This window comes from Bradyrhizobium lablabi (assembly GCF_018129385.1).
Classification (GTDB): Bacteria; Pseudomonadota; Alphaproteobacteria; order Rhizobiales; family Xanthobacteraceae; genus Bradyrhizobium; species Bradyrhizobium lablabi_C.
The window spans coordinates 1-114,262 of record NZ_JAFCLN010000004.1; the positions used below are offsets into that span (position 1 = coordinate 1).

Annotated in this window: 103 protein-coding genes, 1 tRNA gene and 1 pseudogene (1 of these 105 cut by a window edge); 46 read left to right on the plus strand and 59 right to left on the minus strand. The window is 62.9% G+C overall.

The genetic code is table 11. The annotated features are described in order from the left end of the window. The first annotated feature begins 278 nt into the window (after positions 1–278). A complete protein-coding gene (locus JQ628_RS09585) occupies positions 279–1,025 on the plus strand; it encodes an SDR family NAD(P)-dependent oxidoreductase (protein ID WP_212222265.1) in 747 nt (248 codons plus the stop codon). Positions 1,026–1,150: 125 nt separating this feature from the next. Here the strand turns inward: JQ628_RS09585 and JQ628_RS09590 are convergent, their stop codons facing one another. Continuing rightward, positions 1,151–2,023, minus strand: a complete 873-nt coding sequence (locus tag JQ628_RS09590; RefSeq protein WP_249127752.1) for a LysR substrate-binding domain-containing protein — start codon at positions 2,021–2,023, stop codon at positions 1,151–1,153. Positions 2,024–2,119: 96 nt separating this feature from the next. On the opposite strand from JQ628_RS09590, the gene JQ628_RS09595 reads away from it, so the two are divergent. From JQ628_RS09595 to JQ628_RS09610, 4 genes are all read left to right on the plus strand, one after another. Further along, positions 2,120–3,031, plus strand: a complete 912-nt coding sequence (locus tag JQ628_RS09595; protein ID WP_212222269.1) for a DMT family transporter — start codon at positions 2,120–2,122, stop codon at positions 3,029–3,031. A gap of 100 nt (positions 3,032–3,131) precedes the next feature. Then, positions 3,132–3,812: a site-2 protease family protein gene (locus JQ628_RS09600; RefSeq protein WP_212222271.1), complete on the plus strand. Its 681-nt coding sequence runs from the start codon at positions 3,132–3,134 to the stop codon at positions 3,810–3,812. A 49-nt stretch (positions 3,813–3,861) separates the two neighbouring features. Further along, positions 3,862–4,272, plus strand: coding sequence for a hypothetical protein (locus tag JQ628_RS09605; RefSeq protein ID WP_212222725.1), 411 nt, complete (start codon positions 3,862–3,864; stop codon positions 4,270–4,272). Between the two features lie 160 nt (positions 4,273–4,432). Next, positions 4,433–5,653, plus strand: a complete 1,221-nt coding sequence (locus tag JQ628_RS09610; protein WP_212222273.1) for an ABC transporter substrate-binding protein — start codon at positions 4,433–4,435, stop codon at positions 5,651–5,653. Between the two features lie 104 nt (positions 5,654–5,757). Here the strand turns inward: JQ628_RS09610 and JQ628_RS09615 are convergent, their stop codons facing one another. The 6 genes from JQ628_RS09615 to JQ628_RS09640 form a co-directional block, all read right to left on the minus strand. Further along, positions 5,758–7,242, minus strand: a complete 1,485-nt coding sequence (locus JQ628_RS09615; RefSeq protein ID WP_212222275.1) for an AMP nucleosidase — start codon at positions 7,240–7,242, stop codon at positions 5,758–5,760. 213 nt (positions 7,243–7,455) lie between these two features. After that, the gene (locus tag JQ628_RS09620; RefSeq protein ID WP_212222277.1) at positions 7,456–8,259 is read right to left on the minus strand and encodes a TonB family protein; all 804 of its coding nucleotides are present in this window, start codon (positions 8,257–8,259) and stop codon (positions 7,456–7,458) included. 12 nt (positions 8,260–8,271) lie between these two features. Next, positions 8,272–8,745, minus strand: a complete 474-nt coding sequence (exbD, locus tag JQ628_RS09625; RefSeq protein ID WP_212222279.1) for a TonB system transport protein ExbD — start codon at positions 8,743–8,745, stop codon at positions 8,272–8,274. A gap of 22 nt (positions 8,746–8,767) precedes the next feature. Continuing rightward, positions 8,768–9,727: a tonB-system energizer ExbB gene (exbB, locus tag JQ628_RS09630; RefSeq protein WP_212222281.1), complete on the minus strand. Its 960-nt coding sequence runs from the start codon at positions 9,725–9,727 to the stop codon at positions 8,768–8,770. 231 nt (positions 9,728–9,958) lie between these two features. Continuing rightward, on the minus strand, positions 9,959–12,304 hold the full coding sequence (locus JQ628_RS09635; RefSeq protein ID WP_249127712.1) for a TonB-dependent receptor: 2,346 nt from the start codon (positions 12,302–12,304) through the stop codon (positions 9,959–9,961). Positions 12,305–12,655: 351 nt separating this feature from the next. Next, positions 12,656–13,117 (minus strand): MarR family winged helix-turn-helix transcriptional regulator, encoded by a 462-nt coding sequence (locus JQ628_RS09640; RefSeq protein ID WP_212222283.1) that lies wholly within the window; start codon positions 13,115–13,117, stop codon positions 12,656–12,658. Between the two features lie 164 nt (positions 13,118–13,281). Here JQ628_RS09640 and JQ628_RS09645 point away from each other — a divergent pair, with 164 nt between their 5' ends. The 4 genes from JQ628_RS09645 (at position 13,282) to JQ628_RS09660 (ending at position 18,531) form a co-directional block, all read left to right on the plus strand. Continuing rightward, the gene (locus JQ628_RS09645) at positions 13,282–14,439 is read left to right on the plus strand and encodes an efflux RND transporter periplasmic adaptor subunit (RefSeq protein ID WP_212222285.1); all 1,158 of its coding nucleotides are present in this window, start codon (positions 13,282–13,284) and stop codon (positions 14,437–14,439) included. After that, entirely contained in the window at positions 14,436–17,576 is a 3,141-nt protein-coding gene (locus JQ628_RS09650) for a multidrug efflux RND transporter permease subunit (RefSeq protein ID WP_212222287.1), read from the plus strand. Before JQ628_RS09645 ends, JQ628_RS09650 begins: the two co-directional genes overlap by 4 nt. A 105-nt stretch (positions 17,577–17,681) precedes the next feature. Beyond that, positions 17,682–18,236, plus strand: a complete 555-nt coding sequence (locus JQ628_RS09655; RefSeq protein WP_212222727.1) for an invasion associated locus B family protein — start codon at positions 17,682–17,684, stop codon at positions 18,234–18,236. Between the two features lie 221 nt (positions 18,237–18,457). Next, positions 18,458–18,531: transfer RNA gene (locus JQ628_RS09660), tRNA-Gln, on the plus strand. A gap of 6 nt (positions 18,532–18,537) precedes the next feature. Here the strand turns inward: JQ628_RS09660 and JQ628_RS09665 are convergent. The 3 genes from JQ628_RS09665 to JQ628_RS09675 form a co-directional block, all read right to left on the minus strand. Beyond that, positions 18,538–19,845 (minus strand): hypothetical protein, encoded by a 1,308-nt coding sequence (locus tag JQ628_RS09665; RefSeq protein ID WP_212222289.1) that lies wholly within the window; start codon positions 19,843–19,845, stop codon positions 18,538–18,540. 266 nt (positions 19,846–20,111) lie between these two features. Continuing rightward, complete coding sequence (locus JQ628_RS09670) at positions 20,112–23,678, minus strand: S8 family serine peptidase (RefSeq protein WP_212222291.1); 3,567 nt, start codon at positions 23,676–23,678, stop codon at positions 20,112–20,114. 146 nt (positions 23,679–23,824) lie between these two features. Beyond that, the gene (locus JQ628_RS09675; protein WP_212222293.1) at positions 23,825–24,733 is read right to left on the minus strand and encodes a helix-turn-helix domain-containing protein; all 909 of its coding nucleotides are present in this window, start codon (positions 24,731–24,733) and stop codon (positions 23,825–23,827) included. A 172-nt stretch (positions 24,734–24,905) separates the two neighbouring features. Here JQ628_RS09675 and JQ628_RS09680 point away from each other — a divergent pair, with 172 nt between their 5' ends. The 6 genes from JQ628_RS09680 to JQ628_RS09705 all read left to right on the plus strand — a co-directional run bounded on the left by JQ628_RS09680 (position 24,906) and on the right by JQ628_RS09705 (position 31,152). After that, positions 24,906–26,129 carry an amino acid ABC transporter substrate-binding protein gene (locus tag JQ628_RS09680; protein WP_212222295.1) on the plus strand — a complete coding sequence of 408 codons (1,224 nt, stop codon included), beginning with the start codon at positions 24,906–24,908 and terminating at the stop codon, positions 26,127–26,129. 288 nt (positions 26,130–26,417) lie between these two features. Next, positions 26,418–27,287, plus strand: coding sequence for a branched-chain amino acid ABC transporter permease (locus tag JQ628_RS09685; RefSeq protein ID WP_212222297.1), 870 nt, complete (start codon positions 26,418–26,420; stop codon positions 27,285–27,287). After that, entirely contained in the window at positions 27,284–28,228 is a 945-nt protein-coding gene (locus tag JQ628_RS09690) for a branched-chain amino acid ABC transporter permease (protein ID WP_212222298.1), read from the plus strand. The genes JQ628_RS09685 and JQ628_RS09690 overlap by 4 nt, the downstream gene beginning before the upstream one ends. Next, positions 28,225–28,971 carry an ABC transporter ATP-binding protein gene (locus JQ628_RS09695; protein WP_212222299.1) on the plus strand — a complete coding sequence of 249 codons (747 nt, stop codon included), beginning with the start codon at positions 28,225–28,227 and terminating at the stop codon, positions 28,969–28,971. The genes JQ628_RS09690 and JQ628_RS09695 overlap by 4 nt, the downstream gene beginning before the upstream one ends. After that, complete coding sequence (locus JQ628_RS09700; RefSeq protein ID WP_212222300.1) at positions 28,964–29,686, plus strand: ABC transporter ATP-binding protein; 723 nt, start codon at positions 28,964–28,966, stop codon at positions 29,684–29,686. The genes JQ628_RS09695 and JQ628_RS09700 overlap by 8 nt, the downstream gene beginning before the upstream one ends. Positions 29,687–29,700: 14 nt before the next feature. Further along, complete coding sequence (locus tag JQ628_RS09705) at positions 29,701–31,152, plus strand: aldehyde dehydrogenase (protein ID WP_212222301.1); 1,452 nt, start codon at positions 29,701–29,703, stop codon at positions 31,150–31,152. Here JQ628_RS09705 and JQ628_RS09710 read toward each other — a convergent pair. The 9 genes from JQ628_RS09710 to JQ628_RS09750 form a co-directional block, all read right to left on the minus strand. After that, complete coding sequence (locus tag JQ628_RS09710) at positions 31,149–32,240, minus strand: hypothetical protein (RefSeq protein ID WP_212222302.1); 1,092 nt, start codon at positions 32,238–32,240, stop codon at positions 31,149–31,151. The two genes, JQ628_RS09705 and JQ628_RS09710, sit on opposite strands and share 4 nt — an antisense overlap. Before the next feature lie 104 nt (positions 32,241–32,344). Then, positions 32,345–33,301: a catechol 2,3-dioxygenase gene (locus JQ628_RS09715; protein WP_212222303.1), complete on the minus strand. Its 957-nt coding sequence runs from the start codon at positions 33,299–33,301 to the stop codon at positions 32,345–32,347. 10 nt (positions 33,302–33,311) lie between these two features. Continuing rightward, positions 33,312–34,157: a hypothetical protein gene (locus tag JQ628_RS09720; protein WP_212222304.1), complete on the minus strand. Its 846-nt coding sequence runs from the start codon at positions 34,155–34,157 to the stop codon at positions 33,312–33,314. Between the two features lie 7 nt (positions 34,158–34,164). After that, a complete protein-coding gene (locus tag JQ628_RS09725; protein ID WP_212222305.1) occupies positions 34,165–34,857 on the minus strand; it encodes a 4-carboxy-4-hydroxy-2-oxoadipate aldolase/oxaloacetate decarboxylase in 693 nt (230 codons plus the stop codon). Next, positions 34,857–35,579, minus strand: a complete 723-nt coding sequence (locus JQ628_RS09730) for a PIG-L deacetylase family protein (protein ID WP_212222306.1) — start codon at positions 35,577–35,579, stop codon at positions 34,857–34,859. The genes JQ628_RS09725 and JQ628_RS09730 overlap by 1 nt, the downstream gene beginning before the upstream one ends. Positions 35,580–35,608: 29 nt before the next feature. Beyond that, positions 35,609–36,478, minus strand: a complete 870-nt coding sequence (locus JQ628_RS09735) for an amidohydrolase family protein (protein ID WP_212222307.1) — start codon at positions 36,476–36,478, stop codon at positions 35,609–35,611. Further along, positions 36,450–37,175: a TetR/AcrR family transcriptional regulator gene (locus JQ628_RS09740; protein WP_212222308.1), complete on the minus strand. Its 726-nt coding sequence runs from the start codon at positions 37,173–37,175 to the stop codon at positions 36,450–36,452. Before JQ628_RS09740 ends, JQ628_RS09735 begins: the two co-directional genes overlap by 29 nt. 188 nt (positions 37,176–37,363) lie before the next feature. Next, entirely contained in the window at positions 37,364–39,691 is a 2,328-nt protein-coding gene (locus tag JQ628_RS09745) for a xanthine dehydrogenase family protein molybdopterin-binding subunit (protein ID WP_212222309.1), read from the minus strand. 60 nt (positions 39,692–39,751) lie between these two features. Continuing rightward, complete coding sequence (locus JQ628_RS09750) at positions 39,752–40,258, minus strand: winged helix-turn-helix transcriptional regulator (RefSeq protein WP_212222310.1); 507 nt, start codon at positions 40,256–40,258, stop codon at positions 39,752–39,754. Between the two features lie 82 nt (positions 40,259–40,340). Here JQ628_RS09750 and JQ628_RS34475 point away from each other — a divergent pair, with 82 nt between their 5' ends. Both JQ628_RS34475 and JQ628_RS09755 read left to right on the plus strand, forming a co-directional pair. After that, a complete protein-coding gene (locus JQ628_RS34475; protein WP_249127714.1) occupies positions 40,341–40,808 on the plus strand; it encodes a tautomerase family protein in 468 nt (155 codons plus the stop codon). Beyond that, positions 40,805–41,644, plus strand: coding sequence for a dienelactone hydrolase family protein (locus tag JQ628_RS09755; protein ID WP_349628042.1), 840 nt, complete (start codon positions 40,805–40,807; stop codon positions 41,642–41,644). Before JQ628_RS34475 ends, JQ628_RS09755 begins: the two co-directional genes overlap by 4 nt. 250 nt (positions 41,645–41,894) lie before the next feature. Here the strand turns inward: JQ628_RS09755 and JQ628_RS09760 are convergent, their stop codons facing one another. The 3 genes from JQ628_RS09760 to JQ628_RS09770 all read right to left on the minus strand — a co-directional run bounded on the left by JQ628_RS09760 (position 41,895) and on the right by JQ628_RS09770 (position 46,454). Next, on the minus strand, positions 41,895–42,401 hold the full coding sequence (locus JQ628_RS09760; RefSeq protein WP_212222312.1) for an AAA family ATPase: 507 nt from the start codon (positions 42,399–42,401) through the stop codon (positions 41,895–41,897). 93 nt (positions 42,402–42,494) lie between these two features. Next, positions 42,495–43,754, minus strand: a complete 1,260-nt coding sequence (locus tag JQ628_RS09765) for an MFS transporter (RefSeq protein ID WP_212222313.1) — start codon at positions 43,752–43,754, stop codon at positions 42,495–42,497. 855 nt (positions 43,755–44,609) lie between these two features. After that, the gene (locus JQ628_RS09770; RefSeq protein WP_433996121.1) at positions 44,610–46,454 is read right to left on the minus strand and encodes a putative bifunctional diguanylate cyclase/phosphodiesterase; all 1,845 of its coding nucleotides are present in this window, start codon (positions 46,452–46,454) and stop codon (positions 44,610–44,612) included. Positions 46,455–46,905: 451 nt separating this feature from the next. Between JQ628_RS09770 and JQ628_RS09775 the strand changes: the two genes are divergently transcribed. Then, a complete protein-coding gene (locus JQ628_RS09775; protein WP_212222317.1) occupies positions 46,906–48,693 on the plus strand; it encodes an ATP-binding protein in 1,788 nt (595 codons plus the stop codon). A gap of 55 nt (positions 48,694–48,748) precedes the next feature. After that, a complete protein-coding gene (locus JQ628_RS09780) occupies positions 48,749–49,324 on the plus strand; it encodes a peroxidase-related enzyme (RefSeq protein ID WP_212222318.1) in 576 nt (191 codons plus the stop codon). Positions 49,325–49,344: 20 nt separating this feature from the next. Here the strand turns inward: JQ628_RS09780 and JQ628_RS09785 are convergent, their stop codons facing one another. Further along, positions 49,345–49,971 carry a ParB-like protein gene (locus JQ628_RS09785; RefSeq protein WP_212222320.1) on the minus strand — a complete coding sequence of 209 codons (627 nt, stop codon included), beginning with the start codon at positions 49,969–49,971 and terminating at the stop codon, positions 49,345–49,347. A 159-nt stretch (positions 49,972–50,130) separates the two neighbouring features. Here JQ628_RS09785 and JQ628_RS09790 point away from each other — a divergent pair, with 159 nt between their 5' ends. The 6 genes from JQ628_RS09790 (at position 50,131) to JQ628_RS09815 (ending at position 54,886) form a co-directional block, all read left to right on the plus strand. Further along, the gene (locus tag JQ628_RS09790; RefSeq protein ID WP_212222322.1) at positions 50,131–50,460 is read left to right on the plus strand and encodes a hypothetical protein; all 330 of its coding nucleotides are present in this window, start codon (positions 50,131–50,133) and stop codon (positions 50,458–50,460) included. Between the two features lie 197 nt (positions 50,461–50,657). After that, the gene (locus JQ628_RS09795; protein WP_212222728.1) at positions 50,658–50,957 is read left to right on the plus strand and encodes an acyl carrier protein; all 300 of its coding nucleotides are present in this window, start codon (positions 50,658–50,660) and stop codon (positions 50,955–50,957) included. Positions 50,958–50,966: 9 nt separating this feature from the next. Further along, on the plus strand, positions 50,967–51,437 hold the full coding sequence (locus JQ628_RS09800) for a 3-hydroxyacyl-ACP dehydratase FabZ family protein (protein ID WP_212222324.1): 471 nt from the start codon (positions 50,967–50,969) through the stop codon (positions 51,435–51,437). Next, on the plus strand, positions 51,434–52,627 hold the full coding sequence (locus JQ628_RS09805) for a beta-ketoacyl-ACP synthase (RefSeq protein WP_212222326.1): 1,194 nt from the start codon (positions 51,434–51,436) through the stop codon (positions 52,625–52,627). The genes JQ628_RS09800 and JQ628_RS09805 overlap by 4 nt, the downstream gene beginning before the upstream one ends. Before the next feature lie 23 nt (positions 52,628–52,650). Beyond that, a complete protein-coding gene (locus JQ628_RS09810; protein WP_212222328.1) occupies positions 52,651–53,928 on the plus strand; it encodes a beta-ketoacyl-ACP synthase in 1,278 nt (425 codons plus the stop codon). Between the two features lie 22 nt (positions 53,929–53,950). Continuing rightward, positions 53,951–54,886, plus strand: a complete 936-nt coding sequence (locus JQ628_RS09815; protein ID WP_212222329.1) for a lipid A biosynthesis lauroyl acyltransferase — start codon at positions 53,951–53,953, stop codon at positions 54,884–54,886. Between the two features lie 3 nt (positions 54,887–54,889). On the opposite strand, the gene JQ628_RS09820 is transcribed toward JQ628_RS09815, so the two are convergent. The 8 genes from JQ628_RS09820 to JQ628_RS09855 all read right to left on the minus strand — a co-directional run bounded on the left by JQ628_RS09820 (position 54,890) and on the right by JQ628_RS09855 (position 63,585). Further along, complete coding sequence (locus JQ628_RS09820; protein WP_212222330.1) at positions 54,890–56,002, minus strand: polyamine ABC transporter substrate-binding protein; 1,113 nt, start codon at positions 56,000–56,002, stop codon at positions 54,890–54,892. A gap of 11 nt (positions 56,003–56,013) precedes the next feature. Continuing rightward, positions 56,014–57,177, minus strand: a complete 1,164-nt coding sequence (locus tag JQ628_RS09825) for an aminotransferase (RefSeq protein ID WP_212222331.1) — start codon at positions 57,175–57,177, stop codon at positions 56,014–56,016. A 7-nt stretch (positions 57,178–57,184) separates the two neighbouring features. After that, on the minus strand, positions 57,185–57,514 hold the full coding sequence (locus tag JQ628_RS09830; protein WP_212222332.1) for a rhodanese-like domain-containing protein: 330 nt from the start codon (positions 57,512–57,514) through the stop codon (positions 57,185–57,187). A gap of 121 nt (positions 57,515–57,635) precedes the next feature. Further along, on the minus strand, positions 57,636–59,540 hold the full coding sequence (locus JQ628_RS09835; RefSeq protein ID WP_212222333.1) for a potassium transporter Kup: 1,905 nt from the start codon (positions 59,538–59,540) through the stop codon (positions 57,636–57,638). A gap of 159 nt (positions 59,541–59,699) precedes the next feature. After that, positions 59,700–60,527 (minus strand): OmpA/MotB family protein, encoded by an 828-nt coding sequence (locus JQ628_RS09840; RefSeq protein ID WP_212222334.1) that lies wholly within the window; start codon positions 60,525–60,527, stop codon positions 59,700–59,702. Positions 60,528–60,559: 32 nt separating this feature from the next. After that, positions 60,560–61,333 carry a motility protein A gene (locus tag JQ628_RS09845; protein WP_212222335.1) on the minus strand — a complete coding sequence of 258 codons (774 nt, stop codon included), beginning with the start codon at positions 61,331–61,333 and terminating at the stop codon, positions 60,560–60,562. Positions 61,334–61,549: 216 nt separating this feature from the next. Continuing rightward, on the minus strand, positions 61,550–62,542 hold the full coding sequence (locus tag JQ628_RS09850; RefSeq protein WP_212222337.1) for a Bug family tripartite tricarboxylate transporter substrate binding protein: 993 nt from the start codon (positions 62,540–62,542) through the stop codon (positions 61,550–61,552). Positions 62,543–62,685: 143 nt separating this feature from the next. Then, a complete protein-coding gene (locus JQ628_RS09855) occupies positions 62,686–63,585 on the minus strand; it encodes a shikimate dehydrogenase (protein ID WP_212222339.1) in 900 nt (299 codons plus the stop codon). 83 nt (positions 63,586–63,668) lie between these two features. On the opposite strand from JQ628_RS09855, the gene JQ628_RS09860 reads away from it, so the two are divergent. Both JQ628_RS09860 and JQ628_RS09865 read left to right on the plus strand, forming a co-directional pair. Continuing rightward, complete coding sequence (locus tag JQ628_RS09860; protein WP_249127716.1) at positions 63,669–64,145, plus strand: type II 3-dehydroquinate dehydratase; 477 nt, start codon at positions 63,669–63,671, stop codon at positions 64,143–64,145. A gap of 12 nt (positions 64,146–64,157) precedes the next feature. Then, entirely contained in the window at positions 64,158–64,808 is a 651-nt protein-coding gene (locus JQ628_RS09865; protein ID WP_212222341.1) for a hypothetical protein, read from the plus strand. Positions 64,809–64,811: 3 nt separating this feature from the next. Here the strand turns inward: JQ628_RS09865 and JQ628_RS09870 are convergent, their stop codons facing one another. From JQ628_RS09870 to JQ628_RS09895, 6 genes and pseudogenes are all read right to left on the minus strand, one after another. Next, positions 64,812–65,633 carry an SDR family NAD(P)-dependent oxidoreductase gene (locus JQ628_RS09870; RefSeq protein ID WP_212222343.1) on the minus strand — a complete coding sequence of 274 codons (822 nt, stop codon included), beginning with the start codon at positions 65,631–65,633 and terminating at the stop codon, positions 64,812–64,814. 23 nt (positions 65,634–65,656) lie between these two features. Beyond that, the gene (locus tag JQ628_RS09875) at positions 65,657–66,622 is read right to left on the minus strand and encodes a Bug family tripartite tricarboxylate transporter substrate binding protein (RefSeq protein ID WP_212222345.1); all 966 of its coding nucleotides are present in this window, start codon (positions 66,620–66,622) and stop codon (positions 65,657–65,659) included. A 58-nt stretch (positions 66,623–66,680) separates the two neighbouring features. Continuing rightward, on the minus strand, positions 66,681–67,394 hold the full coding sequence (locus tag JQ628_RS09880; protein WP_212222346.1) for an RraA family protein: 714 nt from the start codon (positions 67,392–67,394) through the stop codon (positions 66,681–66,683). Between the two features lie 123 nt (positions 67,395–67,517). Beyond that, complete coding sequence (locus JQ628_RS09885; RefSeq protein ID WP_212222348.1) at positions 67,518–68,402, minus strand: CDP-alcohol phosphatidyltransferase family protein; 885 nt, start codon at positions 68,400–68,402, stop codon at positions 67,518–67,520. Between the two features lie 73 nt (positions 68,403–68,475). Continuing rightward, positions 68,476–69,177, minus strand: a pseudogene (locus tag JQ628_RS09890) (phosphatidylserine decarboxylase); the annotation flags it as partial. Positions 69,178–69,219: 42 nt separating this feature from the next. Further along, positions 69,220–71,175 carry an ABCB family ABC transporter ATP-binding protein/permease gene (locus JQ628_RS09895; protein WP_212222352.1) on the minus strand — a complete coding sequence of 652 codons (1,956 nt, stop codon included), beginning with the start codon at positions 71,173–71,175 and terminating at the stop codon, positions 69,220–69,222. A gap of 225 nt (positions 71,176–71,400) precedes the next feature. On the opposite strand from JQ628_RS09895, the gene JQ628_RS09900 reads away from it, so the two are divergent. Beyond that, complete coding sequence (locus JQ628_RS09900; protein WP_212222730.1) at positions 71,401–72,006, plus strand: TIGR00730 family Rossman fold protein; 606 nt, start codon at positions 71,401–71,403, stop codon at positions 72,004–72,006. Here JQ628_RS09900 and JQ628_RS09905 read toward each other — a convergent pair whose 3' ends face one another. Further along, positions 72,007–72,384, minus strand: a complete 378-nt coding sequence (locus tag JQ628_RS09905) for a VOC family protein (RefSeq protein WP_212222353.1) — start codon at positions 72,382–72,384, stop codon at positions 72,007–72,009. A gap of 137 nt (positions 72,385–72,521) precedes the next feature. Between JQ628_RS09905 and JQ628_RS09910 the strand changes: the two genes are divergently transcribed. Next, the gene (locus JQ628_RS09910) at positions 72,522–73,457 is read left to right on the plus strand and encodes a hypothetical protein (RefSeq protein WP_212222354.1); all 936 of its coding nucleotides are present in this window, start codon (positions 72,522–72,524) and stop codon (positions 73,455–73,457) included. Here JQ628_RS09910 and cimA read toward each other — a convergent pair. From cimA to cysS, 3 genes are all read right to left on the minus strand, one after another. Further along, a complete protein-coding gene (gene cimA, locus JQ628_RS09915; RefSeq protein ID WP_212222355.1) occupies positions 73,424–75,022 on the minus strand; it encodes a citramalate synthase in 1,599 nt (532 codons plus the stop codon). The two genes, JQ628_RS09910 and cimA, sit on opposite strands and share 34 nt — an antisense overlap. After that, positions 75,019–75,528: a GNAT family N-acetyltransferase gene (locus JQ628_RS09920; protein WP_212222356.1), complete on the minus strand. Its 510-nt coding sequence runs from the start codon at positions 75,526–75,528 to the stop codon at positions 75,019–75,021. Before JQ628_RS09920 ends, cimA begins: the two co-directional genes overlap by 4 nt. Positions 75,529–75,649: 121 nt before the next feature. Further along, positions 75,650–77,062 carry a cysteine--tRNA ligase gene (gene cysS / locus JQ628_RS09925; RefSeq protein ID WP_212222357.1) on the minus strand — a complete coding sequence of 471 codons (1,413 nt, stop codon included), beginning with the start codon at positions 77,060–77,062 and terminating at the stop codon, positions 75,650–75,652. Positions 77,063–77,348: 286 nt separating this feature from the next. Here cysS and JQ628_RS09930 point away from each other — a divergent pair, with 286 nt between their 5' ends. Beyond that, entirely contained in the window at positions 77,349–77,654 is a 306-nt protein-coding gene (locus JQ628_RS09930) for a hypothetical protein (RefSeq protein ID WP_212222358.1), read from the plus strand. Between the two features lie 186 nt (positions 77,655–77,840). Beyond that, positions 77,841–79,016: a DUF2865 domain-containing protein gene (locus JQ628_RS09935; RefSeq protein ID WP_249127718.1), complete on the plus strand. Its 1,176-nt coding sequence runs from the start codon at positions 77,841–77,843 to the stop codon at positions 79,014–79,016. Positions 79,017–79,204: 188 nt separating this feature from the next. Here the strand turns inward: JQ628_RS09935 and JQ628_RS09940 are convergent, their stop codons facing one another. Genes JQ628_RS09940 through JQ628_RS09950 form a run of 3 tightly spaced genes read right to left on the minus strand, consistent with a single transcriptional unit; the run spans position 79,205 to position 82,744 of the window. Further along, the gene (locus tag JQ628_RS09940) at positions 79,205–80,956 is read right to left on the minus strand and encodes an NAD+ synthase (RefSeq protein ID WP_212222360.1); all 1,752 of its coding nucleotides are present in this window, start codon (positions 80,954–80,956) and stop codon (positions 79,205–79,207) included. 44 nt (positions 80,957–81,000) lie between these two features. Then, positions 81,001–81,354 carry a diacylglycerol kinase gene (locus JQ628_RS09945; RefSeq protein ID WP_212222361.1) on the minus strand — a complete coding sequence of 118 codons (354 nt, stop codon included), beginning with the start codon at positions 81,352–81,354 and terminating at the stop codon, positions 81,001–81,003. Position 81,355: 1 nt separating this feature from the next. After that, positions 81,356–82,744, minus strand: coding sequence for a class II 3-deoxy-7-phosphoheptulonate synthase (locus JQ628_RS09950; RefSeq protein ID WP_212222362.1), 1,389 nt, complete (start codon positions 82,742–82,744; stop codon positions 81,356–81,358). Between the two features lie 174 nt (positions 82,745–82,918). Between JQ628_RS09950 and JQ628_RS09955 the strand changes: the two genes are divergently transcribed. The 3 genes from JQ628_RS09955 to JQ628_RS09960 all read left to right on the plus strand — a co-directional run bounded on the left by JQ628_RS09955 (position 82,919) and on the right by JQ628_RS09960 (position 85,449). After that, positions 82,919–83,824, plus strand: a complete 906-nt coding sequence (locus tag JQ628_RS09955) for an alpha/beta hydrolase family protein (protein ID WP_212222363.1) — start codon at positions 82,919–82,921, stop codon at positions 83,822–83,824. A 942-nt stretch (positions 83,825–84,766) separates the two neighbouring features. Beyond that, the gene (locus tag JQ628_RS34700; RefSeq protein ID WP_283815782.1) at positions 84,767–84,898 is read left to right on the plus strand and encodes a hypothetical protein; all 132 of its coding nucleotides are present in this window, start codon (positions 84,767–84,769) and stop codon (positions 84,896–84,898) included. 269 nt (positions 84,899–85,167) lie between these two features. Next, entirely contained in the window at positions 85,168–85,449 is a 282-nt protein-coding gene (locus JQ628_RS09960; RefSeq protein ID WP_212222364.1) for a hypothetical protein, read from the plus strand. A 142-nt stretch (positions 85,450–85,591) separates the two neighbouring features. Here JQ628_RS09960 and JQ628_RS09965 read toward each other — a convergent pair whose 3' ends face one another. The 3 genes from JQ628_RS09965 to JQ628_RS09975 all read right to left on the minus strand — a co-directional run bounded on the left by JQ628_RS09965 (position 85,592) and on the right by JQ628_RS09975 (position 87,448). Continuing rightward, entirely contained in the window at positions 85,592–85,951 is a 360-nt protein-coding gene (locus JQ628_RS09965; protein ID WP_212222365.1) for a hypothetical protein, read from the minus strand. Positions 85,952–86,582: 631 nt separating this feature from the next. Continuing rightward, positions 86,583–87,020 (minus strand): VOC family protein, encoded by a 438-nt coding sequence (locus tag JQ628_RS09970; protein ID WP_212222367.1) that lies wholly within the window; start codon positions 87,018–87,020, stop codon positions 86,583–86,585. Positions 87,021–87,022: 2 nt separating this feature from the next. Beyond that, entirely contained in the window at positions 87,023–87,448 is a 426-nt protein-coding gene (locus JQ628_RS09975) for a GFA family protein (RefSeq protein WP_212222368.1), read from the minus strand. Between the two features lie 362 nt (positions 87,449–87,810). Here JQ628_RS09975 and JQ628_RS09980 point away from each other — a divergent pair, with 362 nt between their 5' ends. The 4 genes from JQ628_RS09980 to JQ628_RS09995 all read left to right on the plus strand — a co-directional run bounded on the left by JQ628_RS09980 (position 87,811) and on the right by JQ628_RS09995 (position 92,377). After that, positions 87,811–89,628 carry a DEAD/DEAH box helicase gene (locus JQ628_RS09980; RefSeq protein WP_212222369.1) on the plus strand — a complete coding sequence of 606 codons (1,818 nt, stop codon included), beginning with the start codon at positions 87,811–87,813 and terminating at the stop codon, positions 89,626–89,628. A 182-nt stretch (positions 89,629–89,810) separates the two neighbouring features. Beyond that, a complete protein-coding gene (locus JQ628_RS09985) occupies positions 89,811–90,389 on the plus strand; it encodes a hypothetical protein (protein ID WP_212222370.1) in 579 nt (192 codons plus the stop codon). A 307-nt stretch (positions 90,390–90,696) separates the two neighbouring features. Next, positions 90,697–91,296, plus strand: a complete 600-nt coding sequence (locus JQ628_RS09990) for a DUF4337 domain-containing protein (protein WP_212222371.1) — start codon at positions 90,697–90,699, stop codon at positions 91,294–91,296. A gap of 124 nt (positions 91,297–91,420) precedes the next feature. Then, positions 91,421–92,377: an ABC transporter substrate-binding protein gene (locus JQ628_RS09995; RefSeq protein WP_212222372.1), complete on the plus strand. Its 957-nt coding sequence runs from the start codon at positions 91,421–91,423 to the stop codon at positions 92,375–92,377. A gap of 92 nt (positions 92,378–92,469) precedes the next feature. Here the strand turns inward: JQ628_RS09995 and gor are convergent, their stop codons facing one another. The 3 genes from gor to rpiA all read right to left on the minus strand — a co-directional run bounded on the left by gor (position 92,470) and on the right by rpiA (position 95,284). Beyond that, positions 92,470–93,855: a glutathione-disulfide reductase gene (gene gor / locus JQ628_RS10000; RefSeq protein WP_212222373.1), complete on the minus strand. Its 1,386-nt coding sequence runs from the start codon at positions 93,853–93,855 to the stop codon at positions 92,470–92,472. 163 nt (positions 93,856–94,018) lie between these two features. Further along, complete coding sequence (locus JQ628_RS10005) at positions 94,019–94,564, minus strand: DUF2059 domain-containing protein (protein WP_212222374.1); 546 nt, start codon at positions 94,562–94,564, stop codon at positions 94,019–94,021. 21 nt (positions 94,565–94,585) lie between these two features. Beyond that, positions 94,586–95,284, minus strand: a complete 699-nt coding sequence (gene rpiA / locus JQ628_RS10010; protein WP_212222375.1) for a ribose-5-phosphate isomerase RpiA — start codon at positions 95,282–95,284, stop codon at positions 94,586–94,588. Between the two features lie 224 nt (positions 95,285–95,508). Here rpiA and JQ628_RS10015 point away from each other — a divergent pair, with 224 nt between their 5' ends. From JQ628_RS10015 to JQ628_RS10035, 5 genes are all read left to right on the plus strand, one after another. Continuing rightward, positions 95,509–96,186, plus strand: coding sequence for an HAD-IA family hydrolase (locus JQ628_RS10015; RefSeq protein WP_212222377.1), 678 nt, complete (start codon positions 95,509–95,511; stop codon positions 96,184–96,186). Positions 96,187–96,332: 146 nt separating this feature from the next. Then, a complete protein-coding gene (locus tag JQ628_RS10020) occupies positions 96,333–96,794 on the plus strand; it encodes a hypothetical protein (protein ID WP_212222379.1) in 462 nt (153 codons plus the stop codon). Between the two features lie 128 nt (positions 96,795–96,922). Then, positions 96,923–97,951: a GTP 3',8-cyclase MoaA gene (gene moaA, locus JQ628_RS10025; RefSeq protein ID WP_212222380.1), complete on the plus strand. Its 1,029-nt coding sequence runs from the start codon at positions 96,923–96,925 to the stop codon at positions 97,949–97,951. A 312-nt stretch (positions 97,952–98,263) separates the two neighbouring features. Continuing rightward, on the plus strand, positions 98,264–98,803 hold the full coding sequence (locus JQ628_RS10030) for a TRAP transporter small permease subunit (RefSeq protein WP_212222381.1): 540 nt from the start codon (positions 98,264–98,266) through the stop codon (positions 98,801–98,803). Beyond that, a complete protein-coding gene (locus tag JQ628_RS10035) occupies positions 98,800–100,401 on the plus strand; it encodes a TRAP transporter large permease (protein WP_212222382.1) in 1,602 nt (533 codons plus the stop codon). The genes JQ628_RS10030 and JQ628_RS10035 overlap by 4 nt, the downstream gene beginning before the upstream one ends. A gap of 420 nt (positions 100,402–100,821) precedes the next feature. Here the strand turns inward: JQ628_RS10035 and JQ628_RS10040 are convergent, their stop codons facing one another. Genes JQ628_RS10040 through JQ628_RS10050 form a run of 3 tightly spaced genes read right to left on the minus strand, consistent with a single transcriptional unit; the run spans position 100,822 to position 103,431 of the window. Beyond that, positions 100,822–102,039, minus strand: a complete 1,218-nt coding sequence (locus JQ628_RS10040) for an acyl-CoA dehydrogenase (protein ID WP_212222383.1) — start codon at positions 102,037–102,039, stop codon at positions 100,822–100,824. A 6-nt stretch (positions 102,040–102,045) separates the two neighbouring features. Further along, the gene (locus tag JQ628_RS10045; RefSeq protein WP_212222384.1) at positions 102,046–102,681 is read right to left on the minus strand and encodes a 2-hydroxychromene-2-carboxylate isomerase; all 636 of its coding nucleotides are present in this window, start codon (positions 102,679–102,681) and stop codon (positions 102,046–102,048) included. An 18-nt stretch (positions 102,682–102,699) separates the two neighbouring features. Continuing rightward, positions 102,700–103,431 carry a glutathione S-transferase family protein gene (locus JQ628_RS10050; protein ID WP_212222385.1) on the minus strand — a complete coding sequence of 244 codons (732 nt, stop codon included), beginning with the start codon at positions 103,429–103,431 and terminating at the stop codon, positions 102,700–102,702. A 203-nt stretch (positions 103,432–103,634) separates the two neighbouring features. Here JQ628_RS10050 and JQ628_RS10055 point away from each other — a divergent pair, with 203 nt between their 5' ends. Next, positions 103,635–104,885 (plus strand): CaiB/BaiF CoA transferase family protein, encoded by a 1,251-nt coding sequence (locus tag JQ628_RS10055; RefSeq protein ID WP_212222386.1) that lies wholly within the window; start codon positions 103,635–103,637, stop codon positions 104,883–104,885. Here the strand turns inward: JQ628_RS10055 and JQ628_RS10060 are convergent. Next, on the minus strand, positions 104,882–105,853 hold the full coding sequence (locus JQ628_RS10060) for a LysR substrate-binding domain-containing protein (protein ID WP_212222387.1): 972 nt from the start codon (positions 105,851–105,853) through the stop codon (positions 104,882–104,884). The two genes, JQ628_RS10055 and JQ628_RS10060, sit on opposite strands and share 4 nt — an antisense overlap. A gap of 117 nt (positions 105,854–105,970) precedes the next feature. Here JQ628_RS10060 and JQ628_RS10065 point away from each other — a divergent pair, with 117 nt between their 5' ends. Both JQ628_RS10065 and JQ628_RS10070 read left to right on the plus strand, forming a co-directional pair. After that, the gene (locus JQ628_RS10065; protein ID WP_212222388.1) at positions 105,971–107,254 is read left to right on the plus strand and encodes a CaiB/BaiF CoA transferase family protein; all 1,284 of its coding nucleotides are present in this window, start codon (positions 105,971–105,973) and stop codon (positions 107,252–107,254) included. Positions 107,255–107,449: 195 nt separating this feature from the next. Beyond that, on the plus strand, positions 107,450–108,322 hold the full coding sequence (locus JQ628_RS10070) for a tripartite tricarboxylate transporter substrate-binding protein (RefSeq protein ID WP_433996122.1): 873 nt from the start codon (positions 107,450–107,452) through the stop codon (positions 108,320–108,322). Positions 108,323–108,494: 172 nt separating this feature from the next. Here JQ628_RS10070 and JQ628_RS10075 read toward each other — a convergent pair whose 3' ends face one another. The 5 genes from JQ628_RS10075 to JQ628_RS10095 all read right to left on the minus strand — a co-directional run. Further along, positions 108,495–109,586 carry a TRAP transporter substrate-binding protein gene (locus JQ628_RS10075; RefSeq protein ID WP_212222389.1) on the minus strand — a complete coding sequence of 364 codons (1,092 nt, stop codon included), beginning with the start codon at positions 109,584–109,586 and terminating at the stop codon, positions 108,495–108,497. 447 nt (positions 109,587–110,033) lie between these two features. After that, positions 110,034–110,645: a TIGR00730 family Rossman fold protein gene (locus JQ628_RS10080; RefSeq protein WP_212222390.1), complete on the minus strand. Its 612-nt coding sequence runs from the start codon at positions 110,643–110,645 to the stop codon at positions 110,034–110,036. A 696-nt stretch (positions 110,646–111,341) separates the two neighbouring features. Further along, a complete protein-coding gene (locus JQ628_RS10085) occupies positions 111,342–112,430 on the minus strand; it encodes a TRAP transporter substrate-binding protein (protein WP_212222391.1) in 1,089 nt (362 codons plus the stop codon). Positions 112,431–112,612: 182 nt separating this feature from the next. After that, complete coding sequence (locus JQ628_RS10090) at positions 112,613–113,746, minus strand: Mrp/NBP35 family ATP-binding protein (RefSeq protein ID WP_212222392.1); 1,134 nt, start codon at positions 113,744–113,746, stop codon at positions 112,613–112,615. A gap of 151 nt (positions 113,747–113,897) precedes the next feature. Continuing rightward, positions 113,898–114,262 carry the 3' portion of a VOC family protein gene (locus JQ628_RS10095; RefSeq protein WP_212222393.1) on the minus strand. The gene runs 73 nt beyond the window's last position, so only the last 365 of its 438 coding nucleotides appear in the window; its start codon lies off the right edge, out of view; it ends in the stop codon at positions 113,898–113,900.

The window sequence follows — 114,262 nt, forward strand, 5'->3', positions numbered from 1 at the left end:
GATCCGGGAGCCGTCTTCAGAATCCCTATTGCCCTCCAATGCAATAGGCCTCTCAAATCCATATGCGATTCCCCTGCCGCTTGCGGGGAGAGGTCGAAATTAGCCGTAGGCGAATTTCGGGTGAGGGGGAGCCTCCGCATACTCGCATGCATCGAATTTGCGGAGACAGCCCCTCACCCCCCGAGAGCGAGCAAAGCTCGCCTCGTACCTCTCCCCGCAAGAGCGGGGCGAGGGAGCGCACTTCCGACGACGCACTATTTGGGCAAGGAACGTAGAGCATGAACAAGATCGATCTGAACGGCCGCTGCGCCGTCGTCACCGGCGGCGCGCAAGGGTTTGGCAAGGCCATCACCGAACGCTTCGTCGCCTCCGGTGCAAAGGTCGCGATCTGGGATCACGACCAGCCGCTGGCGGAAAAGACCGCCAAGGCGATCGGCGACGCCGTCACCGCGATCAAGGTCGACGTCACGGATCTTGCCGCGGTCGAGAAGGCGCGCGACGCGACGCTGGCCGCCTTCGGCAAGATCGACATCCTCGTCAACAATGCCGGCATCGCCGGCGTCAACAAGACCGTCTGGGAAACCGACCTCGCCGAATGGCGCAAGGTGTTGAACATCAACCTCGACGGCCCCTTCATCTGCTGCAAGGCGGTGGTGCCGACGATGCTGAAACAGAAATACGGCCGCATCGTCAACGTCGCCTCGATCGCCGGCAAGGAAGGCAACCCCAACGCCGCGCATTACTCGTCCTCGAAAGCCGGGGTGATCGCGCTGACCAAATCGCTCGGCAAGGAGCTCGCCGCCCACGACATCCTCGTCAATGCCGTGACGCCCGCCGCGGCGAAGACCGCGATCTTCGACCAGATGACGCAGCAGCATATCGATTTCATGCTGTCGAAGATTCCGAAGAACCGTTTTGTGCTGGTGGAAGAACTCGCCTCGATGGTCGCCTGGCTGGCCTCGGAAGATTGCGCGTTCTCTACCGGCGCGGTGTTTGACATCTCCGGCGGCCGGGCGACGTACTAACGCCGCGCGAACGCTCTATCCCTTCACCCTGAGGAGGCCGCGCAGCGGCCGTCTCGAAGGGCGAGGCCACAGACGGGCTTGCATCCTTCGAGACGCGCGCAAGAGCGCGCTCCTCAGGATGAGGATCAAGAGCGGCGCTGAGAACGACCGCCACCTTGCCGCAGCGCGGACACCAGATGATCGGCCAGCAGCGTTGCCGCCCGCGACAGTTTCGGCGCACGGTGCAGGCAAATCTGCGCGCGCGGCAATGACGGCATCCCATCGCGTGCTGACAAACGCCGGAGCGTTGATGGAAATGTCCCGCTCTTGACGACCGTCACCGCCAGACCCTGCGCCGCAATCGCCTCCACCGCCGACAGGCTGTGGCTGACAAAGGCAAGCCGCCATGGCCGGCCGGCTTTATCCAGCGCCTGCATCGCCCATTTGCGGAACAGGCAGCCCTGCGGGTAGAGCGCAACCGGCAGCGGCTCGAGTTGCTCCACGCGATGCTCTGCGCTTGCCGCCCAGACCGCCTGCTCGGTCCGCAGCAATTCGCCTTCTGTGCGTCCCTCGGGATGCATGGCGATGACGAGATCGTAGGCTTCGCCCAACCGATCCGTCATCGTCGAGGTCAACCCTGTCTCCATCTCGATATGGATCAGCGGAAAGCTGGCGACGAAGCTTGCGAGCAGCGGCGGCACGATCAGGGTGCCGTAATCATCCATCACGCCGAGCCGAACGCGCCCCTCGATGTTCTGCTCGCGCACACGCCCGACCGCTTCCTCGTTCAGGCTGAGGATGCGCCGGGCATAGCCGAGCAGCCCCTCGCCCGCCGCGCTCAGGTCGACATTGGTCTTGCTGCGATGAAACAGCTCGGCCTGTAGCCGCTCCTCCAGCCGCTTCACCTGCATGCTGACCGCCGATTGCGTGCGATTGAGCGCCACGGCTGCGCGGGTAAAGGAGCGCTGCTCCGCCACCGCGACGAAGGCCTGCAAAAGCTCGGGATCCAGGGTCGGCATCATCACAAAGCGCGATTATACCTATCAACATTATTCCATTCTGTGATTATCCCGGATCCCGTACGGTGCCAAGCTCAAACACCGGAATTGAAGAAAATGAGCGAGATTTGGGGCGTTCTGGCCGCAATATTGTCGAGCGCGCTGGGAGGGACTTCGATCGGCGCGACGCGCTTTCTGGTCAACGCCATCGACCCGCTCGCCATCGGATCGTTCCGCTTCGGCATCGGCTTTCTGCTGCTGCTGCCGCTTGCGCTGGTTCAGGCGGGAAGCTGGCCGCCGCGCCGCGACTGGCCCGCCGTCGCCGGGCTTGGCCTGTTGTTCTTCGCTGCGTTTCCGATCCTGTTCAACGCCTCGCTGATCTTCACGACGGCGGCGCGCGGCGCGCTGGCGCTCTCCACCCTGCCCTTGCTGACGATGCTGGTCGGCGCTGCGCTCGGCAGCGAGGCGATGAGCGCCCGCAAGACGATCGGCGTGCTGGTCACGATATCAGGCGTTTCGCTCGCCCTGCTGTCGGGTTTGGCTACGGCGCCGGAAGGAGCCTGGCGCGGCGACCTGTTGATGGTGGCCGCCGCCTTTTGCATGGCGCTCTACACTATCTGGTCAAAACCCTTCATCGCCCGCTCCGGCCCGATGCCCTTCACGACGCTCGCGATGGCAGCCGGCGCAGCCTTTCTGATCGTCATATCTGTGTGGCGCGGCAGTTTCGGCCCAGTCGCCCACTTCGGCGCGCCGCAATGGCTGGGCGCGATCTATCTCGGCGCCTTCGGCAGCGCGCTCACCTTCTTCCTCTGGGCCTACGCCCTCGAACGCACGACGCCGACGCGGGTGGCGATCTCCGTCACGGTCAATCCGATCGCGGCGTCTGTCGTCGGAGCGATGCTGCTCGATGAACCCCTGAGCTGGAATCTGATCGCCGGCATTGTGACGGTGTTTGCGGGCATTTGGATCGCGACGACGCAGTCGCATCCGAACGTTAGCACCGTGACGAAAGAGATCGGTTCGCGCTAACCTCGTTGCGAAAACGCCCGTTTGGCGCAGCAACGAACATTCGCTGCGACGCAGGATTGTGCTAGTTCCATAGCGTCGGCCACGAACCGGAATATTCCCTTTGAACATTTCCCTTTACGCCATCTCCGTCTGGGTGCTGCCGCTCCTGTTCGCCATCACCTTTCACGAAGCTGCGCACGCCTATGTGGCCTGGAAGCTCGGCGACAACACCGCCTGGCAGCTCGGCCGCGTCAGCTTCAATCCGATCAAGCATATCGATCCCTTCGGCACGATCATCCTGCCGGGCATCCTGCTGCTGTCGCATTCGCCGTTCCTGTTCGGCTACGCCAAGCCGGTGCCGGTAAATTTCCGCAATTTGAATCATCCCCGGCTCGACATGGTCTGGGTGGCACTGGCCGGTCCCGCCACCAACATTCTGCTGGCGCTGGCGGCTGCCTTTGCGTTCCACGCCCTTCCTCTCGTACCGGCGGACTATGCCAAATGGACCGCTGACAACCTCAAGAACGCCCTGATCATCAACGTCGTGCTGGCGATCTTCAACATGCTGCCGCTTCCCCCGCTCGACGGCGGGCGCGTGGCGGTCGGGCTTTTGCCGCGGCCTCTCGCCTATCCGCTGGCGCGGCTGGAGCCCTACGGCATGCTGATCCTGATCGGGGCCTTGATCCTGCTGCCCTTGCTCGGGAAGCAACTCGGTCTAAATCTTGATGTTATTTCGGCGATACTGCGCACAACGACCGGCTATGTGCTGCAAGCCCTTCTATTTGTCACCGGCAACACGTAAGCCTTACGGGGGGAAGGAAACAGAGGTTCTCTTGATCAAAGCCGCCGACATGCTGATCGCCCGCCGCGCCGACACCCGCGCCAGAGCGGATTTTGCGACCTGGAAGATGCTGGCCAAGCTGAATGGAACCTCCTCCCTGCCCCCCGAGGCCCAAAACTTCCTGGCTGATTACAACAAGCTCCTGAAGCAGATGACCGATGCCGAGGCGAGCGAAGCCACCATCGCGCTGATGTACAAGAGCTACTACGCCGAGATGGGCGGCGGCGGCACCCCGCCCGAGGTGCCCTCCCGCCAGAGCGAGCCGCCGGTGGCCGATAACGTCACCGCCTTCCGCCGCCCGGCTCCAAAACCCAGGCAGACCGCGTCCTACCCCGCAGGCACCAAACCAAAGCTGCCGGTCGCGCTGATCTTTCTCTGCCTCGTCATCGTCTATGTCGGCATCCGGTATTACTGGCGCTGACCCGCTTTCAACCATCGCCGCCCGTCCTGCCAAAATAATCCGCACGATGAAATTTCGTGCAAAAGTGCCATGTGGCCGCGGCTAGGCGGCATCAGCGGCACGGGCCATAATGCCCGCGGGGAAAACTCCCATTACTGAAGAAAAACATTTTGGAGGAACAATGAAACGATCCCTCGCAGCCCTCGCAATGACCACGGCGCTGGTCGTTGCCGGCAGCGCCTTCGCGCAGACGCTCGACAAGAACGTCAAGGTCGGAAGCCTCGGCGACCAGTCCGGTCTTTACGCCGACATCGGCGGCCCCGGCTCCGTCGTCGCCGCGCAAATGGCGATCGAGGATTCCGGGCTGAAGGCCAAGGGCTGGAAGCTCGAACTGATCTCGGCCGACCACCAGAACAAGCCCGACGTCGGCGTCAATATCGGCAAGCAGTGGATCGATGTCGAGAAGGTCGACGTGTTCGTCGATCTCGCCAGTTCCGGCGTAGGCCTCGCGATCGCCAACCTCGCCAAGGAAAAGAACGTCGTCAATCTCAACTCCGGCTCCGCCTCCTCCGATCTCACCGGCGCGCAGTGCTCGCCCAACACCGTGCACTGGGTCTACGACACCTGGATGCTCGCCAACGGCACCGGCAAGGCGCTGGTGAAATCCGGCGGCGACACCTGGTTCTTCCTCACCGCCGACTATGCGTTCGGCCATGCGCTGGAGCGAGATACCGCAGCCGTCGTCACCGCCAATGGCGGCAAGGTGCTGGGCAGCGTGAAGCATCCGCTCAACAATGCCGACTTCTCCTCCTTCCTGCTCCAGGCGCAGAGCTCGAAGGCAAAGATCATCGGCCTGGCCAATGCCGGCGGCGACACCACCAACGCGATCAAGCAGGCCGCCGAATTCGGCATCGTCGCCGGCGGTCAGAAGCTCGCGGGCATGCTGATGTTCCTGACCGACGTGCAGGCGCTCGGCCTGAAGGTCTCCGAAGGCCTCAACTTCACCGAAACATTCTACTGGGACATGAACGACCAGACCCGCGCCTTCACCAAGCGTTTCATGGAACGCTACAAGAAGAGCCCGCCGACCATGGTGCATGCCGGCGTCTATTCCTCGCTGATCCATTACTTCAAGGCGCTGGAAGCGCTCGGCGGCAATCCGCATGACGGCCGCGCCGTGGTCGCCAAGATGAAGGAAATGCCGACCGACGATCCGCTGTTCGGCAAGGGCTCGATCCGCGCCGACGGCCGCAAGATCCATCCGGCCTACCTGTTCGAGGTGAAGAAGCCGTCGGAGTCGAAATATCCGTTCGACTATTACAAGACGGTCGCGACTATCCCAGCGGAAGAAGCCTTCATTCCGCTGGAGAAGAGCGTCTGCTCGCTGGTGAAAAAGAGCTGAGAAAGCGCAAAAAAGCGTAGGGCGGATTAGCGAAGCGTAATCCGCCAACTTTGCAACGGTGCGGCGGGTTACGGCTTCGCCTAACCCGCCCTACGATTTTTTTCTCATTGAAACGCGACCTCGGCAAAACTGCGCAGCTTGCGCGAATGCAGCCGCTCCGATTCCTGGAGCTTGAGCCGCTCCAGCGCCTTCAATCCGATCTCGAGATGCTGGCCGACCCGCTGCCGGTAGAACGTGCTGGCCATCCCGGCGAGCTTGATCTCGCCGTGCAGCGGCTTGTCCGAGACGCACAACAGCGTGCCGTAGGGAACGCGAAAGCGATAGCCGTTGGCGGCAATCGCCGCCGACTCCATGTCGAGCGCGACCGCGCGCGATTGCGACAGCCGCCGGATGATCTCCGGGCCGCTGATCTCCCAATTGCGGTTGTCGACGCTCGCGACCGTTCCGGTGCGCATCAAGCGCTTGAGCTCAAAGCCCGATAGCCCGGTGACCTCGCCGACCGCCTGTTCGAGCGCGACCTGCATCTCGGCCAGCGCAGGCACCGGCACGAACAGCGGCAATTCGCGATCGAGCACATGGTCCTCCCGGACATAACCATGCGCGAGGACGTAATCGCCGAGCCGCTGCGTGTTTCGCAGGCCCGCGCAATGGCCGACCATCAGCCAGGCATGCGGGCGCAGCACGGCGACGTGATCGGTGATGTTGCGCGCGTTAGACGGGCCGGTGCCGATGTTGATCAGCGTGATGCCGCGTTCGCGCGGCTCGATGAGATGAAAGGCCGGCATCTGCGGCATGCGCTCCGGCGCCGTCCCGGCCGTGCCGCCGCCAAGACGAACATTACGCGTCATCACATTGCCCGGCCCGACGAAGGCCTCCGGGCCGATCTCTCCTTTCGCCAGCCGCTCCCTGCACAACTGTGCGAACGCATCGACATAGAACTGGTAGTTCGTGAAAATCACGAAATTCTGGAAGTGCTCGGGATCGGTGCCGGTGTAGTGATAGAGGCGGCGCAGCGAGTAATCCACGCGCGCCGCCCGGAACAGCGCGAGCGGCTCGGCAGATCCGGGCGGCAATACGAACGTGCCGTCGGCGATCGCGTCGTCCATCGCCGCAAGGTCGGGCGTATCGAACACGTCGCGCAATAGTCTCGTCACCACCGAGTCGTCGTTGGTGGCGAGCGGCGCCTCGAGGTTGATGTCCCGCCGGTAAGCAAAATGAACCGGGATCGGCTCCGCGGACTCGCCGATTTCGACCGGCACGCCGTGATTTTCGATGAGGAGCCTGATCTGCTCGGTGAGATAATTCCTGAACAGGTCCGGACGCGTCACGCTGGTCTCGTGCACGCCGGGTCCGGCGACGAACCCGTAAGAGAGGCGCGAGTCGAGCCGCGCATAGCTTGAGGTCGTGATCCGCACAAACGGATAGAAGGCACGCACCCGCGCCGTCAGGTCCCCGCCGTGGGCGTAGGCTTCAAAGCGCTCCCGCAGGAATTTGGTGTTGCGCTCGTAGATTTCTTCCAGGCGATCGACGGCGGCAATTGCACTTGTAAACGCTTGCGTTGCGATAGCCGGGGGAGTTTCGAGCATCATGACGACCTGCTGCGCCATGGCCGGGCAAAAGCGCGAAGCGCGTCTTCGCGCAAGATGTCCCGGCCATCCACCTCTTGTGTATCACAGGAAATAAAGACGTGGATGCCCGCAGTCTGTAGGGCGGATTGGCGCAAGCGTAATCCGCCATCCCTTTCGCGCCGAAGGCGGCGGATTACGCTACGCTAATCCGCCCTACGACATTACGACAACGCATCACTTCCGCTCGTTGAAATTCACATTCAGGCTATAGGCAAACGTATCCTGCGTCAGCGCGGCCGGCGGGCGGGGCACCGGATCGGAACGGCGGATCATCGAGATCGCCGCCTCGTCGAAGGCGGGATCGCCGGAGGATTCCATCACGCCCACGGAAACGACATTGCCCAGGCGATTGAGCACGAGGTTCACCTTGACCGACGCCGTCTTGTGCTTCTTGACCTGCGGATAGCGCTTGTGCAGTTCGAAATAGGCGCTGATCTGCTTGGCCCATTCGGCCGCAAGTCTTTGCTTGTCCTTGCCGATGCCGGCATTCGGCGCCTTCGCCGTCTCGGCCTGCGGCGCGTTTTCATCCAGCGTCTGGCGCGCGGTGGCTTCCTGGGCAACGGACTCCGTCGAAGCCTGCGTCTGCACCTTCTGAACCTTCGGGTCGTCCTCCTCCGGCTTCTTCGCCTCGTTCTCGGTCACGACCCGATCGGGTTCCTCGGTCTCGGTCGGCGTATCCTTGGGAAGGTCGGTCTCCTTGACCTCGGCCTTTTGCTCGGAGAGCTGGGGCGATGCGATCGAGGCGTCGGTCTCGGGGCCCGGCGGCAGATTCTCCTCGGTGACTTTGGGGGATGCCATTTCAAAGGCGATCTCGACGCCCGCAGCGCCAAGGCCGTCGTCGTAGTCGTCGACCTTGAGATGCGCGATCGCCAGCGCCGCGCCGCCGAGATGCAGCGTCAGCGCGCCCAGCGCGGCACATACCCACAGCCAGCGCGAAGGCTTGCGATCGAGATCGTGGTCGACGTCGAGTTCGGACATCTCGGCCGGCCCTTAGGGCTTTGCGGGTTCAGTTGGCTGGCCCGGCGCCGCAGCCGCCGGAACACCTTCAAGCGCAACCAGCTTCATCTTGGTATAGCCGCCCACGCGCAAAAGCTCCATCACGTCCATCAGGTCGCCATAGGCCACCGCGCGGTCGGCACGCAGGAAGATGAATTTGTCCTTGGTGGCATCTGGCTGCCCGTCGAGCTTTGCGACCAGATCGGCGCGCTTGACGATGTCTTCGCCGATCGCGAGCGTCAGATCCGGCTTGATGCTCACATAAGTCGGCTTGTCCGGCTTCTTCTGCGGCGTGGCGCTCGAGGTCGGCAGGTCGATCGGAAGATCGACCGTCGACAGCGGCGCCGCCACCATGAAGATGATCAGCAGCACCAGCATGACATCGATGAACGGGGTGACGTTGATCTCGTGCGACTCGGCAAAATCGCCGTCGTCGTCGACTTCGCTGCCTGCAATCGAAGCGCCCATTTTCTGCTCCGCTGCTCCCTACCTACTCGGCGGCTGTGCGCGCATGCGAGCCGCTATGCGAGCTCACATGGGTGCGGTCGAGATCGCGCGACAGCAGCCGCGCCGCCGCACCCGAGGCGCGATTGACCAGTTCGATATAGCCCTTCGTGACCCGCGCAAAGTGATTGTAGACGATGACCGCCGGGATCGCGGCGACAAGGCCGATCGCGGTCGCCAGCAGCGCTTCGGCGATGCCGGGCGCGACGACCGCCAGATTGGTGGTCTGCGCCTTCGAGATGCCTATAAAGCTGTTCATGATGCCCCACACCGTGCCGAACAGGCCGACAAAGGGCGACGTGGCGCCGATGGTGGCGAGCAGGCCCATGCCGATCCGCACCCGACGCGACTCCGCACGCACGATTTCGGCACAGCTCGAAGCCGCGCGCTCCTTGATGCCGGCGTCGCTGGAAATGCCCGCCGACAGCCGCGCCTCGCGCATCGAGGCCGAGAGCAAGGCCGGCAGCACGCCCTGCTTGGAGCCCAGCACGAATTGCGCTTCCGACAGCGAACGGACATCGCTGATCCTATTGAGCGCCGAACGCACTTTGCGCTGGATCACCGACAGCTCGATCATTTTGGCGAGGAAGATCGTCCAGGTGATGAGCGAGGCAAAGGCAAGTCCGATCATGACCGCCTTCACGACGACGTCGGCCGACATGAACATCGACCACGGCGACAATTCCTTCGGCACCGTGATCGCCAGCTTCGAGGCCGGATTTTCCGCCGTGGCCTGCGATGCGGCGGCGGCCGGCGCAGCCTGGGCAGGTGCGGACGGCGTCGAAGCGGCAGGCGGCGCGGCGGGCTGAGCCGTTGCAGGCGCCATCGCAGGCTGCGACGGCTGCGCCGCGGCGGGAGATGCCGGAGCGACGGGGCCCTGTTGCGCCAGCACTGGCGAGGCGATGATGGCAACGACCGCTGCCAATTTCAGAACAGTTCTAAGCATTACCGCGAAAATCCCTTCAGTTCGCTGCCATCTTAGCCTGCTCAAAGGCAAAATCGGGCAGTTTTGCTGCGGTGAAATCTAGAACCGTTGCAAACTGCGAGATGACGATGGCGGAAAGCGAACCCGGAGCTGCCGTAACATGCTCCGGGGATTGAAAAAAGGCGCAAGTCGCGCAGATCACGGCACTGCGATTGGCAGGGGTGCCCTCCTGCCAATCGCGTCCAGTTCCCGCTAGAATTTCGCGATCGCGGTCAAGCGCCAGGTGCGGGGCTGACCGGGCGAGATATTGTTGTTGCCGTCGGCAGTCGCCCAATATCCCTTGTCGAAGACGTTCTCCACGTTCAACTGCACGCGCCACATCTCGTCGATCTTGGCATACACGGCAGCATCGAACCGGACGAAGCCCGGCAGACGCACGCTGTCGTCGGAAGAAGCAAAGGAATCCGAGAAGTAGATCACGCCGAGCGCGGCCGCCCAGGTCGGGTTGATCTGGTACTTGTTCCACCACGAGAACTGGTTGTACGGAACGAGCTGGACGCGGTTGCCGGCGACAATCGGCGGACTGATGTTGGGCGCCGTCACGTCCTTTGCGATGCGCGCGTCGGTATAGGCATAGCCGAACACCGACTGCCAGTCCGGCGTGACATAGCCGGTGAGCGCGGTCTCGAAACCGCGGATGATGTGCGAGCCGCCCGGAATCGACAGGCCGCCACCGATATTGATCGGTACGTTGGCGCGCAGGAGCTGATACGCGGCTGCCGTGAACAGCAGCTTTGGATTGATGTTCCACTTCGCGCCGACCTCTGCATTCTCGAACCGTTGCGGTTCGAGAATGATGGTGCTGGGATTCAGCGCGCTGAACTGGTCACCCGAGGCCGGCAGATATGAGACGCTCCAGGCCGTATACAGCGATAGCGGATCGATCGGCTTCACGATGACAGCAGCGCGCGGCGAGATGAAGTCATCGACCCTGCCCCGCCTTGTATTCGTGTTCAGATCGAGCGCCGTCAGATCGAAATTGTCGTAGCGCGCGCCGACCAGCAATTGCAGCCAGCGGGTGATTTCGATCTGATCCTGGACATAGCCCGACTCGATATTGAGCCGGTACTTGCTGTTGGCGTCGCTGGCGATGTGATTGAAGGTGACCGGACCAAAGAACGTCGGATTGAACGGATTGACGATGACGGAAGAAGCGGTCGGACTGACCTGGGGAAACTGTCCGGAATCGCGCCGTCCGAGGCCGGTCTGACGGCCGAATTCCGTGCCGAAGGCAACCGTGTGCAAGACGGGACCGGTCGCGGTCTTGTAGGTGAAGTCCGTCTGGTTGAAGGCGTTTTCGCGCGGCGTGTAGTTCTGGTACGCATTGAGCGCGACCTGTGTCTGGTCCGGCGTCACCGCGCCGCCCGGATAGACGTTGCGGTAGCCGCGGTTGTAGTCGGCATAGATCGAGCCGTTGCGCACCGACAGGCCGTTGCCGAAATCATGCTCGATAACAGCCATGCCGGTCTGCACCTCGACCTTGGCGGCGTTGTAGATCGGGCTGCCGAAGAAGGTCGAGAGATTGCCGCCCGGCGCGAACGGCTCGGTCGGATTGAAGCGGGTCGCGCCGCCCGGAAGACCCTGCGAGGGGTTGCCTCGATCGGCGAGGCGGAAATCGTGAAAGAATTCGTAAGAGAGCTTGATCTTGGTATCGTCGCCCGGCTTCAGCGTCACCGTCGGATTGATGCCGTAGCGTTCGAGATGGCCATAGTCGCGGAACGTGTCGCTGTTCTCGTACATCGCATTGAACCGCACCGCGACGTTCTCGTTCACCGCCTGGCCCGCATCCAGCGTCACCCGCTTGTCGTTGTAGGAGCCGATCTGACCGGTGGCTTCATAGACACGCGTTCCGTCCGCCTCCTTGAGCGTGCGGTTGACGAGCCCGCCGCCGGCGCCGCGGCCGAAGATCAGCGCGCTCGGCCCTTTCAGTATCTCGACGCTCTGCGCATTGTAGAGATCGCGGAAATACTGCACGTCATCGCGAAAGCCGTTGACGAAGAAGTTGGCGCTGGAGTCGACGCCGCGGATCACGAGCTCGTCGCGGTTGCCCTCGCCCTGGTGGATGGCGACACCCGGGACATAGCGCGTGAGATCGGTGACGCTCTGAAAATTCTGATCGCGGATGAATTCCTTGGTCACGACGCTGACCGATTGCGGGATATTGACCAGCGGCGTGTTGGTCTTGGTCGCCACCGACGTGCTGTTGGCGTAGACGCCGACGGTACCGGTGCGCGCATCCTGCGACGGGCCGAACGTCTTCGGGGCGGCGGGCTCGGTCGGCTGCCGGCGCGGAGCCGGCGCGCGCCGCTGCGCCGTGCGATTCGCGCGCGGCGTATTGGACGTACCGGCAGCACGACGCTTGCGCTCCTCGGGCGGCGAGACCTGCACAGGCGGAAGCTGCGAGGCACCCTGGGCCTGCGCATGGATTTTACCAGGCGCCGCGAGCAGGCCGAGCGCAAGACAGCTCGCTGAAAGCAGCGCCGCCTTCATCGCGCGGTCCATCGAAGTCTGATTTGATTTTGTTTTTGTTTTTGCCATCGCGCGCCCCACAGATCACTTGACTCGACGTCCGCGCGCGTATTGACGCGCGACGAACTGTCATCTTGCGGTGACTATCGGGGGGTCAATTTCGGGTCAATGCGATGGAGGCAACACCTCGCCGAATCCGAACGAGTTGAAAGAGATTCTAAACTCCGGTCTTAAAACGGTTCTAAACTTTATTTTAGTGGTTCTAAAAAGCGCCCGGGAATAAAGCAGCCATCCAATTTCCGGCGCAACCGGCGCGCTACCGTCGGTCATCGGTGCAGCGCGAGCCCGATCGAACCACAAAGTCGATAGCGTCATGCCGATCGCAGCGGCGATCCATCCCCATCCCTTATCAAGGCCGAACTATTTCGCGGCGATATGGCCGGGATGCTCACTCGAATTCTTGATGTGCTCCTTGATATCGACAAGCGTATCAAGGCTGGTGCGGATGGCATCGGTGGGAATGTCACGCAGCACATCGGTGGCGATGGAGTCGCGCAAGGAGTCGAGGTCGTCGACGAGGCGGCGCCCTGCCCTCGTCAGATGCAGCCTGTTGGCGCGCCGGTCTTTTGGGTCCGGCCGCCGTTCCAGGAGGCCATGCTCGACCAGGCGGTCGAGCAGCCGCACCAGCGAGATCGGCTGTAGTTCGAGCACCTCGGCCAGATCGACCTGCGACAGGCCTTCCTGCTGGCGCAGGCGGAACAGCACGATCCATTGTGCGCGCGTGGTGCCGCGCGTCTTGGCGCGGCCATCAATGTAATTGCGCAGGAGGCGCGAGCTTTCGACGAGTTGCGCAATCAACTGGCGTTTGAGATCTAATGTCATGTTGCGACTAGTTAAGGCTGAAAAGGCCGAAGTGAACCTTTCCAATTGTTAAGGGGAGATCAAGTTATAGTGTGTTTACGTATTAAGTGCATGCGCATTATTTCTTCGGTAATGGGGAACCCTTTTGAGCACCCATATTTGTTTCTTGAAACCCAAGAGCCTGCATGTCCCGTTCGCGTACCATTGGTTGGGTTTTGCTGCTCGGCGCGCTGGCCGCTGCGGGTTATTTCGGCTGGCAGAAGTTCGGCGCTGAGCATCCGGCCCAAACCGCCCAAAAGGCGCCGGCCCGGCCCGCGGTTCCCGTCAAGATCGCAACCGCCGAGAAAGCCGATTTCCCGGTCTATCTGACCGGGCTCGGCACGGTTCAGGGCTTCAATACCGTGCTGGTGCGCACCCGCGTCGACGGCCAGATCAACAAGATCGATTTCAAGGAGGGCCAGTTCGTCAGGCAAGGCGACACGCTGGTCGAGATCGATCCGCGCCCGTTCAAGGCCGCGCTCGATCAGGCCACGGCCAAGAAGGCGCAGGACGAGGCCAACCTCGCCAATGCCAAGCTCGACCTGCAACGCTTCACCCGGCTCGGCGAATTCGCCACCAGGCAGCAGACCGACACCCAGCGCTCGCAGGTTGCCCAATTGACCGCGCAGATCGAGGCCGATCAGGCCGCGATCGACAACGCCCAGACCCAGTTCGACTACGCCACCGTCAAGGCGCCGATAACGGGCGTCGTCGGGCTGCGCCAGGTCGACGTCGGCAACATCGTCAACGCTGCGACGGCAACCGGCATTGTCAGCATCGCCCAGATCGAGCCGATCACGGTGATCTTCACCGCGCCGGAGGACCAGTTGCCCGAGATCAAGGCCGCGCTGGCCGCTTCGCCGCCGGAGGTGATCGCGATGTCGACCGACGGCAAGCGCGTGCTGTCCATCGGAACGCTCGCGCTGATCAACAACCAGGTCGACGTCTCCAGCGGCACGGTCCGGCTCAAGGCGATCTTCGACAACAAGGATCATGCGCTGTGGCCGGGCCAGTCGGTCTCCACGCGCCTTTTGATCAAGACGCTGAAGGACGCGACAGTCGTGCCCGACGATGCGGTCCAGCACGGCGTCAACGGGCTCTATGCCTATTCGGTCAGCGCGGACAACAAGGCGGAGCTGCACTGGATCAAGGTGAGCAATTCGATCGACGGCCGTTCGGTGGTCGCTGAAGGCCTGTCGCCCGGCCAGCAGGTGATCACCGCTGGCCAATACAAGGTGCAGCCCGGCGCGCTGGTCGCAACCGCCGTTGCGGATGCGGGCGCATCGAAGGCCGGCCAGCCATGAGCGGCGGCATCTCCGCGCCCTTCATTCGCTATCCCATCGGCACCTCGCTGCTGATGGCCGGCATCCTGTTTGTCGGTCTCGTCGCCTATCCGCTGCTGCCGGTCGCACCGTTGCCGCAGGTCGATTTCCCGACCATCCAGGTCACCGCCAACCTGCCCGGCGCGAGCCCGGAGACCATGGCTTCCTCGGTCGCACAGCCGCTGGAGCGCCAGTTCGCGCAGATCCCCGGCATCGCGCAGATGACGTCGACCAGCTATCTCGGCACGTCGGCCATCACGATCCAGTTCGATCTCAACCGCGCCATCGACGGCGCCGCCAACGACGTGCAGGCCGCCATCAACGCCGCCGGCGGCCAACTGCCGAAAAACCTTCCCTCGCCGCCGACCTATCGCAAGGTCAATCCGGCCGATTCCCCGATCCTGCTGCTGTCGGCGACCTCGGACACGCTGCCGCTGACCGAGGTCTCCGATTCCGTCGACGCCCAGCTCGCCCAGCAGATCAGCCAGATTTCCGGCGTCGCCCAGGTCCTGATCGGCGGCCAGCAAAAGCCGTCGATCCGGATCCAGATCGACCCGGCCAAGCTGGTGGCCAAGGGGCTGTCGCTGGAGGACGTGCGCAGCCAGATCGTGATCACCACGGTCGACAGCCCGAAGGGCAATATCGACGGCGCAACCCGCGCCTACACGATCTACGCCAACGACCAGTTGACGGCGTCCAAGGACTGGAACGACGTCATCATCGCCTATCGCAACGGCGGCCCATTGCGCATCCGCGACATCGGCCGCGCCGTCACCGGTCCCGAGGACGCCAAGCAGGCCGCCTGGGCCAACGGCAAGCGCGGCGTGTTCCTGGTGGTGTTCAAGCAGCCCGGCGCCAACGTCATCGAGACTGTCGACAAGATCAAGGCGACGCTGCCGCGGCTGGTCGCCGCCATCCCGCCCGCGATCAAGATCGACATCATCAGCGACCGCACCCAGACCATCCGCGCCGCGGTGGAAGACGTGCAGTTTACCCTGCTGCTGACGATTGCCCTGGTCGTGATGGTGATCTTCGTCTTCCTTCGCAGCTTCTGGGCTACCGTGATCCCGACCGTCACCGTGCCGCTGGCGCTGCTTGGAGCCTGCGCGCTGATGTGGGTGTTCGGCTACACGCTCGACAATCTCTCGCTGATGGCGCTGACCATCGCCGTGGGATTCGTGGTCGACGACGCCATCGTGATGCTGGAAAACATCACGCGGTATATCGAGGAAGGCGAAAAGCCGTTTGCCGCTGCCATGAAGGGCGCCGCCGAAATCGGCTTCACTATCGTCTCGATCAGCATTTCGCTGGTGGCGGTGCTGATCCCGCTGCTGCTGATGGGCGGCATCATCGGGCGCCTGTTCCGCGAGTTCGCCGTCGTGCTGGCGATGACCATCTTCGTCTCGATGGTGGTGTCGCTGACGCTGACGCCGATGATGGCCTCGCGCTTCCTGCGCGCCCATCACGAGACGAAGCACGGCAAATTCTATCAGTGGAGCGAGCGCGCCTTTGACGCGATGCTGCATGCCTATGAACGCGGGCTCGACCTCGCGCTGCGCTGGAGATTCACCACGCTGATGATCTTCTTCGCGACGCTCGGTCTGTCGGTCTATCTCTTCGTCATTATCCCGAAGGGCTTCTTCCCGCAGCAGGACGTCGGCTTGATCACCGCGACCTCGGAGGCCAACCAGGACATCTCCTTCAAGGACATGATCCGCCACCAGGAAGCACTCGGCAAGATCGTGCAGGCCGATCCCGATGTCGCCACCGTCGCCATGAACGTGGGCGGCAGCGGCCGTGCCGGCAACAACGGCAACATGTACATCACGCTGAAACCGCGCGACGAACGCTCCGCCAGCGCGCAGCAGATCATCGCCCGTTTGCGGCCGAAGCTCGAGAAGGTCGAGGGCGCGCGGCTCTTCATGCAGGCGGCGCAGGACGTGCGGCTCGGCGGCCGGCCGACCCGCACCCAGTTCGAGTTCACGCTACAGGACGCCAATCTCGCCGAGCTGAACGAATGGGCGCCAAAAATCCTCGCCAGGATGCAGACCCTGCCCGAGCTGCGCGACGTCGCCACCGACCAGCAGACCAACGGCACCACGCTGGAGCTGAAGATCAACCGCGACACCGCTTCGCGTTACGGCATCCAGCCGCAAATGATCGACGACACGCTGTATGACGCGTTCGGCCAGCGCCAGGTGACGCAATACTTCACCCAGCTCAACAGCTATCACGTGATCCTGGAAGTGCTGCCGGAGATGCAGGCCAGCATCGATACGCTGAGCAAGATCTATGTGAAGTCACCGGCCACGGGCGATCAGGTGCCGCTGTCGGCCTTCGCGACATGGACCAGCGTGCCGGTGCGGCCGCTTTCGATCAGCCACCAGGGCCAGTTCCCCGCGATCACGATCAGCTTCAACCTTGCGCAGGGCACCGCGCTCGGTCAGGCGACCGATGCCGTTCAGAAGGCGATGGTGGAGCTCGGCGCGCCGCCTACCCTCGCTTCCAGCTTCCAGGGCACCGCGCAGGCGTTCCAGCAATCGCTCGGCACGGTGCCGCTGCTGATCCTCGCCGCGCTCGTCGTGGTCTATCTGATCCTCGGCATTCTCTACGAGAGCTACATCCACCCGATCACCATCCTGTCGACGCTACCGTCGGCCGGCGTCGGCGCGCTCGCGATTTTGATGATGTTCGGATTCGACTTCAGCCTGATCGCGCTGATCGGCATCATTCTCTTGATCGGCATCGTCAAGAAGAACGGCATCATGATGGTCGATTTCGCGATCGCGGCCGAGCGCGACGAGCATATGGAGCCCGTGCAGGCGATCCGTCAGGCCGCCCTGCTCCGCTTCCGTCCGATCATGATGACGACGATGGCGGCGCTGCTCGGCGGCGTGCCCTTGATGCTGGGAACCGGCACCGGCTCGGAAATTCGCCAGCCGCTCGGCTATGCCATGGTCGGCGGCCTCATCGTCAGCCAGGCGCTCACGCTGTTCACGACGCCCGTGGTCTATCTCTATCTCGACCGGCTCTCCAACTGGCTCAGCGGCTGGGGACGCTCCGTGAACGCCGACGACGAGCATTCCGACGACCGCGCGGTCAAGGAGGCCGCCGAGTGACTTGACTTTCGCGCCGCCGCATCACATCCGAAGGCTGTGTAGCGGGGAGCTGCGTCAGTGAGAAAAACCGTCATATTGTCGATCGTTGCCGCCGCTGCCTTCGCCATGACCGGCGCCGCGCAGGCACAACAGCCACCGGCTCCCGCGCCAAAGGCAAAGGCTCCCGTTGCTGCTCCGAAAGCGGCGCAAGCCCCGGCACCGCCGCCCGCGCCGGCCGCGCCGCCGGCGCAAGCGGAGGCCGCGCCCGCAACACAGACCGGCTGGATCGCGCGCTGCGGCAGCGCCAGCCGCGATGCGCCCCTGGAATGCATGATGGAGGCATCGGCCGTGCTGGCCAAAACCGGCCAGGCCGTCGTCGTGGTCAATGTCCGCATCGCGCCCGACACCCGTGCACCCATTGCGCTGATCCAGTTGCCGCTGGGCCTCAACCTGCCCGCCGGCGCCAAGGCGCAGGTCGATGACGGCAAGGCGGTCGATCTGGTGATCCAGACCTGCGAGCAACGCGGCTGCTACGCCAACGCGCCGATCACGCCGGACCTGCTCACGGCGCTGCGTTCGGGCAAGCAGTTGAAACTGTCGTTCCAGAATCTCGCCAAGGAAACCCTCACCATCCCGATGCCGCTGACGGATTTCGCCGCGGCGTATGACAAGATCAAGTGAGCGAGCCTCGGCTCTCCCCCGTCATTGCGAGCGAAGCGAAGCAATCCAGAGCGGACTCTGGATTGCGGCGCGACCACCCAAATCCCCTCCTTCCGTGCTTGCCAAAGGCCGCACCAACCGAGTAGAACGGCGCAGCACTGACGCGGTGATTTTGCCAAATCCCGCCGCAAGCGATTTGCCCAAATAGCCGAACAAGCTATTGATTACATTGGCAAATCCATTGGGGAATGGTGTAACGGTAGCACAACAGACTCTGACTCTGTTTGTCTTGGTTCGAATCCAGGTTCCCCAGCCACTTCCGTCAGAACGTCACTTCAAAGAACAGCTTCTCCTCGACGACGTTCTGCATGGCCGCCGGCTTCGGCCGGTCGACACGCAAGACGCCGTCCTTGGCCTGCTTATCGAGCGCCTCGGTCAGTTCTTCCTGCGGCATCTTGTTCCAATGCTTCTTGACCGCCATCGCCCGGTCGACCGGGAGCATGGCAACGCGCAGCCGCTCCATCTGCTCCAGGCCCTTCGCGCGCAGCGTCGCGTTATGGCTGCCATGGTGACCGACCTTGTAGAAGATCGCATTCTTCAGCAGGTCCGGACCGGTGACCGCCTTGCCGTCCATCGTCCACTTCAGATCCTGCCAGGATAGCCAGTTGCCGACCTGCGCGTCGGCGGCGAACAACAGCACATCGCCGTCCGGCAATTCGATCGCGATGACGAGACTGGTGTTGTTGGTCAGGCTGTCGAGTTGCAAGGCCAGTTCGGCCGCGCCTCCCAGCCAATCGGTATCGATCCGCCGCCATTTGCCGGCGGATGTGTCGTCGGGCTGCTGGTCGTCGTCCCGAACGGACTCCGTTTCAGGCGTCGCCTGAGCATGGTCGGCGGATGCATCGTCGGGCCGTCGGTGGTCTTCACGAGCAGACTCTGCTTCAGGCATCGCCTGAGCATGGACGGCCGGTGCATCATCGGGCCGCCAGTAGTGATCTCTGAAGAACTTCATTTCGGGCGCCGCCTGCGCATAGGCGAACGGAATTTCGTACTGCCGGTCAAACGGACGACCGCTGTCGCCATCGACAAGCGCCGATCCCGCGCCATCCATGAACAGCTGAAAACCGGCGAGCGCCAGGTAAGTCTCCTTGTCCCGGGTGGAAGGGTTGATCTTGCGCAGCATCTTCTCGTCATGGGGAGGTCCAAGCACATAGAAGCGCGCACTTGTGCCCGCGGGGATGACCGGGGCATCGGTCGGCCGGCAGTAACGCAACCTGGATGAGCTTACCTTTTCCCGGACGGCCTTCAGCGCATCGCTAGTCGTCGGGCCTCTGGCCGCCCCGAAGAATTCCAGGATTCCACCGAGTTCGTCGGCACCGCCGGCGTCCCCCGCCAGTTGCATCTGGCTTAATCCCATGCGTAGCGCCGAGAGCGCCAGCCCTTTTTCCTTTTTTATCTTCTGAGTCAGGTCGTCGCGATCATCCTCGGTCCAGGCGAGCCAGACTTGCCCGACCTTCAATCTGTCGAACGATTGCCGCGCCTGCACAAATCCGGAGAGATGGTCCCAATGCTCGTGCGTTGCGATCAGAATATCGATCTCGCCCCCTGTGGTTTCGACGATATCGTCCATCACCCGTGTCATGACCGGGCCGGGATCCGGCGTTCCCAATACGACGCCGCAATCGATCATGACGTAAAACGGCCGGCTGCCGCCGTCGTTGCGCGGCAGCGTGATCAGGAAGCAATCGCCCAAGCCCTGCCGGTACATCCTGACCCGCGCCTGATATGAAACGGCCGATCGCGATCGCGCCGGCCGTGCGGATGCTTTGCGGTTTGCCGGACGCGCCGACGGGGCCACCGGCTTCTTCGTCGACTTCTTCGCCAATGACGCCTCCTTTACCTGTGCGCGCCGTGCACGAATGCAAACGTCTCGCGACGAACACCGTCCTTGTCGTCGAAATAGTTGGCAAGCAACCCGTAATCTTCATCGCCCGCGGCGCCGAGCAGCTGTGAGCGTACCTGCTCGCCGATCCTGAGTTTCTTGCGAATGAGGTAGCGTATCTTGAAGGTCGCAGCGTCGATCAAGAGGGTGCTTCCGCTCCGGATTCTCATGTTGGGACTGGCCTTCGGCCGGAAGGTCTGGGTGATCTCGATCACGATATCGGATTGGATGTTGCCTTCCGGCCCGACGCGCCGTGCCGGCCGGATTGAATGGACTTCAATGACACGCAGCTCTCCGTCGACGCCGTCAACCGTATGGGGCTGCGGCGCGTTGATGCGCTTGAGACCGAGATTGCCGATCTCCTCGTCCGTTACAAGGCCGGGATTCATCAGCCAGCGCTGGAACTGCGCTGCGTTCTTCCGGGAATCCTCGAACGCCTTCCTGCGCTCGACGCGGCGGTCCCACTTGAGCGAAAGCCGATTGAGAATTTGCGCAAGCTTGGCGGCGTCAAGCGGTGACGGCGGAGGCTCCCAGAGCAGACTGTCCGGTGAGAGGCTTTTCACGTCCTTGGGATAGATACCGCGGTCGCGGAACGCCTCGATGAAAGCAATCCGATAGGCGTGCTTGTCAACAGGCACGAGGTCGGCATCGGCCGTAATCAGCGCACGAACATATTCGCCGAACGTAAGATCGACCGGCGGACAATAATCAAGCGCTCGAATACACATATCGAGAACGTGGCCGGCAATCTTGCTCGCTTCGTCCGCCAGTCGATTGACGAGATCCGCGGAGATCTCCTCGTCGTCCGGGAGTTTTCCACCGCCGCCGGTCGCAAGCCGCAACAAGTCCGCCTTGCGCCGCTTGTAGATTTGCAGGAAGGCGTTGAACACGGCCGTCACCAGCACGGCGCCGCGATCATGCGGCTCGGTTGCCTTCTCATAGTCGGTGCGGCTCGGCTGGTTGGGGGTCCAGCGCCCCTTCTCGCTGGCCTCTTCCACCACGACCTTGCCGATATAATCCCGCAGCGCACCGTATCGATCGGTGGCCTCGCCAAACTGCGGGGCAAGCTGTCCCAGCAGGTTTTGCTTCTCGAGATCGCCTCTCGTGGTCCTGATCTGGTGCCTTAAGGCTTCGGGCATGGTGAAATGCTGAAACAGCGCGACGATGTCCGCAAATGCCTCGTGAAAGGCCAGGACATCCGGATTGGTCGGCTCAATCGATCTCCGATGCAGCCCGTGCAGCAAAGCGTGCGTCGTTTCATGCGCCACGATGTCGTGCGACAGAGCGGTGAAAATGACACCCCCAGGGAACATCGTCCCCGAAGTGACATTCGAGGCCGTGAAATAGCCCAGCAGCAGGGCCTTGCGTTCGGGACTGTAATAGGCGTTCCTGGTGCGCAACGCGTGCGGATAAATCCGCAGCCGCCGTATGAATTCAGTTTTCCACGTTCCGCCGGTCTGGGTCGCGTGTGGCGCCCAGAGTGCGACACGCCCGAGCGCCTTTTCGAAATGGTCTATCGTCTTCATGGCAACCGCATAGACCATCTGCTGATGGAACTGCGGGTTCGCCTCGGACGGCGAAATTCCCGACCGGGCAAGGATATGCTGATGGTTGAGGTCGACCGGGGCGTAACAGCACTGGCTCGCCGGGTCGACATCGATCACCTCGATATATTCACCGACCGGGCCCGGCCCGAGCTTTTCCTCCCAGCGGACATTCAGCACAGCTTCATTGATGTCGACCGTCTCGAGGCGCGCGCCGATCGATGGATCGTAGGCGTACACGCGCAATGGTCGGTATACCGGCTCGCGTGGTTTCGGATTGGTGGCGTGAGTGAGGTGCAACTGATCGAGCGAGTTCGAACCCGGTATCGGGGGCGACGCGACGGTAACCTTGTCATGCGCGCTTACGCCGGCCAGGGCGTCCCGCAGCGCTTTTGAAGCCCGCGGATCGTCGGCCAGCGCCTCGGCGACACGGCGGAGATCGGCGGGCGATGCGGCCGCGGGGTCTTCCGGCATGACGCTTTCGATCGCGGCGCTTTGCGAGAGTTGCAGCGCCTCCAGCTCCAGCATCCGCAATTGAACGTCGGGTGCTGCCTGGAGGCCAAGCCCCGTCAAGGTGCGCAGCAATGCGAAGGAAGCCGTATCGCGCGCGGTCTGGCGCAGCGCTGCCGCCGCGGCTGGCGCCCGCGCGAGCGCCTGATTGGCGCGCAGTTCGCCGTGCCCAAGGCGTTTGACTTCCTGTTGGTTGGTCTTGGCACTTTCGAACAGCGCGTCACGGATCGCTTCCACCTTCATCCAGCCTTGCGGATAGGCATCGACCGCCGCCCGGTTCTTTTGCAGCCAGATCGCCGCGGCGGCCGCGACCTGCGGCGTCGCCGCCGACGTTCCCGCACCGTCGAAGTCGACGATGCCGCCACACCCGAGCCGCGCCCACGGCACATTCGGGGTCGGCGCGGCAACTGCGGTGCCCATCTTGCTGTCGGGTCCGTAGTTGCCGGCCATCAGGCGGATGCCGAGATCAGCGTAGGGTTTGCCGTTCGCCATCACACCGCAGGCGGCGACCACGCGGCCAAACCGCGCGGGATACACGATGTTGCGGGTCGGCAAATTGCCAAAATTGTTGCCGGCCGCGGTGACGATGAAGACGCCCTGCTCGTACAGCGCGTTCACCGCATCCGCCCAGGCCTGCGAGGCGAGGCCCCCCATGCTCATGGTGATGATGTCGACGCGATTGGTGCCCGCAACATTGAGCTTGTGCACGTAGTCGAACGCCTGCGCGATCGCGCTGTTGCTGAACAGCACGACGCGGTCGGCGACCCGCACCGGCACGATTTCCGCGAACGGTGCGCCGCCGAGTACCGGTGACTGCTCCGGCAAGGCCGTGCCGGCGAGGATGCTGAGCGTGCCGGTGCCGTGGCCGAGATTGGTGAGAAGCCCGCTGCTCTGGTCGCTGGCGTCGTTCGGATTGCCACCGGCAAAATTGCGCGCGATATCGCGCCGCAATCGCTTCGGCAAGGTCCTATGGGTCGGATCATAGCCGGTGTCGAAATGCGCAATGCGGACCCTGGACCCCACGTCAGGCCCGCCGATCGCGGCGATGGCATCATCGAACTGCGAATGGGACGCCGCACGGAACCAATAATTGTCATTGTCGCGCGGAAAATCCGGATCCTGCTGGTCAGCCGCCTCGCATGACTGCACCAGGGACTGGCCGCCCTCGGCCGACTTCCCGGTAATCCATCTCTGCTCGATGTCCGGTTCGGCGAAAGCGGGCGCGGGCGCGCCGGCCACGCCAAAACCCTGCTGCATCAGCGCGTGGCAGATGTCCCAGCCGCTCGCTTCCGCAAATCCGGGTGGCGGAGTCAGCACGTGCCAGACATCAGGGGCTACAGCGCCAGGCGCCGGCTGCACACCGATGCTCTCGAACAGGCGAGTGGCGGTGAACGGCACCGGCGCTGCGCCGAAGCTGAGGCGCGAAACAGCAAGGCCCGGCGCGGCCTTCACCAAAATGCGCGGCATCATTCCCTCCCCGCCCGTCGAACCCTGGCACGCCAACGTTTGCGATGTCGATGGACTATACGGTAGCTCGCCTTCAGCGTGTGTGAACTGAATAACAAAAAGACGATTGAAGTCGCCGTGCGGGCTGGTGCTGCCTGCGGATGCCCTTATGGCCACGCCGCATATGACGGCCCGCTCCGCGCATGCTCCAGCCTGATCTGCCGCCGGTACGAGCCCGGCGATGCGCCGCGATATTTTCGGAAGAAGCGGTTGAAGTAGGCCGGATCGCGAAAGCCCAAGCCGTAGCCGATCTGCTCGACCGGAAGATCGAGCTGTTGCAAGCGCACGCAGGCTTCGCGCACCAGCCGATCATGGATCAGCGCGCGGGGGCTCGCGCCCTTCTCGCGGCGGCAATGGGCGTGCAGCTTGTCGGAGGTGACGCCGAGGATTTTGGCGTAGCGCGCCACCGGCCAGCCGTCGCGGTAATGCAGTTCGATCATCTGCAAAAAATTGCCGACCAGCGCCTTGCCGCCGCCGCGCGCCGACTCGTCCGGCGCATCATGCGCCGCACCGAGCCGCGACAGGTGCAGGCAGAGCAGCAGGAGGTGCGAAGCGATAACAGCGCCGCCGCCGAAGCCGGGCGTGCGCAGCTCTTTCGCAATGGCGCGGCAGGATTGCGCGATGTCATGCACATGCGCCGCCAGTGCTTCGCCGTCGATCAGCGTGGCGCGGTCGGTGGCGCGGCGCAGGTGCAGCGCTTCCGGGCAAGCGGCGATGCTCTTGATCAGAAAGTCGTCGTCGATCGACAGCAAAAATCCGTCGGCCCCGGCGCCGACGTCGAGCGACGCATCGAGATTGTTCGGCAGCCACAGCAGCGCAGGCGCGCCCAGCGCAACGCTCGTCCCCTGCCATGACGCGGTGCCGCGGTCGGACTGCAACAGCAAAAGATGCGCCCGCTTCTCGCCCTTCTGCCGGACAACCCAGGAGCGCTTCGCCAGCGCGGCCGAAAACGGCTCGGCGCGCACCGCCAGCGCCACCCCCACCGGCAATCCGTTCAGCCCCGCCGACGTCAGCAACGCTTCCCCCTGAGACAATCCGCCGCCCATCGGCGGGCTTATTTGCCAGAAACGTACAATCTTTCTCCGGCTTCGTCCAATTCCAAACCGCTTCTCTCCGCTCTTAACGTCAGCGCGATCACGAGCGCCGCAAACGGCGCCGCATCAACGCATCTTTGGGGAGGGAGAGACCATGAGGAAAAGCATCACGCGGCGCGCCGCGCTCTGGCTGACCGCCGGCGCCGCGACACTCGGGCTGGTTGCAACAGCCAGCGCGCAGACGTCGATCAAGATCGGCTACGCCATCTCGAAGACCGGCCCGAACACCGGCGGCGCCGCGGTCACGACCATTCCGAATTACGAACTGTGGGTAAAGGAAGTGAACGCCGCCGGCGGCATCAAGCTTGGCGACAAGCGCGTGCCGATCGAGGTGGTCCAGTACGACGACCGTTCGAATGCGGAAGAAGCCGTGCGCGCGATCGAACGCCTGATCAACCAGGACAAGGTCGATTTCATCCTGCCGCCCTGGGGCACCGGCCTCAACCTCGCGGTTGGCCCGACCCTGAACAAGGAAGGCTATCCGCACCTCGCCGCCACCGCTGTCACCGACCGCGCGCCGGAACTGGCAAAGCGCTGGCCGAACAGTTTTTGGTTGCTCGGCACCAGCGCCGACGCCGCCAAGACGCTGGTGGAGTTGCTCACCAAACTGCGCAGCGAAAAGAAGATCGGCGACACCGTCGCGATGGTGTCGATCGCCGACGGCTTTGGCATCGATCTCTCCGCCGCCGGCCGCAAGGCGCTGACCGACGCCAAGTTCAAGCTCGCGTACGACAAGACCTATCCGATCGGCACGCAGGATCTCTCGCCCATCATCAACGAGGTGAAGGCGCTCAATCCTGATACCTTCATCGCCTTCTCCTATCCACCGGATACGCTCGCCATTACCGAACAGGCGCGCATCGCCGGCCTCAATCCAAAAGTCTTCTACACCGGCGTCGGCACGGCGTTTCCGCTGTTCCGCGCCAAATTCGGCAAGAACGCCGAAGGCGTGATGGGCATCGGCGGCTGGAACGGCGATAGCCCGGCGATCAAGGATTATCTCGCCAGACACAAGGCCTCCGCCGCCAACGGCGCCGAGCCCGACCGCTGGGCCAGCGCCGTCACCTACGCCTCCTTGCAGATGCTCCAGCAGGCCATCGAGAAAGTCGGCAAGGTCGATCGCCCCGCCGTCATCAAGGAATTGCAGACCGGCACGTTCGACACCGTGATCGGCAAGGTGAAGCTCGAGAATAACATGCCGACCAAATACTGGTGGGTCGGCCAGTGGCAGGGCGGCGAGTTCTATGGCGTCGCGCCCACCGGCAATGAAGGCGTGCGTGCGGTGATCACGCCGAAGCCGGCCTGGGTTGCGCCGTAGGGGAGCGGCAGTGTGCCCCCTCTCCCGCTCTTCGCGGGGGAGGGTCGGGGTGGGGGTGTCTCCGCATCGGGATTCCCTGCGTGGAGAGAGCCCCCACCCGCCGCGCTCTTTGAACGCGTCGGCCTCCCCCGCAAGCGGCAGAGGCGAAGCGAGCAAGCCGCTACGCTCCCGCGAACCCAGATGCGATCGCCCGGCCCCTCTGTCGGATAGGTGCAGAGTTCGCCTTCAAGACTTCCATTTAATGAGACAGACCCCCCGTCGTATGCCCCGCCCAACCGGTCTAAACCCATGACGAACGCCATCCTGGCCGGCTTGATGCTGGGCGGCATGTACGCGCTGACGGCGATGGGGCTGACGCTCCAATACGGCGTGGCGCGGATCATGAACCTGTCCTATGGCGAGTTCCTGATCGCCGCCGCCTTTGCATCCTACTGGCTGTTCACGGGCTGGGCGCTCAGCCCATTCCTGGGATTGGCGTTCGTCGTCCCCCTCGCCTTCGTCGCAAGCTTCATCGTCTACCGCGTGCTGCTCACCCCGCTGGTGAACCGCGCCAGGAACCGCGACGCGCTCGAGGTCGACAGCATTCTGGCGACCTTCGGCCTCACCTTCATCATCCAGGGCGCGATGCTGTCGATGTTCGGCGGTGCCTATCACAGCTACTCCTTCCTCGCTTTCCCGGTTGAGCTGCTGGGCACCACGATTGCCGCCAACCGACTTGCCGCACTGGCGGTGGCGGTGCTGCTCGGTGCCATGCTGTATCTGGCGCTGACCAAGACGCGGATCGGCACCGCCATCCGCGCCGTCGCCGTCGATCCCTCCGCCGCGCAGCTCGTCGCCATCGACGTGCCGCGCATCTCCGCACTGACCTTCGCGCTCGGCGGCGCGCTGGTTGCGGCCGCCGGCGTTCTCGTCAGCACCTTCCTCACCTTCAACGCCTCGTCCGGCGTCGTCTTCACCATGAAGGCGCTGATCATCGTCGTCATGGGCGGCGTCGGCAACATTCTGGGCTGCCTGATCGCCGGATTGGCGCTCGGTCTCAGCGAGTCGCTCGTTGCCACCCTGGTCGATCCCGGCCTCACGCTCGCGGTAAATTTTGCGCTGTTCCTCGCGGTGCTCCTGATCAAACCCGCCGGCCTGTTCGGAAGGGCCGCACGATGACTGCGCGCAACCTTCTCCTTGGCATTATCGCGCTGGCCGCAATTGCGGCTCTGGCAGCCGTACCGCGCTTCGTGAATGCCTATTACCTCGCGCTCGCCATCAGCCTCTTGCAGTACACCGTGCTCGCCACCGCCTGGGGTCTGTTCTCCGGCCCAACGCGCTACGTCTCGCTCGCCACCACCGCCTTCTTCGGCGTCGGCGCCTATACCGTCGCCGTGCTTGGCGAAGTCTTGCCATGGCCGCTGGTGCTGCTGATTGCGGCGGGCCTCGGTGCGATCCTTGCCGCGATCGTCGGGCTTTCCACGCTCCGCCTGAGCGGCGTCTATTTCGTCATCTTCACCTTCGGCCTTGCCGAATTGGTGCGCCAGCTCGTGGTCTGGTTCGAGGTCAACAAGTCGCGCGTGCTCGGCCGCTACGTCTTCGTCGATATCACGCAAGTCCACATCTACTGGCAATTGCTGGCGCTGGCCGTCGCCGTCTTCGTGGTCGGCTGGCTGATTGCGCGCTCGCGCATCGGCTTTGCGCTCCGCATCATCGGCCAGGACGAGACCGTCGCCACCCATTGCGGCATCAACACCACGATCGTGAAGGTGCTGCTGTTCACCATCAGCGCCACCGTCATGAGCGTGGTCGGCGCAATCATGGCGCCGCGCTGGACCTATATCGAGCCGTCGATCGCCTTCAATTCGATGATCTCGTTCCAAGTGCTGATCATGGCGCTGCTCGGCGGCGCCGACCGGCTCTGGGGTCCCGTGCTTGGCGCCGTGCCGCTGACGCTGCTGTTCGAGGTGCTGAGCGCCCGTTTTCCCAACACGTTTACGATTATCCTCGGCTGCATCTTCCTCTTGATCGTCTACCTGCTGCCGCGCGGCGTCGCCGGCCTGATCGAAACGGCGCGCACAAAATTTTCCCGGCCGCGCCTCAGCGAGGCCGCGACATGAGCAACACGCTCCAGCCGGTCATCGCGGTCAACGGCCTGAAGCGTGCCTTCGGCGGTCTCGTCGCCGTCAACGATCTCGGTTTTTCCGTCGAGCGCGGCGAAATCCTTGGCCTGCTCGGCCCGAACGGCTCCGGCAAGACCACCGCGCTCAACCTGATGTCCGGCGTGCTGCGCCCCGATGCCGGGACGATCCGCCTCAACGGTCAGGACATCGCCGGCCTGCCCTCCTACCGCATCGCCCGCCTCGGCCTCGCCCGCACCTTCCAGCTCGTGCGCGTGCTCGACGGCATGAACTGCCGCGAGAACGTCGAGGCCGGCATCGCCTTCCATCGCCCGCATCTCTCGGCCGCCGACACATCGGCGCGCATCGATCACTTGCTCGATCGCGTTGGCCTTGGCGGACACGACCTGCGGCCCGCGGCCGACCTCACCTATATCGACCGCAAGCGGCTGGAGCTCGCCCGCGCGCTGGCGTCAAAGCCCGCTTTGCTGCTACTCGACGAATGGCTGGCCGGCCTCAATCCGTCGGAGCTCGGCATCGGCATCGATCTGATCCGCTCGCTCAGGAATGACGGCGCCACCATCATCCTCGTCGAGCATGTGATGGCCGCGGTGCGCGCCCTGTGCGACCGCTGCGTCGTCATGAGCAGCGGCCGCAAGATCGCGGAAGGCACTACGACGGACGTGCTGTCCGATGCGGCCGTCGTCAAGGCCTATCTCGGCGGGGTGGCCGCCGATGCTTAAGGTCGCAAATCTCAGCGTGGCCTATGGCCAGCACCGCGCGCTCGACAAGGTCGCGGTCGAGATCGCACAAGGCGAAATCGTCACGATCCTCGGCGCCAACGGCGCCGGCAAGTCCTCGCTGCTAAAGGCCATCGCCGGTGTGGTGAAGACATTGCCGGGCAAGCAGGTCTCGCTCGGCACGCATGACCTTTCATCCCTGCCCGCACACGAGATCGTCGAGCGCGGACTGGCGCTGGTGCCCGAGGGCCGTGGCATCTTCGGCGACCTCACCGTGAAGGAAAACCTCCTGCTCGGCGCCAACCCGAAGCGGGCCCGCGACGGCGAGGATATCAGGCGTGAAAAGGTCCTGACCCTGTTCCCGCGGTTGCGCGAGCGTTCCGCTCAGATTGCGCGCACCATGAGCGGCGGCGAGCAGCAGATGCTGGCAATCGGCCGGGCGCTGATGTCGAACCCGGATATCCTCCTGCTCGACGAGCCCTCGCTCGGCCTGTCGCCGATCATGGTGCACGAACTGTTCGCCACGCTCCGCCGGGTGCGCGAGGCCGGCGTCGGCCTGTTGCTGGTCGAACAGAACGCGCAGGAAAGTCTTGCCATCGCCGACCGCGGCTATGTCCTTGAAAACGGCAGCATCGTCGATCACGACAGCGCGGAAAATCTGAAGACAAAACCCGCGATCCTGCGGGCCTATCTCGGCGGCGAACCCGCCCAAACTTGACGGAAGGAAACGCCATGCACGAAATCGCTCTCCTGCTCGAAGACCGCGACGCCCCCGCCGCCAATGGCGCCACCTTCGACCGCCTCAATCCTGTCACCGGCGATATCGCGAGCCGCGCGGCCGCCGCGCAAATCGCCGACGCCAAGCGCGCCGCAGATTCCGCGGCAGCCGCTTTCCCCGCCTGGTCCGCCACCGGCCCGAACGCACGCCGCGCCATCCTGTTGAAGGCCGCCGACATTCTGGCCTCAAAGGCAAAGCAGTTCACCGAACTGATGGCGGCCGAAACCGGCGCCACCGCCGGCTGGGCCGGCTTCAACGTCCACCTCGCTTCCGGCATGCTGCGCGAGGCCGCTTCGATGACGACGCAAATCTCGGGCGAAGTCATCCCCTCCGACAAGCCGGGCTGCATCGCGATGGCGCTGCGCCAGCCCGCCGGCGTAGTGCTGAGCATGGCGCCGTGGAATGCGCCCGTCATCCTCGGCGTGCGCGCCGTGGCGCTGCCGCTCGCCTGCGGCAACACCGTCATCCTGAAAGCCTCGGAGATCTGTCCCGGCACCCACCGCCTGATCGCCGAATGCCTGCGCGAGGCCGGCCTGCCGCCCGGCGTGCTCAACGTCATCACCAACGCGCCGGAAGACGCGCCCGAACTGATCGAGACCCTGATCGCCCATCCCGCCGTGCGCCGCATCAACTTCACCGGCTCGACCCGCGTCGGCCGCATCATCGCGCAGGTCGCCGCGAAATATCTCAAGCCCGCGCTGCTCGAGCTCGGCGGCAAGGCGCCGATGGTGGTGCTGGACGACGCCGATATTGATGCCGCAGTGGCCGCCGCCGGTTTCGGCGCCTTCATGAACCAGGGCCAGATCTGCATGTCGACCGAGCGCATCGTCGTCGACGAAAGGATCGCGGACGCTTTCGTGGCCAAGCTCGCCACCAAGGCCGGCTCGCTGATCGCCGGCGATCCGCGCAAGGGCAACACGCCGCTGGGTTCGCTGATCGGCGCCGACGCCGCCACCCGCATCCAGTCGCTGATCTCGGATGCCGTCGGCAAGGGCGGCAAGGTCGTCGCCGGCGGCCGCAGCGAAGGTACCCTGATGTCGGCCGCCGTGATCGATCGCGTCAACTCCTCCATGCGCATCTATGGCGAGGAGTCCTTCGGACCCGTCGTCTGCGTCGTCCGTGTCAATGGCGTCGACGAAGCCGTCCGCGTCGCCAACGACACCGAATACGGCCTCTCCGCCGCCGTGTTCGGCCGCGACATCGCCCGCGCGTTCGATGTGGCGAAGCGCATCGAGTCCGGCATCTGTCACGTCAACGGTCCGACCGTGCACGACGAAGCACAGATGCCCTTCGGCGGCGCCAAGGCCTCCGGCTACGGCCGCTTCGGCGGCAAGGCGGGAATCGCGGAGTTCACCGAGCTGCGCTGGATCACGATCGAGACCGGACCGCAGCACTATCCGATCTAAGGTGTCTTGCCGGGTCCGATGGCGAGTCCTTCAGACTGCTTCTGGAGTCGGGAGAAGACGGTATCGAATCCAACGCCGGCGGAAATCGCGATGAGAACCGCCGATACAAACTGAATTTTGTCGGTTGCGGAGACAACGGTTGCCTTGGGGTCGAGGACGCCGGGCGCGCCGATCCACTGCGGAATCAAATAGGCCAGGCCCACGACAAAACCGGCAATGGCACCCAACAAGAGTGACATTCTTGGATCAATTTCAGCTTCCTTGCCCAGCAGAGCACGCACCAGGGCGCCGGTCGCGCCGGCCGCGATGAGACCTGCTCCCATCACGACCGGATAGGCCGCGCCACTCGGCGGGTAAGCCATGCCGAAGATCGCAGCCAGCAGAAGAGCGAGAAATGCGCCGGCCGAATAGAAGATCTTGCGGATCTGCGCGTTTTGAGCGGTCAGCTTTCTTTCGCGCTCGATCAAATCCGCCTCACGGTTGCGCAACGCTGCGTTCTGCGCGGCCGCCGCTGCGCATTTTGCCTTCAGGGTCGCGACGAATTCAGAGGCCGGGCGATCACCCCACGAGGGCAGCCTTCTGTCCGGCGAGGCCTGGGAGAGCTGGCGCCATATTTTCTCGGCAGAGCCGCCAAACGTATCCACCGCCAGCACGGGAAGCTTTCGGCCGACCGCTATCTGGCCCGCAATGAGCGTCGATTTGGCTCCGCTCAGCAACAGCACCGCATCGACGCCATTCTCCTCGGCCAGCGATCCGTAGAAGGGCGCTTCCCAATCGTCGTCCGGAAACAGTTGGGGCTTGAACACATCCTTCCGGATGCCCTCCTCGGCAAACTTCACCTGGTTTCGCTGGGATTGCGCATAGCGCACCCGTATCTCGCCAGCATCCTTGGCTAGCGCGGGTACGTAGCCGGAAACGACATGCGGTTCGAGCGATGCATCGTTGGAAAAATAAACCACCAGGCCGAAGCCCGCCTTTGCAAGCTCTTCCCCGATCATGTTGGCGGTTTGCTTGGCTTTCGCCTGCTCGTTTCGATCGGTGATATTCCACATTCCCCCGATCACCGCGACAAATGGCATCGTTCCCATGGCCCGCCCCCTCAATCGAAAATACAATCAAAAGCAATATAGACAATTTATAGATGTATTGATGACAGGCTGCCAGCCCGATTTGAGGCTGATGATTGCCGCCCTCACCCCTCCACCGGCGGCGTGCCATGGGTGTGAAACGACTCGATCGTCTTCAGCCCCCACGCCTGCCCCTTCTTGCGCTCCTCCTCGGTCCAGACGATCGGCTTCCAGTCCGGCGCAAGGATCAGCCGAGCGCCGGCATTGGCGACTTCGACGCGGTTGCCGCCGGGCTCCCAGACATAGAGGAAGAAGGTCTGCTGGATCGCATGCTTGTGCGGACCGGTTTCGATGTAGACGCCGTTCTCCAGAAAGATATCGGCGGCGCGCAAAATTTCCTCGCGGCTGTCGAGCGCGTAGGTGACGTGATGGAAGCGGCCTGATTTGCCGTAGTGGTCGCGCGTGTAGGCGAAGTCATAACTCTTGTTCGACATCGTCATCCACATCGCCGCTTCCGTGCCGTCGTTGAGCACGATCTGCTCGGTGGTGCGCAAGCCGAGATAGTTTTCGAAGAACAGCCGGTTCGCCCTGATGTCGACCGCAAGGCAATTGAGGTGATCGAGCCTTCGCACATTGACGCCGCGCGCCGGAAAGCGCTGCGCCTGGTTCTTCAGCGCGGGTTTTAGCTCCGGCGGCGCCTGATACCATTCCGTCTCATAGTAGAGTTCGACGATATGACCGTCGGGATCGCGGCAGCGGAACGCCGGCCCCTGCCCCATGTCGCCATCGGTCCAGCCGATGTCGTAGCCCGAGCCCTTCAGCGCGGCGGCCCGCCGCTCCAGCGCCTGCGGGCTGCGCGCTCGCAACGCCATATGCTCCATGCCCGATGTCTTTGAAGCCGTCAGTTTCAGCGAATAGCGCTCGTAATCATCCCAGCCGCGCAGGTAAACCGAGTCGCCCTTGCGGCCGGACACCGTCATGCCCATCACGTCGACGAAGAATTTTTCGCTCTCTTCCGGCTTCGGCGTCAGCAATTCCAGATGGCCGAGATGGGCGAGATCGTAGATGGGTTCGGGCTGCATTACTTCATCCTCAAATCAACGCACGCGTCACGTCGTCGAATAGTTCATCGACCGCATAGGCACGCGGAATAAGCTTTTGCTGCGTGGAATAGCCGATGATCTTTTCCAGCGAGCGGCGCATTTCATCGGCGGTAAATCGCGGCGCGCTCGCCACTCCCTCCGCCGCCTGCGTCAGCATCCGTTGCACTTCCTGCACGACATCGGGATGTTTCTCGCACAGCGTCCGGCTCACCACCACCATGTGGTTGATCGGCATCAGCTTGCGCCGCGTCGACCACGCTTTCTCTTCGGCGGCTACATTCTCGAACAACGGCTTGAGGTCCGCATGGTCGGACTTTTCGCCCAGCACGGCATCAAGCTCGCCATCCAGCAGCATCTGGATGATCTGCTTGCCCGCAGGCGCCCGCTTGGTCGTGTCCTTGTACTCGGCGACATGGGCATTCTCAAAGGTCACCCAGTCGATCGAATCGAGATCGACGCCGTAGTCATTGGCCAAAATGCCGCGCAGCCACGCACCGGTCGTGGTGGTGAAGGAGCGAATGCCGACGCGCTTGCCGTTCAGATCGCGCGGCCCGAGCTTGCCCCTCTTCGCGTTGTACAGCGCGTGCCCATGCTGCCCCCGTGCCATCACCACGTGCGGCAGCAGCACCATCGGCTTGTCAAAACTCTTCGCCATCAGGTAGGTGACGATCGCCATCTCCGAGACGTCGAACGCCGCCTCGCGGACCATCGGCTTGAAACCCTTGTTGGCCGGCGTGTAGCTGGCGAAATCGAACTCGATCAGATCGGATTTGATCGAGCCGTTCTTCAGCGCCGCCGTTCCCGGATGATCGCCGAGCAGCGTCCGCAGCCGCATCGCCACCTCAATCGTCCTCCGGCTCGTCGACATAGACAAGGCCGGCCTTCGCCAGCGCCTCGCGCATGTTGTACATGTCGAGGCCGAGCTTTCCCTCGGCGAGCTGTTTTCGCTTGCCATCCTCGTCGGCCGCACGCTTCTCGCCTTTGGCGACGACATCGGCCGCATCCTTGCGACGGATCACCACCACGCCGTCGTCATCGGCCACCACGGCATCGCCGGGGATGACGTTGATGCCGGCGCACACGACCGGCACGTTGACCGATCCCACCGTTGCCTTGACCGTGCCCTTGGCCGAGATCGCCTTCGACCACACCGGAAAGCCCATCTCGCGCAGCGATTTTGCATCGCGCACGCCAGCATCGATCACGAGGCCCCTGACGCCGCGCGCCATCAGCGACGTCGCCAGCAGATCGCCGAACATGCCGTCGGTGTTGTCGGCGGAACAGCCGACCACCAGAATGTCGCCCGGCTTGCACTGCTCGACCGCGACATGGATCATCCAGTTGTCGCCGGGATGCGCCAGCACCGTCACCGCGGTGCCGGCCGCCTCGCCGCCGGCCCATACCGGGCGCAGATACGGCTTCATCAGGCCATGGCGGCCATAGGCCTCATGCGCGGTGGCGACGCCGAGCGCGCCGAGCCGCTTCACCAGCTCGGCATCGGTGCGCTTGATGTTTCTGATAACGACGTTCTTCATCAAAATTCCTCCACTGCCATCGGGAACAGCCGCTGATAGGCCTCGCCATAGGTCATGGCTTTGCCGGAGTTGCGGCCGCCCTGCATGCCGCGCTGAAGCGCGACGCGTTCGTAATAGGCCCACAGGTGCTTTTGCGCTGCGAGGATCTCGAAGGTCTTGCGCTTGACGTCCCAGACCTCGTCGATGTTGAGGATCACCTGCGGCTTGAAGTTGCACATTTCCGGCTGGTGCGGCTCGAATAGAAACACCGGCGGCGCGCTGTAATTGTAATCGGCCTGCGGCTTGTAGCCCATCGCCTGCGCCACGATGCGCGCTTCCTGCGCATAGGCCGCGGCCGCCGGATGATCGACATTGTAGGGATCTTCCAGCGAATGCGTCAGCACGAAGCTCGGATTGAGCTCGCGATAGATGTCCGTCAGCCGCTCCATATGCGCTTCCGTCAGGCGCAGCGGATAATCGCCGGCATCGAAGAACTCGATCTCGGCGCCGAGCGCGCTCGCTGCCCGCTCCGCCTCGTCCTTGCGCCCGGCCTTCACCTTCTCCAGCGTCATGCCCGCCTGCTTCCAGGCAAATTGCGACTCGCCGCGCTCGCCATAGGCGAGGCACACGATCTTGACGCGATAGCCGCGCCTGGCATGCAGCGCGATCGCCCCGCCCGCGCGCCAGACGAAATCGCCGGGATGGGCCGAGACCACCAGCCCCGTTTTCTTCGTGTCACTCATGTCCGGGACTTCCTCCTTCGTTTCTTCGTTCAGAACTCGAACAGCCGCGCCGGATTATCGACGAGTATCTTCTGCTGAACCTCCGGCTCCGGCGCAAACAGCGGAATGAGATCGACAAGGTCGCCGTCGTTCGGCATCACCTTGACATTGGGATGCGGCCAATCGGTGCCCCAGATCACCCGGTCAGGCGCGGTCTCGACGATTTTCCGCGCGAACGGCACTGCGTCGGTAAAGGGCGGCCCGGCGGACGATACGCGCTCGCAGCCGCAAACCTTCACCCAGCATTTCTCATCGCGCTGCATCAGTTCGATCAGCGTCTTGAACGGCAATTGATCGAGCCCATCCGCCGCCTTCACCCGCCCCATGTGATCGATGGTGTAGCGCACCGGCAGTTTTGCCAGCATGTCGGCATAGTCAGGCAGATCGATCGCATCGAAGTGCAGATCGACATGCCAGCCGAGCGGCGCGATCATGGCGATCACCCGCTCGAAAACGCGCATATCGGGCACGCCGCCGAGGTGGCGCACGAAATTGAAGCGGCATCCGCGAAAGCCGCTCTCATGCAGTTCACGCAGGCCACGCTCACCGATCCCGTCATCGATATTGGCCACCGCCCGATAGGCGCCGCCGCTCGCCGCGATCGCATCAAGCGCGACGCGGTTGTCGGTGCCGTGCACGCTGGCATTGACGATCACCGCCCGCTCAACGCCGAGCGTGGCGTGCAGCGCGCGAAAATCCTCCAGCGGCGCGTCCGGCGGCGTGTACGGCCGGCCCTCGGCGTACGGATATTTCGCGCCGGGCCCGAAGATATGGCAATGCGCGTCGCAGGCCAGCGGCGGCAGGGCGAACCTCGGAGTCCTCGTGTCGGGATCAGGCCCGGGAATGGTCGGCGTGAACATGACGTCCCCGCTTGTTCGCGGGTTCTGGTTGATCGAGCGGCGGCGCCTGCATGGAGGCAACAGTCGCGCGCACCAGTTGCTCGATGGCATTGCCCGCGTCGCTCCCATCGGCGCCGCCGCGCGACAGGCGCGACACCCGCTCCGGCGTCACCAGCGTGTAGTACAGCGCTCCCAAGAGAAAATGCCCGCGCCAGACGATCTCGTCGCGCGGGATATGCGGCAGGCTTTCGTGGATCGCATCGATGAAGGCGTGGCTGGTATCGTCAAAGGTCTGCGCGATGATCTTTCGCACGACTTCGTTGCCTTCCGCGGACATCACCGCACGCAGCCGCGTGAACCGCGCCCCTCCGCCGGCGAGATCGCTGCCCGAGGTGAAGGCCGGCACCACATAGGCGCGCACGATCGCCTCCAGCCGGTCCTGCAAATCGCGCACGCGCCGGGCGGCTTCCAGCAACTCGAACCGCCGATGGTTCATCGGCCCGCAATGCCGGCGATAGATCTCCAGCAGCAGGCCGTCCTTGGTCTTGAAATGATAGGTCACGCTGCCGGGATTGGCGCCGGCCGCCAGCGCGATGTCGCGCACGGAGACCGCGGTGAATCCGTTGATCGAGAACAGCTCTTCCGCGGCAGCCAGAATCGCCTCGCGCATATTCGGCTTGCGCGATGCGGCTTGTTTGCTGGCGGGCTTTTGGGCCATCTTTTGTACATATGTACAAATGATCAGGTCTAGTCAACAATAGGCAGCGATCGGCCCCGGCGGGTCTCGGGGGGCGACCGTCATGGCCGGGCTTGTCCCGGCCATCCACGTCTTACTTGCCTTGTCTGAAACAAAGACGTGGATGCCCGGGACAAGCCCGGGCATGACGAGAAAGAAACACGATCGCCTTAGTCGCGATGCGATCCCGTCCCCCGCGCCTTCCGTATCGCCTCCCAGATGCGAACAGGCGTAGCCGGCATATCGAGATGCGTCACGCCGAACGGCGCCAGCGCATTCATCACCGCGTTCATCACGGTACCGGGCGCGGCGATCGCGCCGGCCTGGCCGCTGCCTTTCACGCCGAGGCGGTTCGCCTTGCTCGGAAACTCCTGCGTCAGGTGGCCCTCGAACGAAGGGATATCGTCCGCCCGCGGCAGCGCGTAATCCATCAGCGAGCCCGACAGCACCTGACCCGTTTCGGGATCATACAGCGCCTGCTCCAGCAGCGCCTGGCCGATCCCCTGCACCACGCCGCCATGGACCTGGCCGAGCGTCAGGCGCGGATCGAGCAGCCGGCCAAAGTCATCGAAGATGACGTAGCGGTCGAGCGTCACCTGCCCCGTGTCAGGATCGATCTCGACTTCCGCGACGTGGCATCCATTGGGAAAGGTGTACTGGTCGCACAGATGCGTCGCCTTGTACGCCAGTCCCGGCGCGACGTCGTCGCTGGGTGATTCATAGGAGGTGAGCGCCACCTCCTCCAGGCTGATCTCCTGTCCGGTCGCGGCCACGCGCAGCATGCCCGCTTCGTAGGCGACGGAATCGACGCTGGTCTGTAGCAGCCGCGCGGCCAGCCGCCTTGCATTCTCGATCAGGCCTTCGGCCGCCATCAGCACCGCAGTGCCGCCCTGGTGCATCGAGCGCGCGCCGCCATGCCCGCCGCCGCTGTCGAGATCGTCGGTATCGCCCTGGCGGAAGGCAAACACCCCGATCGGCAGGCCGAGCGCATCGGCCGCGATCTGCGCATAGGTCGTCTCATGGCCCTGGCCGTTGGAATGCGTGCCGACACTGACATCGATCCGGCCGTCCTCATCGACGCGCAATTCCGCGACCTCGTTGGGCTGTCCCCGCGCCGTCTCGAGAAAGCAGGCATAGCCGAGGCCGCGCAACTTGCCCCGCTTGCGCGAGTCCCGCTGGCGTGCCTTGAAACCGTCGGCCGCCGCGACCGCAAGATCGATCGCATGCCCAAAGCTGCCCTGCTCGATCGGCAGGCCCACCGCCGAGCGATGCGGGAAACGTCGCACGATATTCTTGCGCCGCAGCTTTAGCGCGTCCATCCCGAGCCTGGCCGCCGCGATATCGATGCAGCGCTCGATCAGATAGTTCGCCTCGGGTTTCCCGGCGCCGCGATAGGCATCGATCGGCGGTGTGTTGGTGAAGACGCCTTGCGTCACCATCGCTACATGCGGAATGTCGTACACGCCGCCCATCGCGCTTCCCATCGCCATGGTGTTGACGACCGGCGCGACCGTCGAGATGTAAGCGCCCATATCGGCAAGGACCCTGGCCTCCAGCGCAAGGAATTTGCCGTCCTTGTCGAGCGCAAAGCGCGCCCGCATCACGCTGTCGCGGCCGTGTGCCGATCCCAGAAAATCCTCGTTGCGTTCGCCGATCCATTTCACCGGACGCCGCAAGCGCCGCGCCGCCCACAGCACCAGCACCCATTCCGGATACAGCACGTTCTTCATCCCGAAGCCGCCGCCGACATCGGGAATGCTGACGCGCAGCTTTTCGCGGGGAATCCTGAACACATCAGCGGCAAGCAGGTCGCGGATCGCATGCGCGCCGGCGGCGGAAGCCGTCAGGTGCAGACGGCCACTCGCGGCGTCGAACTCGCCGAGCGCGCCGCGCGTTTCCAGCGGCGAAGCCACGATGCGGTTGTTGACGATTTCGCATTCCACGACATGCGCCGCCGCGTCCATTGTCGTCTCTACCGCCGCTATGTCGCCGCGATGATACTCGTATGCGATATTGTCCTTTGCCTCCGGCCAGATCGACGGGCTCGCCAGCAGTAGCGCTTCCCTCACCGCAACCACAGGCGCCAGCGGCTCGTACTCGATGACAGTCGCCTCGGCCGCATCGCGCCCGTTCTCGACGCTGTCAGCCACCACGAACACGACGGGCTCGCCGACATAGCGAACGGTATCACGCGCCAGCGCGTGATAGGGCGGCACGACAAGCGGCCGCGCCATCGGAACGCTCGTCACCCCGCACGGCAGCAGACCGATGTCGTCCGCAGCAAGATCGGCGCCGGTGAATACAGCGGCAACGCCGGGCATCTTTCGCGCCGCATCGGCATCGATCGCCCTGATGCGCGCATGCGCGTGCGGCGATCGCACGACGATGCCATGCAGCGCATTCGGCGCCGCCAGATCGTCGACGTAACGCCCGCGCCCCCGCACGAAGCGCGAATCTTCCAGACGGTTGAGGCTGCGGCCCAGCAATGGCTCGGTCATGTCAGCGTGTATGGAACGAGAGGGCCGCAAAGGCAACGGCAGCCAAAGCCGCGCGGCAAATCACCTGGACTTGCGCCGCGCCTTGTCAGGCTCTTCCGGCGGCCACACCTTGTCGTCCACAACAAACTGAACGTCCTGCGGCTTGACCGGCCTGCCGCGCTCATCCACCAGCGCCACCCTCAGCTTCTGGCCGTTGGCGCGCGACCGCAGGCCGAAATGCGGCTCGCCTTCGGCCAGCCATCTGTCGCCCCATTCCGTCATCGCGAAGAACGGCAGCCCGAGCTGGTTGCCCATTTTCGTCAGGGGATATTCGATTCTGGCCCGCTGCCCCTCCTCGCGATATTCGCGCCGCTCCATGATCCCGCTATCCACCAGCGCCGCAAGGCGCGCGCTCAGCACGCTGCGGGGCACGTCGAGCTCGGCCTGGAAATCGTCGAAGCGCCGCACGCCGTACATGGCCGAGCGCAGGATCAACAGCATCCAGCGGTCGCCGATCAGCTCAAAGCTGCGCGCCAGATTGCAGTCGCAGGGTTTCACCGGGGACCGGCGGATCACGAAGTCGGCCATGGAATCATCTTCTGAGTTGCAATTCTGGATTTAGCCTTTATAAGCCTGAGTTCAAAATATGGACTCATTGGAGAAAATGACAATGCCCAACATCGTCGTGCGGATACCGGCGGGCGTGCTGGACGAAGCTGCGCGCTCCACCCTGGTCGGCGCCATCAACGCGGCTGCCGCCGAATGCGAGCGTATCCCGGCCGATCCCCTCAAGCGGTGGCTATGTTGGGTAGCGGTCGAGGAGATCGCGGCCGGACACTGGACCTGCGGCGGCCTCGACCCGCTCCAGTCCGCAATCCCCGTAATGCTGTCGGTGAATGTCCCGGCCGGCGTGCTCGACGATGCAAGCCGGGCGCGTTATGCGGCCCTGATGCATCAGGCGGTGACCGGCGCGCTATCCGGTGAACAACGCCGCATCGCCACCTCATGCATGATCAACGACATCGCCGACGGCACCTGGGGCGTCAACGGCCGGATTTGGCGCCTGCCGCAGATGGCCGCCATGGCGGGCTACGAACACCTACAGCACCTGGTGCAACCGCAGGGGGCAACAGCGTGACCCTGCGCAGCCTGAACGTGGACGACTCGCTGGACGATTTTGCGCGCCGTGACATCACGCTTGATGGAGCGTGCAAGCGCGTCCATATCGCAGGCAGCGGCCCCGCCGTGATCGTGATGACGGAAATGCCCGGCATCAGCCCGCATGTCGCGCGCTTTGCCCGCTGGGTGCGCGATGCCGGCTTCACCGTCTACATGCCCTCTCTGTTCGGCCGTGACGGCGCGGTGCCGGATGCGGACGAAGGCGCTGCCGTATTCCATCGTGCTTGCATGAGTGCGGAATTTCGCGCGATCGCAGCCAATGTCTCGAGCCCAGTGACGCAATGGCTGCGCGCGCTGGCGCGGCTGGCGCACGGTGAATGCGGCGGCCCCGGCGTCGGCGCGATCGGCATGTGCTTTACCGGCAATTTTGCGCTGACCATGATGCTGGAGCCCGCAATGCTCGCGCCGGTGCTGTCGCAGCCGTCGTTGCCGCTGAAAGAGCCCGGCGGCCTCGAGATCGCGCCTGACGAGATCAAGGCGGTGCGCGAGCGGCTCGATCGCGAAGACCTCACCGTGCTCGCCTATCGTTTCAAGGGCGACAAAATCTGCCGCGCCGAACGCTTTGCTGCCTATGCCGCCGCGCTCGGCGACCGCTTCATCGGCCGCGAACTACCAGATGAAGCCGCCAACACGGACGTGTCGCCATTCTTCGCGAAACACGTCCCCTACCCGCACAGTGTCGTCACCCAGCACCTGATCGATCAGGCCGGCCAGCCGACCATCGCCGCACGCGACGAGATCCTTGCGTTCTTCAAGGCACGGCTCGCGCCGGTGACGGTCGCGCAGCCGGCCTGAACAGCGGCGTAACCTCGCATACGCCGCGGGGCTATCGCATATGAGCAAGGACTGGATGAGGTGGCTTCGTTGTGGCCATCCTTCGAGACGCCCGCCTTTGGCGGGCTCCTCAGGATGAGGTCTTGTTTCGCGGTGAAATCCTGGACCCTCATGGTGAGGAGCGCCGCTTGCGGCGCGTCTCGAACCATGAAGGCCGGCTCGCTCACACGCTCAATGGATCATATGCAATAGCCCTGGCATACGCCGGACCTTATCGACCCAGCAAATCGAAAGCCTCGTCTACACATTCGTCCAGGCTACGATGGGCCGTATCGACGATCAGACGGTCACGGTCCCAATCATCATAGGCGCGCTGAACGACCGCGCCCCAGTCGGGCAGAGCCAACCCCGCGATGTCGCTGGACCTCGTCTCAATTCTGCGGCGATGTTCGGCGGGATCGCTGCACACTATTTCAAGCCACCTGACGTCAGCGCCGGTGCGCTTTCCTGTCGCTTCCCAACCATCCCGTGCCTCCTGGCAATCGTTTACACAATCGGCAAGGACGTCCCGGCCAAGGGCCAGATTGTCGGCGGCGACGGCCTGGGCAGCCCGGTAGGTCCAGTCGAGCAGATCCTTTGGCGCCGTTCCCGACGCCCAGATCGCCTGATCCATCGAGTCGATACGCAACCAGATCGCCCCGCAGCGCCGCGCCAGATGCCGCGCAATGCTTGATTTGCCAACTCCCGGCAGACCGGCCAGTGTGATGAGTCTTGCCATTGCACTCTCCGGCTGTTTCGGCGAATGCACGTCGCCGACGGTGGCTCAATTTCAGTCCATTCCCACATGCGGATAGCGACTGAACCAGTCGCGCTATCTCGCATTGGCCGGCGCGTGCACGTGCCAGAGATCGGCGCGCCAGTGCACCGCGATCGCAAGCATCATGGCAAGGCCGGCGGCCGCATAGATCGTGCCGGTCGCGGCAAAGCCGATCTCCTCGATCAGGCTGCCGGCTGCCAATAGCCCGAGCGGCAGGCTGTAGATCACCATCATGCGCACGCCCATGACGCGGCCGCGGAAATGCTCGCTCGCCGCGCGCATCAGGATGACGGCGACCGAAATCATCGAAAGGCTCTGGCAGAAACCCGTCAGCAGCAGGCAGACGATCGCCGTCTCCAGCGTCTGCATCTGCACGAACACCAATAGCGCCGCGTACCAAACCAGGGTCGATGCAATCATCAGCCGCGCAACGCGGACGCCGCCGATCATGCTGAGCGCGAGCGAGCCCGCCAACGAGCCGATCGCAAAGCTCGCCGAGAGATAGCCGAGCCCGGTCTGGTTGGTGCCGTAAATCGCTTTTGCGATATAGGGCAACAGCCCGTTCGAGAGCGGATAGGCGGTCAGGTTGACGAGGAAAGCGACCCACATGGCCGCCTGCATGCGCGGCGTGGTCCAGATATAGGTCACGCCCTCCTTCAGGTCGCGCAGTGGCGAGGCGCGCAACGCCTCGCCGGCAACGTCAGGCACGGGATGGGGTTTCTTCGGCGCATTCACACACAGCGTGAGCAGCATGGCCGTCACATAAAGGCTGACGATCGCCACGTAAGCCGGCCCCATGCCGAGCGCGGCGAACAGTCCGGCGCCGGACAGCGCACCGGCGATGCGCGCGGTATCCATGGTCGTGCGCGAGACGCTGATGGCGCCGATCAGGAGTTCATGCGGCATGGTGTTGGCGACCAGCGCGCCGCGCACGCCAAGGTCGGATGGCCGCACCAGTCCCATCAGCACCGCGACGATGAGCACATAGACCGGTGTCAAGGTGCCGGTGAACGCCAGCGTCATCAGCGTTGCCGCCAGCACCGCATAGGTTGCGCGCATCATCGCCAGCAGGTCGCGATGGCCGATGCGGTCGCCGGCCACGCCGAACATCGGCGCGATCAGCGTGCCGACATAACCGAGCGAGGCGTAAAGCGTCAGCAGCAGCACCGATCCGGTCTCGACCAGGATGTACCAGCCGAGAATCAACAGCTCCATCTCGAACGCCCACGAGGTGAGCAGGTCGGCGGGCCACTGGAAGCGGTAATTCCGGATCCGGAACGGGGCGAGCGCGGAAGGCCGCGCAGGCTCGCTCAAACCTTGATGCCGCGTGTCATCGCGTTCCACCCTGCCCGGCTTCTTGTTGGCCGGAAAATTGTCTCCGGCAGCGGAATTATTGTCGCAAATTATCGCGGCGGTCTCTGGTCGAGTCAATTATGGGGATCGCATACCCCACGCGAATTCCTGAACTACCTCAAGCACATTGCTCCGTCGGGCAAATCAGTCAAAGCTGTCCAGCCCTCGCTGCAAAAATATTTCGCTTGCTAATTCTGAAAGTCAGAAATATAAGATCACCGTCTCATCCCCGAGGAGGGGCGTCGGCCGTCGTCACTGAACGTTGGGATGAGATGCGGTGGACGCTTCTGTTCGGCAGGTGACTGAGCAGGAACGTACGGTCAAGTCGTGTGGTTCTGACGCCGCGATGCTGGCGTCAAGTTCCTGAGAAGCTGACGCTTTTCAGGGATGACGGTGACAACAAGCCCGCTCCGCCGGGAAGAGCACGAAGTAAGCCGTAAAGCCATTGCGCAGGGGATGTCGGAGTGTTCTCCGCTCACCTGTATGCTCGTGTGCGCCCTTTTTTGCTTGCGCATACGGCACACGAGACCGCGGGTGCAGCGCGCACCCGGCATTCCCTGCGCCCTCTGTTTTGGAGGGAAGGCGAAATTTGCAGAACTCGGGCGAAACGCGCCGCGAGAACGAAAAACTGCGTTTGATGCCCGAGCCGCTTCCACACACTCACTCGTCGTCACCCGCGCAGGCGGGTGACCCAGTATTCCAGAGGCAGCAGTGATGAAACCGAGAAGCCGCGGCGTACTGGATTCCCCGCATGCGCGGGGAATGACGGCCGTTGCTGGTGATGGATCGATGCCCGCTTGGACAACAGCATGCGCCTCACGCCGCCGATACGTCCCTGCCCCGCTCCCGCAGCATTCGCCTGATTTCCGCCGCGGCAACCGCCGGGCTGAACAGAAAACCCTGCATCTCCGTGCAGCCGAGTTCGCGCAGCATCTCGCGCTGCCACTCCTGCTCGACGCCTTCCGCCGTCGTCGTCATGTTGCTGGCGGCGGCGATGTTCACCACCGACTGGACGATCGCCGAAGACGCACCCTCCTCCGCGATGCCCTTGATGAAAGAACGGTCGATCTTGATCTTGTCGAACGGGAACCGTTGCAGATAGCTCAGCGAGGAATAGCCGGTGCCGAAATCGTCGAGCGCGATGCGCACGCCCAGCGCGCGCAACTGATGCAGCGTTGCCAGCGCCACTTCGTCATCGCGCATCAGCACCGCTTCGGTGATCTCGAGCTCGAGCCGCGACGGCGCAAGCCCGGAAGCCGCCAGCGCGCCTGCCACGTTGAGCGCCAGCGTCTGGCTCCTGAACTGTATCGGCGAGACGTTGACCGCGATGCGGACGTGCCCCGGCCACTTGGCCGCTTCCATGCATGCGGTATCGAGCACGAATTGGCCGAGCTCGTTGATCAGGCCGGTTTCCTCGGCAACCGGGATGAAATCCGCCGGCGATATCATGCCGCGCTGGGGATGGCGCCAGCGCAGCAGCGCCTCGCAGCCGCCGATGCCGCCGTCACGCAGGTTGACGATCGGCTGATAGTTGATTTCGAAGCCGCCATCGGTGATCGCCCGGCGCAATTCCATCTCCAGCATGCGCCGCGCCTTGGCGCGCGCGTCCATGCCGGGCTCGAAGAACCGGTAGGTCCGGCGGCCGTCCCCCTTCGCGCCGTAGAGCGCAAGGTCGGCATTCTTCAGGAGCTGATCCGGATTGACGCTGCCGTCGGAGGCCACCGCAACGCCGATGCTGGCATCCGTCGTGATCAAATGACCGGTGCATTCGATCGGCTGGCGGATCGCGGCATGGATGGCTTCCACCAGGCGCGTGGTTTCCAGCTCGCTTTCGGCCGCCGCCTGTATCACGGCGAATTCGTCGCCGCCGAGACGCGCCGCAACATCAGCTTCGCCGAGACAAAGCCGCAGGCGCTCGGCCACGGCTTTCAGCAGTTCGTCGCCCACGGCATGGCCGAGCGCGTCGTTGACGCCCTTGAACTCGTCGATGTCGATATAGAGCACGGCCAGCCGCTTTCCGGGCCGGATTGCCCGCAGCGCCTGCTCGAGCTTTTCACGGAACAGCACGCGGTTCGGCAGGTCGGTCAGCGCGTCGTAATGCGCCAGATGCGCGATGCGTTGCTCGGCGCGCGTGCGGTCGGTGATGTCCTCGATGGTGGCGACCCAGCCGCCTCCCTTCAGCGGCTGGTTGACGATCTCGATCGCGCGGCCTCCCGGCGCTTCCGTGAGCTGGCGGGTTGCCTTGCCGAGCGACACGCTGCGAATGATGGCGGCGCAGAAGACCTCGACGTCGCCGTCGAACGAACCGGTTTCCTGGCGGTGCGCGATCAGCCGCTGCATGGTGCAGCCCGGCTTGGCGACATCCGGCGACAGCCCGAACATGTCGAGATATTGCTGATTGCAAATGACGATGCGCGCCGAGGCATCGTACACGACGAGGCCTTGCGGGATGTTGTTGACGGCCGTGTGCAGATGCCGGCGTTCGGCGGCCAGCGTCCGGTTGAATCTCTCATTGCGCCTGAGCAGCAGGCCGATCACCAGCATAAAGATGGCGACAGCCGAAAGCAGTTCGGCTTCGCGCGAACTCCACGTTTCCAGCCCAACGAAGAAGAGGATGACGGTCGCCGCGGCAAGACCGCAAAGATAAGGCCACCGCGGCATCCCCGGAGCGGCGGCAGAATCCGCCGCGCCGGCGTGCCCATCGCGAGCGCCGCGCGATAACCGATCGAAATTTATGCGGAACCTGCTCATGCCCATCCCGATTCCCGGCATGCTTGCGCGATACAAGTGGAAGTGGCGTTACGACTTTGAGTTAGCGTTGCGTAAATGGATACCGGCACCGAGTGCGAAACATCTTCCGCATCAGATGCAACGCCGGCGCTTGGCTCCTTGGTAAACGAAGCGTTAAGCGAACAGCCCCACGGCACCGGCGCATTGGGGCAGGAACGGCGGGATTCGCCGCGATTTCGGTAGACTGCCGCAACTGCCCGACAAAAACCTAACGGAAAGGACCGGATTTGAGAAAACCACGACCTTTCGGATTTAACCGTTTGTCCAGCCGCGCTCGGGATAATGGCGCCGAGCAATCTCTGACCACATCGGGTTCAACGCCGTGACATCCTTTGGACGTGTAATTTCCGTGCGCGGTTCGCTTGCCCGGGTCGGGCTTCTGGCGACAGGCCAGATGCCGATGTCGGAAGTGCGGGCCACGGTCGGCCGCTTCATCAGCATCCGCTGCGCCAATTCGACCATCATTGCGATGATCACTGACGTCACGAGCCAGGATCTGCCGAGCTCCGACAATTATATTGCGAGCGCCGGTGTCGATCTTCTCGGTGAGATCCTCGGCGGCGACCGCCCAAAATTCCAGCGCGGCGTGACGCATTATCCGACCATCGGCGACACCGTCGAGCTCATCACCAACCAGGAACTGCGCACGGTCTACGCGCCGAGCGGCTCCGACCAGATCAATGTCGGCACCCTGCAGCAGGACCGCACGGTCACCGCCTATGTCGACGTCGAGGAAATGCTATCCAAGCACTTCGCCGTGCTCGGCTCGACCGGCGTCGGCAAGTCGACCGGCGTGTCGCTGCTGCTCAACGAGATCCTGAAGGTGCGGCCGAACCTTCGCGTCTTCCTGCTCGACGTGCACAACGAGTATGGCCGCTGCTTCGGCGAACGTTCGCAGGTGCTCAACCCGCGTAACCTGAAGCTGCCGTTCTGGCTGTTCAATTTCGAGGAAATCGTCGACGTGCTGTTCGCCGGCCGTCCGGGCGTCGCCGAAGAGCTCGACATCCTTGCCGAAGTCATCCCGATGGCGAAGGCGATCTACACACAATATCAGAACACCGACCGCATCGGCCTCAAGCGCGTCGATCCGAAAAACGTCGGCTACACCGTCGACACGCCGGTCCCGTACCGTCTGGTCGATCTGATCTCGCTGATCGATGAACGGATGGGCAAGCTGGAAAACCGCTCGTCCCGCATCATCTATCACAAGCTGATCTCGCGCATCGAGGCGGTGCGTAACGACCCGCGCTACGCGTTCATGTTCGACGGCGCGAATGTCGGCGGCGACACCATGGCGGAAGTGATCAGCCATCTGTTCCGCCTGCCCGCCAACGGCCGGCCGATGACCATCATGCAGCTCGCGGGCTTCCCCGCCGAGGTCGTCGATTCCGTTGTGTCGGTGCTGTGCCGCATGGCGTTCGATTTCGGGCTGTGGAGCGATGGCGTCTCGCCGCTGCTGTTCGTCTGCGAGGAAGCGCACCGCTATGCCTCCGCCGACCGCAATATCGGCTTCGGCCCGACCCGCAAGGCGATCTCGCGCATCGCCAAGGAAGGCCGCAAATACGGTGTCTATCTCGGCCTCATCACCCAGCGCCCGGCCGAGCTCGATGCCACCATCATCTCCCAGTGCAATACGCTGTTCTCGATGCGCCTTGCCAACGACCGCGACCAGGCGCTGTTGCGCTCGGCGGTCTCGGACGCCGCGGCCAACCTGTTGTCCTTCGTGCCCTCGCTCGGCACCCGCGAGGTGCTGGCGTTCGGCGAAGGCGTCGCGCTGCCGACGCGCCTGCGCTTCAAGGAAGTGCCGGTGCATCAACTGCCGCGCAGCGAGGCGACGATTGCCACCGTGACCTCGCAGAGTGCCGGCCACGACATGCACTTCGTCAGCGCGGTGCTCGAGCGCTGGCGCGGCGCCACATCGAGCCGCGATGTACCCAATGATCCGATGATCAACGAGCGTCCGGCCGCGCGTTCCTTCGAGCCGCGCCCCGAGCCGCGTTCGTTCGAGCCGAGTCCGCTTGGGCAGCGCAGCGTGGAAGCGCCGATGCTACAGCCCTCGATGGGACTCGATCCCGACCGATTCTCGCTCTTGAAGAAGCCGCTGCGCTAGCTTGCGTTGACCGCCTCCTCGGTTAAGGTCCCGCCCAACCACAGGGACCTTGATCATGACGCAACCGAAACGCTTCGCGCCGCCGCCAATCGACAAGCTGCCGGAGGACATCCGTACCCGCATTCTGGCCGTGCAGGAAAAGTCCGGCTTCGTGCCAAACGTGTTCCTCTCGCTCGCTTACCGTCCGGACGAGTTCCGCGCCTTCTTCGCCTATCACGACGCGCTGATGGAGAAGGACGGCGGGCTGACCAAGGCCGAGCGCGAGATGATCGTGGTGGCGACCAGCGCCGCCAACCAGTGCCAGTATTGCGTGATCGCCCACGGCGCGATCCTGCGCATCCGCGCCAAAAACCCGCTGATCGCGGATCAGATCGCGGTCAACTACCGCAAGGCCGACATCACCGCTCGCGAGCGCGCGATGCTCGACTTCGCGATGAAGGTCAGCCGTTCGGCGGAGGAGGTCTCGGAAGACGACTTCGCCGCGCTCGCCGCCCACGGCTTCAGTGATGACGATGCCTGGGACATCGCGACCATCTCGGCCTTTTTCGCACTCTCTAACCGCATGGCCAACGTCACCGCGATGCGGCCGAACGACGAATTTTATCTGATGGGCCGCCTGCCGAAGGCCTGAGCTGAAGAAACCGATCTGGCTCAATCGTCCGTCGCCGGACCGCACCAGCCCGGCAGATAGACGGCGTCGTGGCTCTTCACCAGCGCAAGGCCCTTCTCAATGGCCTTGTCAAAATCGTCCACCACGCCCTTGCGAGCGATGCGGCGGCGCAAAAAATCGGCCCACAGGAATTCGCTGAACGGGGTGGTGTCCTTGGCAAAGCCGCCGGCCCGGCGCAACTCGCCGGCAAGGCTGCGGAACGGATCGTCCTTCAGGCCTTCGATGGTCTTCGGGATATCGCGAAAATGCCGCCGCTCGCCCTTGGCGTCGTAGGGATAGACCCAGCGCTTGTTGTCCATCACGCCCCAGAACGCCTCGCGGTCGACCATGGTGAGGTCCGCGATTACCGTGACGAGGATGTCCTTGACGCCCTCATCGTGCAGTGCACGCGCAAGATGATGATGGTCGACGACGTAATGCCGCTCGTCCGGCCCGAGCACGACCGGGATCATGTGCTTGCCGAGCAGCTCGGCGCGCTTCTTGTCGGACTTGTGCTCGCGCCACCGCCTGCGCTTCTCCTTCACCTCGCGCATCCCGACCGTCATCTGGGTCGGACGCAGGGAAAGGATCGGGATCGGCTTTAACAGCGGCTCGCGCGTATTGGCCATGGCTTTGGCTCCAGCCTTCAAGACGGGTTCCATTATGTCATGGCGATGCGGGCCCTCAAAACACAGGCCCGTCAACATCGGAGCCATGCCAAACTTGTGCGTGTGTCGAATGCCTGGGACGTGCTACATAGAGTCCCACAACGCGTCGGACTGACCACAGTGAAAACCCAGCGGCCGATCAGTACGGATGACGAGCACGTCGTGCTCAAATTCCGGCCGCGTACCTCGGCGCATCCTCCGGGCGGTGCGCCGCAGCAAGACGTCAAACGGGAGGCCAAAGACCTCTCGCGCTATGAGCGGACACGGGACGAGCCCGACGATTTCCGCCACCGCATGCTCGCCAATCTCGCCGCCTTTGCGTTCACCGTGGCGCTGACCGCGATCGGCATCTGGCTTGCCATGAGCATCGCCGAACTGCGCAAGAATCAGGATTGCGTGCTGATGGGCCGGCGTGACTGCGCCCAGATATCGTCGATCCCGCGCAGCTAGCATTTTCCCCATGGCGGGCCGTTTTTCAGCCCGCAATCCCCCCTCCAACGGCCCGGCCAAGCTCCATTGAACTAAGGGCGTCGCTCCGATATACGGGCACTCGACTCCGGCTGAGGGAATGGGGGCATTCCGGGGCCACGCGCCCGCGATTCCCACGCCGCACCCGCAATTATCTCCAATGTATCAAAGGCTTAATGATGTCCTCGACCTTCGATCAGATCGCCAACATTATCGCCGAGACCTGCGACATCCCGCGCGACACGATCAAGCCGGAGAGCCACGCCATCGACGATCTGGGCATCGACAGCCTTGACTTCCTCGACATCGCGTTTGCAATCGACAAGGCCTTCGGCATCAAGATGCCGCTGGAAAAATGGACCCAGGAAGTCAACGACGGCAAGGCCACGACCGAGCAGTACTTCGTGCTCAAGAACCTCGCCGATCGGATCGACGAGCTGGTCGCCGCCAAGAACGCAGGTACGGGCACGGGCTCGTAATCGCCCGCCATGCAGCTTGATTACTTCCGACTGATCGACCGCGTCGTCGCCCTCGACCTCGAGGCCAGGACGATTGTGGTCGAAGCCCATGTTCCCGAAAAGCACACCATCTTCGAGGGCCACTTCCCCGGCTTCCCGATCATGCCCGGAGTCCTGCTCACGGAGTCCATGGCGCAGAGTTCCGGCTGGCTGATTCTCGGCGTGCTGAAGTTCGAACGCATGCCGTTCCTCGCTATCATCAAGGAAGCCAAGATGCGCGGCTTTGTCAGCCCCGGCCAGGTGCTAACGCTGGAAGCGAAGCTCGAACACGAAGGTTCGGGCTTTGCAGTCACCAAGGTAAAGGGGCGCGTGGGCAAGGACCTGAAATGCAGCGCTGAATTGACCTTCGGCCTTTCCCCCTTCCCCGATCCCGCCTTCCGCGTGCACATGGATGCGGTGGCCAATCAGATCGGCTTTCCGCTACAGGCGATCGCGCCATGAGCGAACGCAAGGAAGTCTGGATCACCGGCATCGGCATCCTGTCCTCGCTCGGCGAGGGACTCGATGCGCATTGGGACGCGCTCAACGCCAAACGCGTCAATATCGACGACAAGCGCTTTGCACCCTACATCGTGCATCCGCTCGCGCCGGTCAGCTTTGACGCCCAGATTCCGAAAAAGGGCGACCAGCGCCAGATGGAAGCCTGGCAGCGCATCGGCACCTATGCCGCCGGCCTTGCGCTCGATTCAGCGGGAGTTAAAGGCAACCAGGAAATTCTCGGCCGCATGGACATGATCGTCGCCGCCGGCGGCGGCGAGCGCGACATTCCCGTCGATATGGCGATCCTCAACGGCTACCTGAGGGAGAATTCCGGCCCGGTCTTCCTCAACGAAAGACTGATGAACGATCTGCGGCCGACGCTGTTTCTGGCGCAGCTCTCGAACCTGCTCGCCGGCAATATCGCCATCGTCCATGGCGTGTCCGGAACGTCGCGCACCTTCATGGGCGAGGAGGCGTCCGGCATCGACGCCGCCGGGATTGCGCTTGCGCGCATCGAGTCCGGCCAGAGCGACATCGCGCTGATCGGCGCCGCCCAGAACGGCGAGCGCTCCGACCTGCTGATCCTGTTCGAATTCGGCGATTTCAACCTGACTGGCGGATACGCGCCGGTGTGGGCGCGAGACAAGGACCGTGACGGCTTCGCGCTCGGTTCCGCCGGCGTATTCCTGGTGATGGAATCAAGGGAGCATGCCGAGGCGCGCGGTGCAAAACCCTTTGCAAAGCTGAGCAACGTGGTATCCGATCTCGCGCAACGCAAACAGCCGGGCGCGGTGACAAAGTCGCTGGAAGCGCTGTGGCCGAAGCTCGGCGTTTCCGCTGAAAATGGCGCCCTCATCACCGGCGCAACCGGCGTTCACCGCGTGACGTCGGAAGAAAAGGCCTTCCTCCAGCAGCATCCCGGTCTTGCCGTCCGTTCGACCGGTACGATCTTCGGCCATACGATCGAAGCCCAGTTCCCGCTCGGCCTTGCGCTCGCGGCACTTTCGATCTCGCGCGGCGCGCTGTTCCCGCCCAACGATCCCACTGGATTCGAGGTTGAAAAGACCGATGCGCCGACCCAGATTGTCGTCGTAGGGGCCGGCCACTGGCAGGGCGAAGGCATGGCGCTGGTCGAGGCGGTCAAGCAGTAACGTCTGATATCGACGGGGGGATCATGGCACCACCACGCGACAAATTCGGCAGGCCGATCGTCGTCGTCACCGGCATGGGCATTGTCACCTCGCTCGGCGCCGGAAAGGCGGACAACTGGGCGAAACTGACCGCGGGCGAATCCGGTATCCGAACCGTGACGCGCTTTCCGATCGACGGGCTCAAGACGACGATGGCCGGCACGGTCGACTTCGTCACCGTCGAGCCCTCCTCATCGACCGGCCTCACCGAACGCCTCGCCGAGATCGCGACCGAAGAGGCGCTCGAACAGTCCGGCATCGGCCGCAAGGGCGATTTTCCCGGGCCACTGTTCCTGGCGGTCGCTCCAGTCGAGACCGAATGGCCACAGCGTCTTGAAGTCGCTCGCGCGATCGGCAAGTCCGATTTCGAAGTTCAGGACATCCTGAAAATCTCCGGCGGCGGAAAGTTCGCGCCCTACCATCACCGCTTCATGTTCGGCTCGGTCGCCTCGTATCTGGCCGAAACCTTTGGCACCAAGGGCTCGCCGATCTCGTTGTCGACCGCCTGCGCGTCGGGCGCCACCGCGATCCAGCTCGGCGTCGAAGCGATCCGCCGGGGCGAAGCCGATGCGACGCTTTGCGTCGCCACCGACGGCTCGGTCAACCAGGAAGCGCTGGTGCGTTTCTCACTGCTGTCGGCGCTGTCGACCCAGAACAATCCGCCGCAGGCCGCCTCAAAGCCGTTCTCGAAGAACCGCGACGGTTTTGTCATGGCCGAAGGCGCCGGCGCGCTGGTGCTGGAAAGCTATGAGTCCGCCGTTGCGCGTGGCGCCCCGATCCTCGGGGTGGTGGCCGGCTGCGGCGAACTCACCGATTCCTTCCATCGCACCCGATCCAGTCCGGACGGCAAGCCGATCATCGGCTGCGTGCGCAAGACGCTGGCCGACGCCGGCCTCGAGCCGGGCCAGATCGACTACATCAACGCCCACGGCACCGCGACGCCCGAAAACGACAAGATGGAATTTTTGGGGATCTCTGCGGTGTTCGGCGATCAGGCCCTGAAAATCCCGGTGTCGTCGAACAAGTCGATGGTCGGCCACACCATCTCGGCGGCCGGCGCGGTCGAAGCGATCTTTTCGCTGCTCACGCTCGAACATCAGCGGATTCCGCCGACCATCAATTACGAAGTGCCCGATCCGGCGATCCCGTTCGACGTTGTTCCCAACAAGGCCCGCGATGCCAAGGTTACCGCCGTGATGTCGAATTCGTTCGGATTCGGCGGCCAGAATGCCTCGCTGGTCCTCACCCGCGAACCGATCTGACGCCGCTCGCTTCGCCGGACCGATGAACCGCCAGCTCCTTCGCGCCAGGGCGCTCCTTCGCGACGCCGCAAAGCCGCTCGGCGACGCCGCGGTCGGCGGGCTGACGATTGCGATGCTGCGGACCGCGCGCGCCTTCGATCCCGACAAGACCGCAAAATTCTTCGGCCGCGCCTCTCGTTTCATCGGCCGCTGGCTGCGCGAAGACCGCATCGGCCGCGAGAATCTGAAGGCCGCCTTCCCTGAGAAATCGCCTGAAGAGATCGAAAAAATCCTCGACGGCGTCTGGGACAATCTCGGCCGCATCGGCGCCGAGTTCGCCCACCTCGACCACATCTGGGATTACGATCCCGATCAGCCCGACAAGGAAAGCCGCGTCGAGTTCACGCCGCGGACCAAGGAGCTGTTCGACCAGATCAGGGACGACGGCAAGCCTGCGCTGATCTTCGCCTGCCATCTCGGCAATTGGGAATTGCCGGCGCTGGCCGCCGTTGCGCATGGACTCGATGCGGCCATCCTGTTCCGCCGGCCGAACAGTGAGGCCGCCGACCGCGCCATCGAGCGTACCCGCGCCATCAACATGGGAACGCTGATCCCGGCCGGCCGCGACGCGCCGCTGCGGCTCGCGCAGGCGCTACAGGAGGGCAAGCATGTTGCCATGCTGGTCGATCAATACCTGACCAACGGCGTCGAGGTCACCTTCTTCGGCCGCAAGACCACCGCCAATCCGATGCTGGCCCGCCTGCGCCGTCAGGTCGATTGCCCGATCCACGGCACCCGCATCATCCGCCTGCCCAACAACCGCTTTCGCGCCGAACTGTCCGAAGAAGTAAAGCCCGTGCTCGACGCCTCAGGCCAGATCGACGTTCAGGGCACGATGCAGGCGATCACCAACGTGGTCGAAGGCTGGGTGCGCGAATATCCGGAGCAATGGCTCTGGCTCCACCGTCGCTGGCGGTAGGCGTCACCTGCCCGTTTTCACCTTGGTCCAGAGCCGGTTGATGATCCGCTGGGTGGCCGGATCATGCGCCTTGATGACGAACAGCTTCTGAAGCGTCGCCTCGTCCGGATAGATATTCCTGTCGTCGAGGATATTCGCGTCGATCAGCTTCTGGCTGGCCAGATTGCCGTTGGCGTAGGACAAGAAGTTGGAATTTTTTGCCGCAACTTCCGGCCGGTAGAGATAGTTGATCAGCTCATAGGCTTCGGCGACGTTCTTCGCGTCGGCGGGGATCGCCAGATTGTCAAAAAACATCTGCGCGCCCTCTTTCGGGATCGTGTAGCCAATCTCGACGCTAGTCTTGGCTTCCGCCGCGCGGCTGCGCGCCTGCATCACGTCGCCGGACCAGCCGACCACGAAGCAGATTTCGCCGGAGGCCAGCGCGCCCAGATATTCGGACGAATGAAACTTGCGAACGCTCGATCTGACCTTGCTGACGAGATCAGCGGCCTTTTCGAGATCGGCCTGCTTGGTGGAGTTCGGGTCGATGCCGAGATAGCTCATGGCTGCCGGCAGGATGTCGTCAGGCGAATCCAGCATATGGACGCCGCAATCCCTGAATTTGGCGAGGTTCTCCGGCTTGAAGACCATGTCCCAGCTATCGATCTTCGCGCCGGGCCCGAGGATTTTCTCCGCCGTCTTCACGTTGTAGCCGATTCCGGTGGTGCCCCACATATAGTTGGCGCCGTAATTGTTGCCGGGGTCGTAAGCGGCGAGCTGCTTGGTCACGAACGGCCACACGTTCGCAAGGTTCGGCAGCTTCGACTTGTCGAGCGGCAGGAACACCTTGGCCATGATCTGGCGTTGCAGGAAGTAGCCGGTGGGAACGACGACGTCGTAACCGGACTTGCCGGCGAGCAGGCGCGTCTCCAGCGTCTCGTTGGCGTCAAAGGTGTCGTAGACCACCTTGATGCCGGTCTCCTTGGTGAAGTCCTCGAGGACTCCCGGCGCCATGTAGTTCGACCAGTTGTAGAAATGGACCACGCGCTCCTGCGCGCCCGCCGGCGTCGCGAGGGACAAAATCGCCGCGACCGCGACGGCCGTCAGGATACGAGCAAACGCGCGATCATTTCCCATCAAGCTACCTCTTACCGGCGGTGGATCGCGTCCGACAACCGCTCCAGCGCCGTATCCAGCGTCGCATCCCTCTTGGAAAAACAGAAGCGAACGACGGACGTTACGGCATCTTTTTCATAAAACGCTGACACCGGGATGGCCGCCACCTTGTAGTCGCTGACGATGCGCCAGCAGAATGCCTGATCCGTCTCGTTCAGGCCGAGCGGCGACAGGTCGACGGTGAGAAAATACGTGCCTTGCGACTTCAGCACGGGAAAACCGAGGCTCTCCAGCCCCTTGGTCAGACGATCGCGGCTGCGCGCCAGCTCCGTGCGCATATCGTAAAAATACTCGGCTGGCTTGTTGAGGCCATAAGCCACCGCCGCCTGCAAATTGGGAGCCGTCGTGAAGGTGAGGAATTGATGTACCTTGGCTGCCACCCGCAGCAGCGGCGGCGCCGCGCAGACAAACCCGATCTTCCATCCCGTCAGGGAAAAAATCTTTCCGGCGCTGCCAACCTTGATGGTGCGGTCGCGCATGCCGGGAATGGTGATCAGCGGGATATGCTCGCGGCCGTCGAAGATGACGTGTTCCCAGACCTCGTCGCAGATCGCGACACTGTCAAACTCCTGGCAGAACCGCGCCAGCAGTTCGAGGTCTTCGCGCGGATAGACCACGGCCGCCGGGTTGAGCGGATTGTTGAACAGCACCGCCTTGGTCTTGTGGTTGAAGGCGCTGCGCAGCATCTCCTCGTTCAGCCGCCAGTCCGGCGGTTCGAGACGCAACAGGCGCGGGATGCCGCCGGCCTGACGGATGATCGGCAAATAGGAATCGTAGACCGGCTGGAACACGATGACTTCATCGCCCGGCTCGACCACGGCGAGGATCGCTGCCGTGAGCGCCTCCGTGCCGCCCGAGGTCACCATCACCTCCGTCATCGGATCGAGGTTCAATCCGTGCCAGCGGCCGTAATGCGCCGCGATCGCCTGGCGCAATTCCGGAATCCCCATCATCGACGGATACTGGTTGTAGCCGTTGAGCGAGGCGTCGGCCGCCGCTTTCCGGATGTCTTCAGGGCCGGGATCGTCGGGAAAGCCCTGGCCGAGATTGATGGCGTTGTTGTCGCGCGCAGCCTGCGACATCGCCTCGAAGATGGTGACGGGAAGGTCCGCGAAGACCTTGTTCATGGAGGTCATGGAAGAATCAGCCGCCCGTCTTGGTCGGCAGGCCTGCCGCCTTCCACCCGATGATGCCGCCGGCGAGATGCTTGTCGAAAGGCAGGCCTGCCGCCTGCGCCGCCAGCGAAGCCGTCACCGAACGTTTTCCCGAGCGGCAGGCGAACACGACCTCCTTGCCCTGCGGATCGGGAAGCGAGGCCGGGTCGAAGGTCGAAAGAGGCGCGATCACGCCGGAGGGATAGGCTTCCACCACGACCTCGTTCGGCTCGCGCACGTCGACGAGGAGATAGCGCCCCTCGTCAATCCCCGTCGACACCTCCTGCGGTGTCAAATCCTGCACCTGATGATCCGTCACGCCAATCCTCCAGCGATTTCTGAAAAGGCGCTCCGAAGGGGCGCCCGGCCCGTTGGCGCCAACCTCGCCCCTTGCGGAGGGAAAATCAAGCACCGCAAAGGGCTTAAAGCACGTCCTGAATCTAGATCGTAACCTGCGTTCCGACTTCCACCACCCGCCCGGTGGGAATCTGGAAATAGTCGGTGGCATCGTTGGCCGACCGGCTCATCGCGATGAACAGATGATCCTGCCATTGCGGCATGCCCGACTGCGCCGAAGGTTTGAGTGAGCGGCGCGACACGAAGAACGACGTCGCCATGATGTCGAACTGCCAGCCGTGCTTCCGCGCGATCACCAGCGCCTTCGGCACATTGGGCGATTCCATGAAACCGAAGCGTAGCCGCACCGTCGAGAACTTGTCGCTGATGGTTTCCATCTTGACCCGTTCGGCCAGATCCACGCGCGGCGTCTCGGCGGTCTCGATGGTAAGGATGACGTTCTGCTCGTGCAGCACCTTGTTGTGTTTGAGATTGTGCAACAGCGCGGTCGGCACGAACGAGGGATCGCTGGTGAGGAAAACCGCGGTGCCCTTGACGATGTGTGGCGGCCGCTTTTCCAGACTCTTGATCAGATCGGCGAGCGGCACCTCGATGCGGCGGGTCTTGGCAACCAGGATCGCGGCCCCTCGCCGCCAGGTCCAGATCATCGCCACCATCAGGAGACCGAACAGCAGCGGCACCCAGGCGCCCTCGAGCAGCTTCAGGAGATTGGCGGCAAAGAAAGTCATGTCGATGACCACGAAGGGCACGATCAGCGCTGCCGCAGTGGCCGCCTTCCAGTTCCACAGTTTCCAAACGACCACAAAGCCCATGATACCGTCGGCGACCATGGTGGTGGAAACGGCGATACCGTACGCCGACGCAAGGCCGCTGGAAGTGCGGAACATCAGCACCAGCAGGATCACGCCGATCAACAGCAGCCGGTTGACGCGCGGCAGATAGATTTGCCCGGCATGGGTTTCAGAGGTGTAGCGGACCTCGAAACGCGGCAACAGACCGAGCTGCACGGCCTGCCGGACCAATGAAAACGCACCCGTTATCACCGCCTGACTCGCGATAACAGTCGCGGCCGTCGCGAGCACGACCAGCGGCAGCAGTAGCACCTCGGGTGCCATCCGATAGAACGAGTTTTCGATCGCCGCCGGATGAGCCAGCACCAAGGCGCCCTGCCCGAAATAGTTAATCAGCAGGCAGGGCAGCACGAAACAGATCCACGCGTTCTGGATTGGCTTGCGGCCGAAATGGCCGAGATCGGCATACAGCGCCTCGCCGCCGGTTACGGCAAGGAACACGGCGCCGAGCGTCACCAGGCCAATTGTGCCGTGCGTGAGCAGAAACTGGACGCCGTAATACGGATTGATCGCCGCCAGAACCGACGGATCGTCGCCGATGTGGATAAGGCCAAGCACCGCCAGGACCACGAACCAAACCACCATGACCGGCCCGAACGCGGAAGCAACCCGCGCCGTGCCGCTGCTCTGCACCGAGAACAGTCCGACAAGGATGACGACCGTCACCGGCACGACATAGTGTTCGAGAGCGGGCGCAGCGACCTTCAGGCCCTCCACCGCCGACAACACTGAGATCGCCGGCGTGATCATGGAGTCGCCGATAAACATCGAGGCACCGACGACGCCGAGCGCCGTCAACACCAGGCTGCGGCGGCCGAGCGCACGCTGGCCGAGCGCCATCAGCGAGAGCGTACCGCCTTCGCCGTTATTGTCGGCGCGCAGCAGCAAGAGCACGTATTTGGCGGTCACGACCGTAAACAGCGCCCACAGGATCAGCGAGAGCACGCCGAGCACGGCGGCGCGCGTCGCCGGTTGGCCATGGCCGACGGCGCCGCCCACCGCTTCGCGGAACGCGTACAGCGGAGAAGTGCCGATATCGCCGAACACGACACCGATGCTTCCGAGCATCAGAGCCCAAAGGCCCGTCGCCGGAGCCGACCCTTCCTGGGGTTCGGTTGATGTGACGCTCGCAGTCATGACGCTTGGAAAACGCCCTATCTGATACTTTTGATCCGCCGCCCATTGGCCGGCCGACGCACTGAGAGCCCGTCAACGGAACGACCATAGCACGCGCTCAGGGCGTGCGTCATAGCAACTCCGTCGCGCCATGCAACAGGTATTATAGTATTCAGAAGACTAAGGTCGCAGATCCGGCGGCACCGGCGGATCTTCGCGCATCAAGGTGATGGTCACGCGACGGTTGGCCGGTAGCGACGGATCGTCGGGAAACAGCGGCTGGCTGTCGGCCTTGCCGGAGACGGCGAAGATATGGGATGGCGGCAGCCCCTCGCGCTCGAGAATCTGGCGCACCGCGTTGGCGCGATCGGCGGAAAGATCGAACGCGCCATAGTCGCTGCGCGAGGGCACGAAACCTGCGGCGGTATGGCCGACGATCGACAGCCGCAGCGGCGTCGCCTTCAAGGGCGCGGCAAGCTTCTGAATCAGGCGGCGCGTGCGGTCGTAAGGCACTTTGGAGCCGTCCGGGAACATCGAGCGGCCGTCCTGGTCGACGATCTCCAGGTTAAGGCCCAGGTTGGTCTCCTCGAACATGATGTGCTTGGACATCTCGGTCAGTTCCGGCATGTCCTGAAGCGCCTGGCGCAACGACGCCGAGGCGAGCGCGAATTCGCGGTCGATCTTCAGCTTTGCGCCCATCACACGGCTGCGTTGCTTCTCGTCCGGGGTCGGCGTGTTGGAAGCCTCCTCGGGCGGAATATGCGCGGTGTTCTTCAGCTTCGGGCGTGTCGGCAGGCCGTCCGACTCGATCACGCCGGAATAGCGCGCTTCGGTCTGCACGCCGAACGCTTCGCGCATCGAGCCCGCCACGATCTTCAGCTTTTGCTGGTCCTGGTTGGAGAACGCGACCAGCATCACGAAGAACGCCAGTAGCAGGGCCATCAGGTCGGCAAAGGTCACGAACCAGCCGTGACCGCCATGACCCTCTTCACGTTTCTTCTTGGCCATATTCTATGTCCGCGCTTGCTATCCGGCGGCGATCATGCCGGCACCGGCTCGCCTTCCTCGTGGCGGTGCTTCTCGGGCAGATACGCCAGCAGCATTTCCCGCACCAATGCCGGGCTCTTGGAGTCGCGGATCATCAGGATGCCGTCGATGATGAGGGTTCGATTGGTCTCTTCGTCGATCAGCTTGCCGTGCAGCTTGTCGGCGATCGGCAGACAGATCAGGTTGGCCACCACGGCGCCGTAAAGCGTCGCGAGCAGCGCGACCGCCATGAACGGGCCGAGCTTTGACGGGTCCTGCATGTTGGAGAACATCTGCACCATGCCGAGCAGCGTTCCGATCATGCCGAACGCCGGCGCGCAGTCGCCGATCGCACGATAGATCTTCGAACCCTCGTTGAGGTGAAGCAGGAAATTGTCGCGGTCGCGTTCCATGTTGTCGCGGATGAATTCGAGATCGTAGCCGTCGGCGACGTAGCGGATACCCTTGGCGAGGAAAGGTTCGTCGGTCTCGACCTTTTCAAGTCCGACTGGACCCTGCTTGCGGGCGATCTCGGCGATACGGGCGAGCTCATCCACGAGGTCGCGGGCGGAAAGGCTGCTCAGCGTGAACGCGAATTTGGCGCCCAGCGGCAGGCCGTGCAGCATCGCCGACAGGGGAAAGCGGATGAAGGTCGCGGCGAACGAGCCGCCGAAGATGACGATGACGGCATGGATATCGTAGAACATACGAAAGTCGCCACCCATCAGGATCAGCGACGACACAACAACGGCGCCCCCGAACAGGCCGAGCAGTGTTGCGATATCCATGGCGAACTCCACGCGTACGCTTACCAGCCGCCTGTCCTGGACGGCGCGCGGACCCATTCTGGCCGCGTGGAACGAACCCTACGGCCGTGCCATTAAAGACGCGTAAAGGTTAAGCAGTTTTGCGCCCGCATAATGCCGGAGTTTTGGCGGCGCAAGCGCGCATCGCAACGCTTTGCTAACCATACGGATGGCTGCTCGCGCCGACAGGCACGAAGCTCACTCCGGCTTGATTCCGGCGGCCTTCATGATCGGCAGCAGCCGCTTCTCCTCGGCATCGCGGAATGCCTTGGCCTCCTCCGGAGAAGTCGGCCAGACCGACGCGCCGAGGTCGCCATATCGCTGTTTTACAATGGGTTCGGCGAGCGCCTTTAGCGTCAGCGCATTCATCTGTGCCACCAGATCAGGCTTGACGTTCGCGGGAGCGATCATCGTGGTCCAGGACGTCATTGAATATCCCGGCAATACCTCCGCCATCGCCGGCACATCAGGGAGTTCGGGAATGCGCTTGGTGGCGGTGACGGCAACCGCCTTGATCTGCCCGGCGCGCACGCTCGGCAACGAGCCCGGCAGATTGTCGAACAGCATGTCGACACGGCCGCCGAGCAGGTCGGTCAGCGCGGGACCGGCACCCTTGTAGGGAATGTGGGTCACCTCGACGCCGGCCATGCTGTTCATCATCTCGCCGGACAGATGCAGCGTCGTGCCGAAGCCGGCCGACGCATAGGTGTATTTGCGGGGTTCCTTCTTGAAGGCCGCGAGCAATTCCCGGATGTCCGACGAGAACAGGTCCTTCCTCACGCAGAGAATGTTCGGCAGCTGCCACATGCCGCCGATGACGGTGAAATCCTTGACGGGATCATAGGGAAGCTTGGCATAGGTGCCGAGCGCGAGCACGTTGCTGGCGATGCCGCCGAGACCGACCGTGTATCCATCCGGCGTCGATTTTGCGACGGTATCGGCACCGATCGTGCCGCCTGCCCCGCCCTTGTTCTCGACCACGAATGACTGCCCGGAGAGGTCGCTCATCTTCTGGCACAGGATGCGCGACAGCGTGTCGGTGGCGCCGCCGGCCGGAAAGCCGTTGATGTAACGCACCTGGCGCGTCGGCCACGCTTCCTGCGCCGTGCCTGCGCGAGGCACGAGCATTGGCGCGGCGATTGACCCGCCAAGCACTTTCAGCACGGAACGACGGTTCACACGCGACGGCATGACTTCCCTCCCCGATCGGCTGCTGGTGTCGGCGGCCGGTCATACCGCCGCTCTTTTTTTCGATTGAAGCAGCCAACCCGGTCCGCGGTCAACGGTCGGATGATGAAATGATCAGCGTGCGATGCGGCATCGACGCGGCTTCCTTACAAGCCGGTGGCCATCCGCTCAAAATGCCGCTGCATCCGTTCGGCATCGGGCGCGACACCGCAAAACAGCTCGAACGCCTTTACCGCCTGGAACACGGCCATGCCGGCGCCGGACATCGTGCGGCAGCCGAGGTTCCTCGCTGTCCGCAATAGCGCAGTCTCGAGTGGAAAGTAGACGATGTCGGCAACCCATAGATCCGGGTGCAACCAGTCTTCGGCGACCACCATTCCCGGAAATTTCGCCATGCCGACCGGCGTGGTGTTGACGATGCCGTCGGCCACCGCGACGGCGCGAGCCGGATCTTCCGCTACGACAGCCCGGCCGGCCCCGAAGCGGGCACACAGCGCGCCGGCGAGATCGCGGGCCCGCGCGCCATCCGTATCGACGATGGCAATTCGGTCGGCGTCAAGCGTGAGCAGCGCATGCGCGACGGCAGCGCCCGCGCCGCCGGCGCCGAACTGAACGACAAGCTTGCGCCTGGCATCGCCAAGCCCGCGCCGAAAACCCTCGGCAAAGCCGGTCCAGTCGGTGTTGTGGCCGACGCGACGGCCGTCCCGGAGTACGACCGTGTTGACCGCACCGATCGCGCGCGCGTCCGGGCTGAGCGCATCGAGATGCGCGATCACCGCCTGCTTGCAGGGAAAGGTGACGTTCAATCCGGCAAAGCCGGAGCGCTCCGCGTCCGTCAGGATCTTCGGCAAATCCGCCGCAGCGAGCCCGAGCACATCGAGATCGATCAGCCGATACTCATAGCGCAAGCCTTGCGCGGCTCCTTCCTCCATGTGCATGCGCGGCGTCAGCGAGGCGCCAATGCCCGCGCCGACCAAGCCGACCAGAACAGAATCGGACGGCGCATGGCCTTCGGAGGCGCAGATGTCGTTGGCGTCAGGAGGCATCGGCAAAATGAGTTTGGCGGCGGAGGATGGTTGCGGATACTTTAGAATTGCGAGGGACCCGTCAATCACGCGAAAGGCACGACATGCGCATCATGATCCTCAACGGCCCGAACCTGAACATGCTCGGCATCCGCGAGCCGCACATCTACGGCTCGACCACACTCGATGCGATCAGGGCCGCATGCGAGGAATTCGCCGCCTTCTCCGGTGCAAAATTATCGTTCCACCAGTCCAATCATGAGGGCGAGATGGTCGACCTGATCCAGTCGGCCAGCAAGGAGGCGGATGCGCTGATCATCAACCCCGCGGCCTATTCCTTCACGTCCATTGCGATGTACGATGCGATGAAGATTTTCGAAGGCCCGATTTACGAAGTCCATATCTCCAACATCCATGCCCGCGACGAATTGCACCGGCACTCGAAGCTTTCGGCTGCGGTGAAGGGCGTCATCGCCGGGCTCGGCCCCTACGGCTATATCGTCGCAATGCAGGCGGCGCTACAGAGCGCGGGGAAGCTGCCCGCTTCGTTGCCGGCATCCGTCCGCGTCGGACCGAAGTGAACGGAGAGCGTCATGGAAGGTAACGGCTATCTCGCGATCTGGAGCGACCTTGCGCCGGAGGACGAGACCGACTGGATGCACTGGATCACAAGGGAACACGCCGCCGAACGCGTCGGCGTGGATGGCTTTCTGGCTTGCCGCATTTTTCGCGCGCTAGGCACGGCGGCCAACCGCTACTTCATCCTCTATGAACTGGCAGAGCCCGAAATCGTCGGCAGCCCGCAATATCTCGCACGCCTCAACGAACCGACGCCGTGGTCGCAACGTACCATGCCGCGCCTGCGAAATTTTGCCCGCGGCGGCGGCCGCGTGGTGGCTTCAAGCGGGATCGGCCAGGCCGGCGTATTGGCCGTGCTGCGGCTCGACGGCCGGCCGGAATGGGATGCGGCTGCGCTTACCGCTGAACTTGCGGGTCTTGACAAGATCGCCGCGGCGCGCGTCCTGCTCACCGATCAGGCGCAGACCTCGATCCAGACTCGAGAAAAGGGCATGCGCAAGAACGACGAATCCTTTGCCGGACTGTTGCTGATCGAGGGCCTCGATGAAGCTGCCGTGAGGGGCGCGCTTTGGCATCTGCGCGAGAAGTTGGATGCTGCCGTGATCGACTCGCTGCCGCTCTACCGGCTGTTCTTCAGCCTGCCGAAGCGGTTGCTGCCGGCGTAAAAATCACGCCAGGCCCGTCAGCTTGAGGCTGAGATCGCGCAGTCGCCGGCGCGCATCCGCATCAAAGGCCTGAGCATTGGCCCTCATCTCGTTCATGCCGTTGAAGAACAGCCCGCTTCTATCAGCGACATCGTCGCCGGAAATCAGATGCAGGATGGCTTTGCCGCCCTGCTCCACCGTCGACATTGGCGTGATGCCGCCGGCCCGCACCATCGTGGTGTTCATGTAGGTCGCCGGATGCAGCGAGTTGACGGTGATGCGGCTGTCCTTCAGCTCCCCGGCCAGATCGATCGTGAACATGATCTGCGACAGCTTGCTCTGCGCATAGGCGCGTGAGCCGCTGTAGTTTTTGGTGATCATCACGTCGTCGAAATCGATCGGATGCTGGCCGAGCGAGGCGACATTGACAATGCGCGAGGGTGCTGCCGCCTTCAACGCCGGCAGCAAACGATGCGCCAGCAGGAAACCGGCAAGATAATTGACCGCAAAGCGCAGCTCGTGGCCGTCGCGGCTCACCTGCCGCTGCGGCCCCTCGTTCTGCGAACCGATGCCGGCATTGCTGACGAAGACGTCGATCCGCTTGTGGTCAGCCAGCACGGCGTCGGCCAGCTCGCCCACCTCGGCGAGTGACGACAGGTCGGCCTGATAAAAGACGGGCGCGCTGCCGCCCGCCCGCTTGATCTCCTCGATCAGGCTGTTGCCGCGCGCCGCATCGCGGCCGTGGATCAGGACCTTTGCGCCCTGCCCGGCCAATTGCGCCGCGACGTAGCGTCCGACACCGTCGGTCGAGCCGGTGATGAAAACCGTCTTGCCGTTCATGTCCATGGCAAAGGCCTTTCAGGCGTAGACTACTGCGCCTGCGCACCGATGCCGGCCGATTTAATGATCGGCCACCACTTTTCAATCTCCGCCTTCTGGAACGCCGCCAATCCCTCCGGCGTCTGCTGCGCGCGTGGAGCGACATCGAGGCCAAGTTCCGAAAAGCGCTTCTGGATGGCCGGATCGGCCAGCGCCTCGACGGTCGCCGCATTTAGCTTGGCGATGATGTCTTTCGGCGTACCCTTCGGCGCCCAGAAGCCGAACCAGCCCGACATATACAAGCCTTTTACCCCGGACTCATCTGACGTCGGAATGTCCGCCATCGAGGCCGAACGTTCCGGCGAAAGGTTCGCCAGCGCCTTGATCTTGCCGGCGCGGATCTGCGGCAGCGCCACGGCGCCCTGCACCACCAATAGGTCAACCGTGCCGGAGACGAGATCGGTCATCGCAGGACCTGCGCCGCGATACGGGATGAACTGCACCTTCTGCTTGGTGAGGTTTTCAAACAGCACGCCGGTGACGTTGGCCGCCGCGTTCTGGTTGACGAAGTTGATCTTGCCGGGATTGGCCTTCATCCACTCGACGAGTTCGCCGAGCGTTTTCGCCGGCAGGTCGTTCTTGGCGACCATCAACTGCGGATTGTTCGAGACCAGCGCGATCGGCTCAAAATCTTTCTCAAGATCGTAATCGAGCTTGTAGATGATGCTGCCGACATGGGTGTCCCACTGGCCGATATCGAAAGTGTAGCCGTCGGGCGCCGCGCGTGCCACGCGGCCGACGCCGATCGAGCCGCCGGCGCCGCCGACATTTTCGATCACGATCGATTGGCCGAGCGTGCTACGCATGCGCTCCGCCATGATGCGCGCCGCAGCATCGGTCGATCCGCCCGGCGGGAACGGCACCACCAGCGTAATGGGGCGCGACGGATAGTTTTGCGCAGACGCGCCGCCGATCCCGGCGAGCATCGCAAGCACCACCAATGCAAGAAATCTCATTGCAATTCCTCCCAATGTGGACCCGGGGCTTTTCGCCCTCTTGGTCAGAAAATCCCGGTCAGTGAATCTCAGCCGATCGCTTCAGTGCCTCTTTCAGCTTCTCGAGCGAAAAGTCCTTGGCTCGCGCGATTTCCAGGATCGGCGTCTCGCGGCGGGCGCAGAGTTCGCACGCGTCGGGAATTTTTGCCGCGATATCGTGCGGGATCACGATCGCGCCGTGGCTGTCGGCGTGGATCAAATCGTCGGATTTCACCGTCATGCCGGCGACGCGCACTTCGCCGCCAAAACTTTCGGCGTGCACCCAGGCATGCGACGGCCCGATCGAGCCGGCCAGCGCCTGAAAGCCCGGCGCCCATTGCGGGATGTCGCGGATCGATCCGTCGGTGATCACACCGAGGCAGCCGAGCGCCTTGTGCACGTTGCTCTGCACCTCGCCCCAGAACGCGCCATAGCCGACGTCGGCACCGTCGAGGTCCTGGATGACGGTGATGCGCGGTCCGAAGCCGGTGCCGACATATTCGTAATAGGCGATGCGGCGCCGCGCCTGCTCGTCGGCCGGCAGGCCGGACTTCACCACCGAGCGGATCGTCACGGTGCGGGCATAGCCGACCATCGGCGGCAGATCGGGAAACGGGCAAACCAGCGGCTTGGTGGTGTAGCCGATCAGCCGCCGCTCCGGCGCCACGATCTCCATCGCATTGCAGATCGTCGGCGTGTCGTAGCGCGCCAGCGCCTCGAGGACGGAAGCGGGCAGCGGGGCGGATTGGGTCACGGCGTTTCTCTCCTGGTTCTTGGGAACGTCTTTTTGGAAGGCAGAACCAGCCTATAGCCGAGATCGGGCGCGAACCCAACTCGGCTCCGGTCATGGCAGATATTTTGGGAGAACCGCGATGCGTCAGTTCAGCCGCGCCGGCCGCTCGTTATCCTGCTCGGTATTGGCGGCTGGCGGAAAGGACGCCGGCGCCGAACCGGCTGGCGTGGTAGTTTCCGCCGACGTTTCCGCAAGCGCTGCAGCGCGCTGGTGGTCGCGATAGGACTTCCAGCCGAACGGCAGGCTCGCCAGGTACAACACCGAGCCTATCGACAGGATGTACCAGGGATAGCCGATCAGCAGTGCGACGAAGAAGATCACCCCGACGAACACCGGCAGCACCATCTCCGGCGCTACCCGCATCTTCACGGATTTGCCGGAGAAGACCGGCAGGCGCGACACCATCAGGAACGCGATCAATAGCGTATAGGCCGCCGTCAGCGTCGCCGGCGATTTGGGCATGCCGAGGAAGGCGACATAGATCGGCAACATCGCGAGGATCGCGCCCATCGGGGCCGGCACGCCGGTGAAATAGTTGGCGGCATAGGCCGGCTTGTTGGGATCGTCCATGGTGGCGTTGAAGCGTGCGAGCCGCAGACCGCCCGCAATCGCAAACACCATGGCCGCGATCCAGCCGCCATTGCCCAGTTCCTGCAACTGCCAGAAATAGAGCATCAAGCCGGGCGTGACGCCGAAATTGACGAAGTCGGCGAGGCTGTCGAGCTCGGCGCCGAACTTCGACTGGCCCTTGATCATGCGCGCAACGCGGCCGTCGACGCCGTCGAGGATCGCGGCGAACACGATCGCGGCGACCGCCAGCTCCATCCGCCCTTCGATCGACAGACGGATCGCGGTCAGGCCGGCGCAGATCGCCAGCAGCGTGATGACATTGGGCACCAGCATCCGCACCGGAATCGGGCGAAACCGGCGGCGGCGCATGTCGGGCGTTTTTCCGTCCAAGGGGATCATGACGCCAATATAACGCTTGGAACGCCGCTTCGCTATCGGCCAGGGACCTTCACCGCGCCGCAACGAGAATTGGTTAATCCGCCCGCCAGGTGCGGCCGGCGTCGCCGGCGCGGAAATCGGCCAAAATCGTCTCGCCGGCGACCGCGGTCTGGCCCTGCGATACCAGCGCCTGGACGCCGTCGGGCAGATAGACGTCGAGCCGCGAGCCGAAGCGGATCAGGCCGAACCGTTCGCCGGCGTTGATCGACTGCCCCTCCCGCACGAATGAGACAATACGCCGCGCCACCAGCCCGGCGATCTGCACCACGCCGATGCGGCCCTGCGGCGTCGAGATCACCAGCGAGTTGCGTTCATTGTCCTCGCTTGCCTTGTCGAGCTCCGCATTGATGAAAGCGCCCGGCCGGTAGACGATGCGGTCGATCCGGCCCGCCACCGGGCTGCGGTTCACATGGCAGTTGAACACGCTCATGAAGATCGAGACGCGCGTCAGCGGCCTGTCGCCGAGCCCGAGTTCGGCCGGCGGCAACACCTGCGCGATCATCGAGACACGCCCGTCGGCCGGCGCCACCACGATGCCCTCGCGCACCGGCGTCACCCTCACGGGATCGCGGAAGAACAGCGCGCACCAGACTGTCAGCACGGTGCCGATCCACCCCAGCGGCGTCCAGATCCAGAACAGGATCAGGCTGGCCAGCGCAAAGCCGCCGATGAACGGGTAGCCTTCGGGATGAACAGGTGGAATTTGCGCGCGAATGGAGTTGGCGATCGACATTGATGTCCCTGTGCTGTCCCTCTGCGCCGGAGATGGCGTGGAAAACTATTCCGCCGCGGCCGGCGTGATCAGATCGTCATCGACCGGCGGCGGCTCGCGGTTCGGCGCTCCGTTGTCGTCGCCGATCTCGGCCAGCTTCTCGCGCGCGGCTTCGGCCTCGCGCTGCCGGTTCCACATACTGGCATAAAGTCCGCCCGATGCCAAAAGCTGGAGATGGGTGCCGCGCTCGGCGATCCTGCCCTGATCGAGCACGATGATCTCGTCGGCGGTGACGATGGTCGAGAGCCGGTGCGCGATGACAAGCGACGTGCGGTTGCGCGAGACGCGGTCCAGCGCCTCCTGGATCTCGTGCTCGGTATGGCTGTCGAGCGCGGAGGTCGCTTCATCCAGCACCAGGATCGGCGGCGCCTTCAAAATGGTGCGCGCGATCGCGACGCGCTGCTTTTCGCCACCGGAAAGCTTGAGGCCGCGTTCGCCGACCTGGGTCTCATATCCCTTCGGCGAATGGCGGATGAACGTATCGATCTGCGCCAGCCGCGCCGCCTCTTCCACCTCGACATCGCCGGCGTCCCAGCGGCCGTAACGGATGTTGTAGCGGATGGTGTCGTTGAACAGCACGGTGTCCTGCGGAACCATGCCGATCGCCGCGCGCAGCGAATCCTGCGACACGCTCCTGATGTCCTGCCCGTCGATCGTGATCCTGCCGCCGGAGACGTCATAGAGGCGGAACAACAGCCGCGAGATCGTCGACTTGCCGGCACCCGATGGGCCGACGATCGCAACCGTCTTGCCGGCCGGCACCTCAAAACTCAGGCCTTTGAGGATCGGCCGGTCCGGCTCATAGGAAAAGCGCACATCCTCGAACCGCACATTACCCGACGTCACCGCCAGCGGCATCGCACCCGGGACATCCTTGATTTCGGGGTCGCGCGCCAGCACGTTGAACATCTTCTCGATGTCGATGATCGCCTGCTTGATCTCGCGATAGACCATGCCCATGAAATTCAGGGGCACGTAAAGCTGGATCATCATGGCGTTGACCAGCACGAAATCGCCGACCGTATTGGTGCCGTTGCGGATGCCGAAGGCGCACATCAGCATGGTCGCGGTAAGACCTGCGGTGAAGAGCACGGCCTGGCCGGCGTTGAGGACAGCGAGCGACGTATAGGTGCGGATGCTCGCCTCTTCGTAACGCGCCATCGAGCGGTCATAGCGCGCGGCCTCGCGGGCTTCGGCGCCGAAATATTTGACCGTCTCGTAATTGAGCAGCGAGTCGATTGCCTTGGTGTTCGCCTCGGTATCGGAATCGTTCATCTTGCGGCGGATCTCGATCCGCCATTCGGTCGCGATGTAGGTGTAGTACATGTAGGCGGCGACCATGATCGCGGTCGCCAGGACGTAGCGCCAGTCGAATTGCCAGAACAGCACCGCCAGCATCAGCGTCACCTCGACGATCGTCGGGATCAGTTGCAGGATCACCATCCGCACGATCACTTCGATGCCGGCTCGGCCACGCTCCAGTACGCGCGTCAGCCCGCCGGTCTTGCGCTCCAGGTGGAAGCGCAGCGACAATTCGTGCATGTGGACGAAGGTGATGTAAGCGAGCTTGCGCACGGCGTGCATGGCGACGCGGGCAAAGATGCCGTCGCGCCATTGCGTAAGCAGCGCCATCAGCACGCGCACCCCGCCATAGCCGATCGTCATCAACAGGGGCGAAGCGATCAGCCAGAACAGCCAGTTCGACGCCTCCACCGGCGCACTGTTCGCCCCCGTGAGCGCATCGATTGCCCATTTCAGGGTGAACGGCACGGACAGCGTCGCGAGCTTTGCGGCGAGCAGCAGCACCACCGACCAGACCACGCGCATCTTCAGATCGGCGCGATCACCCGGCCAGATATAAGGCCACAGATGCGCCAGCGTGCCGATCAGGGTCGCCTTGTCGGGGGAATTGGACGTGAGGGGCGGCTCGTCGGCACGCAAGGGTTCATCGGTCACGGCCATCTGCTGGCGTTCCCTTTATCGTTTCCTTGGCAAGCCGGCGCGGGACACAATGTCACGTGATTTTCGGTCGATCGCATTGAGCCTGTCATATAGGGGATTTAGCCGTCGCGTACAGCCTCGAAAAGGCGATTCTTTCTCGAATTTCAGGCATTTGCAGGACTGTTCTGCTGTGCCGGCGAATCCTGTAACCTTGACGCATCCTCGCTGCAGTGCCACATGCGCGATATGAACAAAATCAATACTGTTTGTGTCTATTGCGGCTCCGGCCCCGGCACAAATCCCCGCTTTGTCGAGTCGGCTATCGCACTCGGCAAGATCTTCGCAGAAAACGATGTTCGTCTGGTCTATGGCGGCGGCTCGGTCGGCCTGATGGGCGCGATCGCCAAGTCCGTGCTCGAACATGGCGGCGCCGTCACCGGCATCATCCCGGATTTCTTGCGTGCGCGCGAGAACGCGCTGACGCGCGTGCAGGAGATGATCGTCACGCCCGACATGCATGAGCGCAAGCGACTGATGTTCGAGCGCTCGGATGCTTTCGTTGCGCTACCCGGCGGCGTCGGCACGCTGGAGGAACTGGTCGAGATGCTGACCTGGCAGCAGCTCGGCCGTCATGCCAAGCCGATCCTGCTCGCCAATATCGACGGGTTCTGGGAGCCATTGATGGCGCTGTTGTCGCATATGAGAGCGGCGCAATTCATCCGGCCAAATCTCGAAGTCGATATTTTGAAGGCCGAGCGCGTCGAGGACATTCTACCTCGCCTTCGTGCCTACGCCGCGCGTACGCCGGACAGCGGGAAGAAGCTCGCGCCGGAAGTGGAGCGGCGGCTGTAATCACTCCGTCGGAAACGTAACGGCCTCGATGCGATTGCCATCGGGATCGACGACAAACGCCGCGTAATATTTCACTCGATCATGCGGCCGTATGCCCGGCCCGCCGTCGGAACGAGCGCCCGCCCTGACCGCGGCTGCATGAAATGCGTCGACCTCATCAGATGATTTCGCGCGCAGGCAGATGTGCACGCCGCTGCCCTCCTCCACCGGCGCCATGTTGGCGCGCAGGTTGATCCAGAATTCCGGATAAGCCTTGCCGAAGCCGACCGTGGCGGGCCGCGTCACCAGCCGCGACAGGCCGAGCGCCGCCAGCGTCACTTCGTAGAAGCGTGCAGCGCGTTCGAGGTCTCGGACGGCCACCGAGACGTGGTCGATCATTCGGCTCCCCTTCCAATTGTGACAATTATGACAGTGACATGACAGTTGCCGCTCGCAATTTTTTGTCGTGACGAGCAAGAATTTATGACACAAATAATACAGACGAGTGTCATCCAGAATAAAGTTTGGAGCGGTTGATGAGCTTGGAATGGCAGGCGCGGTCAGGTTCCCTGGTCTGGTCGAACCAAGTGGCCTGGTGGTGGAGTCTTTTGACTCTGGTCAGTGCCGTGAACATTGCGATCTGGTTCGCGCTGTATCGCTGGCTGCTCGAACAGCCGGCTGGCGGTCTCGTCACCAAGCCCGGCATCGAGCTGATGCTGCTGCTGTGCGCCGGCTATGTCTTCGGCTGCGCCTTCCGCTCGTTCCTGCCGCGCGCAGATGTCCAGCGCATCTGCCTGTTCGACACCTGGCTGTCGAGCGTGATGGTCGGCCGCACGGTGGCGACCGTGGCCGAAGTCTGCTTTGCCGTGCAGTGGGCGATCATTCTCTATCAGCTCGGCGCGATGACGGGCGCGGACACCGTCACCAACATCGCCTGGGTGATCGTGCCGCTGATCCTGATCGCCGAGTGCTTTTCCTGGTACGCGGTGCTGACCACGCACTACCTCTACAACGCCATCGAGAATTCGATCTGGGCCATCGTCTTCTTCCTGGTCGGTGTCGCCCTTTGCCGGCTGTTTCCGGAATTCCATGGCCCGGTTCGCTGGGTGCTCGCCATGGGCATCGCGGGCATCGTGTTCTTCCTCGCCTTCCTGATGACTATCGACGTGCCCATGTATCTGAGCCGCTGGCGCGCCGAGGTCGGCGACGGCAGCAATCTGCTTCACCCTCTCGAGGGGCTACGCGACGTCAGCCGCCGCTGGGTGGTGACGCGCGACCATGCCGAATGGAAGGACGAGATCCCCTGGATGTCGCTCTATTTCAGTGCGGCGGTGTGGTCGAGCCTTGCGCTATGCGTCTGCTACTCGCTGGAGGACCAGCTTCCGCGCTATCGCACCCAGGCGACGACCGCGATCTCGGCGCCGGCCACGTCAACGGCTCACGCCGGCGCGCCTGACTTGACCAATTTGTAGACCACCGAATCCATCAGCGCCTGGAACGAGGCGTCGATGATATTCGGCGAGACGCCGACGGTGGTCCAGCTATCGCCGGCCTCGTCCTCGCTCTCGATCAGCACGCGCGTGACCGCCTCCGTGCCGCCATTGAGGATACGCACGCGGTAGTCGATCAGCTTTAGCCCCTCGATGTATTTCTGGTATTTGCCGAGATCCTTGCGCAGCGCGACGTCGAGCGCGTTGACCGGACCGTTGCCTTCGGCGGCCGAGATCAGCCGCTCGCCGGCGACGTCGACCTTTACCACCGCCAGCGCCACCGTGACGCGCTGGCCGTTGGCGTTGTAGCGCTGCTCCACATTGACGTCGAACTGCTCGACCCGGAAATATTCTGGCACCCGGCCGAGCGTGCGCCGCGCCAGCAACTCGAACGAGGCATCTGCGGATTCATAGGCATAGCCCGCCGCCTCCCGCTCCTTCAATTCCTCGACGAGGCGCGTCAGCCGCGGATCGCTCTTCTCGTAGGGAATGCCGGCGCGATCGAGTTCGGCGATGACATTGGAGCGGCCCGCCTGGTCCGATACCAGCACCTTGCGGTGGTTGCCGACCGCCTCGGGCGCGACATGCTCATAGGTCTGCGGATCCTTCAGCACGGCGGAAGCATGAATGCCGGTCTTGGTGACAAAGGCGCTTTCGCCGACATAAGGCGCGTGGCGGTTCGGCGCGCGGTTGAGCATGTCGTCGAGCGTGCGCGAGGCCTTCATCAGCCCCGCCATCTTCTCGGCGGTGACGCCGATCTCGAAGGCGTCGGCAAATTCCTTCTTCAGGCGCAGCGTCGGGATCAGCGAGCAGAGATTAGCATTGCCGCAGCGCTCCCCCAATCCGTTAAGCGTGCCCTGGATCTGCCGCGCGCCCGCGCGCACCGCAGCGAGCGAGTTCGCCACCGCCTGCTCGGTGTCGTTATGGGCGTGAATGCCGACATTGCCGCCCGGGATATGCTTGACGACCTCACCGACGATCGCCTCCACCTCGTTCGGCATGGTGCCGCCGTTGGTGTCGCACAGCACCACCCACCGCGCACCGGACTCGTAAGCCGCCTTGGCGCAGGAGAGCGCGAATTCGGCATTCTCCTTGTAGCCGTCGAAGAAGTGCTCGCAATCGAGCATCACTTCGCGGCCCGCAGCCTTCGCAGCCTTCACACTGTCGCGGATCGAGGCGAGGTTTTCCTCGTTGGTGGTCTCTAGCGCAACGCGCACCTGATAGGCGGAGGACTTTGCAACAAAGCAGATCGCATCCGCCTTGGCTTCGATCAATGCCGCCAAGCCCGGATCGTTCGACGCCGAGCGGCCGGCGCGGCGCGTCATGCCGAACGCCGTGAAGCGCGCGTGCTCCAGTTTCGGCTTCTCGGCAAAGAATTCGGTGTCGGTCGGATTGGCGCCGGGATAGCCGCCCTCGACATAGTCGATGCCGAGATCGTCGAGCATCTGCGCGATGACCTGCTTGTCATGCAGCGTGAAATCGACGCCATTGGTCTGCGCGCCGTCGCGCAATGTCGTGTCGAAGAGATAAAGACGTTCGCGGCTCATTGCGCGGCTCCCGGCGCGGCCGGTGTCAGCGCCTTCTGCATCGTGGTATTGGCCAGCCATTCGCCGTGACGGGGCACTGAATTGCGCTGCTGGGCGACATAGCCGCGCTTCCTGAAGAAATCGAGCGCGTTGTCGCTGGCGTCGACCGATAGCGCCTTTGCGCCGCGCGCACCCGCGAGCTTCTCCAGCGCGTCGATCAGCACGGCGCCGACGCCCTGCCCCACCACGCTCGGATGCACATAGAGCATCTCGATATGGTCCGCACCCTTGAGCGAAGCGAAACCGACCGGCGAGTTCTGCATCGTCGCGATCAGCGTCAATTCGCCCGCAAGCTTCTTGCCGAACGCATCTTCATTCTCGGCTGCTGCTGCCCAGGCCTCCTGCTGCGCCTCGCTGTAATCGTCGCCGGTCAGTTCCTGGATCGCGGCAACGAAGATCGCCGCCAGCAGCGGCGTATCCGCCGGCAGGAACGGTCTCAGTGCGGGTTTTGGCAGCGATTGTCCCATTGTCCTTAAAGCAGTTCGATGATGAGTTTCAGGGCAAGCAAGAGCGCGGCAATGATCACCGCCCACTTGATGAAGATGTAGTAGCGCCAGTGTTTTGGGAAAGGTGTCTCGGGCTCATCCATCAGGCCATCTCCCATGTCGTGACCGACTTGCCGTCGGCGCCCCGGCCGTCCTTGAGAACGACACCCATGGCCGCCAGCTCGTCGCGGATACGATCGGACTCCTTGAAGTCCTTCCGCGCGCGGGCGGCGGTGCGCTCGGCGATCAGGCTCTCGACCCGCGCGGGATCGACGCCGCTCGCCTGCTGCTTACGGCCTTTCCATTCCGCTGCTGTTTGCGACAGGAAACCGAGCATCCGCAGCGTCGCCGCGAAATCCGCGCGATCCTTTTCGCTCGCACTCGCCTGATGACGCAAGGCATGCAGTGCCGCCAGCATCTGGGCGGTGTTGAGATCGTCGGAAAGCGCTTCGACGGCGGCAGCCGCAGGCTCGCCGCCCACGGCGTCGGCTGCGAGCGCATACCAGTCGTCCAGCATCCTCGCGCTTTCTTCCACGCTCTTGAGCGTCCAGTCGAGCGGCGAACGATAATGCGTCTTCAGCATGGTGAGACGGAGCACCTCGCCCGGCCAGTCCGCCAGGAGATCGCGGATCGTGAAGAAGTTGCCGAGGGATTTCGACATCTTCTCGCTTTCGATCTGGAGGAAGCCATTGTGCATCCAGAAATTGGCCATGCGATCGGCATGGAAGGCGCAGCAGGTCTGGGCGAGTTCGTTCTCATGGTGCGGGAACACCAGGTCGATGCCGCCGCCATGGATATCGAAGCGTTCGCCGAGATGCTTCCATGCCATCGCCGAGCATTCGATGTGCCAGCCCGGGCGGCCTGATACCGTGATGCCCGCGGGCGACGGCCAGGACGGCTCGCCCGGCTTCGATGGCTTCCACAGCACGAAATCGGTGACATCGCGCTTGTAGGGCGCGACATCGACGCGCGCGCCGGCGATCATTTCGTCGAGCGAACGCCTTGCCAGCGCGCCGTAGCGCGGCAGCATGGTATCAGCCGCGTTCATCGCCTGCGGCGAGAACAGCACGTGATCCTCGGCGACATAGGCAAAGCCGCCGGCCACCAGCTTTTCGATGATCGCGCGCATTTCCGGAATGTGCTCGGTCGCGCGCGGCTGCACCGTCGGCGGCAAGCAGCCGAGCGCTGTGACGTCGTCCTGATATTGCTGAAACGTCTCTTCGGTGACCTTCCGGATCGCCTCGTTCAGGGGAACGCCGGGATAGTCGCGCGCCGCGCGGACATTGATCTTGTCGTCGACGTCGGTGATGTTGCGGACGTAGGTCACATGCTCGGCGCCATAATGATGGCGGAGTACGCGGAACAGCAGATCGAACACGATCGCCGCGCGGCCGTTACCGATATGGGCGAAGTCGTAGACCGTCGGTCCGCACGCATACAGGCGCACGTTCTTTGGATCGATCGGCTCGAAGGGCCGCTTCTCCCGGGTCAGCGTATCGTAGAATCGCAGTTGCATGGAAAATCCCTTGCCTCGCGGCCGGGCGTCCATTGATCTCGTGTGAGAAAAGACGGCCTCAGCCAGCGAATCGCTAGCTAATAATCTCGCAGCAAATGCAGATGGCGAGGAGGCTGTTCATGGTTCCACCATGGGCCAGCGAAGGCCGCGCCGTCAAGGGTGAACCAGCCCGGTTTTGGCTGTTTTCGGCCCGCTCTCCCGGTGCTCCGCAAATCCCGTGGTTAATCATTTTTTACCATTTGGGCCTATCGATGCGCCCGGCGGTTCCCTCATTCGATGGTGCAGCATGCGATTCCTCTCCGCGCTTTTGACCTGTGCCTGCGTCCTCGTTTCGTCAGCAGCTTCCGCCGACACGAAAATCTTCATCGTCGCCAACCAGGCCGACAGCTATGGCGTCGACCAGTGCCTTGCGCGGGGCGACAAATGCGGCGCGCCGGCGGCGCGGGCCTATTGCCAGTCGCGCGACTTTGCTCAGGCCAGCTCCTACCGCCGCGTCGATCCCGACGAGATCACCGGCGCGGTTCCGAAAGCCAGCGACAGATGCGGCCATTCGGGCTGTAACGAATACGTGGCCATCACCTGCCAGCGCTGAAAATCGGCAGGTTTTTGAGGGGATTGCGTCCTCACCGCCATACCGGTGCCCCTAAAACGACGTGACGCTGCCCCGAGAAGCGGGTAGGAAGGCCGCCTTGGCCGCGCCTCGCCGCGTTGGCCCGCGTCCGGCCTTGAGCGGCGGCTCGCGAACATCATGTAATGGCCGGACATGCTGCACAAATTGATGACTTCCCCCTCCCGGTGGCTCCTCGCCTGCGCCGTGCTGATCGGCAGCAGCGCGCTTGGCACCGACGGCTTTGCCCAGATGCAACCGCAGCCCCCTGCCGGACCACCTCAGCCGCAGCAGCAGGCCGCGCCCACGGGCAATCCGATGTGCACGCGGCTGGAAGCACAGCTTGCCACCATGGACCGCGGCGCCGGCACCGGCGATCCCGCCAAGGACGAGCAGATCCGCCGCTACCAGGAAGCGCAGGCGCAGCAGCAGGGCCAGCTCGACCGCGCGGTCGCGCAGGCGAGCCGCATGGGCTGCGAGAGCTCCGGCTTCTTCTCGCTGTTCAACGGCCGCTCGGCGCAATGCGGTCCGGTCAACAATCAGATCCAGCAGATGCGCGCCAATCTCGACCAGATCACCACCAGCCTCGAGCGGCTGCGCTCGGGCGGCCTCGGCGGCGCCGACCGCGAGAACCAGCGGCGCTCGGTGCTGACCGCGCTCGCGCAGAACAATTGCGGCCCGCAATATGCTGCGGCCATGCGCGACCAGGGCCAGGGCGGCCTGTTCGGCGGGCTGTTCGGCAACACCACGATTGCGCCGCCCAGCGCCGATCTCGGTGGCGCCTCCGGTACCTATCGCACCGTCTGCGTGCGCAGTTGCGACGGCGCCTATTTCCCGGTCTCGTTCGCCACCGTGCCGGCGCGTTTTCCCGATGACGACAAGACCTGCAAGCAGCTCTGCCCCGCGGCGGAGGCAACGCTCTACACCTACCGCAATCCCGGCGAGGACATGAACCAGGCCGTGTCGATCAACGGCCAGCCCTATACCGCCCTCCCCAACGCGTTCAAATTCCGCGCCGAGTTCAACCCGTCCTGCTCCTGCAAGGCGGCCGGCCAGACCTGGTCGGACGCGCTGAAGTCGGTCGACGACAAGGCTGCCGTCGAGCAGCAGGGCGACATCATCGTCACCGAGGAGAGCGCGCGGAAGATGCAGCAGCAGAAGATGCAGCAGCAATCGAAGGCGCCTGCCGCCGGCAAGAAGGGCGCGCCTCCCGCTCCGGCCACCACCGCCAGCACGCCGCCGCCCGCAACGGAGGCTGCGCCGCCTGCCGCCGAGTCCGGTAAGGACAAGCCGATCCGCTCGGTGGGGCCGCAATTCCTGCCGAACAATCCGACCACGACGCGGTAGCGTTCCGTTCGGCTCGCTCGATGTTTCTCCGTCATCCTGAGGTGCACGCGTAGCGTGCCTCGAAGGATGAATCGGCCACAGCCGGGCCGTCGTCCTTCGAGGCTCGCCCAGCGGTGCAAGTGCACCGCAAGGCTCGCGCCTCAGGATGACGGAGTTGAGAGTGGCCGCTTGGCTCAATGCAGCTGCGTCTAACCCTCGAACGCCTCCGCAGACACCTTGCCGGCGCGCGTCACCAGCGTCTCGTCCGGCTTCGGCAGAGGCTTACCGTTGTCGCGGAAGCGGTTGGTGATGGGATAGCGGCGGTCGCGGCCGAAATTCTTTTCCGTCACTTTTACGCCGGGCGCGGCCTGCCGGCGCTTGTATTCGGCGATGTTGAGCAGGCGGTCGATGCGGGTGACGACGTCCTTGTCGAATCCGGCAGCGATGATGGTGGCGAGCGGCTCCTCGCGCTCGACCAGGCGCTCGAGGATGCCGTCCAGCACATCATAGGGCGGCAGCGAATCCTGGTCGGTCTGGTTCTCGCGCAATTCGGCGGTCGGCGGGCGCGTGATGATGTTGACCGGAATGACCTCGCCCGAGGGGCCGAGCGCGCCGTCCGGTTTCCATGAATTGCGCAGGGACGACAGGCGGAACACTTCCGTCTTGTAGATGTCCTTGATCGGGTTGAAGCCACCGTTCATGTCGCCATAGAGCGTGGCGTAGCCGACCGACATTTCCGACTTGTTGCCGGTCGTGACCACCATCGCGCCTGTCTTGTTGGACATCGCCATCAGCAGCGTGCCGCGGGTGCGGGCCTGAAGGTTTTCTTCGGTGATGTCGCGCGGCAGGCCGGCGAAGGGAACGGACAGAATCTTCTCAAAGCCGTTCACGGCGTCCGCGATCGGCAGCACTTCGTAGCGGATGCCGAGCGCGGCCGCGAGCTTGGCGGCGTCATCGAGCGACACCTGCGCGGTATAGCGGAACGGCAGCATCACGCCGCGCACGGCATCCGCGCCGAGCGCATCGACCGCGATCGCCGCGCACAGCGCCGAATCGATGCCGCCGGAGACGCCGAGCAGCACGCCGGGAAAGCCGTTCTTGCGGACATAGTCGCGCAGGCCCAGCACGCAGGCGGCATAGTCGCCCTTGTCGCCTTCCGGCAACGGCACGACATGGCCGGAACAGCGCCAGCCGGCATCGCTCTTGGTCCAGGTCAGCGTGGCTATGCTTTCCTGGAATGCCGGCAATTGCGCCGCCACCGACATATCGGCATTGAGCGCGAACGAGGCGCCGTCGAACACCAGTTCGTCCTGCCCGCCGATCTGATTGAGGTAGATCAGCGGCAACCCGCTTTCGGTAACACGCGCAACCGCAACCGAGAGACGGAGATCGTTCTTGTCGCGGGCATAGGGCGAGCCGTTTGGCACCACCAGAATTTCCGCGCCCGTCTCGGCGAGGCACTCGACGATGTTTTCGTATTCCTCGGACTCTTCCAGCCAGATGTCCTCGCAGATGGGGACACCGACCCGCACGCCTTTCACCGTCACCGGACCGGCGGCAGGGCCGCGCGCGAACAGGCGCTTTTCGTCGAACACGCCGTAGTTCGGCAAGTTAGCCTTGAAGCGAAGGGCCGTGATGCGGCCATCGTCGAGCAGCGCGCAGGCATTATAGAGTTTGCCGTCGTCGACCCAGGGCGTGCCGATCAGCATGGCCGGACCGCCGCCTGCGGTCTCGCGCGCCAGCTCTTCCACCGCCGCGCGGCACGCGGCCTGGAAGGCGGGCTTTTGCACGAGGTCTTCCGGCGGATAGCCGCAGATGAACAGCTCGGGCAGCACCACGAGATCGGCGCCGTCGGCCTGCGCCTTTTCGCGCGCGGCGCGTGCTTTCGCGGCGTTGCCGGGGACGTCGCCGACGGTCGGATTGAGCTGCGCCAGCGTGATTTTGAATTGCGGTTCACTCATTCTCTAAATGTGTCCCGCGCACCGGCAAACTTCAATTGCTTGATTCAGATTCCGCCCATGCGCTCGACGAGGGCGAACAACCAGAAGGCCCCGGCCATCAGGATTGAGACGCCGACCGCGGCCGAGCCCATGTCCTTGACCCGGCCGATTTGCGGATCGTGATCCAGCGTCAGCCGGTCGGCGAGCTTCTCGATCGCGGTGTTGAGCAGCTCGACCACCAGGACAAGCACGACGGTCGCGACCAGTTCCACCCGCCGCATGGTGGTGGCGCCGATCAGCCAGGCAAGCGGGATCGACAGCGCAAGCGCGACCAGCTCCTCGCGGATCGCCTGCTCCGAACGGATCGCAAAAGCGAGGCCGTTACGCGTGTTGATCGTCGCCCGCCACAGTCGCAGCAAATTACAATCCCGCTGCGGCCGGCATCGGCTCCGCCTTGCTGGCGCGCTCCTGCTTCAACAATTCGGCGATCAGGAACGCGATATCGATCGACTGCTCCGCGTTGAGGCGCGGGTCGCAGACGGTGTGATAGCGGTCGCTGAGATCTTCGTGGCTGATGGCCCGCGCGCCGCCGATGCATTCGGTGACGTCCTGCCCGGTCATCTCCAGATGCACGCCGCCGGCGTGGGTGCCTTCGGCAGCATGGACGCTGAAGAACGTCTTCACCTCCGACAGGATGCGGTCGAACGGCCGCGTCTTGTAGCCGGTGCTGGAGGTGATGGTGTTGCCGTGCATGGGATCGCAAGACCACACCACCGAGCGGCCCTCGCGCTGGATGGCGCGCACCATGCCCGGCAGATGCTCGCCCGCCTTCTCGTGGCCGAACCGCGTGATCAGCGTCAGCCGGCCCGGCTCGTTGTCGGGATTGAGGACGTCGGCCAGCTTGATCAGTTCATCCGGCTTGAGCGACGGACCGCATTTCAGGCCGATCGGATTCTTGATGCCGCGGAAATATTCGATATGGGCGTGATCGAGCTGGCGGGTGCGGTCGCCGATCCAGATCATGTGGCCGGAAGTCGCGTACCAGTCGCCGGTGGTGGAATCGACGCGGGTAAAGGCCTGCTCGTAGCCGAGCAGCAGCGCCTCGTGGCTGGTGTAGAAGTCGGTGGCGCGCAGCTCAGGATGGGCTTCGAGGTCGAGGCCGCAGGCGCGCATGAAGTTGAGCGCCTCGGAGATGCGGTCGGCCAGTTCCTTGTAGCGGCGGGACTGCGGGGAATCCTTGAGGAAGCCGAGCATCCACTGATGCACGCTGGCGAGATTGGCGTAGCCGCCGGTGGCGAAGGCGCGCAGCAGGTTGAGCGTCGCCGCCGACTGCCGGTAGGCCATCAACTGGCGCTGCGGATCGGGCGTGCGCGCTTCGGCGGTAAACGCGATGTCGTTGACGATGTCGCCGCGGTAGCTCGGCAACTCGATGCCGTTCGCCTTCTCGGTCGGCGAGGAGCGCGGCTTGGCGAACTGCCCGGCGATGCGGCCGACCTTCACCACCGGCAGCGCGCCGGCATAGGTCAGGACGACCGCCATCTGGAGGAAGACGCGGAAGAAGTCGCGGATGTTGTTGGCGCCGTGCTCGGCAAAGCTTTCGGCGCAGTCGCCGCCCTGGAGCAGGAAGGCTTCGCCCCTGGCGACGCGGGCGAGCGCCTTCTTCAGATTCCTCGCCTCGCCGGCGAACACCAGTGGCGGGAAGGTCGCGAGTTGGGCCTCGACGTCGGCCAAGGCCTTGGCGTCGGGATATTGCGGCATCTGCTGCACTGGCTTGGCGCGCCAGCCGTCGGGTGTCCACCGCTCGGACATAGTCGTTAACTCCTGAGCAAAATACCGCTATTCAATGGGAGGTTCCAAGCGGCGGGTTATACACAGGGTTGTGAGGGACCGCTAGGTGGAATTCCGCCTGCTTGGTCAAGCTCTTGCGGCGAAAGCCGAATTCGCATTTGTTAACGGCGTGCGTTGAGTTGCGGGGGAGTTGCGGTGGCTGAGGGTGTTCCAGACGATGTCTTTGCCGACGACATCATCGTGCACGCGATCGACCGCTATCCGCTGGGCGCCACGCTGTTCCTGCCGCGCACCGGCAAGCGCACCCATGCGGTGCTGATCAATGCGGGGACCGGCATCCCGCGCAAATTCTACCGCGGCTTTGCCGGCTATCTCGCGCACCGCGGGTGCGCTGTCCTGACCTACGATTATCGCGGCATCGGCGATTCCAGGCAGAAGGCGATGACCGGCTACAACCAGGTCAAATCGCTGGCCGGCTTCAAGGCCTCGATGGCGGACTGGGCGGCCAAGGATGTCACCGCGGCTGTCAGGTGGATGCGCGAGCGCTACCGCGATTTGCCGCTCGCCTATGTCGGCCACTCCTTCGGCGGACAGGCGTTCGGCCTGCTGGCGAACAACACCGAGGTGTCGCGGACCCTCTTCATCGCGGCGCAGGCCGGCTACTGGAAGCTGATGGCCTCGCCCGAATCCTATCGCGTCTATGCGATGGTCAACTATGTCGGCGTGCCCCTGACAAAACTGTTCGGCTACGCCCCCGGTTGGGCCGGCCTCGGCCAGGACCTGCCGAAGGACGCCTTCCTGCAATGGGCGAGCTGGATCAATAACCCGCGCTATCTGTTCCAGGATCCGAACCTGCCGGGGCTTTCCAATTTCGAGAAGTACAAGGCCGAGCTGCGCGCGATCTGCTTCACCGACGACCCCTGGGCGACGCGCACGGCGGTGGAGCTGCTGTGCTCGGGATTTACCGCGGCCAAGCCCGACATCATGAGCATCACGCCGGCGGATGCCGGGGTGACGAAGATCGGGCATATGGGATTCTTCCGGCCCGAGCACCGCGACACGCTGTGGCGCGGCGCGGCGGAGTGGATGCAGGCGGAGTAGTCACTCTTGTGTCCCGGCCTTGAGCCGGGACCATGCCTTGCCCCCGGCTTCCCTGCTCGCAACTTCTGGGTCCCGGGTCTGCAGCGCATCATTCCGCTCACGCTTCATGCTGCGCGGCGCACGGGACACGATATCCCGCGTCGCCGCCAATCCAACGGTCGTCATTCCCCGCGAAAGCGGGGAATCCAGTACGCCGCGGCCTCTCGGTTCAATCACTGCGGCCTCTGGGATACTGGATCACCCGCCTTCGCGGGTGATGACGGAGAGGGAGTAGAAGCGGCTTGCGCTCCAAACACAGCTTCTCGATCTCGCGGCATGCAATGTCCGAGTTTTGGCAGTCTCTTTCGCCTTCCCTCCAAACCAGAGGGAGCAGGGAATGCCGGGTGCGCGCTGCACCCGCGGTCTCGTGCGCCTGTTGCGCAAGCACAAAAAGGTGCACACGAGCATACAGGTGAGCGGAGAACACTCCGACATCCCCTGCGCAATGGCTTTACGGCGTACTTCGTGCTCTTCCCGGCGGAGCGGGCTTGTTGTCACCGTCATCCCTGGGAAGCGCTGGCTTCTCAGGAACTTGACGCCAGCATCGCGGCGTCAGAACCACACGACTTGGCCGTACGCTCCGGTTCGTTCGTCCAAAGAACAGAAGCGTCCACCGCATCCCATCCCAACGTGTGGTGACGATGGCCAACGCCCCTCTCGGGGATGAGACGGCCAAGCTTATATTTCTGATTTTCAGAATTGGCAAGCGAAATATTTTTGCAGCAAGGGCTGGACAGGTTTTGGGTGATTTGCCCGACGGAGCGATCTGCCTGAAATCGCTCATGAACCGGGCCTGAATGCGAACGTGATGTGGCACACTTTCCGCTTTGCGAGAGGGGTTGAAGGCGCCAAGGCCGCGCCTTAGCTCCATCCATGGGTGGAGATTTTAACCTGGAGCGGAGCATGAGCCCGCGCATTTATCTGATCGCTTTGCTTGTTGCCTTTGGCTTCGCCACGTTGTTTGCGACGCTCACGACCGTGCGCCAGTTGCACGTCCAGACATCGGCGATACACCAGCCGTTCGATCGCGGCTGATCGGCAGCGCAGGCGATCTTCAAACAGCAACGTTGCGTTTACTTCCCTCGCCGCGCGTCGATCGACTGCGCGGCGAGCAGCAATCGTGTGCGCGCAGTTCCGCTCAGGGAACAAAGCGCAATGCAACAACGAATTCCGTGCACACTTTCGCAATCAACTTGAAGGGTGAACGCGCGTCTCTCACGATCATGATTGTGATTCCGATGCGGATCGGCGGGCCGCGGAGGACGATGACCGTGGGTCCGGTCTTTTCTGTTTGGGGACAATCAATGCGAACTCACCCGCACTCTATCCGCGCCTTCACCATTCTATCCGGCTTGGTGCTCTGCCTCGTGATGGCGCCGGCGCCAAGCCACGCCGTCAACGAGGCAGAAGCACAGCGCCTTTGCACCGGCGACGTCATGCGACTCTGCTCGTCGGAAATTCCCGACCGCGGCCGCATCATCGCCTGCATGCAGCGAAACAAGTCGAACCTGAGCGCCGGCTGCCGCAGCGTGTTCGGCAGGCAAAGCGAGCGGTCGGCCTCGGCGCGGCGATCGTACGACGATTGAAAAGAGGTCCGTAGGGTGGGTTAGGCGAAGCCGTAACCCACCATTTCATCGGCGGCAGATCGGCGGGTTACCGCCTTCCGCCTTCGCTCGATGAGCTACGGCGGACGCGGACGGATAACCCGCCCTACGGCTCTGCTCGCCGTCAATTGCGCTGCGCGGTCCAGTAACCCGAGCAGCGGCCATTCATGGAGTGGCCGCTCCATGTGCCGCGGCCGGATGCGCCGACGAGCCGGCCGGAGCCGGAGGCGAACTTGTCCTGAACGGTCACCGAGGCGCGAACCATGCCTGACCGCGCGACGTAGCCCCGGAATCTCACGAGGTTCGGACTGGTGACGACCCCGTCGGAAATATTGGCTGGAAAATTGTAAGTGGGATCGCATGGGCCCCGCTCCGTCACGAAGTTGAGGTCCCAGGAACCGTCATAGGCCGATCGTGCCTGCGCGGCACCTGCCATCGCAACAAAAGCGCATGTTGCCGCTGCGCAAAGCGAAAGCTTTTTCATCTCGATTTCTCCGTAGCAAGCCAGCAGTCTTGGCTCGCTATGGAAATGGTGGACGAATGGTCATGTGGAAGGAGACGCTTGCTCACGTCCCATCAAGGCCGCGCGAGGACGGAGGCGCCGAACCATCACGCGTTCGAGACTGTTTTGCGGGATTGGTGGCGTGCCATTCGTTCGCTTTGTCGAAGGCGCCCGGCCAACTCGCAGCCTTATGCGGCTCGCTTGAACGCCGGCGCAGAGAGCTTGCCGGGCGGGACCATCACTGCCTCGATTTTGGACCTCGTTTCCCCGGCACGGGAGCAGTTGGGACAATGAAACAGGTGGTTGATGATATCAGCGGCAACCAGAGTGGAGCGCGTCCACCTCATTTCGATGTTGCAGGTGGAGCAGATGGGAGCCTCCAGCTCATCGAAAGCCCGTCTAATTTTATCAACCATAAAAGCCTTGCGCCCCTTTGTTTGCGCTACGGTATCTGCAACGGGTCAAGAACGAAAGGCGAAAGCGCGTTCCGTCGGAGGAACCGCAACGGTCTGTAGGGCGGGTTAACCGAAGGCGTAACCCGCCGCCTCCTTGCCGATGGTCGGCGGATTACGCTGCGCTAATCCGCCGTACAGCCTGCCGTCCTGCTAATCGCTCAGCCAAGCTCCTGGGCTAGTCCGATGAGAAGCCCTTCAGGACCACGGATGTAGCAGAGCCGATACGCGTCCTTGTACTGGACGACTTCGCCGACGAGCTGCGCGCCGCGTGTGCGGACCCTTGCAAGCGTCTCGTCGATGTCGTCCACGGCGAACATGACCCGGAGGTAGCCGAGGGCGTTGACCGGGGCGTTGCGGTGATCTGCAACAACAGGCGGCGCGAGGAAGCGGGACAGCTCGAGCCGGCCGTGGCCGTCGGGCGTGCGCATCATCGCGATCTCGACACGCTGATCGCCGAGGCCAGTGACGCGTCCGGCCCATTCGCCTTCGATCGTGGCCCGCCCTTCGAGCTCGAGGCCGAGTTCGCGAAAGAAATCAATCGCGCCGCCGAGGTCTTCGACGACGATTCCGACGTTGTCCATCCGCTTGAGCGCCATTGTCAGTCCGCCGGAATGAAGCGGAGCGTGCCGGCGCGGCGCGTGGGCTTGCCGGTGTCCTTGGTGTGATTGACGCCATCAATGACGGGCACCTCCGGGAAGTCGAAGGGGCTCACCCCGTCGAGGCAGGCGACGTTCACGGCATAGGAATTCGGGTCGGATCGCCGCTGGTGATGCGTGTAGATGCCGCAGCGCGAGCAGAAGAAGTGCTGCGCCGCTCCGGTATTGAAGCGGTAGCTCGTCAGCGCATCCTCGCCGCTGACGAACCTGATCCCGCCCATCGCCACCGCGGCCGCGACGGCGCCGCGCATTCGACAGTAAGAGCAGGTGCAGCGGAGGATCGAATTGAAGCCGTCGCTAAGCGTCGCCTCGAAACGCACCGCGCCGCAATGGCATTGGCCGGCCAGAACGTTCGGGTTGCTCGCCATGTTGCCTGTGTCTCCTTCTCCGGGCTCTAGCTGACTACGCATACCAACAAGATTGCACATGACCAACTCCCCTGCCCCAATCCTTGCGGCATTGCACAACGCCGCCAGCGACGCTGTAATTCGCGCCATGAGCGCCAAATAACGCGAGGTCATCCGGGGGCAGATCATCAAGAATGAGCGCTGAAGCCGCTCGAGAAGAGGCTGCAAAGCAGCTCGACGCTCCGTGGCGCAATTTACAAGCGATGTCAGTTCTGCTCTCACTGACCACGGGAGAACGCGCCGGGCCAGGCCGTAAGCATTGATCCAGCGCGTATTGGAGTAGCATTAAGCTCAGAGCTGGCTGTCAACCTTTCGGTCGTTGCATGGCAATCCTGATCCCTAGCCTGGGCTTCGCGCGCTTCGACAGCCGTGGCGAGCTGCGACTCGCGGAGCGCCTCAAGGACTTCCTCGAAGAGAACGCTGTCGTTTGGCACAACCTGCCGGTTGGCCCTCGCAGCCGGCATCCGGACTTTATCATCGTTCACCCAGCGAACGGCCTGCTCGTGCTTGAGGTGAAGGACTGGCGCCTGGAGTCAATCGTGTCGGCCGACAAGGTAAAAGTCGAACTGCTGACGAGCCGCGGCATTGTGCGGGAGAGCAATCCCCTGGAGCAAGCTCGCAAGTATACGTTCGAGGTCGTGCGCACGCTGGAGCGGGATGGGCAATTACTGTTTCCTACCGGTCATCGTTTCATGGGCAGATCCATTCTTCCGTTCGGCTTCGGGGCCGTATTTACGAATATCACGCGCAAACAGTTCGATCAGACCAATCTCAAGGAGGTATTTGCCGAGCATCTGTGTGTGTTCAAGGATGAAATGACAGAGGGCACAGACCCTGAAGAATTCCGCTCCAGATTGTGGCGCATGGTTTATCCGCGTCTCGGAGAGCCTCTGTCGATGCCGCAGTTCGACCGCCTGCGTGCGTTGCTCTTTCCCGAGATCCGCATACGACAGATTGCCCTGCCTCTGGACGAAGCGATGGCTCCCGATCCGTCCGACCGGACACTTGCAGTCATGGACATGCATCAGGAGCAGATCGCGCGCAGCTTGGGAGAGGGGCATCGAATTATTCGCGGGGTGGCTGGATCGGGCAAGACGCTGATCCTTGCCTTTCGAGCCGAGTATCTGGCGCGTGCCGCGACAAAGCCGGTGCTCATCCTTTGCTACGCCAATGGCATCGCCGGGCGACTTGAGGATACGATGCAAAATCGCGGCGTGGAGGACCGTGTTCAGGTCCTCACCTTTCATTCATGGTGTTACCGGATGCTGCGGACTTATGGGATTCCGGCGCCATCCGAGCGAGAATATCCGGACTACGAAAAGCGACTTGCTGCGAGCGTCTCCGAGGTCGTGAAGGCAGTAGATCAGGGGCATATCCCAACGGCACAGTACGATGCTGTCCTGATCGACGAGGCACACGACTTCGAGCCGCAATGGCTCGCTCTTGCAGCCAAGATGGTGAACCCGCACACGAAGGCGCTGATGGTCGTCTACGACGATATCCAGGCCATCTACAAGGGGCGCGAGCGCCCGGTGTGGAGCCAGCTCGGAATTGAAGCGAAGGGCAGAACGACCGTGTTGAAAGTCAACTACCGCAACACCGCCCAAATAGTTGCCTTCGCGAGACGCTTCGCTTCCGACGTGATCGGCGCTCCAGGCACGAAGGCCGACGATGAGCACGCAATCCTGTTGCCCGAAGATGCGGGTCGACAGGGACTGGTGCCAGACGTGCGACAGTGTGTGAGCGTCGACGCAGAAGCTCACTGCGTCGCCGAGTGGTTTCTCGGGCGGAGAAAGGCGGGGTACGAGTGGCCGCAAATGGCTTGCCTTTATCCGGAGCACTGGGTTGGAGAGCGCGTCGCTCAGGCACTCGCCAGGCATAAAGTGCCGATCGATATGGCCAGGAACAACCGGAACAGGGTTTCGACGAAGCACGCGGCCGTGCGGTTGTTGACCATGCACACCGCGAAAGGGCTCGAATTTCCGTGCGTGGCTATTGCAGGTTTGGGCTTGCTCGGCCGCCGCGGCGAGCCGGTCGAGGAATGTGTTCGACTGACGTATGTCGGGGTTACTCGGGCCACTCACGAGGCGCTTTTGACGTACTCAAGTGAGTCGCCGCTGGTGCAGCGCTTGATTGCGTAGGCTGACCGGTAACAATGCCATCCGGCACGACCACAGCCGTAGGGCGGGTTAGCCGCAGGCGTAACCCGCCGTTTATTGTCGGCGACCGGCGGACTACGCTGCGCCAATTCACCCTACTGCCGCTGCAATCCCGCAAATGATAAGGAATGCCCGCTTTGAGAAGCCGAGCGGAGACCAGTCAGATGAGCATTGCCGATCCCAACAAGACGATCCTGACGGGCGAGAACCCCTTCATAAGGTTGAGCCCGAAGGACGGCGATCCGAACTCCACCGATGCGAGCTATTGGCGGATCATCTTTTCGCCTGCCGGTCCCGGCCACGTCCTCTATCTGAAAAGCGAGCTGACGGAAGCGCGCTGGCGCATTTACTCCGACAACATCGCAATGGCGCGGTGGCTGCAATCGACCGTACAGGGCATGCTCAATCCCGAGCTCCTGGACACGACGATCCCCTGCGCGGACGCGCAATTCTCCAGGAACGGCGATGTCAGCTACTTCTGGACCGAGCACGTCAAATCGCATGGCGAGGAGATTTCGCTGACCTGGTTCGACATCGGTGAGCCCTTGCTGATCCACTCGCAGCCGAACCAGATTCCGGGCCGACGCTACGGCGTGTGCACCGTGTTGATCCCGGCGCTTGGCACCCGCCTCGTCCGCAACGGCGTCGAGGCCACGGGAAAATCCTGGCCGCGGGAGCGTGAAGGCCGACCGTTCTCGACGTCGGCGTTGGCATTCTCGGAGAGCTGGACGGACGCTCCGTAGGGCGGGTTAGCTCTGTAGTTCTTGGTCGACTATCGGCGGATTACGCTTCGCTAATCCGCCCTACAGTTCTTCGCGGATCACGATCACCGCATTCTGCGGGACAAATCGACGCGCTCGTGCGTCGCGATGGTGACATAACCCTGATGTTTATCGCGCCTGCCCTAACGCGTGATGAGATTGGGATTAGTCATCATCACGCGTTAGGTTATTGTTTGAGCATGATCTTTTCGGAAAACCGCTGCACACTTTGCGCTAACGCGGCCCTCCGGGTCCGGATCATGCTCTGGGAGCCAGGAGAAACCGATCGATGAAAGCCGAAGACGCCGCCGACATGATGGATCAGGACAAGCAGAACGACCGCTTCAAGCAGCGCGCGGCGGTCGGCATCGCCATTCTGGCGATGCTGCTGGCCATCACCGGGCTTGGCGGCGCCAACGCCGGCAAGGAGGCGACCAACAACAACATCTATGCCGCGAACACCTATGCCTTCTACCAGGCCAAGAACATCCGCCAGACCGACTACAACCTCGCGGCCGACGCGATCGAACTGGCGTTCATGCAGGACGCAAGCCTCAACGCCGAGGCCAGGACGGCCCTGAAGGCAAAGGCGGAGGCCTATCGCAAGACGGCGGCACGCTACGAGTCCGAGCCGGAGACGAAGGAGGGCAAGAAAGAATTGATGGTGCGGGCCAAGGAGTTCGAGAACAAGCGCGACCATGCGCTGAAGCAGGATCCCTACTTCGACTATGCCGAAGCCCTCCTCCAGATCGCCATCGTGCTGATCTCGGTCTCGATCGTCGCGACGCTGCCCTGGCTTGCGCTGTTCGGCGGCATCGTCGGCGCCGCGGGTGGCCTGCTGATGGTCAACGGCTACACGCTGGCGGTCGAAATACCGTTCCTGGCGTAGCGGTTCGCACGCGGATGGCGGTGGAAGTGCTAAAGCGCTGGGGTGCCACTTCTCCCTGGTCGCTTGCTCGCAAAAAGTGCTAGGTTGATGGCGTAGGCTGACGCGCGTTTTCTCCGGAGGCGCAATGCGGCGACGTGATTTCATCACCATTCTTGGCGGCGCAACGGTCACGTGGCCGCTCGCCGCGCGTGCGCAGCAACAAAGGAGTTGGCGCGTCGGATGTTTGAGTTCCGGACGGCTAGATTCTCTCGATACTTTTCGGCGGCGGATGACCGATTTGGGCTATATCGAAGGCAAGAATCTCACCGTCGATTCGAGGGCGGCTGAAGGCCAGTACGACCGTTTGCCCGGCTTGGCAAAAGAAATTGTAGACCTCCATCCGGATGCGATTGTCGCGGAGGCCACACCGGCTATCGCAGCGGCACAGCGAGTGACCAAATCAATTCCCATCGTTATGGCGCCCGCGACTGACCCGATCGGATCAGGCTTCGTAGATAGCTTTGCTCGTCCGGGCCGGAATATAACCGGCGTTGCCAATATGTTTGGTGACTTAACCGCGAAGTCGCTTGATTTTCTTCATCGCGTTATCCCGAGTGCAAAAACGATCGCCGTATTGATGTCCGCAAATCCCACCCACGCACAACTATACGAAGTTGCGAGTAACGGGGCACGGGCGATTGGCATGTCTACGCTTCCCTTCGTAGCGGCCGCACCGTCCGATCTGGACCGGGTATTCGCGGAGATCAAGGAGGCAAGATGCGACGCGCTGTACGTGCTGGCGGATCCCTACAGGTCGAAAATTCCAGAGCTCGCCGCGACCGCAAAGGTTCCGGCAATCTACCAGTATGGCTATTACGTCGAGACCGGTGGCGGGCTTATGAGCTATGGCCCGGACGTACTTGCGCTGATCGCCCATGCGGCAGATTACGTCGATAAAATATTCAAAGGAGCAAACCCTGCGGTTCTGCCGGTTGAACAACCAACCAGATTCGAATTCGTCCTAAATCAAAAGACCGCAAAAGCGCTTGGTCTTGCTCTACCCGAGTCCATCTTACTAATGGCCGACAAGGTGGTTGAATAGCTCCGAGAATCCCATGTCCGCAGCGTACTGCGGACACCCCCAAGTACCTACCAAGTCTCGGAGTCCAAGCGTACGCGCCTTGGCGGCCGCCCCTACTCCGCCGCTTGCCGCACATACCGCGCCGTCGGCGTCCGCATCGTCACCAGCTCTTCCGCCGCGGTCGGGTGCAGCGCGATGGTCGCGTCGAAATCCGCTTTCGTCGCCTTCATCTTCACGGCGATCGCCAGCGCCTGGATCGTCTCCGCGGCGCAGTCGCCGACGATGTGGCAGCCGAGCACGCGGTCGGTGGTGCCGTCGACCACGAGCTTCATCAGCACGCGCGACTGACTGCCCGACATGGTCGCCTTGATCGGGCGGAAATCGGTTCTGTAGATGTCGACATGGGAAAAATTGGCGCGGGCTTCCGCTTCCGTCAGGCCGACGGTGCCGACCTCGGGCTGGCAGAACACGGCGGTCGGGATGTTGGCATAGTCGACCTGCACGGGACGCTTGCCGAACACGGTGTCGGCGAAGGCGTGGCCCTCGCGGATCGCGACCGGGGTCAGGTTGAAGCGGTGGGTGACGTCGCCGATGCCGTAGATGTGCGGCACAGAGGTTTTCGACCAGCCGTCGACGGCGATGCCGCCGTTGGCGGGATTGATGGCGACGCCGGCCTTGTCGAGGCCGAGATTGGCGACGTTCGGGTGGCGGCCGATCGCGAACATCACGAGCTCGGAGGCGATGCTCGAACCATTGGACAGATGCGTAGAAAATTCCTTGCCGTATCTGTCGACCTTCTCGACGGTGCAGCCGGTGATAATGGTGATGCCGCGCTTCTCCAGCTCGGTGCGGACGTGCTTGCGCACGTCCTCGTCAAAACCGCGCAAAATGTTGTCGCCGCGGTAGATCACGGTGACGTCGGAGCCGTAGCCGGAGAAGATGCCGGCGAATTCCAGCGCGATGTAGCCGCCGCCCTGGATCACCACGCGCTTGGGCAGCTCCTTCAGGTGAAACGCCTCGTCGGAGGAGATCACGTGCTCGATGCCCGGGATCGGCTTGCCGTGGTTGGGCGCGCCGCCGGTGGCGATGAGGATGTGTCTTGCGGTGACGGTCTTGCCGTCGGACAGGCGCAGCGTGTGCGGGCCTTCGAACTCGGCACGGGCCTTGACCACCTCGGCGCCGCTCTTCTCGACGTTGGTGGTATAGGCCGCCTCGAGCCGGGCGATCTCCTTGTCCTTGTTGGCAACCAGCGTCGGCCAGTCGAATTTGACCTCGCCGATGGTCCAGCCGAAACCGGCGGCGTCGGCGATCTCCTGATGGACGTGCGAGCCGAGCACGAACAGCTTTTTCGGCACGCAGCCGCGGATCACGCAGGTGCCGCCCATCCGGTACTCTTCGGCGATCATGACTTTCGCGCCATGGCCGGCCGCGATGCGCGCGGCGCGAACGCCGCCCGAGCCGCCTCCGATGACGAAGAGATCGACGTCGAATTCAGCCATGGCGGTGGTGCCCTTTTCTGCGTCGCTTCAGCCTAGGTCCGGGGCCTCGTGGTTCGAGACGCGCGACGTTGCCGCCGCGCTCCTCACCATGAGGGTCTCAGACCTCATCCTGAGGAGCGGCCGAAAGGCCGCGTCTCGAAGGATGAAGCCAGGACCGCCGGCCTCAAATATCCTTGCCGCGCTTTTTCATCTCGGCGCGGAACTGGCCGTTGATGGTTTCGGCAAAGACCTGCGCCCACTGGTTCATATAGGACATGCTGAACTGGATCGCACGGGGTTCGGCCGACAGCAGCTTCTGGCCGAGCGGCGTCTTGTAGAAGGTGACGAGGTCCTTCAGCTCCTGCTCGGTGAACTCGTTGGTGTAGATCTGCGCCATGCCGTCGAGGATCTCCCGCTCGCGCCCGGCGAGGTTCTTGGCGACGATGACGGCGACCTCGTTGAGGTCCTTTTGCAGGTTGAGATTGCTTTGCAGCAGGGTGTTCTTGGTCTGCTCGACCAGGTTCGGCACCGCGTTGGCGTACATCGCGGGCGCATTCTTCATGGTCAGCAGTTCCTTGGCCGCGGCGATCGCGGCGGGCGAGCCCTGCTTCAGTTGCGGAGAGGCCGGCGCGGCGGGCGCGCCCTTGGGCGCCTGCGCCATGGCGGGAGCGGTCAGCACGAGTCCCGCCGCGAGGCCTGCCGCTGACAAAATGACTGAAAGACCCTTCATTCCAATTCTCCTCGATTGCGGCTAGCGCCGTTCAATAGTGCGAATTCCCTGTGCGCCCGCCAGGATCACCGTGCTGGCGAGACCGACGAACAGACCATGCTCCACCACGCCCGGAATCACGTTCAGAAGGCGGGCAAGGCGCGGCGGATCGGCGATCTGCCCGAGCCTGACATCGACGATCCAGTGGCCGCCATCGGTGACAAAAACGTGGCCGTCCCTGCCCTTGCGGACCTCCATTTGCCCGGAAACCGAGGCTTGCGCAAACGCCTGCTCCATCGCCCGGCGGGTCGCGCCGAGGCCGAACGGAACCACCTCCACAGGCAGGGGAAATCGGCCGAGCGCATCGACCCATTTGCTCTCGTCCGCGATCACGATCATGCGATCCGAGGCGCTGGCGACGATCTTTTCCCGCAGCAGCGCCCCGCCGCCGCCCTTGATCAGGTCGAGCGCGGGGTCGACCTCGTCGGCGCCGTCCACCGTGAGGTCGAGGCGGTCGATCTCATCCAGCGTGGTAAGTGGAATGCCGCACTGTTCGGCCTGCGCGCGGGTTGCCTCGGAGGTCGGCACGCCCGTCACCTTCATCCCGGCGCGGACTTTTTCGCCGAGCAGGTCGACAAAGTGTTTGGCGGTCGAGCCGGTGCCGAGGCCAAGCTTCATGCCGTCGCGGACATGCTCCAGCGCGCGCGCCGCCGCCTGCCGTTTCAGTGCGTCCATATCCACGGGGATTGCAGCCTCCAGTTTCGGCGGGCCTTTTAGCGTCGTTTTGGAGGCAGGAACAGCGCCGCCGATGGCTATTTCACCTTGTCCATCGCCGCCAGAAGGGCGCCGAACCGGCTCTCCACCGCGGCCCCACGCCGGGATGGGTGAATACGTCGAGCTCATCGCCTCCGGATGTTCGCCATCCTGTCTTGCATGATTGCGCGCGGACCGATAGCCAATCCGCCATGGCAGCCTCCCCCATCGTCGTTTTCGACCTCGACGGCACGCTGGTCGATACCGCGCCCGACCTGATCTCGGCGCTCAACTACGTGCTCGACCGCGAGGGCCTGGCGCCGGTGCCGCTGAAATCGGCGCGCAACATGATCGGCGCCGGCGCGCGAAAACTGATCGAGCGCGGACTGGAAGTGGAGGGACGCCAGGTCACCCAGGGTGAGCTGGCGCGCATGACGGCCGATTTCATCGACTACTATGCCGAGCATATCGCGGACGCCTCGCGCCCCTTCGAAGGGCTGGAGGATGCGCTCGATCATCTCGCGGAAAGCGGATTTCGATTCGCGGTTTGCACCAACAAGCTCGAGTGGCTGTCGAAGCTGCTGCTGGAGCGGCTGGGCCTTGCCGCGCGCTTTGCCGCGATCTGCGGCGCCGACACCTTCGGCGTCTCAAAGCCCGATCCAACCATCCTGCGCGAGACGGTGGCGCGGGCCGGCGGAGCGATGTCCACGTCGATCATGGTCGGCGATGCCGGCCCCGACGTGGGGGTGGCGCGGCGCGCGGGCATTCCGGTGATCGGGGTGGAGTTCGGCTACACCGACGTTCCGATCGCGGAACTCAGGCCAGACCGCCTCATCGGCCACATGAAGGACCTGCCCGCGGCGGTGCAAAGTCTGATAAAATCGGCATAAAATATTGACTTTGTTGCTTTATCCGGATCGTCCCTGCGAGTTAACCATCTCTTTACTATAACGCCCCGCCCCGTTGCGCCCCTATCGGGACACTCCTAAGGTCCCGAAGGGGATTGTGGCAGTACGCCGCAGTCAGAGTGACGATCATGCGTCATGTCATCGTCGTGGCCTTGGCGGGGGCAAGCCTGGCTGGCTGCTCCTCTTTCTCTTGGGATTCCTTCAAGTCCGCGCCGCCGACCGTCCAGGTTCAACTGGAATCGGCCCCTCCCGGCGCTGAGGCCAAGACCTCGGCAGGTCCCGGCTGCACGACGCCCTGCCAGGTCGCCGTTCCCGCCTCCGACTTCACCGTGACCTTCACGATGAACAGGTTCCAGCCGGCGACCGTGCCGGTACAGGTCATCAACGTGCCCGCGGACTATTCCGGCGAAAACGCCGTGCCCGGCGCCATTACGATCGAACCCAATCCGGTGTTCGCGGAATTGAAGCCCGCCGGTGCCCCGCCGAAGGCCGCGAGGGCCAAATCGCAGCGGCCGAAAGCCAAGAAGCCGCCGGCTGCGGCGCCCGCCGCCTCGCCCTTCCCGCCGCCGCCACCACCGCCGGTGCGCTGAACCGTTCTCTTCCGGCCAAGCCGTTCACTTGCGAAAGACCGGATTGTGAGTGCGCTGCAACCTGCATAAATAGGACTTGCAGGCAGCGGGGAACTCCTCTTTCTTCTTTGAGATAAAGGCACGTGTGAATGAACGCGTTGAGTGACGCATCGCTGTTTGGTCCGATGACCGACCCGTTCGGGCGGACGATTCGCTATTTGCGGGTGTCGGTGACCGACCGCTGCGACCTGCGCTGCTTCTACTGCATGTCCGAGGACATGACCTTCCTGCCGAAGGCGGATTTGCTGACACTGGAAGAGCTCGACCGGCTGTGCTCGGCCTTCATCGCAAAAGGCGTGCGCAAGGTGCGGCTGACCGGCGGCGAGCCGCTGGTCCGGCGCAACGTGATGTCGCTGGTGCGCTCGCTGTCGCGGCATCTTTCCACCGGCGCGCTCGATGAATTGACACTGACCACCAACGGCTCGCAGCTCGCGCGCTTTGCAGGCGAGCTTGCCGATTGCGGCGTCAAGCGCGTCAACGTCTCGCTCGACACGCTCGATGCGGCAAAATTTCGCGACATCACGCGCTGGGGCGATCTCGACAAGGTGCTCAAGGGCATCGAGGCCGCGCGCGCGGCGGGCCTGGCGGTGAAGATCAACGCCGTGGCGCTTAAGAACCTGAACGAGGACGAAATCCCCGAGCTGATGCGGTGGGCGCACGGCAAGGGCATGGCGCTGACGCTGATCGAGGTGATGCCGATGGGCGACATCGGCGAAGGCGGCCGCATCGACCAGTATGTGCCGCTGTCGCTGGTGCGCGCACGGCTCTCGCAGCAATTCACGCTCACCGACATCGACGACAATACCGGCGGCCCTGCCCGCTACGTCGCGGTCGGCGAGACCGGCGGCAAGCTCGGCTTCATCACGCCGATGACCCACAACTTCTGCGAATCCTGCAACCGCGTGCGCATCACCTGCACCGGCACGCTGCACACCTGCCTTGGCCAGGAAGATGCCTCCGATTTGCGCAAACCGCTCAGGGCTTCGCCAGACAACGAGCTGCTTTCGGCCGCGATCGATCGGGCCATTGGACTAAAGCCGAAGGGCCACGACTTCATCATCGATCGCCGGCACAACCGCCCGAGCGTCAGCCGGCACATGAGCGTCACCGGCGGCTGAGCCTCACGCCGGCTATTCCCGACAGGTTACGTAGATTCCCGGGTGCGCCATTTACCCCCGCGTCAATCTGTCCATTTTCCGATTGACGGCGGCAAAACGCGCTGAAATGGTGCCCCTGCTTCAAGCCTGCACGGCCGGATAGGCCACTTGTCCCTTTTCCGGGAAAGCAAAGACGGCGAAGCGGACGAGGGGGAGGAATTCGTTGCACTCACTGCTGCAAGCAAGTGACGCCTCGCCGCGCATCGCGCGCGGCGGCGTAGCCGTGCACAACAATAACATCGGCGCGCCGGCGCGGCCGCCGGGGAGAAAATGATGCGCTCATTGCTATCGCTGAGCAACGCGATCGACTGGCTGAACGAAAAAATAGGCGGCATCTGCAACTGGCTGGTTCTTGCAGCGTGCGTCGTTTCCGCCGCCAACGCCATGATCCGCTACGCGTTCGGCTACAGCTCCAACGCCTGGCTCGAACTGCAATGGTACATGTTCGCCGTGTTCGTGATGTTCGGCGCGTCCTACACCTTCAAGAAGAATGAGCATGTCCGCGTCGAAATCCTCTATTTGATGCTGTCCGAACGCGGCCAGCTCTGGCTCGACATGATCGGTACGCTGTTCTTCCTGATCCCCTCCTGTCTCCTGCTCGCCTATCTGTCCTGGCCGTTCTTCATGCAGGCCTACAGCGTCGGCGAGATCTCCAGCAATGCCGGCGGCCTGATCCGCTGGCCCATCAAGTTCGTCGTTCCCGCCGGCTTCGTCTTCCTCGCGCTCCAGGGCGTCTCTGAAGTCATCAAGCGCATCGCTGCCTTGCAGGGCTACGTCATGATCGACGCCAAGTACGAGAGGCCGCTGCAATGATTACGCTGGAGATGATGCCGCCGCTGATGTTCGGCGGCCTTATCCTCGCCATGCTGATCGGCTTCCCGGTGGCCTTCACGCTGGCTGCGCTCGGCCTGTCGTTCGGCTTCCTGTCGATCTATCTCGGCTTCTTCGACCTCAACTTCCTCCAGGCGATCCCGGGCCGCATCTTCGGCGCCGTGCTTTCCAACGAACTGCTGCTCGCCATTCCGTTCTTCACCTTCATGGGATCGGTGCTGGAAAGATGCGGCCTCGCCGAAGACATGCTGGATTCGATGGGCCAGTTGTTCGGACCGGTGCGCGGCGGCCTCGGCTATTCCGTCATCATCGTCGGCTTCATCCTCGGCGCCATCACCGGCACGGTGGCGGCGCAAGTGATCGCGATGGCGCTGATCTCGATGCCGGTGATGATGCGCTACGGCTACAACATCCGCTACATCACCGGCGTGCTGGCGGCTTCCGGCACCATCACACAGCTCGTGCCGCCCTCCCTCGTGCTGATCGTGATGGCCGACCAGCTCGGCAAGTCCGTCGGCGACATGTATCTCGGCGCCTGGGGGCCGTCGGTGCTCCAGATCGCGCTGTTCGCCGGCTACACCTTTCTGCTTGGCCTGATCAAGCCGGGCCACGTCCCGCCGGTGCCGCCGGAAGGGCGCACGCTACAGGGTTGGGCGCTGTGGAAGAAGTGCCTGATGGGCATCATCCCCTCGGCGGTGCTGATCTTCGTGGTGCTCGGCACCATGATGCTCGGCCTTGCGACCCCGACCGAAGCCGGCGCCATGGGCGCGATCGGCGCCATCGTGCTCGCCGCGATCCATCACAAGGACCTGTCCAGCAAGGGCCAGAAGATGATGCTGCTCGGCATCGCGGCCGCCGGCGTCGCCGTGATCATCGGCATGATGCTGGGCGAAGGCAGGCTGCTCAAGCTGTCGCTGGCGGTGGTCTACATCGCCGTCGTCTGGCTCTGCCTCGAGGCGGTGCGCATCCCCGACCTGCGCGACCTGATCAAGCAGGGCTATGAATCCACCATGCGCCTGTCCTGCATGGTGATCTTCATCCTGATCGGCTCGACCTGCTTCTCGGTGGTGTTCCTCGGTGTCTCCGGCGGCGTCTGGCTGGAGCACCATCTGACCTCGATCCCCGGCGGCGTCTGGGGCTTCCTGATCTTCATCAACGTCTTCATCTTCTTCCTGGCGTTCTTCCTCGACTTCTTCGAGATCGCCTTCATCATCCTGCCGATGGTGGCGCCGATCGCGGCGAAGGTGCTGGCGCCGGTGGTCGGCCCCGATGCCGCGCTGATCTGGTTCGGCGTCATGCTGTGCGTGAACATGCAGACCTCGTTCCTGCATCCGCCCTTCGGCTTTGCGCTGTTTTACTTACGCGGCGTCGCGCCACGCGAGGTGAAGAGCTCCGACATCTACTGGGGCGCGGTGCCCTGGATCGTGCTACAGCTCATCATGGTCGCGCTGGTGGTCGCCTTCCCGATCACCGTGACCGCCCTGCTCGACAAGCCGATCGACGTCGACCTCAGCAAGGTCAAGATCGAGGTGCCGCAGATCGAACTGCCACCGCTGGATTTCGGGCAAGAGAAGAAATAGCGGGCCGAGACAGTAGCGTGGCCTTGTCTCCGTCATGCCCCGGGGCATCCAGTAATCACCGACGTCGGTGAATCTAAGCGGAAGAGCACGGCGTACTGGATCGTCCGCCGGAGCCTGTCATCCGGTCGGCCAGAGGCCGGACCGGGTGCCGGACGATGACAGCTTTCCTGTGAAAACCCCGGAGCGTCACTGCGGGGTTTTGCTTAGGCGTTTGATCCTGGCCACGCTCACCCCTGCGCGTTGCGCGCCATAGAATTGTCGTAGCCGAGCTCAGCGGCCCGAAATCGAGCTGAAGCACGAAAATGCTGCCAAAGTCAAAAGCGGACATTAGCTGTTGGTTTGGCCACGTCAGCCAAGGCCAGAAGCGGACGTGCGACCAGGCGGGCTCGATCCCCGCCAAACGCGATGTTGAAAGAGTGTTTAGAGGAAAGCCGGAATTCCTGTGATTGCGCGGCCGAGGATCAATGCGTGTACGTCATGCGTTCCCTCGTAGGTGTTGACCGTCTCCAGGTTTTGCGCGTGACGCATGACATGAAACTCGCTCGATATGCCGTTACCTCCGTGCATGTCTCGAGCGAGCCGCGCGATCTCGAGAGCCTTGCCACAATTGTTACGTTTCGCCAGGGAGATCATTTCGGGAGCGGCGTGGTCGGCATCCATCAGACGGCCAATTTGCAAGGATGTCTGCAATCCGAGCGTGATCTCCGTTTGCATGTCCGCAAGCTTCTTCTGCACAAGTTGGGTGGCCGCCAGTGGCCGGCCGAATTGCTTACGGTCCAATACGTACTGCCGGGCACGATGAAAACAATCCTCGGCAGCGCCCATGGCACCCCACGAAATTCCGTAGCGCGCGCGGTTTAGACATCCGAATGGCCCCTTGAGACCCGAGACGTTGGGAAGCAGCGACGTCTCGGGCACAACGACGCTATCCATGACGATCTCGCCCGTGACCGATGCACGAAGACTGAGCTTGCCGCTGATCTTTGGAGCCGATAGTCCGGGCGTGCCTTTTTCAAGGATAAACCCACGGATCTGATTTTCATGAGCCACGGAATTGGCCCAGACAACGAAAACGTCGGCGATGGGAGCGTTCGTGATCCACATCTTTGAACCAGTTAGGCGATAACCGTCGGAGACGCGCTCGGCGCGCGTCTTCATGCCGGCAGGATCCGATCCGGCGTCTGGCTCAGTCAGTCCGAAGCAACCGACCCATTCACCGCTCGCCAAGCGAGGCAGATAGCGCTTTCGTTGGTCGTCAGTCCCATAGGTGAAGATCGGATACATCACCAGCGATGACTGCACGCTGTTCATGGAACGATAGCCAGAATCCACTCGTTCAATCTCTCGGGCAACCAATCCGTAGGAAACATAGCTCGAATTTGCGCAGCCATATTCTTCAGGCAACGTCACGCCAATCAAACCGAGTTCACCCATCTCGCAGAAGATTTCGCGATCGGTTCGCTCATCAGCATAGGCCGCAATAATGCGCGGTAGCAGCTTTTCCTGGGAGTATTGTCGTGCGGTGTCCCGGATCAATCTCTCTTCTTCGGTTAATTGCCGATCGAGCAGAAGAGGATCATCCCACTGGAATCGAGCCTGGACGTGCGAAGACGGAGATATCCGTTCAATGAGTGCCATGTCGGTTCACACCGCCGCTGGGGTCGCCGGCCGACGCACTCGCGGAGGCGTGGGCGACGTCAGTTCATCGTCGATGAACTCCATGCGGTCCTTGCCCCAGAACATCTCTTCGCCAACGAAGAACGTCGGGACGCCGAATACGCCGCGTTCAAGTCCCCCATCGGTTTCGAAGATCAGTTCGTGCCTGATCTGGTCGCTTTCGACCAAGCGCTCGAATTCAGCCGGGTCTACGCCGAGGTCGGTGGCGATCGGCTTGAGCCCATCAAGTTCTCCAACCGACGCGTCATTTCGTTCCCAATAGGCTGCGAAAATCTTCTCCATGTATTCCCATTCCTTGCCGAGGCGCCGCATCACAAGAGCGCCCCGCAAGGCCGGGCTCGTCTTCATCGGAAATTTCTTCGGCATCTGGAACGGCAGATTGTACCGCTTGGCCCACCGCATAAGGTCAATCTTGCGCGAGCGGAGCTTCACCTTCGGCTCTTCCATCAGCACGTAGTTCTGTTTTCGGAATACGTAGCCGAGATTGAACGGGTGCGGAACGACGGTAGCGCCGTGTTTCTTCGCGACTGGCTTGATCAGATGGAGCGCGAAGTAGCTGTTGGTGCTGCCGAGGTCCCAATAAAACTCGATGATCTTTTCCATGAGCGTATCTCCCCTTGATTATCGTGACGGATTGCCATCCGGCCCTTGCTCGGAATTTTCGAACTGTTTCGAACCGAAAAGATTGTCCCAAGCAGCACCGGTTGGCGGCTTCCGGTTCTTCTCGAACCGCTCCTTCAGCACGGCCAAACCGCGTTGTACTGCGGGACGCTCGCGAACCGCGCTGTACCATCGCTGGATCGATGGATAGCTTGCAAGGTTCTGGCCCTGAAACTTGTGTGACCGCAGCCAGGGATAGGCGGCAATGTCCGCGATGGAGTATTCGCCGGCGAGATACTCGCTTTCGGAAAGCCGCCGTTCCAATACCCGGTAGAGGCGTGCCGCTTCCGACGTGAAACGATCAACGGCGTAAGGGATCCTTTCCTTCGCATATTCGCGGAAGTGGTGCGCCTGTCCCAGCATGGGCGCCATGCTCGCGGCCTGAAACGAGAGCCACTGCATGACCTGATAGCGTCGTTCAACATCGGCTGGCATGAAGCGGAAGCCGCTCTTCTCGGCCAGATACGTCATGATGGCCGCTGACTCGAATAGCGAGTACGGCCTTCCGTTCGGTCCGTCTTGGTCGACGATAGCCGGAATCTTGTTGTTGGGGCTGATCTTGAGAAAGTCCGCGTTAAACTGTTCTCCCTTGCCGATGTGCACGGCTTCTACCTCGTAAGGAAGTCCGAGCTCCTCGAGCAAAATCGAGATTTTGTAACCGTTGGGGGTCGGCCAGAAATAGAGCCTGATCAAAACACGCTCCCGCGTTCGTTTCGGTCAGCACGTTAAAGAACGAGCATTTCGCAGTCCAAGACGATCGAAGTCATAATTCAGTCGTGAAACGACTTGGCTTTGATAGGTCGCAAGTCGTCTTGATCAAGTTGCCGTCCGTATTGGACCCCAGCCGATGCAGAAATTATGCATAGGCTTCCATTGAAGCGAACGGGAGCGAGAACATGACCAAGAGCGGCGCCTTACCCATGCTTTCAGGCCTCAAGGTCATAGATATCACTCAGTTCGTCGCTGGTCCGACGGCATCGCGTGTGCTGGCGGAAATGGGCGCCGATGTCATCAAGGTGGAGCTGGCGCCTTGTGGTGACAGATCCCGTGTTCAGGGCATGAAGGCAAAGGATGCACCGGAAAACGCCGCGCCTCACAGCACCTATTTCTTCCAGCACAATCACTCCAAGCGGGGCATCGCGCTGGACTTCAAGAACGAGCGGGCCCGGGAAATCCTGAAGGGCATGATCTCGCAGGCCGACGTTCTCGTCGAGAACTTCAGCCCCGGAGTCATGGCCCGAGCCGGCATGTCGTACGACGACCTAAAGATCCTGAATCCCAGTCTCGTGATGTGCTCGATTTCCTTCGCCGGCCAGACTGGTGCTCTGAGCGAGAAACCCGGCTACGACTATATCGGCCAAGCCTATGCCGGCGTGACGGGAATGATCGGAGAGGCTGATGGGAGTCCGTCGCTCGTCACGATGGCAATCGGGGACGTTTCCACGGGCATGTCGGCAGCGCTGGCGATCGTCGCTGCACTGTTTCATCGCGAGCGAACCGGCGAGGGGCAGCATGTGGAAAGCACCCTACTCGATACCTATTTCCACATGCACGAAGCAAGCATCCCCCGTGTGTCCAAGCTCGGTAGGCGGTATATGCAGCGCCGAACCGGATCGCAGCATCCGGACGGAGGGCCCACAGGCATCTTCAAGTGTGGCGATGGAAAATACATCACCTTGATGTCCCTGGCGCATCAATGGCCGCAATTGGTCCAGGCCCTCGAGATGCCTGAACTGAAGGACGACCAACGGTTTGCAAACGCCGGTTTGCGGCGCAAGAACAACGATCTGCTCAAGGAAATCCTTGAAGGCTGGCTCGCCTCTGTCGGCTCGCGCGAGGAATGTCTCAAGCAGCTCGAGAAGCACCGCATTCCGGTTGCACCGGTCCTGGACATGAATGAAGTACTGGAACTGGATCATCTCAAGGCACGGAACACGGTACGGACCGTGGTCGACCCGTTGCTAGGCGAGTTCAAGGTACCCTCAACGCCGGTGCGCTTTTCAGGTTGGCAAGCTCCTTCGCGTCTATCGGCAGCGCGGCTCGGCGAGCACAATGCTGACGTCCTTCGCGAATACGGCATGTCGGACGAGGAAATCTCCGACCTGCACAGGAAGAAGATTTTCGTGAGGGATCGATCGCTCGGTTAGCGAGGCCTGCGCGGGCGTCGAGATTGCCTCGGAGACTTGGTTGTGTCGGCGTTAACCCCGCCCACCGGAGTTTTCGGCTTTAGCCGTGTCGCTTGCTGGAATAGATGCCGGACAAGAGACGACCTATCTTCCCAACGCTTAGCAAGCCATACGGCAGTCAAAGCCTTCGGGTCGCTCAGCGGAACAAACTTCAGGCCGGCCAGTGGAAGGCGCCTGAGCGATTCGGGCAAGATCGAGATGCCCATTCCGGCGGCCACCAGACCCATCATCGTGGGCGTTGCATTTGCCTCCTGGACGACGCTTGGAAAAAAACCGGCATCACGACACAGGTCGATGATCTTTTGATGCAAACCGCTTCCAATCGAACTAGCGTAGAGCACCATCGGTTCATGTTCCAGATCGGCGACTGACAGATCGCCTTGTCTGGATGCCAGTGGATGGTCGAGCCGCATGACGGCCATCAGTCGCTCGCGCGCGATCTCGACGGACTGGATGGAACTCGGCTTAGGTTGAAGCGGCCGCACGAAGCCAAGGTCGAGACGGCCATCAAGGATGGCATCGACCTGCTGGTAAGTCGGCATCTCCTGCAGGATCAGATCGACATCGGTGTGTGTGGCGCGAAACTCGAAGATGAGTTTCTGAAAGCCCTCCACGAAGGGGGCGGAGCCGAAGAATCCGATTTTTACTTCGCCCAGAAGACCGCGATGTATGCGCTCGGCACGCATGGCCGCAACGTCGACGCGTTGGAGAATCTCCAATGCTTCTTTCAGGAGAGACTTTCCTGCGTTCGTCAATTCGACGCGTCTGTTCGACCGCTCAAACAGGCGCGCGCCAATCTCGCGTTCCAGCGCGAGGATTTGCTGGCTCAATGGAGGCTGTGAGATGCCGAGGCGATCAGCGGCCTTGCCGAAATGAAGATCTTCGGCGACGGCGACGAAGTAGCGCAAATGCCTCAACTCGATATTCATATCTATAACGTATCAGAAAAATCGGTCGTTCTACATATCGAACGGGACCTAATTGATATTGGACGGCCGGGCCTCCCTCTCGCGAAAGTGACAGACGTTGCGATTGAGGGATAATCCATGGTCTCGGGAGAGAGCGCTTCCGTCGCGCCAAGCGCCACCTTAGGAAATAAGCCACCTCTTCTTCGTGGCATTCGCGTTCTTGACCTCAGCCGGTTTCTGTCCGGACCGCAGGCGACCCTGTTTCTGGCCGGAATGGGGGCCGAGGTGATCAAGATCGACGATCCCAGGGGAGGAGATCCAACCTTCACGGCACCTCCGTACTTTGGCCCGCACGGCGTGGCGCTCGACCGTCGCTCGCCGCACGACCTCGGCATCGCCTATCTGAAGAGAGCTCGCGGCAAGAAATCGATAAGTCTGGACTTGAAAAGCAAGGAAGGCCGCGAAATCTTGCTCAAGCTCGTTCGCGAGGCAGATGTGCTCGTGGAGAACTTCAAGGCCGGCGTAACGGCGCGGCTTGGCATCGAATACGAGACGCTCCGCGCCAACAATCCCCGGCTAATCTACTGCTCAATCACTGGCTACGGCTCCACGGGCCCTGAGCGTCATCGCAAAGCCTTCGACCTGATGGTGCAGGCCGCGACGGGCATGATGAGCATTACAGGAGACCCGGACGGGCAACCGAGCAAAACCGGCGCATCCCTCTCGGACGGCATCGCGGGCACGTTCGCTCTGGCCGGAATCTTGGGTGCACTCTACCAAAGACACGAAACAGGCTTGGGTCAGTTCATCGATGTCTCGATGGCTGATTGCCTGCTGTCATTGATCTTTGACGAGCCCTTCGAGCGCTATGCCGATCTCGGCCTCGCCCCCCGTCAAGGCAATCGGATCGCCAGGTTCTCTCCATTCAACACTTATCGAGCCGCCGACGGATCGGTCGCAATTGGTACCGGGACCGCCGCCGACTGGACAAAGCTTTTAGGTATCATGGGGCGCGAGGATCTCTTGAACTCGTCCGACTTCATGAATCCCGGTTGGCGCATCGAGAACAATGAGCAGGTTGACGCCGTCGTCGAAGCTTGGGCGGCCGGCATGCATGTCGACGAGATCATAAAGCAGCTAGACGAAGCAGACATCACTTGCGGTCCGATCCGGACGATCGAAGATGTCGTCGGTTGGGATCAGTTGCGTGTGCGGGACATGTTGCAGCCCGTTCGCAACCCAAACATGCCGGGCACCGAAGGCCCTCTTGCGGCAGGATTTCCTCTGAAGTTCAGCGAAGCCGACGCTTTTCACGATCCTCGTGTGCCCGTGCCGAGCGAACACAACGCCGAAATCTATGAAGGTCTCCTCAGACTGTCGAAGGAGGAGATTGCGGGCCTTGGCAAAGCTGGAATTGTCTAATTGCAGTTCGACAGCAACCAGGAATGCAAGAGCAAGAGACGCAAGAGGAAACACATGGTGATCTCGATATCAAGCAGCGGATGGAATCTCTCAGGCGTAATTAAGCGATCTAGAGCGACAGGGATAGCATTCGTGTCGCTATGTCTCGCCGTCGGGCCAGCCGCAGCGCAACCCTATCCGAGCCGGCCGATTACGATGGTCGTTCCCTACGCGGCCGGCGGTCCGACCGATACCGTCGCCCGAATTGTCGCCGAGGCAATGGGCCGCGATCTGGGGCAACGAGTAATCGTCGAGAACATCGCCGGAGCGGGAGGCACAATCGGGATGACGAGGGTAGCCAAATCCGAGCCGAACGGATACACGCTGCTTCTCAACCACATCGGCATGGCGACCGCGCCGACTCTCTATCCTGGCTCCATCGATCCGCTCGCATCTTTCGAGCCTGTCGGCCTAGTTGCTGACGTTCCGATGACCATCGTGGCTCGACGATCGTTCCCTCCGAATACGCTAAAGGAGTTGATTGCTTACACCGCTGCGCAAGGACAGAAGGTATCGTACGCTCATGCCGGAGCCGGGACGGCATCCCATATATGCGGCGTTCTGTTTGCGTCCGAAACGGGAGCGCTGCCGGTTACAGTTCCCTACAAGGGGACCGGACCCGCAATGATCGACTTGATCGGCGAACAAGTCGATTTCATGTGCGATCAGACCACCAACACGACCAATCAGATACAATCGGGAGAGATCAAGGCGTACGCAGTGACTACGTCACATCGGATACCAGCACTCCCGAACGTTCCGCCCGTTACCGAAGCAGGTCTCGGCAAGATGGAGCTGGCAATCTGGCATGGAATCTATGCTCCAAAGGGAACGCCGCCCGAAGTGACGCAAAAGCTCACATCGGCGCTACAGAACTCTCTCCTCGCAAATGCCGTCCTTGAGCGATTTCGCCAGCTCAGCGCGATCGCGGTTTCAGCGGAGAACGCGACGCCCAGTGCCCTCAAGGCAAAGCTCATAGCGGATATCGCCCGCTGGAAACGTCTGCTCGAAGGCGAACTAGTTAAATGACCAATTGCACTCCATGAACCCACCATGTCCGCTTTGCGTCATTAGGCGACGTGACGCCAAACCGCCTTGGGGTCCGCTTTGGACCTTATAGGGTAGCTCAAAAAAGCCCGGCCTCCGCGACGGAGCCCGGGCTTTCGTTAGCACTGCTTTGCCGGTTGCTACGGGCGCCGCATCAGCCCTGCGCGTTGCGCGCCATGAAGCTGTCGTAGCCGAGTTCGGCGACCTGCCACCACTGGTAGCCGTTCGCCGTGAAGCTTTGCAGCGAATCCAGCACCTTCTTGAAGTTCGCATTGCCGGCCGAGGTCTCTGCGTAGATTTCCCTGGTCGCCTTCAGGCAGGCCTGCATGATCGGCGGCGAGAAGGCGTGCAGCTTGGTGCCGCCGGCGAGCAGCTTCTTCATCGACGGCGGATTGAGCTGGTCGTACTTCGCTATCATCCAGCTATTGGCGGTCTGGCCGGCCTGCTCGAGGATGCTCTGATAGTTCTTCGGCAGTGAATTCCATTTGTCGAGATTGACGAGAGCGAGCAGCATCGGGCCGCCTTCCCACCAGCCCGGGAAGTAATAATGCGGCGCGACCTTGTTGAAGCCGAGCTTTTCGTCGTCATAGGGGCCAACCCATTCGGCGGCATCGATCGTGCCCTTTTCCAGCGCGGGATAGATGTCGCCGCCGGCAAGCTGCTGCGGCACCACGCCGAGCTTTTGCATGACCTTTCCGGCAAAGCCGCCGATGCGCATCTTCAAGCCGTTCAGATCCTCGACGGTCTTGATCTCCTTGCGGAACCAGCCGCCCATCTGGCAGCCGGTATTGCCGGCGAGGAATGAGGTGACGTTGTAGCTCTTGTAGAAATCGTTCAGAGCCTGCCGGCCGCCGCCTTGCATATACCAGGCCTGGTTGAGGCGCTGGTTCGGTCCGAACGGCACCGCCGTGCCGAACGCAAAGGTCGGGTCCTTGCCGAAGTAATAGTAGGACGCGGTGTGGCCCATTTCGACGGTGCCGTTCTGCACGGCATCGAGCACCTGCAAGCCGGGGACGATTTCGCCGCCGGCAAACGTCTGGAGCTGGAATTTGTTGTCGGTGGCTTCGGCAACGAGCTTTGCCATCACCTCGACGCCGCCCCAGAGCGTGTCGAGCGATTTCGGCCAGCTTGCGGTCAGCCGCCATTTGATCTCCGGCATCGACTGCGCGATCGCCGGCGCGGCGAGCGTGGTGGCTGCGCCTGCGGCTCCAATACCCGTAACTTTGAGAAAATCTCTGCGCTTCATGGAATCCTGCCCTTGTTGTTGTGTTGTGTCTGTCGGGCATGATCCGTTCGGAAAGCCGATGCCGGCCCTTCGCGGATCACGCGATGGCCTTCTTTCCGAGGCTTGGCCGGCAGCATGGAACAAGCGGCCAGGGAATTCCATCCCGAAAACGGGCAGATGCGACGAAAAAGCCCGGCCTCCGCGACGACTGTCGCTGACGTCGGCTTTGGGCCGAAGCCGGGTGGCCCGTCAGTCTGGTGTCTAAGAACGCCGGTTATCGGACTCTAACCGGACGTTAAAAGTAGAGCGGTGCATGTCCGGTTCGGGCAATTGCAGACATCCTTCGGCGCGGGACGGCATGTCCGATGCCCCCCGATAGCGGACGACAGACTACCGGTGGCAAGACCGCAATGGGCCAACATCAGAAGCCAACCGCACCCCGCCTCATTATACCTGAGACGCACAAATCTACATCTTGTCGATGATCGACGAAACACCGTCTTCGGATGCGCGATCATTAGCAGCGGCAGCGACAATCGCAGGGATTACGTCGTCGGTACGATCAACGACAATGGGTTGAAGCAAGTGGTCTCTATGAAGGAAACCTGCGCTGCGTATGTGGTCCAGCATTGCCATCATAGGCGCCCAAAAACCTTTGATGTTCACCAAAACTATCGGCTTACGGTGCTGCCCAAGCTGGGCCCACGTCATGACTTCCACGATTTCTTCGACGGTACCGATACCACCCGGAAGCGCCACGAAGGCATCAGAACGCTCGAACATTCTGTGCTTGCGCTCGTGCATGGTGTCTGTGATCGTCAAGTCTTCGAACATCTTGAGCGCATCAGTCGTCGTTTCCCAGTTTGTGAGAAATCTCGGAATAATCGCGCCGACCTTGCCGCCGTTCTTCAGTGTGCCGTGAGCTACCGCGCCCATCACACCATGGGTTCCGCCGCCGTAGATCAGCGTTAATCCCGATGCAGCAAGAGCGCGTCCCAATCGTTCGCCTGCCTCAACGTAAGCAACGTCATGACCGGGCGAGGAACCGCAATAAACGCAGACTGCTTTGATCTTGCTCATGTCGGGGATAGACCCGATGGACGGGCATTGCGTCAAGCTTGTTCTTGGCTCGCCGGAGTCCGCTTGGGTTTCAGCGGACATAGCGGGCCAAAGGCCAGAGCTGACTTCAAAAGTACCAGAGGCTGACAAGCCGAAATCAGCCACCTTCCCCCGGCTGGCGCCAAGTAGCCGACATGCCAGGGCGTCACGCGCGACGAGCTTCGACGGCATCCTCTCTCGCATCCTGGCGTATCCCACGATCCCGCCCATTTGATCGGCCGTGAAGCCGCTACACCTTGGGAACATGGCCGCTCGTGTGCACATCATTGGCGCTTGTTCGATACGGAGTGATCAGGATGCGGTCCGCTTTAGCCCTCGCCCTGTTGATCACGTTGTGGGCTTCTGCCAACGCGAAAACGATGCGTCACTTGCGCACCAGCCACCATGTCACCATTCAGCCCACCGAAGGTACGTGCGTCCCCCCAACCTGCTACAAGTTTCCGGGCTATCCGCCCTTACCTCCGGAAGCGATCAGAACTCATGACCCGTCCACCTTCGGAGGCGGTTGATCTCACAAGACGGGTGGACTGATTTCTGGAACGGGTGACGCCGAACCGCCTGGTCCGCTTTGGACCTGACCTCAACGAAAAGCCCAGCCTCCGCGAACGGAGACCGGGCTTTGCCTTGCGACTTGTGTGTTAGTCGGCCGCTGTCAGATCAGCCGCGCGTGCGCGAGCGGATCATGAAGCTGTCGTTGGTGTATTCGGCGACCTGCCACCACAGATACTGGTCGGAGCGGTAGGCCTGCATCGCCTCGATGGTCTTCTTGAAGTCGGGGTTCTTGCCGGAGATTTCCGACCACAGCTCGTTGGTCGACTTCAGGCAGGCTTCGAGCACTTCGTTGGTGAAGGGGCGGAGCTGCGTGCCACCGGCAACCAGCCGCTTGAGCGCGGTCGGGTTCTGCATGTCATAGCGCGCGGTCATCCAGGTGTTGGTGTGCGCGCAGGCATTGGTCAGGATCGCCTGATAGTTCTTCGGCAGCGCGTTGAACTTCTCGAGGTTGGCGAAGGCGTGGACCATCGGGCCGCCTTCCCAGAAGCCGGGATAGTAGTAGTACTTGGCGACCTTGGCGAAGCCGAGCTTCTCGTCGTCATAGGGGCCGACCCACTCGGCTGCGTCGATGGTGCCCTTTTCCAGCGCCGGATAGATGTCACCGCCGGCGAGCTGCTGCGGGACGACGCCGACCTTCTGAAGCACCTGGCCGGCGATGCCGCCGATGCGCATCTTCAATCCCGAGAGATCGGCAACGGTCTTGATCTCCTTGCGGAACCAGCCGCCCATCTGCGTGCCGGTGTTGCCGGCGGGGAAGCCGATCACGCCGTGCTTCTTGAAGAAGTCGTTGCCGAGCTGCTCGCCGCCGCCCTGGTACCACCAGGAGTTCTGCTGGCGCGCATTGAGGCCGAACGGCACCGACGCGAAGATCGCAAAGGTCGGGTCCTTGCCGACGTAATAATACGCGACGGTGTGGCACATCTCGACGGTGTTGTTCGAGGTCGCATCGAGCGCTTGTAGGCCCGGCACGACTTCGCCGGCCGCGAACACCTGGATCTGGAATTTGTTATCGGTCATTTCGGCGACGTACTTCGCCACCTGCTCGCCGCCGCCATAGATGGTATCAAGCGACTTCGGGAAGCTCGACGTCAGGCGCCACTTCACCTCGGGCGAGGACTGCGCAATGGCCGGCGAGGCAACGGCTGTTGCGGCAGCACCAGCCGCTGAAACTTTCAAGAAATCACGACGCTTCATATCTTCTCCTTGGTGGGGGCGTTTTCCCAGATTGCCGTCAGCGCTCCTCCGGCAGGGCGAATCCACATTGATCCGGGGCGCTTTAGCGGGGGGCGCTTTAACACGGAAGCGGCCAGCCGGAAACGCGACAAAGGCATGAATGCCCTGCTTAAACCAAAGTCGCATCCGGTTTCGGAACGGCCTCAGGCGGCGGCGATAACGCCTTGAAGTTGCTCACGGACTTTCTGCCCGATGGCGCGGAAGATCGCCGCATGGGGACCGTCCGGTTCGCTGTCGACGACGGGGGTGCCGGCGTCCGACGTGGTACGGATATCCATGTGCAGCGGGACCTCGCCGAGGAAAGGAACGCCCAGCTTTTCCGCCTCGTGGCGGGCGCCGCCATGGCCAAAGATATCCGAGCGCGTGCCGCAATGCGGGCACTGGAAATAGCTCATGTTCTCGACAATGCCGAGCACAGGCACATTGACCTTGCGGAACATCGCAAGGCCCCGCCGCGCGTCGATCAGCGACAGATCCTGCGGCGTCGAGATGATGATCGCGCCCTTGAGCGGCACGTTCTGCGCCAGCGTGAGCTGCGCATCGCCGGTGCCCGGCGGCATGTCGACAACAAGCACATCGAGCGTGCCCCAGGCAACGTCGCGCAGCATCTGCGTGATCGCCGACATCACCATCGGCCCGCGCCAGATCATCGCGGTCTCTTCCTCGACGAGGAATCCGATCGACATGATGGCGAGGCCAAAACGCTCGATCGGGATCATCTTCTTGTCGTCGTTGAGCTCGGGCTTCTTCTTGATGCCGGTCAGCCGCGGCACCGAGGGACCGTAGATATCGGCATCGAGCAGGCCGACGCGCAGGCCGAGATCGCGCAGGCCCAGCGCCAGATTGAGCGCGGTGGTCGACTTGCCGACGCCGCCCTTCCCCGAGGCCACCGCGATCACGGCGGCGATACCTGGAATTTCCGACTGCCTCGCCATCGGCGACGGGCCACCCTGTGGCGGCCGATGCGAGGCTGCCGGCTGCACGCCATGGCTGTGGCGATGCGGTTGCGGCGGCGGGGGAGAACTGCCCGGCTTGCGCTCGGCGGTGAGCGCGATCATGGCCGTCGTAACGCCGGGAATGCCGCGCACGGCGGCCTCGGCCTGCGCACGCACGCTCTCCCAGGCTCTCGCCTCGGCGGCATCGACATTGATGGAGAAGAACACCTTGCCGTCGGCAACCGTGATCGCCGACAACACATTGGCGTGGGGCAACGCGACGCCGCGCGGCGACATCACCCTGCCAAGGGCATCCAGAACCTGCTGCTGCGTCACGCTCATAGGCGTATCTCCTGAAGCCATGCGGGGTTCTGATAGACATCAGAACCCCGCATGGCCACTTCTTTATTGACGCGTTTTCTTAACGCGAACCGGGGTCCACTTCGCTTGAAAACGCTATGGAGGCGCCTATAAAGCGGCCGCGCACAAAATTCTAGCGCGCGCCCATATCCTCGCGCGTCTCGACGGGCGCGACCGCGCCGCCTTCCTTGGCGGCCTCATAGTTCAGCTCGATCATCACGCCATTTGGGTCGTCGACGAAGATTTGCCAGAGGTCGCCGCCCGGCACCTGACGGGAATCGAACTTCATGCTCTTCGACTGGAGGCGCTTCTTCATGCCGTCGAAGCCGGTCGAGGCGAAGGCGACATGATGGACAACGCCGGAATCCGGCTTTTGCTGCTCGGCGGTCTGCGAAATATCGACGAGATGCACGACGGCCTTGCCCTCGCTGTACATCCAGGCGCCGGGGAACGCGAAGTTCGGCCGCGGGCCCTTCTCGAGGCCGAGAATGTCTTCAT

Coding starts and splice junctions, on each gene's coding strand:
- JQ628_RS09690 (WP_212222298.1), top strand. CDS start 27,284: ATGACTGCGCGCAACCTTCTCCTTGGCATTATCGCGCTGGCCGCAATT.
- JQ628_RS10085 (WP_212222391.1), bottom strand. CDS start 112,430: ATGAAGCGTCGTGATTTCTTGAAAGTTTCAGCGGCTGGTGCTGCCGCA.
- JQ628_RS09710 (WP_212222302.1), bottom strand. CDS start 32,240: ATGGGAACGATGCCATTTGTCGCGGTGATCGGGGGAATGTGGAATATC.
- JQ628_RS09850 (WP_212222337.1), bottom strand. CDS start 62,542: ATGCCGTCGCGTGTGAACCGTCGTTCCGTGCTGAAAGTGCTTGGCGGG.
- JQ628_RS09845 (WP_212222335.1), bottom strand. CDS start 61,333: ATGGATATCGCAACACTGCTCGGCCTGTTCGGGGGCGCCGTTGTTGTG.
- JQ628_RS09940 (WP_212222360.1), bottom strand. CDS start 80,956: ATGAGTGAACCGCAATTCAAAATCACGCTGGCGCAGCTCAATCCGACC.
- JQ628_RS09985 (WP_212222370.1), top strand. CDS start 89,811: ATGAGCATTGCCGATCCCAACAAGACGATCCTGACGGGCGAGAACCCC.
- JQ628_RS09585 (WP_212222265.1), top strand. CDS start 279: ATGAACAAGATCGATCTGAACGGCCGCTGCGCCGTCGTCACCGGCGGC.
- JQ628_RS09735 (WP_212222307.1), bottom strand. CDS start 36,478: ATGTTCACGCCGACCATTCCCGGGCCTGATCCCGACACGAGGACTCCG.
- JQ628_RS10090 (WP_212222392.1), bottom strand. CDS start 113,746: ATGAGCGTGACGCAGCAGCAGGTTCTGGATGCCCTTGGCAGGGTGATG.
- JQ628_RS09795 (WP_212222728.1), top strand. CDS start 50,658: ATGTCCTCGACCTTCGATCAGATCGCCAACATTATCGCCGAGACCTGC.
- JQ628_RS10005 (WP_212222374.1), bottom strand. CDS start 94,564: ATGAAGGGTCTTTCAGTCATTTTGTCAGCGGCAGGCCTCGCGGCGGGA.
- JQ628_RS09645 (WP_212222285.1), top strand. CDS start 13,282: ATGTCCCGTTCGCGTACCATTGGTTGGGTTTTGCTGCTCGGCGCGCTG.
- JQ628_RS10045 (WP_212222384.1), bottom strand. CDS start 102,681: ATGGAAAAGATCATCGAGTTTTATTGGGACCTCGGCAGCACCAACAGC.
- JQ628_RS09700 (WP_212222300.1), top strand. CDS start 28,964: ATGCTTAAGGTCGCAAATCTCAGCGTGGCCTATGGCCAGCACCGCGCG.
- JQ628_RS09720 (WP_212222304.1), bottom strand. CDS start 34,157: ATGCGGCTGCGGACGCTGCTCGGCGATCATCCGGGAACGGCGGCGCTG.
- JQ628_RS10065 (WP_212222388.1), top strand. CDS start 105,971: ATGGTCTCGGGAGAGAGCGCTTCCGTCGCGCCAAGCGCCACCTTAGGA.
- exbB (WP_212222281.1), bottom strand. CDS start 9,727: ATGCTTAGAACTGTTCTGAAATTGGCAGCGGTCGTTGCCATCATCGCC.
- JQ628_RS09920 (WP_212222356.1), bottom strand. CDS start 75,528: ATGGGACAATCGCTGCCAAAACCCGCACTGAGACCGTTCCTGCCGGCG.
- exbD (WP_212222279.1), bottom strand. CDS start 8,745: ATGGGCGCTTCGATTGCAGGCAGCGAAGTCGACGACGACGGCGATTTT.
- JQ628_RS09670 (WP_212222291.1), bottom strand. CDS start 23,678: ATGCCGCGCATTTTGGTGAAGGCCGCGCCGGGCCTTGCTGTTTCGCGC.
- JQ628_RS09740 (WP_212222308.1), bottom strand. CDS start 37,175: ATGGCCCAAAAGCCCGCCAGCAAACAAGCCGCATCGCGCAAGCCGAAT.
- JQ628_RS10020 (WP_212222379.1), top strand. CDS start 96,333: ATGCGTCATGTCATCGTCGTGGCCTTGGCGGGGGCAAGCCTGGCTGGC.
- JQ628_RS09705 (WP_212222301.1), top strand. CDS start 29,701: ATGCACGAAATCGCTCTCCTGCTCGAAGACCGCGACGCCCCCGCCGCC.
- JQ628_RS09760 (WP_212222312.1), bottom strand. CDS start 42,401: ATGGCAAGACTCATCACACTGGCCGGTCTGCCGGGAGTTGGCAAATCA.
- cimA (WP_212222355.1), bottom strand. CDS start 75,022: ATGAGCCGCGAACGTCTTTATCTCTTCGACACGACATTGCGCGACGGC.
- JQ628_RS09655 (WP_212222727.1), top strand. CDS start 17,682: ATGACCGGCGCCGCGCAGGCACAACAGCCACCGGCTCCCGCGCCAAAG.
- JQ628_RS09620 (WP_212222277.1), bottom strand. CDS start 8,259: ATGTCCGAACTCGACGTCGACCACGATCTCGATCGCAAGCCTTCGCGC.
- JQ628_RS09820 (WP_212222330.1), bottom strand. CDS start 56,002: ATGGGAAATGATCGCGCGTTTGCTCGTATCCTGACGGCCGTCGCGGTC.
- JQ628_RS09800 (WP_212222324.1), top strand. CDS start 50,967: ATGCAGCTTGATTACTTCCGACTGATCGACCGCGTCGTCGCCCTCGAC.
- JQ628_RS09970 (WP_212222367.1), bottom strand. CDS start 87,020: ATGGCGCTCAAGCGGATGGACAACGTCGGAATCGTCGTCGAAGACCTC.
- JQ628_RS09725 (WP_212222305.1), bottom strand. CDS start 34,857: ATGAAGAACGTCGTTATCAGAAACATCAAGCGCACCGATGCCGAGCTG.
- JQ628_RS09865 (WP_212222341.1), top strand. CDS start 64,158: ATGGAAGGTAACGGCTATCTCGCGATCTGGAGCGACCTTGCGCCGGAG.
- JQ628_RS09875 (WP_212222345.1), bottom strand. CDS start 66,622: ATGAGATTTCTTGCATTGGTGGTGCTTGCGATGCTCGCCGGGATCGGC.
- JQ628_RS10075 (WP_212222389.1), bottom strand. CDS start 109,586: ATGAAGCGCAGAGATTTTCTCAAAGTTACGGGTATTGGAGCCGCAGGC.
- JQ628_RS09680 (WP_212222295.1), top strand. CDS start 24,906: ATGAGGAAAAGCATCACGCGGCGCGCCGCGCTCTGGCTGACCGCCGGC.
- JQ628_RS10035 (WP_212222382.1), top strand. CDS start 98,800: ATGATTACGCTGGAGATGATGCCGCCGCTGATGTTCGGCGGCCTTATC.
- JQ628_RS09595 (WP_212222269.1), top strand. CDS start 2,120: ATGAGCGAGATTTGGGGCGTTCTGGCCGCAATATTGTCGAGCGCGCTG.
- JQ628_RS09615 (WP_212222275.1), bottom strand. CDS start 7,242: ATGATGCTCGAAACTCCCCCGGCTATCGCAACGCAAGCGTTTACAAGT.
- JQ628_RS09870 (WP_212222343.1), bottom strand. CDS start 65,633: ATGGACATGAACGGCAAGACGGTTTTCATCACCGGCTCGACCGACGGT.
- JQ628_RS09965 (WP_212222365.1), bottom strand. CDS start 85,951: ATGAAAAAGCTTTCGCTTTGCGCAGCGGCAACATGCGCTTTTGTTGCG.
- JQ628_RS09840 (WP_212222334.1), bottom strand. CDS start 60,527: ATGGCCAAGAAGAAACGTGAAGAGGGTCATGGCGGTCACGGCTGGTTC.
- JQ628_RS10080 (WP_212222390.1), bottom strand. CDS start 110,645: ATGAGCAAGATCAAAGCAGTCTGCGTTTATTGCGGTTCCTCGCCCGGT.
- JQ628_RS09640 (WP_212222283.1), bottom strand. CDS start 13,117: ATGACATTAGATCTCAAACGCCAGTTGATTGCGCAACTCGTCGAAAGC.
- JQ628_RS10055 (WP_212222386.1), top strand. CDS start 103,635: ATGACCAAGAGCGGCGCCTTACCCATGCTTTCAGGCCTCAAGGTCATA.
- JQ628_RS09815 (WP_212222329.1), top strand. CDS start 53,951: ATGAACCGCCAGCTCCTTCGCGCCAGGGCGCTCCTTCGCGACGCCGCA.
- JQ628_RS09785 (WP_212222320.1), bottom strand. CDS start 49,971: ATGGCCAATACGCGCGAGCCGCTGTTAAAGCCGATCCCGATCCTTTCC.
- JQ628_RS10070 (WP_433996122.1), top strand. CDS start 107,450: ATGGTCGTTCCCTACGCGGCCGGCGGTCCGACCGATACCGTCGCCCGA.
- JQ628_RS09900 (WP_212222730.1), top strand. CDS start 71,401: ATGAACAAAATCAATACTGTTTGTGTCTATTGCGGCTCCGGCCCCGGC.
- JQ628_RS09935 (WP_249127718.1), top strand. CDS start 77,841: ATGACTTCCCCCTCCCGGTGGCTCCTCGCCTGCGCCGTGCTGATCGGC.
- JQ628_RS09885 (WP_212222348.1), bottom strand. CDS start 68,402: ATGATCCCCTTGGACGGAAAAACGCCCGACATGCGCCGCCGCCGGTTT.
- cysS (WP_212222357.1), bottom strand. CDS start 77,062: ATGCAACTGCGATTCTACGATACGCTGACCCGGGAGAAGCGGCCCTTC.
- JQ628_RS09805 (WP_212222326.1), top strand. CDS start 51,434: ATGAGCGAACGCAAGGAAGTCTGGATCACCGGCATCGGCATCCTGTCC.
- JQ628_RS10040 (WP_212222383.1), bottom strand. CDS start 102,039: ATGGCACTCATTGAACGGATATCTCCGTCTTCGCACGTCCAGGCTCGA.
- JQ628_RS09905 (WP_212222353.1), bottom strand. CDS start 72,384: ATGATCGACCACGTCTCGGTGGCCGTCCGAGACCTCGAACGCGCTGCA.
- JQ628_RS09605 (WP_212222725.1), top strand. CDS start 3,862: ATGCTGATCGCCCGCCGCGCCGACACCCGCGCCAGAGCGGATTTTGCG.
- JQ628_RS09770 (WP_433996121.1), bottom strand. CDS start 46,454: ATGCCGCGGTGGCCTTATCTTTGCGGTCTTGCCGCGGCGACCGTCATC.
- JQ628_RS09695 (WP_212222299.1), top strand. CDS start 28,225: ATGAGCAACACGCTCCAGCCGGTCATCGCGGTCAACGGCCTGAAGCGT.
- JQ628_RS09650 (WP_212222287.1), top strand. CDS start 14,436: ATGAGCGGCGGCATCTCCGCGCCCTTCATTCGCTATCCCATCGGCACC.
- JQ628_RS09635 (WP_249127712.1), bottom strand. CDS start 12,304: ATGGCAAAAACAAAAACAAAATCAAATCAGACTTCGATGGACCGCGCG.
- JQ628_RS09975 (WP_212222368.1), bottom strand. CDS start 87,448: ATGGCGAGCAACCCGAACGTTCTGGCCGGCCAATGCCATTGCGGCGCG.
- JQ628_RS09590 (WP_249127752.1), bottom strand. CDS start 2,023: ATGCCGACCCTGGATCCCGAGCTTTTGCAGGCCTTCGTCGCGGTGGCG.
- JQ628_RS09835 (WP_212222333.1), bottom strand. CDS start 59,540: ATGACTGCGAGCGTCACATCAACCGAACCCCAGGAAGGGTCGGCTCCG.
- JQ628_RS09950 (WP_212222362.1), bottom strand. CDS start 82,744: ATGTCCGAGCGGTGGACACCCGACGGCTGGCGCGCCAAGCCAGTGCAG.
- JQ628_RS09995 (WP_212222372.1), top strand. CDS start 91,421: ATGCGGCGACGTGATTTCATCACCATTCTTGGCGGCGCAACGGTCACG.
- JQ628_RS09780 (WP_212222318.1), top strand. CDS start 48,749: ATGACGCAACCGAAACGCTTCGCGCCGCCGCCAATCGACAAGCTGCCG.
- JQ628_RS10030 (WP_212222381.1), top strand. CDS start 98,264: ATGCGCTCATTGCTATCGCTGAGCAACGCGATCGACTGGCTGAACGAA.
- JQ628_RS09960 (WP_212222364.1), top strand. CDS start 85,168: ATGCGAACTCACCCGCACTCTATCCGCGCCTTCACCATTCTATCCGGC.
- JQ628_RS34700 (WP_283815782.1), top strand. CDS start 84,767: ATGAGCCCGCGCATTTATCTGATCGCTTTGCTTGTTGCCTTTGGCTTC.
- moaA (WP_212222380.1), top strand. CDS start 96,923: ATGAACGCGTTGAGTGACGCATCGCTGTTTGGTCCGATGACCGACCCG.
- JQ628_RS09910 (WP_212222354.1), top strand. CDS start 72,522: ATGAGCTTGGAATGGCAGGCGCGGTCAGGTTCCCTGGTCTGGTCGAAC.
- JQ628_RS09860 (WP_249127716.1), top strand. CDS start 63,669: ATGCGCATCATGATCCTCAACGGCCCGAACCTGAACATGCTCGGCATC.
- JQ628_RS34475 (WP_249127714.1), top strand. CDS start 40,341: ATGCCCAACATCGTCGTGCGGATACCGGCGGGCGTGCTGGACGAAGCT.
- JQ628_RS09895 (WP_212222352.1), bottom strand. CDS start 71,175: ATGGCCGTGACCGATGAACCCTTGCGTGCCGACGAGCCGCCCCTCACG.
- JQ628_RS09730 (WP_212222306.1), bottom strand. CDS start 35,579: ATGAGTGACACGAAGAAAACGGGGCTGGTGGTCTCGGCCCATCCCGGC.
- JQ628_RS09810 (WP_212222328.1), top strand. CDS start 52,651: ATGGCACCACCACGCGACAAATTCGGCAGGCCGATCGTCGTCGTCACC.
- JQ628_RS09745 (WP_212222309.1), bottom strand. CDS start 39,691: ATGACCGAGCCATTGCTGGGCCGCAGCCTCAACCGTCTGGAAGATTCG.
- JQ628_RS09855 (WP_212222339.1), bottom strand. CDS start 63,585: ATGCCTCCTGACGCCAACGACATCTGCGCCTCCGAAGGCCATGCGCCG.
- JQ628_RS09990 (WP_212222371.1), top strand. CDS start 90,697: ATGAAAGCCGAAGACGCCGCCGACATGATGGATCAGGACAAGCAGAAC.
- JQ628_RS09665 (WP_212222289.1), bottom strand. CDS start 19,845: ATGGACGATATCGTCGAAACCACAGGGGGCGAGATCGATATTCTGATC.
- JQ628_RS09825 (WP_212222331.1), bottom strand. CDS start 57,177: ATGACCTCCATGAACAAGGTCTTCGCGGACCTTCCCGTCACCATCTTC.
- JQ628_RS10015 (WP_212222377.1), top strand. CDS start 95,509: ATGGCAGCCTCCCCCATCGTCGTTTTCGACCTCGACGGCACGCTGGTC.
- JQ628_RS09685 (WP_212222297.1), top strand. CDS start 26,418: ATGACGAACGCCATCCTGGCCGGCTTGATGCTGGGCGGCATGTACGCG.
- JQ628_RS10060 (WP_212222387.1), bottom strand. CDS start 105,853: ATGAATATCGAGTTGAGGCATTTGCGCTACTTCGTCGCCGTCGCCGAA.
- gor (WP_212222373.1), bottom strand. CDS start 93,855: ATGGCTGAATTCGACGTCGATCTCTTCGTCATCGGAGGCGGCTCGGGC.
- JQ628_RS09610 (WP_212222273.1), top strand. CDS start 4,433: ATGAAACGATCCCTCGCAGCCCTCGCAATGACCACGGCGCTGGTCGTT.
- JQ628_RS09750 (WP_212222310.1), bottom strand. CDS start 40,258: ATGGCCGACTTCGTGATCCGCCGGTCCCCGGTGAAACCCTGCGACTGC.
- JQ628_RS09980 (WP_212222369.1), top strand. CDS start 87,811: ATGGCAATCCTGATCCCTAGCCTGGGCTTCGCGCGCTTCGACAGCCGT.
- JQ628_RS09715 (WP_212222303.1), bottom strand. CDS start 33,301: ATGCAGCCCGAACCCATCTACGATCTCGCCCATCTCGGCCATCTGGAA.
- JQ628_RS09930 (WP_212222358.1), top strand. CDS start 77,349: ATGCGATTCCTCTCCGCGCTTTTGACCTGTGCCTGCGTCCTCGTTTCG.